Below are 111946 nucleotides of genomic sequence, written 5' to 3' on the forward strand. Positions count from 1 at the left end.
GGCTCGGCTACTTGCCGAGGAGCTTCTTGACCTTCTTGGCGTCCGGCTTGGACACCTCGACGTCGTTCGCGATCGAGCGGGTGTAGCGCGAGGACTTGTGCTCGAGCAGGTGACGGCCATTGGCCTGCTCGCGCATGACCTTGCCGGTGCCGGTGAGGCGGAAGCGCTTCTTCGCGCCAGAGTGCGTCTTCATCTTCGGCATGGGGCCGATCTCCTTGTGTTGGTGTAGCCGTGTGTCGTTCGTACGTGTGGATCAGGGTGGAGCTGGCCTCAGCTGGTCGGCTCGGTGGCCTTTGGCTTGGCGACCGGCTTTGCAGCGGGCTTTGCAGCGGGCTTTGCGGCGGGCTTCGCCGGGGCTGCGGGGACCTCTGCTTCGGGGGCGTTGACCTGTGCCTCGGGGGCGGTGACCTCTGCCGCGGGGGCCGTGGGCTCTGCCGCGGGGGCCGTGGGCTCTGCCTCGGGGGCCGTGGGCTCCGCGGCCGTCTCGACCGAGACGTCCTGCACCTGGTCGACGGCCGGGACGTCCTGCGCCTGGTCGGCGTCGCCCATCTGGGCGGCGTCGTCCGTGTGCGCGGGGGTGGCCGACCGGGCGCGGCGCTGCTCAGCCATCGCCTCCGACTTCTTCTTGGTCGGGCCCAGCACCATGATCATGTTGCGGCCGTCCTGCTTGGGGGCCGACTCGACCGTGCCCAGCTCGATGACGTCCTCGGCGAGGCGCTGCAGCAACCGGAAACCGAGCTCGGGGCGCGACTGCTCGCGTCCGCGGAACATGATCGTCACCTTGACCTTGTCGCCACCCTTGAGGAACCGCTCGACGTGGCCCTTCTTGGTGCCGTAGTCGTGCGGGTCGATCTTCGGGCGGAGCTTGATCTCCTTGATGACCGTGTTGACCTGGTTCTTGCGCGCTTCGCGAGCCTTCAGTGCCGCTTCGTACTTGAACTTGCCGAAGTCCATGAGCTTGGCGACGGGAGGCTTGGCCATCGGGGCAACCTCGACGAGGTCGAGGTCAGCCTCGGCGGCCAGACGCAGCGCGTCTTCGACGCGCACGATGCCGACCTGTTCTCCGTTGGGGCCAACCAACCGCACTTCGGGAACCCGAATGCGGTCGTTGATGCGAGGTTCGCTGATGTTGGTGCTCCTCTGTTGGAAGTTCACTGCCCGTGAAAGTTCACTGTCCGGCCGCTGCAACGAAGAAAGGCTCCCCGTCGCCGTTGCGCGGGAAGCCTCACCTGATCCGATTCACGAGTTCACCAAGGGCAGGTATGCCGCGTGGCTCGCGCCCACGGCATACGCCTTGCGTGACCTCGTTGACCCGGCAACCGTGAGGTTGACGCGGGTGGAAGCAGGTGCTGCTTCACTTGCACACCGGGCCCGGTGCTGGGTCACCCTCTCAGGTCACCCGACGATGGACACGGCCGGTCGATCTGCAAGGCTACCAGCGTGAGCACCGAATCTCCCAATCCCCCCGAGGGCCCCGCCGCCGACGCTGACACGGGTCACGCACAGGCCACCCGCGACATCGCCGAGGTGCCCGCCGTCGAGGTCATCACCACCGCGGCCATCCACCTGATGAGCGCGGCCGCGGTCAAGTGTGGGCTGGCCGAGGGGCCGGACGCGAACGAGCACCTCGACCTGGACGAGGCCCGACGGCTGATCAGCGCCCTCGCCGGCCTCATCACCGCGGCGGCACCCGACCTGGGTAGCCAGCACGCCGCTCCCCTGCGGGACGGGCTGAAGTCGCTGCAGCTGGCGTTCCGCGAGGCGTCGCTGATCCAGGACCCGCCGGGTCAGGGGCCGGGCGAGAAGCTCACCGGTTCGGTCGTCTGACCCCTCTCGCCGAGATCCCACCTCTCGCGTCTCCACACCCCGACGTGGGGCGAGAGCTGGGATCTCGGCGTGTCAGGTCAGGCGTCGGCGGTGGCGCTCAACCTCTGGGCGGCCCTGCGCTGCGACGCCCGCCCTGATGTCGCCGCGGCTCCGACGAGCGCCACCAGCAGGCCGACCACCGCGACGACGAGGAAGCCCGCCTGCCAGCCCCGGTGGTCGATGGCGAACCCGGCCATCGGCGCGCCGAGAGCCATGCCTCCGGTCATGAACGAGCCGTGCCAGCCCATCGCCTCGCCGCGTGCCGCCCCCGGAACCACCCGGCTGACCTGGTCCACCGTCGCCGTGATGGTGGGGGCGCAGAACAGCCCGGCCACGAAGGACAGGACCGCCAGCGAGGGAACGCCGTGGGCCATCGCCATCGGCGCGCTGACCAGGGCGAGCCCGCCGAGCAGCCAGAAGGCCGAGACCGACTTCTGCAGGCCGCCGTAGACGAGCCCGCCCAGGAGTGAGCCGAAGCCCCAGACCGCCAGCACCCAGCCGATCGAGGACTGGGCGTCGAAGTCGCGCAGGGCGGCCACGATGGCGATGTCGGTTCCGCCGAGCACGACGGTCGTGGCGGCGGCAGCCAGGCAGATGACGATGAAGCGGGCACGGAACCAGGCCGACCGCGCCACGCGCGGCACCGCAGCGCCCACGCCCTCGTCGTCCACCAGCCCGCCAGCCACGAGCCCGGTGTCGGCCAGCCCACCGTCCACCGGCTCGGCCGCCTCGTCATGCATGACGGGGTTGGCGAACCAGAGCAGCACACCGGCCAGCACCCCGAGCATCTCGATGGCGAACAGCACCCACTGGGTGGGCCACAGCGTGGCAGCCCAGACACCGGCGGCCGGCCCGACCATGAACGAGAGCTCGACGGCCACCGAGTCCAGGGAGATCGCCGTGCGCCGGTCGTCCTCGGGCACCGCCGCGATGACCGCCTGACGGATGATCGAGAACGAGGGGACGACGAACAGCCCGGCCAGGGCGGCGAGGCCCAGCAGCCACCAGTAGGACACGAAGGGTGCGATCGACCAGCAGACGGCCGCGACGACGATGGAGGGCAGGACCACCCGGCGCAGGCCCCTGCGGTCGAGGAGACGACCACGCCAGGGACCGCTGATGGCGATGGCGATCGTCGCCGCGGCCGAGACCAGACCGGCCGCTGCGTAGGACCGCCCCAGGTGGGAGACGACGTGGAGGGTCAGCACCACCCCGCCGGCGAAGATGGGCATGCGCACCAAGAAGCCCAGCACCAGCGCCCGCCGCAGAGCGGCACTGGCGAGGACGCGGCGGTAGCGGGCGTTGGCGAGCAGCACCCACCCACTCTGCCAGCCCCCACTGACAGTGGCCAAACCCTTTTTGCTCCTGTCACGCGGGGCTGGGTGGCGGCACGCGGCATACCCGGCCCTTGCGTCGCAGCCGGTAGGTTGCGGGCGTGACCATCTACCACCTTGCCGAGCCGGAGAAGTGGGAGCAGGCCCGGCGGTCCGGGAGCTACGCCGAGTCGACGCGAGGTCGGACGATGGCGCAGGAAGGCTTCATCCACTGCTCCTCCGAGGAGCAGTGGCCCGTGGTGCGGCGCGCGTTCTACGCGGACTACCCGGGGACCTTGCTGCTGCTCGAGATCGACCCGTCCCGACTCACCGACCCCCCGGTCGAGGAGATCGGCAACCCTGAGACCGGCGAGACCTTCCCGCACCTGTATGCCGCCCTGCCGGCCGACGCCGTCGTGGCCGTCACCGAGCTCGCGCCGCCGCACGCCTGAACTGCGGGGGAACCTCAGGAGATCGAGAAGGCGAGCCCGTCGATCCGGGCCCGGATCTCGCCGTCGGTGGCGAGTCGCTCGCCGACCGCGGTGGCGACCGCCTGCACCGTGTCCGCGTCCAGACCCGGAGCCAGGTGCAGGGTTACCCGCAGCACGCCTTCGCCGGGCGCCCCCGGGCCGGTCTCGTGGGCGAGCACGGCCTCCTGCTCACGGACCGCCGTGGCCACCGCTCGCCGGACCGTCTCGTCCTCGTGGGCCGGCAGCCAGTCGCGCTGCTGCGCCAGCGCCCAGACCATGCTGGGCCGCAGCGCCACCGTGAGGGGGCCCGCCAGGTCGACCACCATCACGTCGCAACGCTCGCTCACTGCGGCCTGCGCGGCCCGCGCCGCCGTCACCGGAACCGGCCTGGCTCCGGCGTCCCAGGCCGCGATGGCTGCCATCGACGAGAACACGGGGAGGGCACGCGTGCCGTCGGGCGCGACGAGGGTCACCGCTGCCATGTCGGTCTGCTTCTCCACGGTGTGTTCGCCCGACGTGTCGACAGAGACGGGTTCGGCGACGATGGGCACGAGCAGTCGTGCCGCTGCGACGGCGGTCATCAGGGCGACCTCGTCGAGCGGCTCGGCCAGTGCCCTCACCAGCGCCGCATCGGCCTCGCCCGTGTCGCCGTCGAAACCGGTGCCGGTGAGCTCACGCCCGTCGAACGGGATCCCGGCGGAGTCGTGCGAGCTCACGGACGACCCGCCACGTCGAGCGCGTCGGGCAGCGTGAAGGCCCCGCGGTAGAGCGCCGAGCCGACGATGGCGCCCTCGACGCCGTCGGGCACCAGGCCCCGGATCGCCTGGATGTCCTCCAGCGTCGACACGCCACCGGACGCCACGACGGGGCGGTCGGTGCGCGCGCAGACATCGCGGAGCAGGTCGAGGTTCGGGCCCTTGAGCATGCCGTCCTTGTTGACGTCGGTGACGACGTAGCGGGCGCACCCCTCGGAGTCGAGCCGGGCGAGGGTCTCCCAGAGGTCGCCGCCGTCCTTCGTCCAGCCGCGCGCGGCCAGGGTGGTGCCACGCACGTCGAGGCCGACGGCCACGCGGTCCCCGTGCTCCGCGATCGCCTGGGCGGTCCACTCCGGGTCCTCCAGCGCGGCGGTCCCGAGGTTGACCCGGCGACACCCCGTGGCCAGTGCAGCCTCCAGCGACTCGGCGTCGCGGATGCCGCCACTCATCTCGACCTTGAGGTCCAGCCGCCCGACGATGCCCGCCAGCAGCTCGCGGTTCGAACCGCGCCCGAAGGCGGCGTCGAGGTCGACGAGGTGCAGCCACTCGGCGCCCTGCTGCTGCCACGCGAGCGCGGCCTCCCACGGGTCACCGAACTCGCCCCCGCTGCCGGCCACCCCCTGGACGAGCTGGACGGCACGGCCGCCCTGGACGTCGACGGCAGGCAGGAGCTCGAGTCGGGGTGCGTCGTTCATGCGGGATCCTCGGGTCGGGGTTCGGTCGGCGGGGTCGCTTCGGTGGGCGGGGTGGCGGTGGTAGGTGGGATGGCTTCCGTCGCGGGGGTGGTGTCGTCCCCAGCTGTGGTGGCATCGTGTCGCCGGCCCTGCACCAGGAGGTAGCCGCCGACCAGCACCAGGGCCGCCACCACCAGCGCGATCCGAACCGGCCAGGACGCCCCGGCGAAAGCCGCCACCGCCAAGGTCGCGAGGCCAGCGCCGATGGTCGTGGCGACCTTGGGCTGGGCCGGTCGTCGGGAGGTGGTGCGCCGGGTGGTGCGTCGCCGCGAGGTCGTCGTCCGACCAGACCGGCCGGCCGTGCTCGCCCGCTTGCGGGTCGCGGCCTTGCGAGACGTGGTGCCAGTCGCCGCCTTGGCAGCCTTCGCCGTCTTCTTCGTTGCGCTCACAGTGACTTCACCCAGTTCTCGAGGAGGGACAGACCTGCATCGCCGGACTTCTCCGGGTGGAACTGGGTCGCAGCCAGCGGACCGTTCTCGACGGCCGCGACGAACCGTCCACCGTGGTCGGCCCAGGTGACCTTCGGGGCGACGGCGGCGAAGGCGCCGGTGGGCTCCTCCAGCGTCCAGGACTGCACGGCATACGAGTGGACGAAGTAGAACCGCTCGGACTCCACTCCGGCGAAGAGCTGGCTCCCGCTGGCGACCCGCACGTCGGACCAGCCCATGTGCGGCACCACCTCTGCCTGGAGGCGCGACACCGAGCCGGGCCACTCCCCCAGGCCGTCCTGGGGCGCGCCGCTGGGCTCGTCGGAGCCGTCGAACAGCACCTGCATCCCCACGCAGACGCCGAGCACCGGCCGTCCCCCCGAGAGGCGCAGGTCGATGACGACCGGGCCGTCGGCGGCACGCAGCCCCGCCATGCAGGCGTGGAAGTTCCCCACTCCGGGGACGAACAGCCCATCCGCGGCGAGCGCTGCCGCACGGTCACCGGTCAGCTCCACCTCGGCACCCACGTGCTCGAGGGCGCGCACCGCCGACCGCACGTTGCCACTGCCGTAGTCGAAGACGACCACCCGGCTCATGAGTTCTCCTCGAGTTCGGTGCGGTGCCGGGCTTGCTCGGCCATCCGCGCTTCGAAACGGGCCACCGACTGTGCAGTGGGTGCCACCACCTGACCGCGCAGGCCGACCCCGGCACCGACCAGGTCTGAGCCCGGCAGGCCGAGGACGGACAACAGGTCTGTGATGAGGCGGTCGGCCGTGCCGTGGCGTTCGGCGACGACCCGCACCACCGCGCGCTGGTCGCCTGCCTTGCCGGCGGCAGCCAGGAGGTCTGCCGGCCGGGCCAGCTCGAGGTGCGGAGCGCGCACCACACCGGCGCCCGGGTCCCACACCAGCCACCGGGCCACGTCGCGCCAGCCCGGCGCGTGGGCGGTCACCACGGCCCGGCCGTCGACGGTGAAGAACCCGAGGGCGCCCCGCAACCGCCGTGGCACCGGACGCGCGGCGAGCACCGCGAGGGCGTCGTCATAGGGCGGCTCCGCGCGTGACCGGCGCTCGGTCGGCAACACCGCGGTCCAGCGCCCGAGGGGAACCACCTGGCAGGCCACCAGACCCCGGCGCAGCCAGGCCGACACGGGCCCGGGCTCGGCACTCACCAGGAGCAGTCCGCGCGCCTCCTGCGCGGGCTGCCACGGCACGCTCACGTGGAGAGGCTGCCCTTCGCGCTGGGTATGCCGCTGACTCGGGCGTCGCGGGCGACCGCGGCACGCAGGGCGCGGGCGACCGCCTTGAACTGGGCCTCGACGATGTGGTGCGGGTCGCGGCCGGACAGCACCCGGACGTGCAGCGCGATCCCGGCGCGTCCGGCGAAGGACTCCCAGACGTGGCGCGTCAGCGACCCGACGTAGGTGCCGCCGATGACGACGTAGGCCTGTCCCTCGGGCTCACCGGTGTGCACGACGTAGGGACGCCCCGCCACGTCGACGACCGCCTGGACGAGCGCCTCGTCGAGCGGAACCGTCGCGTCGCCGAACCGGGAGATGCCGCTCTTGTCGCCGAGGGCCTCGCGCAGCGCGTCGCCGAGCACGATCGCGACGTCCTCGACGGTGTGGTGCGCGTCGACGTCGACGTCGCCCGTCGCCTTGACGCGCAGGTCGATGAGGGAGTGCTTGGCCAGGGAGGCGAGCATGTGGTCGTAGAACCGCACTCCCGTGGAGATGTCGGACTGGCCGGTGCCGTCGAGGTTGAGCTCGACCTCGACGCTGGACTCCGACGTCGAACGGCTCAGCGACACCGTGCGGTCACCGGGCCGGCTCTCCTGCGTCGCGGCTCCCTGCGTCGCGGCCCCCTGCGTCACGGTCTCCTGCGTCCGGGTCTCCTGCGTCACAGCGCGCTCCTGTCCTGCTCAGGTCGGGCGATCTGCGCCATGGCGGCGAGGAACGCACCAGTCTCGTCCGGGGTCCCGGCCGTGACACGAAGATAGTGGGGTATGCCGACGTCGCGGACGAGTACTCCCCGGTCCAGCAGGGCACGCCAGGTCTGGGCGGCGTCCGCGAGGCCGCCGAACAGGACGAAGTTGGCGTCGCTGGGCACCGGCGCGAGGCCGAGTTCGGCGAGTCCGGTGACCATCCGGTCGCGCTGCTCCTTGATCGCCTCGACGGTGCCGAGCATCTCGGGCGCGTGCCGCAGAGCCGCCAGGGCGATCGCCTGGGTGGGCGCGGACAGGTGGTAGGGCAATCGCACCAGGCGCAGGGCGTCGACGAACGCCGGGTCGGCGGCGAGGTAGCCGAGCCGCCCGCCCGCGAAGGCGAACGCCTTGCTCATCGTGCGGGTGACGACGAGCCTGGGGCGTCCTTCCAGCAGGGTCAGGGCGCTGGGCGTGCCCGGGCGGGCGAACTCGGCGTAGGCCTCGTCCACGACGACCACGGCCCGCTCCGCCGCGGCATACACGGCCTCCACCACGTCGAGGCCCAGCGCGGTGCCGGTCGGGTTGTTGGGCGAGCAGAGGAAGACGACGTGCGGGTCGTGCTCACGCACCTGGGCGACCGCGGACTCGACCGTCAGGTCGAAGGGGGTGCCGCCCTGTCCGCGCAGGCCGTCCACCCAGGCGGTGCCGACCGAGCTGCTGATGATCGGGTGCATCGAGTAGGCCGGCGTGAACCCGAGCGCCGTCCGTCCGGGGCCGCCGAACGCCAGCACGACGTGCTGGAGCACCTCGTTGGAGCCGTTGCCGGCCCACACCTGGGCCGGGCCCACCGGAGTCCCCGACGACGACAGGTATGCCGCGAGGCCAGTCCGGAGGTCGGTGAACTCCCTGTCGGGGTACCGGTTCAGGCCAGCCGCGACCTCGGCCACGGCGGCCGTGATCTCGGCCACGACCGAGGGCGGGACGGGGTACGAGCTCTCGTTGGTGTTGAGGCGCACGGGTACGTCGAGCTGGGGTGCGCCGTAGGGGATCCCACCGCGCAGGTCCTCGCGCAGCAGGCCCTCGATGCGGGAGCCGCCGATGTCGGTCATCGGCCGGTCACGACCCGTCGAAGCGGACCTGGACCGCCTCGCCGTGGGCGGGCAGGTCCTCGGCCTGCGCCAGGGCGACGACGTGGTGGGCAACCTCTTGGAGGGCAGCCTCGGTGTAGCTGACCACGTGCACGCCGCGGAGGAACGACTGCACCGAGAGGCCGCTGCTGTGGCAGGCGCACCCACCGGTCGGGAGGACGTGGTTGGACCCGGCGACGTAGTCACCGAGGCTCACCGGCGAGTGCGGTCCGACGAAGATCGCGCCGGCGTTGCGCACGCGCTGGCTGACCGCGGCGGCGTCGGCGACCTGCAGCTCGAGGTGCTCTGCGGCGTAGGCGTTGACGACGGCGACACCGGCGTCGAGGTCGTCCACGAGGACAATTCCCGACTGGGGTCCGGTGAGGGCCTCGCGGACGCGTTCGGAGTGCTTGGTGGTGGCGACGCGGTCTTCGAGGTCGGTCTGTACCGCATCGGCCAGGGCGACCGAGGCGGTCACCAGGACCGAGGCAGCCTGGGGGTCGTGCTCGGCCTGCGAGATCAGGTCGGCGCTGACGTGTGCGGGCACGGCCGTGTCGTCGGCGAGGATCGCGATCTCGGTCGGGCCCGCCTCGGAGTCGATGCCGATGACGCCCTTGAGGTAGCGCTTGGCCGCCGCGACGTAGATGTTGCCCGGACCGGTCACGAGGCTGACCGGTTCGCAGATAACCGGCGCCCCATCGGCACCGGTGGCGTCCTCGAAGCCGAAGGCGAACGCTGCCACCGCCTGGGCGCCACCCACGGCATAGACCTCGTCGACGCCGAGCAGCGCGCACGCGGCGAGCACCGTCGGGTGGGGGTATCCGGTGAAGGCACCGGAGTTGTCGCGCTGGGGTGGGCTGGCGACCGCCAGCGACCCGACCCCGGCGATCTGGGCGGGCACGACGTTCATGACGACGCTGGAGGGGTAGACCGCGCGTCCACCGGGGACGTAGAGGCCGACCCGGTCGACCGGGATCCACCGCTCGCTGACCTCACCGCCGGGGACAACCGTCGTGGTGGTGGTGGAGCGGCGCTGGTCCTCGTGCACGATCCGAACCCTGCGGATGGCCTCGTCGAGGGCGGCACGCACCTGCGGGTCGAGCGACTCCAGGGCTGCCGCGAGCACTGCGTCGGGGACCCGCAGCGTCGGGGGGCGCACGCCGTCGAACCGCTCCCCCAGCTCGTAGAGCGCAGCGGCACCACGGTGACGGACGTCCTCGCAGATCGGCCGCACCGTCTCGACCGCGGCGGCGACGTCGAACTCCGCCCTCGGCAGCAGGTGGCGCAGCTCGCGGACGCCGAGCGGCCGGCCGCGCAGGTCGATCGTGGAGAGCATGGGTCAAGTCTAGGTCTGGCCCGGTGGCCGCCCCCGTGCGGTCTCAGCCCCCGGAAAGCCTGCCCGCGTCGCCGAGGCCGCCGGCCGGACCCCGGCCGGGGACACCCAACGCCGTCAGATCCTCCACAGTGGGGGGCGGCTCGACGACAGGGTCCTCGCCCACCTCGGCCTCGGCGTAGGCCTGCGGGACCGTGAAGGTGGCCTCGACGCTCCCGGCGAGCTCTTCCTTGGGCCACCTGGCGGCGAGCAGCACGAGGATCCCGAGGGTCACGACCGCACAGATGCCGACCGAGGCTGCTGGCGTGGTGCGCTCGGAGACCCAGCCGGCGGCCAGGAAGCAGGCGCCCGTGATACCGACGGAGAGGGCGCCCGCGAGCCCGAACACCCGACCACGCATGGCGGTCGGGACGAGCAGGGTGAAGGCCGCCTGGAGCGGCAACATGTAGCACTGGAGCGCGCCGCACAGGAACCACGCGGCCCAGACGACGGCGAGCGGCGGCTCGAAGATCGTCAGGAGCAGCGGCAGCGGGGTGAGCAGCGCCAGCCGCATGACGAGGGCCGACTGCCGCTCGGCGGGCAGCCTGCCGATGAGCAGCAGACCCGCGACGGCGCCGAGGATCGGCGCAGCCATCAACAGGCCGCCCCAGGTCGGCGACGGGCTGTGCTGGGCCGCGTAGGGCAGGGCGACGGCTTCGGGCGCGGCGATCGCGAGGGCGCTCGCCAGCGACAACATCAGCATGTAGGTCAGCACGCGGCTGGAACGGATCTGGCGCCAGGCCTGGCCGACGTCGCCGACCAGGCTGGACAGTGGGGCGTCCTCCACCTTGACGATCGAGCGGGGCGGCCTCACGGCGATCAGGATGACGGCGCCGACGAGGAACGTGGCCAGGTCGAGCAGCAGCGTCTTCGTGTCCCCCACGAGGCCCACGACGGCACCCCCGATCGCCAGGCCGATCGCCTGGTTGACCTGGGCGGCGAGGGTGGTGAGTCCGAACGCCCGTGCGTAGAGCCGGCGGTCCGGAAAGATGTCGGTCAGCAGCATCTGGCTGGCGGTGACGGCCGGGCCGCCGACGAACTCGAGGACGGCGACGAGCGCGAGGACCAGCCACAGCGACTCGGTGGCCGAAACCGCCAGGATGAGCACGCCGACCAGGGTCGCTCGGATCAGGTGGGTCCCGACGAGGCAGACCCGCGGAGGCATGCGGTCACACAGCGGCGAGAGGAGTGCCCGCCCCAGGATGCTCGGCACCAGGGAGACCGCGAACGTCGCGGCCGTCGCCAACGCCGAACCCGTCCACGAGTAGACCACCGCCGCCACGGTGATGCGGGCGATGTAGTCGCCCCACGTCGAGAGCGTCGCGACCACGAAGACCGGCAGGAACACCGGGGCACGGAGGACCTCGGAGAACGAGGGGACTGTGACGGAGTCGTCCCTGCCCGTGGCCATGCGCCGACCGTACCTCCCTAGGTTGAACCGTAAAAGTTGAACTCCGTCACGGTACGCGCATGACGGGCAGTTCGGCGGTAGTCCTCCGCAAGATCTGCGCCACTTCCGGGCTCGCCACCGAGAATTCTGCTGACCCCGTCGGCCACCCGCAGGTCCGACGGCACGCTGTCGACCGGCTTGCCCCGGTAGAGGACGGCCGCATTGCGCAGCCTGGAGGCGAACGACCACGCGTCACGCAGTGCGGCGGCGTGCTCCGGAGCGATCAGCCCGGCGTTCTCTGCGGCCTCGAGGGCCGGCAGCGTGCTCGTCGTCCGCAGGGTCGGCACGGCGTGCGCGTGGCGCATCTGCAGCAGCTGCACAGTCCACTCCACGTCGGACAGCCCACCTCGTCCCAGCTTGAAGTGGCTCTTGGGATCGGCGCCGCGAGGCAGTCGCTCGGCCTCCATCCGCGCCTTGAGCGTCCGGATCTCCCGGACCTGCTGGTCGGTGAGGCCCTGCTCTGGCCACCGCAACGGGTCGATGAGCTCGACGAAGCGCGCACCCAGCTCGAGGTCACCGGCCAGGGGGGCGGCCCGCAGCAGGGCCTGGGACTCCCAGGTGAGCGACCACCGGCTGTAGTAGGCGCGGTAGCTGGCCAGGCTGCGCACGAGCGGACCGCTCTTGCCTTCAGGGCGCAGGTCGGCATCGAGTCCGAGCTGGGGGTCGGGACCGGCCGAGGCCAACAGGCGACGCAGCTCCTGCACGGTCTCGAGGGCCTGCTCCTGGGCGGTTGCCTCCTCCGCCCCGTCGACGGGTTCGTGCACGAACAGCACGTCGGCGTCGGAACCGTAGGCGACCTCGCCACCCCCGAGCCTGCCCATCCCGACGACCAGGAGCCGGGTCGACAGCGACCCGTGCTTGTCCTCGACGACGCGCTGGGCCACCTGGAGCGCCGTCTCGACGAGCGCCGCGGTGAGGTCGGTGAGGGCCTGACCCACGCCGGCGAGGTCGAGACTTCCCGACAGATCCGCCACGGCGATCCGAAACAGCTCCTGGCGTCTGATGCTCCGGGCCGCCCGCACGGCCTTGTCGGCGTCGCCCTGACGACCAGCTGCCGCGGTCATCCGGCGAACCAGGTCCTCGCGCGACGACGGAGTCAGCCCGCCCGAGTCGCCGAGCATCGCGACCGAGTCGGGAGCGCCGACCAGCAGGTCCGCTGCATAGCGGCTGCGGGCGAGGGTGTGCGCGAGGCGTTCGGCGGCGGACCCCTCGTCGCGCAGCAGCCGCAGGTACCAGTGGGTCGAGCCCAGCTCCTCGCTCACCTTGCGGAACGCGAGCAGGCCGCCGTCAGGGTCGGCCTCGTCGGCGAACCAGCCCAGCATGACGGGAAGGAGGGTGCGCTGGATGGCCGCCCGACGGCTCACCCCGGCGGTCAGTGCCTCGAGGTGGCGCATCGCCCCGCCGGGGTCGCGGAAGCCGAGCGCGGCCAGTCGCTCCTTGGCGGCCTCGGGTGCGAGTCGGGCGTCGGTCGAGCTGAGCCGGGCCACGGCAGCCAGCAGAGGTCGGTAGAACAGGCGCTCGTGGATGCGACGGACCTCGCGGGCCTGCTGCTGCCACTGGGCGACCACGGCCTTGGCGGCGTCCGAACGGTGCCCCAGGGCGCGGCCGAGACGGCGCAGGTCGGTGTCGGTCGTCGGCATGAGGTGGGTGCGACGCAGCCGGAACAGCTGGATGCGGTGCTCGAGGGTGCGCAGGAGGCGGTAGGACGCGTCGAGGGTCGCGGCGTCCTCGCGGCCGACGTAGCCACCGCGCGCCAGTGCATCGAGGGCCTCCAGCGTGGTCCCCGAGCGCAGCGCGTCGTCGGACCGGCCGTGGACGAGCTGCAGCAGCTGGACGCTGAACTCCACGTCGCGCAGGCCACCCGGGCCGAGCTTGAGCTGGCGCTCTGCCTCTCCGGCGGGCACGTGCTGCTCGACCCGCCGGCGCATCGCCTGCACGTCCTCGACGAAGTTGTCTCGCGAGGCAGCACCCCACACCAGCGGGTTGACGGCGGCGATGTAGGCATCACCGAGGGCCCGGTCACCGGCCACCGGGCGCGCCTTGAGCAAGGCCTGGAACTCCCACGTCTTGGCCCACCGCTCGTAGTAGGCGCGGTGGCTGTCGATGGTGCGCACCAAGGGGCCGTTCTTGCCCTCTGGACGCAGCGCAGCGTCGACCGGCCACAGGGTCCCCTCCCCCGTCGAGGTCGAGCAGGCCCGCATCAGGTGGGTGGCCAGGCCCGTTGCCGCCGCGATGGCGCTGGCCTCCTCGACACCCTCGCGCGGCTCGGCCACGAAGATGACGTCGACGTCGCTGACGTAGTTGAGCTCGCGTCCGCCCGTCTTGCCCATGCCGATGACGGCGAAGTCGCACAGCTCGGACTGCTCCCCCATCTCCGTCCGGGCGATGACCAGCGCCGCCTCGAGGGCTGCCTCGGCCAGGTCGGCGAGCGCCGCCGCGGCTTCAGGCAGGGCCAGCTCGGGGTCGCCGGAGGTGAGGTCGAGCGCTGCGATACCCAGCAGCTGGCGCCGGTACCCGATCCGCAGTGCGTCGTAGGCCGTGCGCTCACCCGGCGCGCGCACCGCCTCGACGAGCTCGTGGATGCGTTCGTCGGGCCGGCGCGGCCGGGCGTCCGCGACGCTGCGCCAGTGCTCGGGGTGGGCCACGAGGTGGTCGCCCAGGGCCGTGGAGGCACCGAGGACGGCCAACAGCCGGTCGCGCGCGGGACCGCGGTGGCGCAGCGCCGCCACGAGGCCGGACACCTGCGCTCCGGCACCGGACTCGACGTCGCGGCGCCGCGGCGCCGACGCACGCAGCGACTCCATGAGCCGGACGAGGCTGAGCAGGGCGAGGTCGGGGTCGGCGACCGCACCAAGGGCATCGGGCAGACCGTCGCTGAACAGGTCGTCGAGGGGGTCGATGAGCCCGGCGAGCGCCGGGTCGGCGAGCAGGTGCTCAGCGCGGGGTGGATCGGCGAACCCGAGCCGGGCCAGGGTCGCCGTCTGGGAGACAACGCGGCCGGAGGTCACCGCGACAGCCTACCCACTGGTAGGTGACCTGCGCCGGTCAGCGGGCGGCATACCTGAGCAGGCGGATGGGGTCGGTCACAGACCGGGCAGGTAGCGCTCGAGCTCGAAACGGGTGATCTCGCCGCGGTAGTCGTCCCACTCGGCGCGCTTGTTGCGCAGGAAGAAGTCGAAGACGTGCTCGCCGAGCGTGTCGGCGACCAGCTCGCTCTTCTCCATCACGCGGATCGCCTCGTAGAGCGAGGTGGGCAGCGGCTCGATCCCCATCGCCTGGCGCTCTGCGGAGGTCAGGCCCCACACGTCGTCCTCGGTCTCGGCGGGGAGCTCGTAGTCCTCCTCGATGCCCTTGAGCCCCGCAGACAGCATCAGGGCGAAGGCGAGGTAGGGGTTGCACGCGGCATCGAGGGTACGGACCTCGACCCGGCTGCTCTGGCCCTTGGTGGGCTTGTACATCGGCACGCGGACCATCGCCGACCGGTTGTTGTGGCCCCAGGTCAGGTGGGCCGGGGCCTCGCCGCCGCCCCACAGCCGCTTGTAGGAGTTCACCCACTGGTTGGTGACGGCGGTGATCTCGGCTCCGTGGCGCAGCAGGCCCGCGATGAACTGCCGCCCGACCTTGCTGAGCTGGTAGGGCGCGCCGGCCTCGTAGAAGGCGTTGCTGTCGCCGTCGAAGAGCGACATGTGGGTGTGCATGCCGGACCCCGGGTGCTCCGCGAACGGCTTGGGCATGAAGGAGGCGAAGATGCCCTGCTCGAGCGCGACCTCCTTGATGACCGTCCGGAAGGTCATGATGTTGTCGGCGGTGGACAGCGCGTCGGCGTAGCGCAGGTCGATCTCGTTCTGCCCCGGTCCACCCTCGTGGTGGCTGAACTCGACCGAGATCCCCATCGACTCGAGCATGGTGATCGCGGCCCGCCGGAAGTCGTGGCCGGTGCCGTGCGGGACGTGGTCGAAGTACCCCGCCTGGTCGATCGGCTCAGGGTTGTCGCCCGGCTTGAACCCGGCCTTGAGCAGGTAGAACTCGATCTCGGGGTGGGTGTAGAAGGTGAAGCCGAGGTCGGCCGCCCGCGCGAGGGCGCGCTGCAGGACGTGCCGCGGGTCGGCATGGCTCGGGGAGCCGTCGGGCAGCGTGATGTCGCAGAACATCCGGGCCGTGCCGGGGTTGTCGCCACGCCACGGCAGCACCTGGAAGGTCGCGGGGTCCGGCTTGGCGAGCATGTCGGCCTCGTAGACCCGCGCGAAACCCTCGATGGCCGAGCCGTCGAAGCCGATGCCCTCGGCGAACGCCCCCTCCAGCTCAGCTGGTGCGACGGCCACGGACTTGAGGGTCCCGAGCACATCGGTGAACCACAGCCGCACGAAGCGGATGTCGCGTTCCTCGATGGTGCGGAGGACGAACTCCTGCTGACGATCCATGTGACGAATCCTGCCCTAGTTGTGTTTCCCCGGCGTTACGTGCCACGCGGGGGACGCAGGTCAGGGTCCTGACGACGACTCAGCCCTTGAGGACCGACATGGCCGCGTTGTGACCGGGTATGCCGCTGACTCCCCCGCCGCGTCGCGCGCCGGCCCCGGCGATGCGCACCTTCTCATGCGGCGTCTCGACGCCCCAGGTGCCGACCTCGCCCTCCCGCTCGGCCCACGGCCACTGCAGCGAGCGGTGGAAGATGTTGCCGCCCGGCAGGCCCAGGTCCGCCTCGAGCTCGACCGGAGTGCGCGCCTCGAGGCACAAGGCCCCGTCGGGGTCGCGCAGCAGGACGTCCTGGATCGGCTCGGCCAGCACCGAGTTCAGCGAGTCGAGGGTCCGCGCGAGGGCGAGGTCCTTGACCAGGTCGTGCTCGGCGGTCGTTCCCCGGAACAGGCGCGCCGGCAGGTGCAGCCCGAACAGCGTGAGCGTCTGCGCGCCACTGGCGGCGAGCTGAGGTCCGAGGATCGAGCGGTCGGACAGGCTGTGGCAGTAGATCTCGCACGGGGGCACCTGTGGCACCCGGCCGGCGTCAGCGGCGGCATACGCCTCCTGCAGCTGGGCGTAGCCCTCGTTGACGTGGAAGGTGCCGGCGAAAGCGGCCGTCGGGTCGACGCCCTGGTCACGCAGCCGCGGCAGGCGCGACAGGAGCATGTTGACCTTGAGCTGGGCGCCCTCGGGCGCCTCCTCGGTCGGCACGGGGTCGGCGCCGGCGGCGGCAAGCAGCGTGTTGAGGACAGTGGGCGCGCACGCCGCATGGATGGTCGAACCCCGCGCCCCGCCACCGTCCCAGGTGACCAGCCCGTCTGGGTCGACCGCGAGCGCCCTTGTCCCCGTGCGGATCTCGGCTCCTGCCTTGACCGCGGCGCGAGCCAGCCCGTCGGTCACCGCACCCATGCCACCGACGGGCACGTCCCAGTCGCCCGTCCCTCCGCCGACGAGGTGGTAGAGGAAGCAGACGTTCTGCCGGAGGTCGGCCGAGCCCATCTCGGCGAAGGTGCCGATGAGGGCGTCGGTCGCGACGATGCCCCGCACGGTGTCGTCCCCGAACTCGGCCTCGAGCACCTCACCCAGCGGACGTCGGACCAGGGCCTCCCACAGCGGGTCGTCCCCGACGAGGGCCGCGACCTGCTCCGCGGTGCGCAGCGGTTCGAGCACGGTCGGGAAGACCTGTTGCGCGAGGTGGTGCACGCGTCCGTAGAAGTCCTGCCAGGCGGCATACTCCGCTGCGCCTCCGGTGAGGGCCGCGAAGCCGGCCGCCGTTGAGGCCGCGTCACCGTGGTCGACGAGCAGCCCGCGCTCGGGACTGGCCGGGACGGGCGTGAAGGAGGAGTAGCGCCGCCGGATCAGCTGGACGTCGAGGTCGAGGTCGCTGATCACCTGGCGTGGCATCAGCGACACGAGGTAGGAGTAGCGCGACAGGCGCGCGTCGACGCCGGCAAACGCCTGGGCCGAGACGGCCGCACCACCCACGTGGTCTCCGGCCTCGAGCACCAGCACGCGGCGCCCTGCCCGGGCGAGGTATGCCGCGGCGGTCAGCCCGTTGTGACCGGCACCGATGACGACGTCGTCGTAGTCCACGGCGCAGAGCCTACGGTGCCCTGCAGAGCCCCCGTGACGCGCGCGGCTGGTCGCTACTGCGGGCCGGAGTCGTCGTCCTCGGGATCATCCCCCTGAGGGTCCTCGGCGTCGGACAGCAGCGGCAGGTCCGGGTCGATCTCCTCGTACCGCCGGTGCAGCTCGGCGGGGTTCGGTTCGAGGCCCAGCGACTCCAGCTCGGCGCTCACCGCTGCCACGACCGCCTCGGGGCCCTGCCCCGCCGCCTTGGCCTCGCCACGCAGCTGCGCTGCCACGACCTCGTGCCGCTTCTCCTCGGGCAGCTCGGCCCCGGAGCTGCTGCTGGCGACCTCGAAGTTGTCTGACATCAGTCCTCCATCACCGGTGTCGCCGCTGGTCGGCGACCTCTCCCGAGTCTGTCCCCGGGACGCTGGACGCACCACTTGAGCCGAGATCAGCACGCGCGGGTCACGCGGAGCGGGGCCCCGGGATTGCTCCCGGGGCCCCGCTGCGTCTTACGCCCGGCAGACCCCTGCCAACCGGGCGCAGGTCACTTGAAGCTGACCTGGACCTGCAGCAGGTTGCCGCCGTCCTCCGACTTGTTCACCTTCATGACGGTGCCGGAGCCCGCAACCTGGACCGAGGACCAGGGGTTCTTCGCGCTCCAGTACCGCATCGGGTCGCTGTCGTCGAACACCGGCATGGCCGGCTGAGACGCGACGTCGAGCGCGGTGCCGTTGCGGTGGAAGGTCACCGCGTCGGTCCGCTCGAGCCCGAAGGTGGCGTCCCACGGCTGGCGCCGGTTGCCCAACCTGGCCCCGTCGGCGAAGGTCACCGGGGCCGGACGTGCGTCGACCGGCAGCGACTGGCCGCCACCCGGGTGGCCCGAGGTGTTGTTGTCGGTGAACTCACCGTCGACGTACCAGACGAGCATGCCGTTCTGGTAGGGGAAACGCTCCACCCAGTCGGGCCTGGAGTTCGCCCAGCCGAAGTTGTACGGGCCCGTCCTGAGGGTCTGGTCGTACCCCGTGTAGGTGCGGTTCTCGGCCAGGTAGTAGTGGCTGACGACCACGGAGGTCGAGCCTGTCATGCGGGTGAACCCGTTGGCGGTCCAGCCGTTGGTGCCGCCCTCGACGTCGTCGGACACGGTGGTGCTGCCGACCGTGACGGCCAGGTCGTCGAGGAACGGGCCCTCGAAGTGCAGGCCACCGTCAGTGGCGTAGCGGAAGCGGAACTGGACACTCTGGCCGGCGTACGGCGTGAGGTCCCAGGTCTTCTGGGCCCACGGGGTCAGACCGGCGTTGTCGGACGGACCGGAGATCGGCGCCGCCGCGTCCTTCCAGGTCGCGCCGCCGTCGGTGCTCACCTCGGCGTAGAGGTAGTCGTAGTCCTGCTCGATGTTGTACTGCAGCCAGGCCGAGACCGAACCGCTGGTCGCGCCGGTGAGGTCCACCGTGCGGGTCAGGGTGCTGTTGAGGCTGTCGTTGGCCCCGCCCCACCACTCGTACGAACCCGAGCGGGGGGTGTTGTAGTCCGTTTTGACCGTCTTGTCCGGGAGCGTGACCGCGAGGGCCTGGTAGGACGAGGTGGTCTTCGGCTGGTCGGCCCGGTTGAGCTTGACCGTCATGTCCTGGCCGTAGGGCACGGCCTTGTAGTCGAGCCAGCCGAGCTGGAGCTTCTCGAGCGGGCCCATGTAGCCGGGCGTGGTGCCGATCGAGTCGGTGCCGTGGTTGAGCCACGAGCCACCGGACATGAGCGTCCAGAAGCCGGTGCCGTTGTCGCCGCCTGCGGTGTCGTAGTAGTCCGGCAGGCCGAGGTCGTGGCCGAACTCGTGGGTGAAGACACCGAGGCCACCGTTCTCGGGCTCGGTGGTGTAGTCACCGATCCAGATGCCGGAGTTGCCCAGCGGCACGCCGCCGAGCTTTGCACCCTCCGGGCCGGTCTTGCCGGCGTCCGTGGAGTAGGCGTACCAGCGGTGCGACCAGATGGCGTTGGTGCCCTGGGCGCCGCCGCCAGCCTCTTCGCCCTCACCGGCGTGGATGGCCTGGAAGTGGTCGATGTAGCCGTCCGGCTCGTTGAAGATGCCGTCGCGGTCGGCGTCGTAGCGGTCGACCTTGTCGAACTGCTTGAGGTAGGTCGTGATCTCTGCGTCGCTCTTGCCGGCCGCCTTCTGGGCGTCGTACCAGGAGGTGGCGGTGTCCTTGACGTAGTTCCAGTAGCCGTCGGCGTTGTTGCTCCGGCCGTAGCGGGCCTCGTTGTAGGGCACGGTGACCCAGTCGGAGACGTCACCCTTGGCCACGAAACGACCATTCGACTGCTTGAGGTAGAAGTCCTTGAACGACTCCCCCTGGCCGAACATCATGTCCTCGTAGTGGGCGCGGTTGAAGTCCGCGGTCCAGGCGGTGGAGTTGTCGTCGGTGGCGTTGCCGTCCCAGACGCGGTCGGGTGCCGGGATCTGGTTGTGCACCGGGCCCGGGGTGGCGTCGAAGCCGGTCTTGGTCTGCGTCCCGAAGTCGGTGAGGACGGTGAAGATGTCCTCCTCACGCTCGACCGGGTAGGACACGAAACGGTCCTGGGCGGCCTTGCTTCCCTTGGGCGCCTTGGCGTTGCCCGCGAGCTTGATGACGCGCTGGCCACCCCGCATCTCGGTCGTCGCCTCGCCCTTGACGAGCTTGTCGACGGCCTCCTTGCGCAGGGCGCGCGCGGCGTCGCCGAGCGGGTTCGGCAGGTCGTGCTCACGGTTGTTGGCCGTGGGCTCCTTGTCGCTCTGCACAGGGGTGGCCTGCGCGGGAGCGGAAGCCAGGCCCAGGGCGACGGCGGTGACCGCCACTCCCGAGACCAGGCTCAAATGACGTCTGTTCACGAATCCTCCAGTGTCTGTGCGCGACCCCTCTCGGCACACGCAAGGGCGAGCCAAACATGGTTGCGGTACCGAACCAAGGCCTCGTCGGTTATGGACTTCGTAAATTTCTGACCGATCGGTCGCTATCCGATTCGTCCGATTTTCGATGGAGCCAACCCGCTCGATCGAGCCCCCGTGGCTCCAGTGGGCACTCCGCCGGCGCTGGAAGGTCACGCGGACGACGTCCCTCGACCCCCTCCTAGGATGGCGACATGAGCGAGCAGCCAACGACGCCTCCCACCGCCGAGGTCACGGCCCCCTACGGCACGGGCGCCCAGGCCGCGCCGCAGCGCCGCGTGCGCATCCCGCACCTGCAGGCGATGAAGGAGAAGGGCGAGAAGTGGGCCATGCTCACCGCCTACGACATGTACTCGGCGGAGATCTTCGACGAGGCAGGCATCCCCGTGCTGCTCGTCGGCGACTCCGCCGGCAACAACGTCTACGGCTTCGAGACGACCGTCCCCGTGACCGTGGACCACCTCGTGCCCCTGGTCCGCGCTGTCACCTCGGCCGCCAAGCACGCCATGGTCGTCGCCGACCTGCCGTTCGGGTCCTACCAGGCCAGCCCGCAGCAGGCCCTGGCCACGGCCACCCGCTTCATGAAGGAAGGGCTGGCCCACGCGGTCAAGCTCGAAGGCGGCCGGCTGATGGTCCCGGAGGTCGAGCTGCTGGTCCGGGCCGGCATCCCCGTCATGGGACACATCGGCTTCACGCCCCAGAGCGAGCACGTCCTCGGCGGCTACCGGGTCCAGGGCCGCGGCGACTCCGGCGACAGGCTCGTCGAGGACGCGGTGGCGCTGGAGAAGGCGGGCTGCTTCGCCGTCGTGATGGAGATGGTCCCCGCTCCCCTGGCCGCCAGGGTCACCGAGGTGCTCTCGATCCCGACGATCGGCATCGGTGCCGGACCGGACTGCGACGCCCAGGTGCTCGTCTGGCAGGACATGGCCGGCCTGAGAGGTGGCAAGGCACCCCGCTTCGTGCGGAAGTACGCCGACCTCCGCAGCGAGCTGGGTCAGGCGGCAGCCGCGTATGCCGCCGATGTCGCCTCCGGCTCGTTCCCCGCGGCGGAGAACTCCTTCCTCGAATAGCCCTCTCGAGGGAGTCCTTGTTCGAGGAGTCTTTGTGGGACGGGCTCGCGATCTCCTGCGCCCGTACGAGCCGACACGGTCCATCGAGGCGCTAGCGTCCATCGTTGGGTCCCGACCGGACCCCACCCACACCCCAGGAGGAGACCCGTGCCCTTGCGAACTCGCACCACCGCACTCGTCAGCATCACCGCAGCCTGCGCCGCTCTCGGCCTGGCCGTCGCCACCCCGGCAGCGGCCACGAAGCCGACTCCGGGCACGTCCACCGGCAGTGGCGCGGTGTTCATGGTCAATCCCGTGCAGTCCTCCGGGGACCAGTCCCTGACCGACCAGAAGGACTCCGACGCTGCCGTTCCGTCCAGCGCCTATGCCCGCGTCCAGCTGCGCAACCTCGACGGCTCGGGATACCTGCGCGGATCGTGGGTCAACGTCCAGTCCTCCACGGGCACACCGGCATTCAGTGCCTCGAACACCTTCCTCTACACGCGCCACGAGGACCAGTTCGAGCAGGTGATGGCGTACTTCTGGGTCAACCAGGCACAGGAGTACCTCCAGTCGCTGGGCTTCGGCTCGACGCTGCCGGGGATCGTCAAGCAGCAGTTCCCGGTGAAGATCGACCAGTACGGCGGGGACAACTCCTACCAGACCGACAAGCCCTACCGGATCCGGCTGGGCAAGGGTGGCGTCGATGACGCGGAGGACGCCGAGGTGATCGTCCACGAGTACGGCCACGCCGTGCACGCCTCCCAGGTCGCCGGCTACGGCGTGGGCCTGGACGCCGGCTCGATCGGTGAGTCGTTCGGGGACTACCTCGCGGTCTCCGTGGGGCTCGCGGCCGCCAAGCAGTACCACTGGCCGGTCAACGCCGAGCAGGCCTGCCCGATGGACTGGGACGCCACCTCCTACACCGACGCGCCGCACTGCATCCGACGCTTCGACACCGGCATGACCGTGAAGACCCGCAAGGGAGAGGTCCACGCCGACGGCCAGATCTGGAGCCAGGCCCTGTGGGAGATCCGCCTCGGCTACGTCGCCATGGGACTGACGACGGAGGCGTGGGACACGACGTTCATCGACGCCCAGTTCCGATTCGCCCCCGACACCTCGTTCTCCGCGGCCGCCAAGGAGACCTACGACACCGCGCTGGCCCGTGACGGCGCCCCGGCCGCGGCCCTCGTCAAGGATCGCTTCGAGGCACGGGGCATCCACTTCTGACCGCACCGCCGCGGCGGTGGCCCAGCGCCGCCGCGGCGCGAGCACGGCATACGGTGGGCCCATGACGCTGCGCATCGGGTACAAGGCCTCCGCCGAGCAGTTCGCGCCTCGGGAGCTCTTGGACTTCGGGGTGCTGGCCGAGCAGGTCGGGCTGGACAGCGTGCTGATCTCCGACCACTTCCAGCCGTGGCGTCACCACGGTGGCCACGCGCCGTTCTCCCTCGCCTGGCTGGCGGCGCTGGGCGAGCGGACCGAGCGGGTGCAGATCGGCACCTCCGTCATGACGCCGACCTTCCGGTACAACCCCGCCGTGGTGGCGCAGGCGTTCGGCACGCTCGGCTCGCTGTACCCGGGGCGGGTCATGCTCGGCATCGGGACCGGCGAGGCCCTCAACGAGGTCGTGGTCGGGTCCGTGCGGGAGTGGCCGGAGTTCAAGGAGCGGTTCGCCCGGCTGCGTGAGGCCGTCACGCTGATGCGCCGGCTGTGGAGCGAAGAGCGGGTCAGCTTCGAAGGGGACTACTACAGCGCCGTGGATGCGACCGTCTACGACAAGCCGGACCAGCCGGTCCCCGTCTACGTCGCCGCCGGCGGCCCTCTCGTCGCGCGGTATGCCGGCCGGTCCGGTGACGGGTTCATCTGCACCTCCGGCAAGGGCGAGGAGCTCTACCGCGACAAGCTGCTCCCCGCTGTCGACGAGGGCCTCGGCAAGGCCGGCCGCTCCCGGGAGGACCTCGACCGGATGATCGAGATCAAGCTGTCGTGGGACCCCGACCGAGAACGGGCCGTGGCCAACTGCAGGTTCTGGGCTCCGCTCTCGCTGACCGCAGAGCAGAAGCACGGCACCAGCGACCCCCTCGAGCTGGAGCGCCTCGGCGACGCACTGCCCGACGAGCAGGTCGCCTCGCGATGGATCGTCACGGACGACCCGGAGGAGGTCGTGGCTGCGGTGAAGCCCTATGTCGACTGGGGTTTCAACCACCTGGTCTTCCACGGTCCCGGTCACGACCAGGCGCGGTTCCTGCGCACCTTCGCCGACCGGGTCGTGCCCGGGCTCCGCGACCTGGGCTGACCGGCCCTGGCCGCCTCTGGGTGCCTCGGCGTCGCCTTCCGGACCCTTTCCCCTGCGGCCCCACCGAACCTACGCTGGAGGGCAGCACCGCACGACCATGGACGAGGGTGAGTGAGCATGACCGAGATGGAACCCCGTACCCGGTGGTCCGAGGTCTCGGGCGGGCCCGGCGCAGCGACCGCCTACCAACAGCGGTTCGACGACCTCGCCGCCCAGGGGATGGACATCCACGGTGAAGCGGCCCTGGTCGCCTCTCTGCTTGCTCCGCCGGCGCGCGTCCTGGACGCGGGCTGCGGCACTGGCCGGGTCGCGACCCAGCTGACTGCCCTGGGCTACCACTGCGTGGGCGTCGACGCGGACGCCGCGATGATCGAGGTGGCCGAACAGCGCGACCCCTCGACGACCTGGGTGCGCCAGGACCTGAGCCGACTGCAGCTGCGGTCCCAGGCGTTCGAGCTCGCCGTGCTGGCGGGCAACGTGATCCCGCTCCTTGCCCCGGGCACCCTGCTCGTCGCCCTGCAACGGTTGGCTGCGCACCTGCAACCCGGCGGACTGCTTGTCGCCGGCTTCGGCCTGGACTCGTCACACCTCCCGCAGGGGTGCCCGGTGACCCCTCTGGAGGACTACGACCGGGCGTGCGAGGTCGCCGGCCTGACGCTGACGCGGCGTTTCAGCACCTGGGGCCGTGAGACCTGGCGGCCGGAGTCGGGATACGCGGTCTCGATCCACCACTTCGGCGGCTGAGGTCCACTGCTGCGGCGGCTGAGCTCAGTCCTCCGAGCCGCCCTCTTCCCAAGCCCTGTCCTCGGCGTCCCACTGCTCCGTGCGCTCACGGGCGGTCTGGAGCGCATTCGCGGCATCCGCCTCGGAGCCATAGGGACCCATGAGGTCCTCGCCCTGGCTCTTGTTGTCATCGCTCTCGACCTGACCGCTGCTCACGTTGTACCAGTAAGCCATGGGGTGCCCTCCAACTCGACGGATCTGCATACGTCCCTAGACTCCACCGTATGCCGTTGACCTACGCAAGCGTCGCCCCGGGCGTGGTGTCGCCGCGCCTGCCGGTGCCCGCGTCGATCGACCGGCCGGAGTACGTCGACCGACCGGCCCCCACCCTCGACAAGGCCCCCGAGGTCAAGGACGCCGAGACGATCGAGCTGATGCGGGTCGCTGGGCGCATCGCCGCCCAGGCCATGGCCGCGGCGGCGGCCGTGATCGCGCCGGGCGTCACGACCGACGAGATCGACCGGGTCGGCCACGAGTTCCTGATGGACCATGGCGCCTATCCGTCGACGTTGGGCTACAAGGGATTTCCCAAGTCGCTGTGCACCTCCGTCAACGAGGTGATCTGCCACGGCATCCCCGACGACCGCCCCCTCGAGGACGGCGACATCGTCAACATCGACATCACCGCCTTCATCGGAGGCGTCCACGGCGACACGGACGCGACCTACCTGTGCGGTGACGTCGACGAGGAGTCGCGGCTGCTCGTCGAGCGCACCCACGAAGCCATGATGCGGGGCATCAAGGCTGCCATCCCGGGCCGCGAGATCAACGTCATCGGACGGGTGATCCAGAGCTATGGGCGCCGGTTCGGCTACGGCGTCGTCCGCGACTTCACCGGTCACGGCATCGGGCGGTCGTTCCACAGCGGTCTGGTCATCCCCCACTACGACGCCGCCCCGTCCTACAACACCATCATCGAGCCGGGCATGACCTTCACCATCGAGCCGATGCTCAACCTGGGAACGCAGGACTGGGAGATGTGGGACGACAAGTGGACCGTCGTCACCGCGGACCGACGGCGGTCGGCGCAGTTCGAGCACACCATCCTCATCACCGAGACCGGCAACGAGATCCTGACGCTGGCCTGATTGAGGGCAACCCAGGGCAGGGCAACCGCAAGGAGGCGGACCGATGGCGAAGGAAGCCAAGCAGGCCAAGCAAGGGCTCCCGTTGGGCATCGACGTGGGCGGCAGCGGCATCAAGGGCGCACCCGTCGACCTGGCCAAGGGTGCCTTCGCGGCCAAGCGGATGCGGATCGACACCCCCCTCACGTCGACGCCGGAGGCGGTGGCCCAGGTGATCGACCAGATCGTCGACCACTTCGACGACGTCCGCGGCGACTCCCCCATCGGAGTGACCATCCCCGGGGTGGTGACCCATGGCGTCGTCCGCTCGGCTGCCAACATCGACAAGGCGTGGCTCGACTTCGACGCCGAGCCGATGCTCGAGAAGGTCCTGGGCCACGACATCGTGCTCGTCAACGACGCCGACGCTGCGGGGGTCGCTGAGCTCCACTACGGGGCCGCCAAGGGCCAGAAGGGCCTGGTCGTGATGACGACCCTGGGCACCGGCATCGGAACCGCGCTGATCTTCGACGGGGTCCTCATCCCCAACTCCGAGCTCGGGCACCTCGAGATCGACGGCTACGACGCGGAGTCGCGTGCCGCCTCCTCGATCAAGGACAAGGAAGGGCTCAGCTACCCGGAGTGGGCCAAGCGGCTGCAGCGCTACTACAGCCACCTCGAGGCGCTCCTGTGGCCGGACCTCATCGTCGTGGGGGGCGGCGTGTCCAAGGACGCCGACCAGTTCCTGCACCTGCTCACGCTGAAGACACCGATCGTGGCCGCCACGCTCCAGAACAAGGCAGGCATCATCGGCGCAGCCCACCTCGCGGCCCACAAGTAGCCCAGCCCACCGGACGGCATGCCGTGGGCGCAGCCACCGGCCGCGCCAGGTCGCGGCAGCCGCGCCTCAGCGCATCGAGATGAGGTCCTGGAGCAGGATCGCCTGACGGCGGCGGAACAGGTCCGCGCCCATCCGGGTCCCCACGACCAGCGCGGCCACCCCCAGCGCGGGTCCGACCACCAGCACCGTCCACGCTGCCCACTGCCAGCCGTGGTATGCCAAGGCACCGAGCACGAACGCCGGGATCGACAGCGCGAACACGGCTGCGCCACAGACCGCCTGCACCCCGAGGGTGACCCCCGTGGACCCCGGACGGCTCGTGAACGGGTTCTCCCCCGGCGCAGGCACGCCGTACTGCTTCACGGCGCTGGTCACGCAGGCCACCGCAAAACCGTTGAGGGCAACGGCACAGGCCACGCCGAACGTGGCCGGTAGCAACCGCCACGGCGCGCCGAAAACCGGTCCCAGCACGGCATACACGGGAACGCAGACGACTGCCATCAGCCCCGAGGGAAACAGCCGTCCGAGCCGGTCACTGACCCCGTCGACGCCGGAGGCGACGTGCATCCAGAAGGCCGTGGAGTCGTAACCGACGTCGTTGTGCTGTCCCCAGCCGATCATGTAGGCCGACGCGAGCGGCATGGCGATCAGGGCCAGCTCGGACCCGGACCCTATGCCGGGGATGAGCAGACCCGCCGGGAGCAGGATCGTCATCACGGCCGGCATGTTGTAGCGGGGGTCGCGGACCCAGTAGGTGCCGGCTCGCGCCGCGATGGCACCCATGGGCGTGCCGGGCATCCGGGCGAACAACCCGAGTCCACCCGACTCCTTACCGCTGTCGCCCGAGGTCGGCCGTGGGTTGCGCAGGACCGAGACGAGCAGCCGCTCCCACACCAGCCCCAAGGCCGCACAGAGGACGGCTGCGAGGGCGAGACGGGTCAGCCCGGCGCCCCAGTGCCCGAGGGCGAGGTCACCAGCGGGCGCCCAGGCCCACCCGAGCGGCGTCCAGGCCAACACCTCGGCGAGGGCGTCAACGGTGGCCCGATCGAGCCCGCCGTCGCTGAGCCCCCCGACGACGGGGCCAACGCTCACGATGAAGAGCAGACCGCCCGCGCCGGCCACGTCCCGGCCGCGACGCGTGGCGAGCACCGCCGAGGCAGCCGCCGTGACGATCCTGCTGAGCAGGACGCAGGTGAGCAGCCCGAGCACTCCGCCGACGAGCGCCACGATCGCGGCCGGCAGGGTACGGGAGCCTGCGACCACGCTGCCCAGGACCAGCAGGATGGTCGCGACGCCGGGCAGTCCCACCAGTGCACTGAGCACGAGCCCTGTCGCCAGGGTGCGCTCCCGCACCGCAAAGGTCGCGAACCGGGTGGGGTCCAGCGTGGGGTCGATGCCGAACAGCAGAATGGGAAGCAGCGCCCATCCGGCCACCAGACCGGCCCCGGCGAGGACGATGGCCGTCCGCGCCAGCCCGAGGTCGCCCTGTGCGCGCAAGGCAATCATCCCGGCCAGCGCGAGCACGACGAGGCCGCCACCGTAGAGCACGCCGAACGCCATCCCCACGATGGCGGCGACGCTGCGCCGCAGCCCGTTGCGGAGCAGGACGAGCTTCAGTCGGAGGAGGTGCGCAACCACGCCAGTCCCTCCACGTCCGTGCTGCCTCCGACGAGGCCGAGGAAGCGGTCCTCCAGGCTCGAGCCGGCCCTGACGTCGTCGAGCGTCCCCGCGGCCCGCACCGTGCCTGCCTCGATGATCGCGACGTCCGTGCAGATCCGCTCGACGAGGTCCATGACGTGGCTCGAGAGCACCACAGTGCCACCGTTGGCCGCGAAGTCCTCGAGGATGCGGCGGATCGTCCGGGCCGACACCGGGTCCACGGCCTCGAAGGGCTCGTCCAGGACGAGCAGCCGGGGCGCGTGGACCAGCGCGCAGGCGAGGGTGATCTTCTTGGTCATGCCCGCGGAGTAGTCGATGACCAGCTTGCCGGCGGCCTCGGTCAGCCCGAGGGCGGCGAGCAGCTCCCCGGTGCGCTCGAGCACGAGGCCGCGCTCCATCCCGCGCAACAGGCCGGCATACGTCACGAGCTGCTGTCCCGTGAGGCGGTCGAAGAGGCGAAGGCCGTCCGGCAGGATGCCGATCTGGGACTTGGCGCCGACGGGGTCGGCCCACACGTCGGTGCCCAGGACGTGCGCGCTGCCCGCGTCGGGACGGAGGAGCCCGGTGGCCATCGACAACGTCGTGGTCTTGCCTGCGCCGTTGGGCCCGACCAGCCCGTAGAAGGACCCACGCGGCACATCGAGGTCGATGCCGTCGACGGCGGTCGTCGCGCCGAAGCGCTTGGTCAGGCCGCGGAGGCGCAGGGCGATCTCTGGCGCGACCTCGGGCTCCGGCATGGCCCCGACGCTAGCGTCAGCGCTGCCTCGCGATGAGCAAGGCCTTCTTCGGCACGTTCGTGTCGACCGTGTAGCGGCGCGGCTTGTCGGCGTCCTGCTCGGCGTAGCCCATCTTCGCCAGGCGCATGAGGACCACAGGGCACTGCGCGCAACGCGGCTTGTCCTTGCAGCACTTCTTCTTCGCCTTGGCGAGCTTGGTCCCCTTGGCGGCCTTCGGGTTCTTGGGCACGCGAGGAGAGTAGGTGAGGCTTACCTAACTCTCCAAATCCGGTCCAGCAGCCGGTCGCTCCGTCCTCTCAGCGCGCGCTGGCGAACTCCTCGGGCGCGCCGTCGGACAGGTCGTGGATCCGGGTGTCCTTCGAGCCGAGGTTGCCCGCCTGGCCGAGGTAGAGCGCACGTCCGACGCCGCTGAGCAGGGCGTCGTGGATGGGGATCGCATGGGGTGCAGCGATGCGTCGCAGGAAGGCCGTCATCTCCCGACTGCGCTGCCACGGCGCGTTGAGGGGGAAGGCGAGGACGTCGACTCCCACCGGTTCGGCGTCCAGCGCGTCGCCGGGGTGGAAGAACGTGGGCTCACCGTCCGCGCTGATCCGCATGCCGGTGTTGTGGATGCGCGGGATCTCTTCGTGGATCAGGGCGTGCAACTCGCCCACACCCGTCACCATGGCCGAGCCGACCGTGGCACGGTCACCGGGGCAAAAGGCGACGACGTCGAAACCGTTGTCCTGCAACAGCTTCGCGGTGTCCGGGTCGGCCAGGACCTGGGCGCGGGGGTTGGCCTTCAGGAGCTCGGGGAAGCGCTCCTGGTCGAGGTGGTCCGGATGCTGGTGGGTCACGAGCACGGCGTCGAGGTCGCGCTGCCCGTGGGCGCCGGGCGACCAGCCCCCGGGGTCGAGCAGGATGCGCGCGTCGGCGATCTCGACGAGCAGGCTGGCGTGGCCGAGGTGGGTGATCCGCATGGTTCCCACCGTAGGACGTGACGCCCCGGACCCGGTCGTGAGCAGTGGGGGTGGATGAGTCGGTCGATACGCCGGGTTCTGTCACCGCTGGCTGTTGCCGGCCAGCGGGAGACGGTCATCCATCTACGACAGCCGTTGCCGACTGCCTCCAGCGCTCTACCCGTGCACTCGGGCGGGCAGCCCTCGAACGCGCACTGTCTGAGCTTGCTCCAGGTGGGGTTTACCTAGCCGGTGAGGTCACCCACACCGCTGGTGGTCTCTTACACCACCGTTTCACCCTTACCCCGGTGCCTGTCCGGCCGGAGCCGGGTGGTCCACCGTGGCGGTCTGTTCTCTGTGGCACTGTCCCGCGGGTCACCCCGGGTGGCTGTTAGCCACCACCTTGCCCTTCGGAGCCCGGACGTTCCTCGGCGGTGATTGCTCACCGACGCGACCGCCTGACCGACTCATCCGTCGCCAAGGATAGGGCAGGTATGCCGCGTGGCCCGCCACCCGCCATACGCCCGCCCCCTCCCGCGCCCTGTTGGAAGTAGAACTTCCGGCTATCCGGAAGTAGTCGCACGTACTCACGTACTCACATCCTCGGGCCGTCATCGAGACCGTCGGAAACGCGCGACCGAAAGCGCCGCCTGTACCTGGTCCAGAAAGGCCCTTGTCTCGAGGCGCAAGCCGACCAGATCGATGGCGAGGACGATCTCGCCCCCCAGCTGCAGACCATTCCGCCGCAGGTTGTCCGCCGTGATGGCCAGGCCTTGTCGGTGTTGGGCGCCGTCGACCTCTACGACGACCCCCTGCTCCTCCCAGGCGACATCGAGGTAGATCCGTCCTCGCGGCCCGTGACGCACCACCTGTCGGGTTGGCTCGGGGATCCCCCTCGCGCGACAGAGACGGGCGAAGTCGAGCTCGCCGAGGGCCTGCGCGCCATCGGCGACATCGCGCACCAGGGTCCGGATGAAGGCCCGTCGAGTGCGGCCGTGACGGCGAGTCGAGCTCGCCAGCAGGGCGGGCCCCGTGATCAGCCGCTGCTGAGCAGCCATGCATACGATCAAGGCCGCCTGCCGGTCGGACACCGCCCAGTGCGCTCCACGGATCGCAGCGATCCCCGGCCTCGTCCGTGGAACACCTGCTGCCACGACGTCGCCCTCGTCGCGCGCACAGACCACATGCACGCGCACCCCTGGCACGTGGGGTGGTCGGTGTGTGGAGGGCACCGACACGTGGATGACATCGGTGTGGAATCCCGTGAGCCCAGCGGCCTGGAGCGCGGAAACACCGTCCAGGGCCGCGCCGGCGCCGGCCTCCCAGACAGCGCGCCACCTCTGCGCCACGTCGGAAAGGTCGCCGGTGTGGAGCGAGACGGTATGCCGGCCCTGCGACCGCCAGCGCCCCGCGGCAACCTCGCGGCTGGTCGCTTGCCGGGTGACCCCGAGCGCCAGTAGGGCGGTGCGGGTGAGGACCCCGTCGTGCCCTTCCCCCGCCGCGGCTGCCTTCAGACGGAGCTCTCTGCGCGATGTCGAAGCCATCGCCCCAGCGTTGGACGTGGGCCGCGCTGCGCCCAGCGGCAGTCAAACGGCGGTGGACAACGCTGACCGGCGACGCGGGCGGTGGACGGGATTCGCCGATTCGGTGCCGTTCCAGCCGGATATCCGGAAGGAGCGCTTCCAACAGGCGCGAGAGGGGGGCGCTTAGTGGAGGATCTCGAAGCGCACCGTGCCGGTCGCGACGGTGGCCTCGGTGAGCTTGACCTTGACCCAGGTGCCGAGCTGGTTCTGGCCGGCGGCGTTCGCGAGCACGGCGGGGTCCTGGATCTGCACGACCGCGCCACCCTTCTCGCGCTTGTCGACCACCATCGCGTCGAACACCTCTCCCACGCGGTCCTCCAGGGCGGCTGCCTCGACGGCGTCGGCGCAGGCCCTTTCCACCCCATTGGCGACCTTGTCCGACGCGGCCATGATCTCCGGCAGCGAGGCCAGCGCCTCGCGCGCCCACTGGGGCACCTCCTCGCCAGCGCTCAGCGCCTCGCAGATGGCCAGCCCGAACCGGTCCACCAGGCGACGCAGCGGTGCCGTGACGTGGGCATAGGGGGCCGCCACTGCGGCGTGACCCGCCTGCTCCGGCACGTCGCCGTCGAACGGTGTGTAGCCGGCGCCCCGGAACAGGGCGGTGGCCTCGTGGATCAGGGCGAGGTGCTTGGGGTTGGTGCGGTCGAGAATTCGGAGGAACTCGCCGTAGGGCGTCTCCTCCTTCCACTCGATCCCCAGGGCCCGGCTCGCGTGGCGGAACCGACCCACGGCGTTCTGGTCGGGCGCGGGCATGGTGCGCAGGATGCCGACCTTGGCCTTCATCATCAGCTCCGCGGCCGCCATGCCGGTCATCAACGAGATCTGGGCGTTCCAGTCCTCGACCTCCAGCGGTGGGCGGAAATACAACCGGTAGTGCCCCTGGTCGTCCTCGTTGACCTCCTGCTCGGGCATGGGCAGGCTCGCTCCCCCACGCCGGCGCTCGAGCTCGATGCGCTTGAGCCCGACCTCCTTGAGCAGCAGCAGCCGCTCGTCGGCCGACCCGTCGTCGATGGCCTTCTGGACGCCCTCGTAGTCGAGCCTGTCCGTGCTCCTCACCCTGGCCCGGTAGACCTCCACAGCAGTGCCTTCCGCGCCGGCGTCGAGCCGCATGTCCCAGACGAACGCCGGACGGGTCTGACCTGCGAGCAGACTTGCCGCGTCCTCGCTCAACACGGTGGGGTGCAACGGAGTTCGCTTGTCCGGCGCATACACCGTCTGGCCGCGCCTGCGGGTCTCGCCGTCAACGGCCCCACCCGCCTTGACGAAGGCAGGCACGTCCGCGATGGCGTACCTCACGCGGTAGCCGTCAGCGTCGCGCTCGATGTGCAGCGCCTGGTCGAGGTCCATCGACCCGGGTGGGTCGATGGTGAGGAAGGCGACCGCGGTCTCGTCGCGCTCCGGCACCGCAGGCGAGGCAGCGGAAGCCTTGGCCTCCGACTCCACCTCCGGGGAGAACGCCTCGGGCACGTTGAGCTCGGTGCGGATCGCGTCGAACCGGGCGACCAGCTCTGCGGACTGCGCGACGGCCTTGTCGGCCTTGGGCTGCTGGACGTGGATGCTGCGCGTGGGCATGGAGCCAACCTATCCAGACGCCTGCCCGGGTGACCCTCACCGGACCGACGGACCTCGCCACCTAGGCTGGGCCCGTGCTGATCCTGCTGCCCCCGTCGGAGTCGAAGACGGGTCGCGCCCGCGGACGGTCGGTCGCCGCCGAGCACCTGTCCTTCCCCGAGCTCGCCGCGACCCGCCAGTCCGTCGCCGAAGCCGTCGCCACGGTCAGCGCCCACCCTGACGCGGCCGCCACGCTCGGCGTCAGCCCCAACCTCACGACCGAGATCGCCCGCAACCTCGTGCTCCACACTGCGCCGGCCCTGCCTGCCTCGCGCGTCTACTCCGGGGTGCTCTACGACGCCCTCGACTACCCCTCCCTCGACAGCGCCGCGAAACGCCGGGCCAACCGTTGGCTCGTCGTCGTCTCGGCGCTCTACGGCGCGGTGCGCCCCACCGACGCGATCGCCCCCTACCGCCTCTCCATGGCCGTGAACCTTCCCGGCGTGGGTCCGCTCGCCAGCGCGTGGAAGCCCGACCTGGGTCGCGTGCTGCCGGAGGCAGCCGGGAGGGGCGTCGTGGTCGACTGCCGCTCCAGCACGTATGCCGCGGCCTGGACTCCGCAGGGCGACCTCGCCGAGCGCTGGGTGCAGGTCCGCGTGCCGGGGGCCACCCACATGGCCAAGCACACTCGCGGCCTCGTCGCCCGCGAGCTGTGCCGCATCGGCCGTGACGTCCGTCGGGTGCCGCAGCTCGCCGACGTGCTCAGCGACGCCTTCACGGTGACGGTGCAGGAACCTGCGAAGGCCGGCCGACCCTGGATCATCGACGCCACTGCCCGTCCGTGACCGCAGCCCTGCGGCCGTGAACGTCACAGAGCTCGGCGAGGTCATCGCGCGGGTGCTGCCCGTGCTCGTCTTCTTCGTCGCCATCACGGTCGTGGCCGAGATCGCCGATGCAGCAGGGGTTTTCGACGTCGCAGGTCACTGGGCTTCGCGCGCCGGTCGCCATCGCACGCCTGTGCTGTGGCTGTTGTTCGTGCTCGTCGCGGTCGCGTGCACCGTCGTGCTGAGCCTGGACACGACAGCCGTCCTGCTCACGCCGGTTGGCCTGGCCATTGCCGCACAGCTGGGGATCTCCCCGGTCCCGTTCGCGCTGACGACATTGTGGATCGCCAACACCGCCAGCCTGCTGCTGCCCGTCTCCAACCTCACCAACCTGTTGGCCCTGCACCACTTCGCACTGTTGGGGGTGGGCCACGCAGGATATGTGCGGCTGGCCGTCCTCCCCGCCCTGGCGGCGGTGCTCGGCACCGTCGCGGTGCTCTATGCCCTGCACCGCCGCGAGCTGAGTGGGCGCTACCTGCCCGACGCCCCTCCCGATCCGCACGACCAGGTGCTGCTGCGCGTGGCTGCCGCGGTCTGCGTGGCGGTCGGCCCGCTGTTCGCCATCGGCCTGTCCCCCGCCTGGGTCGCGTCGATCGCCGCGGTGGTGCTCGTGGCCGCCGCGTGGGCTCGCAACCGCGACCTGGTCCGCCGGCTCACCGTTCCGTGGCGGATGGCCCTCGCCGTCGCCGCGCTGTTCGTCGTCATCGACGCGGCCCTCCAGCTCGGGCTCGAGCCAGCCCTGGCGGCCCTCGCCGGCGACGGCACGACGTCCGGCGACCTCGCCCGGGTGGCGGGTGTGGGTGCCTTGGCAGCCAACGCGGTCAACAACCTGCCTGCCTACATCGCCCTCGAGTCGGTGACCTCAGACGTGCCAGCACGCTTGATGGCGCTGCTGATCGGCGTGAACGTCGCACCGCTGGTCACCCCCTGGGCATCCCTGGCCACCCTGCTGTGGGCGCAGCGCTGCCGTGCCCGCGGCCTCCACATCTCGGTGAAGTCTCTTGCGGCGCAAGGCCTGCTCTGCGCGGTCGTGTCCGCCGGACTGGCCTTGGCAGCCCTCGTCGTCGCGGCCTGACCCAGGCAGCCGCCGATGGCTTCTCCCGGAGTTCAGCCGGGGTCCGGCTATTCGTCCGGTAGAACTGGGCCATGAACCCGCGTGCAGGTCGCGATGTCGGACGGTACCTGCGCGACCTGGCGGGCCGGTTGGACGAGCTGGCACCGACGGTCGTCGCCGGGACACCTGACGCCGCGCACCAGATGCGGACCACCGCCAGGCGCGCCTCTGCCTGCCTGACGTCGTTCGGCCACGTCCTGGACATCCCCCACGGCGTCAGCATGGGTCGTGAGCTGTCCTGGCTCAGCTCCGAGCTCGGGGCGTTCCGGGACGCCGAGGTGCTCGCCACGAGGTTGCCCGCGGAGCACGAGGTGCCTGCCCCGGTCGAGCAGGCGCTGACCGAGGCGTTGGCGCGGGCGACGACCGACCTGCGATCGGCCATGGACTCACCTCGGTTCGCCGCACTGTCGCCGGCCCTCGCGTCGGCCGGCGCGACAGCCACTCCCCGACCGCGGCGACCGGAGCTGCGCCGTGCCGTGCGGCAGGTGTGGCACCGCACGCAGCGACGCCACGCGGCCTACCTGGCCGCCGCTGACGAGGAGCTGCGCGACGAGGCACTGCACGAGGTGCGCAAGTCGCTGCGCCGGCTGCGCTACGCCTGCGACGCACTCGGCACGTCGTGCGGGTCGCGCATCGTGGCGGGCGCCGCGGAAGCCAAGACCGTGCAGGAGGTCCTGGGCGAGCACCACGACGCGGTGGTCAGCATCGGACTCCTGCGCGGGCTAGCCGCTGACGAGCGCGACCCGGCCAGGATCGCGGCCTACGTGCTGCTGTTCGACGTGGAGACGACCGCTCGGGACCGCGCCCTCACGAGGTTCGAGGCGACCTGGCCGCAGCTCGAGCCCCACTTCCGTCGCCGCTAGGCAGAACTCAGCCGTCGCCGCTAGGCAGAACTCAGCCGTCGCCGCTAGGCAGAACTCAGCCGTCGCCGCTAGCGCTCAGCCCAACCCGCGGATGAGGTCCTCGATGACGTCCTGGACGTCCTCCAGCCCGACCGAGATGCGCACCGTGCCGTCGGTGATCCCGACCGCGGCTCGCGCCTCCGGTGTGAGCCGCCGGTGGGTGGTGGTGGCCGGGTGCGTGACCATGGACTTCGCGTCACCCAGGTTGTTGCTGATGTCGATGACCCGCAGTCCGTTCAGCAGCGCGAACGCCTCGGCCTTGCCGCCGTCGAGCTCGAACGTCACCACCGTCCCTCCGCCCAGCATCTGCCGACGGGCCAGGTCGTGTTGCGGGAACGACTCCAGCCAGGGATAGAGCACCTTGGTCACCGAGGGATGGGCCTCGAGCGCCTCTGCCACGGCAAGGGCGTTGGCAGCCTGCTTCTCGACCCGCAGGGACAGGGTCTCCAGGCCCTTGACGAGCACCCAGGCGTTGAACGGCGACATCGACGGGCCCGTGTGCCGCATCAGGTTCTTGACCGGACCGTCGATGAACTCGGCCGTCCCCAGCACCGCCCCGCCGAGGGTGCGACCCTGGCCGTCGATGTGCTTGGTGGCCGAGTAGACGACGATGTCGGCGCCGTGCTCGAGCGGCTTGGAGAACACCGGTGTGCCGAAGACGTTGTCGACCACGACCTGGGCCCCGGCTGCATGGGCCAGGTCCGACACCGCGCGCATGTCGACCAGCTCCTGCATGGGGTTGCTGGGGGTCTCGAAGAAGACGGCCTGGGTCGGCTCGGACAGGGCCTCACGCCACTGGTCGGGGTCTGGGCCGTCGACGAACACGGTCTCGACGCCCCAGCGGGGCAGGATCTCGTCGAGGATGACGAAGCACGACCCGAACAGCCCCCGCGACGACACGACGCGATCACCGTTGCCCAGCAGGGCGGCCAACGCCACGAAGACCGCAGACATCCCCGAGGCCGTGGCGAAGCAGGCCTCTGCCCCCTCGAGCTCGCGCAGCCGCTGCTCGAACATGGTCACCGTGGGGTTGCCGTAGCGCGAGTAGATGAAGTGGTCGACCTCGTCCTTGAAGGCTGCCTCGGCCTGCTCGGCGCTCTCGTAGACGAAGCCTGAGGTGAGGTAGAGCGCCTCGGCGGTCTCGTCGAAGTTGCTGCGGTTCAGACCACCGCGCACGGCAATCGTGTCAGGGCGGAATCCGCTCTGCGGCAACGGGTTTGGCGTCACGTCGCTCATCCCTGCCGCCACGGCAGACCAGCGTGCTTCCAACCCGCGACAGCACGGTGTCCGTGCTCGTCCTGCGGCCCTTCGAAACCCTCCAGCACGTTGTAGGCCGGCCCGAGACCAGCCTTGGTGGCGGCCCGCGCCGCTGCGATCGAGCGCACTCCGGAGCGGCAGATGAAGTAGATCGGCGCCCCGTCGGGCAAACCCGCGTCCTGCAGCTGCTCGACGAAGTCACCGTTGACGGCACCGTCCGGATAGCGCTGCCACTCGACACAGACCACCCGCTTGCCGATCGGCGACAGGTCGGGCACTCCGACGTAGCTCCACTCCGCGGTGGTCCGCACGTCGACGAGGATGGCGTCCTCCTCGGCCGCCAAGGCGGCATACGCATCCTCGGGGGCGACGTCTCCGGCGTAGTTGACGGGCTCAGCGGTGGTGGACTCAGCACTCATGGCGCCAGCGTAGAACTCACGCCACATGGCGAGACGAGCGGCCCACGTCGTGGACCACCCGGGAGCCGCGGCGGGGTCCTCGAGCGGCGGCCTCAGGTCCGGTTGGTGAAGGCGACCGAGACGTTGCCGTCCGCCCAGACCTCCAGCGCCGTCAGCGAGCCCGGCGCAGCGGCGAGGCGCCACACCTTGTCGTGCGGGATGCCCAGGACGTGGGCGAGCACGCACATGATCGGCTTGCGGTGGCAGACCACCACCGTGGTGCCACCCGCCGCGACCACCCGGCCGAAGGCGGCGACGACGCGCGCGGCCAGCTGGTCGTGTGACTCCCCACCGGGACGGGTGTATGCCGGGTCCTCGCGCATCGCGGTCAGCTCGCCCGGGTGGTCGCGGACCAGGTCGGGGATGCTGGCGCCGTCCCAGTCGCCGAAGTCCTGCTCGTCCCAGTCCGCGTCGACGAGCGGCGTGACCCCGATCGCCTCGGCCACGGCTGCCCCGGTCTGGCGGGCCCGGGCCAGCGAGGAGGTGACGACCCGTGCCGGGGCGCCGCCGAGGAGGTGTGCGGCGGCCCGCCCAGCAGCTGCTGCCTGGGCCTGGCCTGCGGTGTTGAGCGACGGGTCGGCTCCGCCCCGCCCGTCGAGGCGTGAGGCGACGGTGAAGTCCGTGACGCCGTGCCGCACCAGCACGATCCGGGTCGGTGTGCCCTGCCACGGCCCAGCCGCGGCCGGACTGGGTTGGGGGTCGATCAGCTCGTCGACCACCTCGTCGACCGTCTCGTCGACGGTCGCGCCGACCGTCGACCCGTCAGTGCCGCCCGTGCTCTCGCCCAGCATGCGGTCGATGGTCCGGCCGTCCATGCCGTCGTTGGACAGGGCGTCCGCGTCCTTGTTCTGCTCGCGAGGGATCCAGGTGAACGACACCGACCCACCTGCCGTGCTGATCTGGGCGGCCAGGTCGCGCGCCTCGAGCGCGAGCATGCGCATGTCCGGGTGCTTGATCTTCCAGCGTCCGGCCATCTGCTCGACGACGAGCTTGGAGTCCATCCGTGCCTCGACGTCCGCGCCCGCGTCAATCCGCAGGACTGCCTTCAGTCCGGCGATGAGGCCGGAGTACTCGGCGACGTTGTTGGACTCCTTGCCCAGTGGCGCGGCGCCCTCCCACAGGACCCGCCCGGTGACAGCGTCGCGCACGAGGGCGCCGTACCCGGCGACCCCGGGGTTGCCCCTGGAGCCACCGTCGGCCTCGATGACCAGCGCGCGTCGGTCAGGCACGGGTCAGAGGCCGGACTCGGCCGTGCGCACGAGGATGCGCCGGCACTCCTCGCACCGCAGCACCTCGTCGTCCGGCGCGGCCTTGATGCGGTTCATCTCGACGTTGTTGAGCTCGAGCTGGCAGCCGCCACAGCGGCGTTGCCGCAGGGGCGCCGCGGCGAGGCCACCGCTCTGGAGTCGGACCTTTTCGTAGAGCGTGACGAGGTCATCGCCGACGCCGGCCACGATGTCGGCCCGCGGGGCGGCGACCTTGGTGGCCTCGAGCTCGAGGTCGGCCAGCGCCGCATCCCGGGCCTCGGTGGCCGCGGTGACCTGTGCGGCGAGAGTGGTGTGCTCGACGTCGAGCTGTGAGACAGCGGACTCGGCGTCCTCGGCCCGCTCCATGACCTCGATCTCGACGTCCTCGAGCTCAGACTGGCGTCGGACGAGGGAGGCGAGCTCGTGCTGGATCGCCTGCAGGTCCTTCGCCGACCCCGTGCCGGAGTCCAGTCGGGCCTGGTCGCGCGCCGCCCGCTCGCGGACGAGCTGCACGTCGGCCTCGGCCTTGGCGATCTCGCGCTGGATGTCGCCGAGCTCGGTCCGGGCCCGCACCAGCAGGGAGTCGAGGCCCGCGGCCTTGGTCTCGAGGTCAGCCAGCAGGGCGTGCTCGGGAAGGTTCTTGCGGGCGTGCTCGATCTGGTCGAGACGGGTGTCGATCGCCTGCAGGTCGAGCAGTCGCCACTGACGGGACGGGTCGGCTTTCAGGACGTACCTCCAAGCCCAGCGGGCGATTCGGCTCCGACCACGAAGTCCCAGGGGTCGGTGCGCAGTGTTGAGATGTGGGTCTCCACCTTAGGGGCCCCGTCGCTGCCGTCCGCAATCGCGCCCCGGACCCGCTCTGCCGCGCCGGCCAGCCACAGCGACTCGGTGGCCCAGTGACCTGCGTCGATGACGTAGGGCGGACCTCCCCTGGACTCCTCGCGCGCCTCGAGGACCGGGTGGTGCCGAAGGTCGGCCGTGACGTAGACGTCGGCGCCGCTCGCCCGGACGTGGTCGAACAGGTCGTCGCCGGCGCCCCCCATCACGGCGACCCGTTCCACCGGGGCATCGGCCGGGCCCGCGACGCGCAGCCCGCCCGGGGAGGGCGGCAGGGCGGCATACAAGGACCGGGTGAACTCCGCCAGCGACACCGGCTGGGCCAGGCGTCCGACCCGCCCCAGCGGCTGTCCGTCGACGATGGCGAGCGGCTCGACGTCGCCGAGGCCGCAGGCCTGCGCGAGGGCGTCGTTGACGCCCGGCGAGGCGACGTCGGCGTTGGTGTGGGCGACGTACAGCGCGATGTCGTGCACCACGAGAGCCGTGACCGAGGCGCCCTTGGCGCCCGACGTGGCCACGCTGTGTATGCCGCGCAGCAGCAGCGGGTGGTGCGTCACCACGAGGTCCGCACCGAGGGCCCGCGCCTCCTCGATGACAGCGAGCGTGGGGTCGACGGCGAAGTGGATCCGTCGCACCGGCTGGGTGAGGTCACCGGCGACCAGACCGACCTGGTCCCACGACTGCGCCGTCGATGGCGGGTAGAGGTCGTCGAGCACACGGACGACGTCAGCCAAGGTGGTGTGCATGTGGGCCCGGCCGGGCTCGAACCGACGACATCCACGGTGTAAACGTGGCGCTCTACCAACTGAGCTACAGGCCCCGCGTCGTCACGGCTGGCGCGGGCGCCGCGTTCGGACTGCGGTCGCCATTGTGTCAGGTCCGTGTGCCGCCTGGAGCGGTGGTCAGCCGCGCAGGCCGGCCAGCGCGGAGTGGTAGCCGGTGAAGTCCCGGGCCTGTCCGATCTCGTTGACCAGGGACCACCGGACCACACCGCCGGTGTCGACCAGGAAGGTGCCGCGCACCGCCGCTCCAGCCTGCTCGTTGAACACGCCGTAGCTCTGCGCGACCCCGCCGTGCGGCCAGAAGTCCGACAGGAGGGGGAAGAAGTAGCCCTCCTTGTCGGCCCAGGCACGCTGGCTGAACATGTGGTCGCAGGAGACCGCCAGCACCTGCACGTCGTCGGCGACGAAGCCGCCCAGGTCGTCCCGGATCTCACACAGCTCGCCCGTGCAGATGCCGGAGAAGGCGAAGGGGTAGAACACCAGGACGACGTTCTTGGCGCCGTGGAACTGCGCCATGGAGAACTCCTGACCGTTCTGGTCCCTGAGGGTGAAGTCCGGAGCCGCGGCCCCGACTGCCAAGGGTGAGGTCATGCCCGGCAGTCTGCCAGCGACGTCAACGCCGACCGGTCTTGGGGGCGACCAACCTGGTGGCTGTCCAGTCGTCGCAGGCGTTGACGGTGCCCGAGGTGTGCAGACCCGCGGTCGTCGCGGCCTCCTCGATGTCGCTCGCCTCGACATGGCCGGGCCGACCCGACTTCAGCGTGAGGACGACGACCGAGCCGCCCTCCCCGAGGTTGGTCAGGGCATCGACGACGGCATCGACGAGGTCACCGTCGTCCTGCCGCCACCAGATGAGGGAGGCGTCTGCGACGTCCTGGTACTCCTCGTCCTCGAGCTCGGTCCCGGTGTGATCCTCGATGGCGAAGCGGAAGTCGTCGTCGACGTCGGAGTCGTAGCCGAACTCCTGGATCACCTGTCCTGCGGTGAGGCCGAGTCGGCCCACCGATGCTTGCAGCGCAGACTGCGCTGGCGTGGTCACACCCTTCTCCATCCCTCGAGGCGGTCAGTTGCGGGTAAGTCCATCGGGTTGAGCCGGGATTTTCAACCGAGTCGGCGGATTACGCACACATTCCCACCGCGTGGACAAGGCTAGGGTCGGGCATATGGCCGATCAGCACTCCCCCAGCCGCCCTTCCGGAGCAGCTCCAGAGGCCCTGAGCAGCATCGATCCGACAGGGGTGGTCGACGCGCACGCGCCCAAGCAATGGGCTGCCGGTCTGCCCGCGGTCGTCAACTCGTTCCGCCACGGGGTCGAGCAGATGGGACTACCCCGGACCGCGCGGGTCTTCGGCCGGCTCAACCAGACCAACGGGTTCGACTGCCCGTCCTGCGCCTGGCCCGACCCCGAAGCGGGCGACCGCCACGTCGCCGAGTTCTGTGAGTCCGGGGCCAAGGCGGTGGCGTGGGAGGCCACCACGCGTCGCGTCGACCGGGAGTTCTTCGCCCGCCACAGCATCGAGGAGCTCGACGGGCAGAGCGAGTGGTGGTTGGGCCAGCAGGGCCGGCTGACCGAGCCGATGCATCGAGCGCCCGGCGCCTCGCACTACTCGCCGGTGTCGTGGGACGACGCGAACGCCATCATCGCCGGGCACCTCACTGCCCTGTCCTCGCCGGATGACGCGGTGTTCTACACCTCGGGTCGCACGAGCAACGAGGCTGCCTTCCTCTACCAGCTGATGGTCCGGGCCTACGGCACCAACAACCTGCCGGACTGCTCCAACATGTGCCACGAGTCCTCGGGCACCGCGATGACCGAGCAGATCGGCATCGGCAAGGGTGCGGTCACCCTCGAGTCGCTCGAGCAGGCCGAGCTGATCGTCATCGCCGGCCAGAACCCCGGCACGAACGCGCCGCGCATGCTCACCCACCTCGAGCGGGCCAAGGAGAACGGCGCGGTCATCGTGGCGGTGAACCCGCTGCCCGAGGCCGGCCTGATCCGGTTCAAGAACCCCCAGACTCCGCGCGGCCTGATCGGCCCCGGCACGGCTCTCGCCGACGACTACCTCCAGGTGCGGCTCGGCGGCGACCACGCGCTGTTCCGCGCGGTGGGCCACCTCCTCCTGGCTGCCGAGCAGGCTGCCCCAGGCACGGTCGTGGACCGCGCCTTCCTCGATGCGCACACCGCGGGCTACGAAGACTACGCCCAAGCCGTGCGCGAGATCGACTGGGCCGCAACGGAACTCGCAACCGGCCTTGAGCGGGCCGAGATCGAGGCGCTCGCCACGCGGTTCATGCAGTCGAGGGCCACCGTCGCCTGTTGGGCGATGGGCCTGACCCAGCACGTTCACGCCGTGATGACGATCCAGGAGATCTTGAACGTCTTGCTCCTGCAGGGCAACATCGGCAAGGCCGGCGCCGGCCCCTGCCCCGTCCGCGGCCACTCCAACGTCCAGGGCGACCGGACCATGGGCATCTGGGAGCAGATGACCCAGCCGTTCCTGGACGCCCTCGGCACGGAGTTCGGCTTCGCCCCGCCCACCGAGCACGGCGTCGACGCCAGCGCGACCGTCAAGCGGCTGCGTGACAAGTCGGTGCGGGTGTTCTTCGGCATGGGCGGCAACTTCGCGATGGCCACGCCCGACACCCCGGTCGTGCACGAAGGCCTGCGTTCCTGCGACCTGACGGTCCACGTGTCGACCAAGCTCAACCGGTCGCACACCGTCACCGGCACCGAGGCCCTGATCCTGCCCTGTCTGGGCCGGACCGACCGTGACGCGACCCCCGCTGGCGACCAGGGGGTCACGGTGGAGGACTCCCAGGGCCAGGTCCACCTCTCCCAGGGCCGGCTCGACCCGCCGTCCGACCTGTGCCGGTCAGAGGTCGCGATCGTGGCCGGACTCGCCCGGTGGCTCGTGCCCGGAGTCGGCTCGATCGACTGGGCGGCGCTGGCCCAGGACAACGACCTCATCCGGGAGCACATCTCCCGGGTGATCCCGAACTTCGAGGACTACAACACCAGGGTCCGGCGCCCCGGTGGGTTCCTGCTCCCGCACAAGCCGCGCGACCTGCGCGAGTTCGACACCCCGAGCGGCAAGGCCGAGTTCCTCGCCGGCAGCGTCCCGCCGCTCGAGGTGCCCGACGGACGCCTGCTGCTGCAGTCCATCCGTAGCCACGACCAGTTCAACACCACGATCTACGGCCACGCCGACCGCTACCGCGGCATCTCGGGCAACCGGCGCGTGGTCCTGGTCAACCCCGACGACCTGCACCGCCTCGGGTTCCACCAGGGCCAGGTCGTCGACGTGGTCAGTGAGTTCGAGGGCACCGACCGTCGGGCCGAGGGCTTCACGCTCGTGTCGTACCCCACCGCCGCGGGCTGCGCGGCGGCCTATTACCCGGAGACCAACGTCCTCATGTCGGCCGACCACGTCGCGCTACGGTCCAACACCCCGGTGGCCAAGGCGCTCGTGGTCCGCTTCGAAGCGCGCTAGGTCGATCCGGCTAGGCCAGCTGGCGGGCGCGGCCGGAGCGGACGACCTGCTCGGCCAGCAGGCGGACCGCCTCGGGCTCGTCGAGGTGCGCCACGACAGGTGAGACCGGGCCGACGGTCGAGAGCAGCTTGACCGTGGCCACGCCGCGACGGCGTTGCACCGGGCCCTGCTCCACCGTCAGTGACTGGATGCGCGCGTGCGGCACGAACTGGGCAGCGCGGTACAACGCGCCGCGTCGGGTGAGCAGACCGCCGGGCACCACGGCATACCCCTGTCGTCGCCAGCTCAGGGGGTCGAGGGGCCTCGCCCTGCGGCTCGCGGTGACGAACCCCTCTGCGGTGCCCTCGCCTTCCAGCGCGGCGAGAGCCGCACCCCGAGGTATGCCGGGGTGCACGAGCGCGAGGACCTGGAGGGCTTCCTCGCGGTTGCCGACCGGCATCAGCACCGTCTGCGTGACGTCGTCGCCGGTGCCCGCGCCGGCGACGTTGACCTTGATCCGCCACCAGCCGGTCAGCCGCCACGGCAGCGACTGGCTCACCTCGACCGCCTGGATGCGGTGCAGCGGGACCGTGGTCGTGCGCAGGTCGGTGAGGCCGTGCCGGATCCGCAGCCGGTCGCCCTGGTGGAGCAGCTCGAAGTTGCACTCCTGGGTGAGTCGTTTGAGGTGGGACGTGCCCAGCGCCAAGGTCATCGGGCCGAGCCAGGCCACCATCTCCGGCACCCCGAGTGCCACCGAGACCACGAGAGCGGGTACGGCGAGCAGGATGACCACGCCAGGGCCCGTGTAGAGGATGGACTGCAGGATGCGCGAGTTCGGGATCGCGAGGATCCGCCGGCCCACAGGGGCCGGTGCCGGAAGGTCGGCGTAGTCCTCGTCCGACAGGTGGGCGCCGCCCCACTCGGACGGCCCGCCCCGCACAGCAGCCGTGGATCCGGCGACCTCGTCGCTGCGCCCGGCGAGGGCCATCAGCTGCTCGCGCACCTGTTGTGCCTGGGCGTCGGTGAGGAAGGACAGCTTGAGGTGCGAGTCCTTGCCACCCGCGGACTGGACCACGACCTCCGACAGTCCCGTGAGCCGCGCCAGCAGCGGGCGGCCGAGGTCGACGGCCTGGATCCGGTCGAACCGCACCTGCCGGTGCTGGCGGTAGACCACGCCGGTCCGCAGCTCGATGAGGGTGTCTGCGACGCGGAAGCGAGAGAACCGCCAGGACACCCAGGCGCCGGCGACGATTCCCAGCAGCACCAGCACCACGCCGATCGCGGCCCAGCCCCAGTGGCCCTGGGTGGGGTCGTCACGCTGGGCGCCGAAGAACGAGTCCGCTTGCTGCGACACGACATAGGCCAGCACGGCGACGAACGCGATGCCGCCCCTGAGCAGTGGTGAGAGGGGGTGCAGGTGCCGCCACTCGTTCTCCGGAGCCAGCTCCGGCGTCGGGACCGGCGCCGGGACCGGCGTCGGGACCGGCGTCGGAACGGGCGTCGGCTCGTCAGCGCTCACAGGCCAGCCCGCTGGGACTCGCCCCTGGCAGCGAGGCGCTCGCGGAGGGCCTCTGCGTCAGCCGTCGGCAGCCCCGGGATCTGACCCCCGCTCTGCGGTGAGGCGGTGTGCAGCTCGACGGTCGCCATGTCGAACCGCCGCCCCAACGGGCCGGACTGGACGTCGACGAACTGCAACCGGCCGTAGGGCACGCTCACGAGCGTGCGGAACATCCGTCCCCGGCGGACGACGAGCTCCTCGGCGCCTTCGGCCCACGTGATCGCCGGGACCTGGCGACGGATCAGCCAGGCACCGACGGCGAGGGCGACCGCGACGACCACGGCACCCACCCAGAACCACGTCCAGACGAAGACGGCGAGCGCCAGCAGGGCGAGCAGTGGAGGCACGAGGAACACCGACAGGACGAGCAGGCGCGCGGTCGCGAGCTTGGGCGACACGGGGCGCCACGGCATACCGGTGTCGCCGAAGAGGCGGACCTCATCGGGGGACGAGAACTGTTCGATGGGGGCGTCGCTCACGTCCCCCAACCTATCCGCCGGTGAACACCTGGAGCCCGCGACATACATTGCTCGCGTGGGACGGGTGACGAGGCGGACGCCGGCGATCCGGGTCGAGGTGACCTCGGACGGGGTCCGGTCGTCGGCCCGGCCGGACACCCTCGCCGTCGAGGAACCCCTCGAGATCCGCGTGGCCGGCACGTCGGTCACGGTCACGATGCGTACGCCGGGCGACGACTTCGACCTCGCACTGGGCAACCTGCTCACCGAAGGGGTGCTGCGCCGGGCCGACCAGGTGCGCCAGCTCATGCACTGTCTCGACGAGGACGAGTCCGGCTCCCCCACCTACAACGTGGTCGATGTGACGCTGGCACCGGACGTGGTGCCCGACCTGGGCCGCACCGCCCGGTCGGGCTACCAGAGCAGCGCCTGCGGCGTCTGCGGGAAGACGAGCATCGACGCCATCACCGCGACCAGCCCGTATGCCGTGGCCGACGACCCGATGCGACTGTCACCTGCCGTGGTCGCGAGCCTGCCCGACACGCTGCGGACCCGCCAGAAGGTCTTCGACCGGACCGGCGGCCTGCACGCCGCCGGGATCTTCACCGCCGACGGCGAACCCCTCGTGGTCCGTGAGGACGTCGGGCGGCACAACGCCGTCGACAAGGTGGTCGGCTGGGCCGGTCGTGAGGGGCTGTTGCCGTTGACCGGGCACGTCCTCGTCGTCAGCGGGCGGGCGAGCTTCGAGCTGGTGCAGAAGGCCGTGATGGCCGGCCTGCCTGCCCTGGTCGCGGTGTCGGCTCCGTCGTCGCTGGCGGTCGAGCTGGCCACCGAGTCCGGCCTGACGCTGGTGGGTTTCGCCCGCCCGCCGCGCCTGACGGTCTATGCAGGCGGCCACCGCCTCGGCCTGTGAGCCGGCGCGGATCGTCCGTGCTTCGCATACTGGCCAGTAGCCACCTCCGGTTGTGACCTGCACCTCTTTGGGGTGGAAGATGGACGAGGAGGTCGCAGGCAACCCCGCGGCCCCTCGTCAACTCTGGCGCGAGAAAGGACTCACGACCGTGGCCGCACGCGAGGAAGCCGGACCCATTCTCAACGGCATCCCCAGCCAGCTCCCGGACATCGACCCCGAGGAGACCAAGGAGTGGCTCGACTCCCTCGACGGGGTCATCGAGGAGGGCGGTCGGCAGCGGGCTCGCTACGTCATGCTCAAGCTGCTCGAGCGCGCCCGTGAGATGCAGGTCGGGGTCCCGTCACTGACGGCGACCGACTACATCAACACCATCTCGCCCGAGCAGGAGCCGTGGTTCCCCGGTGACGAGGAGGTCGAGCGCCGCTACCGCGCGTACTTGCGCTGGAACGCCGCCGTCATGGTGCACCGCGCGCAGCGTCCCGGCATCGGCGTCGGCGGACACATCTCCACGTACGCCTCGGCTGCGACCCTCTACGAAGTCGGCTTCAACCACTTCTGGCGAGGGCCCGACCACCCGGGCGGCGGCGACCAGGTCTTCTTCCAGGGGCACGCCTCCCCCGGCATGTACGCCCGCGCCTTCCTCGAGGGGCGCCTGTCCGAGGACCAGCTCGACGGGTTCCGCCAGGAGAAGAGCCACATCGTCGGCGGGCAGCCGGTCGCGCTGCCGTCCTACCCGCACCCGCGGTTGATGCCGGACTTCTGGCAGTTCCCCACGGTGTCGATGGGCATCGGTCCGATGAACGCCATCTACCAGGCGCAGTTCAACAAGTACCTGCACAACCGCGGCGTGAAGGACACCAGCCAGCAGCACGTGTGGGCGTTCCTGGGCGACGGCGAGATGGACGAGCCGGAGTCGCGCGGGCTGCTCCAGCTGGCGGCCGGCGAGGAGCTCGACAACCTCACCTTCGTCGTCAACTGCAACCTGCAGCGCCTCGACGGTCCGGTCCGTGGCAACGGCAAGATCGTCCAGGAGCTCGAGGCGTTCTTCCGGGGCGCCGGCTGGAACGTCATCAAGGTGGTCTGGGGTCGCGGGTGGGACCCGCTGCTGGCCCAGGACCGCGACGGCGCTCTCGTGCACCTCATGAACACCACGAGCGACGGCGACTACCAGACCTTCCGTGCCAACGACGGCAAGTACGTCCGGGACTTCTTCTTCGCCCGCGACCCCCGCACCCGCGAGATGGTCAAGGACTGGTCGGACGAGGACATCTGGTGGCGCCTCAAGCGCGGCGGCCACGACTACCGCAAGGTGTTCGCGGCCTACCAGGCGGCGATGAACCACACCGGCCAGCCGACCGTGATCCTGGCCAAGACGATCAAGGGCTACGGGCTCGGCAGCCACTTCGCGGGCCGCAACGCCACCCACCAGATGAAGAAGCTCACCCTCGACGACCTCAAGGGCCTGCGCGACAGCCTCAAGCTGCCGATCTCGGACGAGGCGCTGGAGAAGGATCCCTACTCCCCGCCCTACTTCCACCCCGGACCCGACGACCCGAGCATCAAGTACCTGCTCGAGCGCCGCGAGAAGCTCGGAGGGCCGCTGCCCGTGCGGCGGGTGCAGCACGAGCCGCTCAAGCTGCCCGACCACTCGGCCTACGACGTCGTCAAGAAGGGCACCGGCAAGCAGCAGATCGCCACGACGATGGCGTTCGTCCGGCTGCTCAAGGAGATCATGCGCGACAAGGAGTTCGGCAAGCGCGTCGTGCCGATCATCCCCGACGAGGCCCGCACCTTCGGCATGGACTCGTTCTTCCCGACCATCAAGATCTACAACCCGCACGGCCAGAAGTACACCTCGGTCGACGCGGAGCTGATGCTCGCCTACAAGGAGGCCAAGGACGGCCAGATCCTGCACCTCGGCATCAACGAGGCGGGCTCGATGGCAGCGTTCACCGCGGCCGGCACGTCCTACGCCACCCACGGCGAGCCGATGATCCCGATCTATGTCTTCTACTCGATGTTCGGCTTCCAGCGCACCGCCGACTCGATCTGGGCGGCCGCCGACCAGATGGCTCGCGGGTTCCTCATCGGTGCCACCGCCGGTCGCACCACGCTCACCGGCGAGGGTCTGCAGCACGCCGACGGCCACAGCCCGATCCTGGCTGCGACCAACCCGGCTGTGGTGTCCTACGACCCCGCCTTCGGGTTCGAGATCGGGCACATCATGGAGGACGGGCTGCGCCGGATGTACGGCGACGACCCGGAGAACGTCATCTACTACATCACCGTCTACAACGAGCCGATGAGCCAGCCGCAGGAGCCCGAGAACGTCGACCACGAGGGGATCCTGCGGGGCATGCACCTGTTCGCCCCCGGCATCCCCGACGGGCTGCCGGACGACGCCCCGCGGGTGCAGCTCCTCGCCTCTGGTGTCGGTGTGCCGTGGGCCCTCGAGGCCCAGGACCTGCTGCGCAACGACTGGGGCGTCGTCGCCGACGTCTGGTCGGTGACCTCGTGGAGCGAGCTGCGTCGGGACGGGATGGCCTGCGACGAGCAGCGCTTCCTCCACCCCGAGGGTGAGGCCCGCACCCCCTACGTCACCGAGCGGCTGCGCGACACCCGTGGTCCGGTTGTCGCCGTGTCCGACTACATGCGCCAGGTGCAGGACCAGATCCAGCAGTGGGTGCCCGGGGACTTCGCCTCGCTCGGCGCCGACGGGTTCGGGTTCTCCGACACCCGCCCGGCGGCTCGGCGGTTCTTCCACATCGACGGACCGTCGGTCGCCGTGCGCGCCCTGCAGATGCTCGTCCAGCGCGGCGAGGTCGATGGCGGCGTGGCCCGCGAGGCCGCAGCCCGCTACCGCCTGCTCGACGTCACGGCCGGCACGTCCGGCAACGCGGGAGGCGACAGCTGACCAAGCGGTGAAAGCCGTTTCACGACAAGGTATGCCGCCCGCTCACCTGAGCGGGCGGCATACCTTCTGTTGGGATGGGGCGGACGCTGGGGCAGGATGAGCGGGTGACCTCCCAGCCCGCACCGACCACACGACGCCGCGTCGCCGTCACCGGTTCGACCGGCAAGCTCGGCCGCACGGTCGTCGCCCATCTCGCCGAGCACGGCTACGACGTTCTCGCGCTCGACCGGACCCGGCCAGCGTCCCCGACCACACCGTTCGTCACCGTCGACCTGACCGACTACGGCCAGGTGCTCGAGGCGTTCTCGGGCGGGGTGGACGAGCACTCGACGCCCGTGGACGCCGTGGTGCACCTCGCGGCGATCCCCGCGTCCGGCCTGACCACCAACGCTGCGACCTTTGCCAACAACTCCGCCGCGACCTACAACGTCTTCGCCGCAGCCCGCGCCCTGAAGGTCCGCAGCATCGTCTGGGCATCGAGCGAGACAGTCCTCGGCCTGCCCTTCGACACGCCCCCGCCCTATGTCCCGGTCGACGAGGAGTACGACCCGCGACCGGAGTCGACCTACTCGCTGAACAAGGCACTCGAGGAGGAGATGGCCAGGCACTTCTGCCGCTGGGACCCCGAGCTGACCATGGTCGGCCTGCGGTTCTCGAACGTCATGGACCCCCAGGACTACGCGGCCTTCCCGTCGTTCGACGCCGACGCGTCCCTGCGCAAGTGGAACCTCTGGGGCTACATCGACGGTCGCGACGGCGCGCAGGCGGTGCGGCTGGGTCTCGAGCGGACCGAGCCCGGGTGCGAGGTCTTCGTCATCGCCAACGCCGACACCGTGATGAGCCGTTCGAGCGCAGACCTCGTGGCGGAGGTCTTCCCGGCTGTCGAGGTGCGCAGGGAGCTCGGCGAGCACGAGACGCTGCTGGGCATCGACAAGGCCCGACGGCTCCTGGGCTACGAGCCGGCGCACTCCTGGCGGGAGCACGCCGGCTGAGAGCCGGCAGTCAGCACGAAGTCAGTGCCCGAGGAACTCCTTGCGGGCCGTGACGCAGATGTCGGGCTGGTCGCAGAAGACCCCGTCCACGCCCGCCCGCATGAATGCCACGACCTCGTCCACGGCCCTGCCGTAGTCCGCTGGGTTCGTGCCGACCCGGTAGTCGGTGGGCAGGAAGGTGTTCTCGGCGCGGAAGGTGTAGGGCGTGACCTTGAGGCCGGCCGCATGGGCGGCGGCAACCAGTCCGGTGGAGGTGCCCAACGTTCCGTCGCCCTGACGCGGCACGACGAGGTTCTTGTCCGGGCCGATCCCGTCGATCGTGCCCGACAGCGTCCTGAGACTCGCGGGTGCCAGCAGGTCGGCGTACGTGCGGGGGTCACCGCTGCTGGCCAGGTCGAAGGGCGCCCCGGTCGCGCTCGCGAGGAACACCTCGTTGGCCTTGTAGCCGTAGGTCCGGCGCAGCGCGACGAGGTTGCCGAGCTCGAAGCTCTGCACCCACACCGGCGCCTTGCTTCGGTTGAGGTGGTGCTTGTCCAGGAGCTTCATCAGGGCGGCCTCGGGGTTCAGGCCCTTGGCGTGGAAGTAGGTCGAGTGCTTGATCTCGGGGATGATGCCGACCTGGCGGCCGTACTCCTTGGAGAGCCTTTCCCGCAGCTCCAGCACCTCCTCGAAGGTCGGGACGACGTACCGCCCGTCGTAGAGGGTGTTCTCCTGGCGGATCTGGGGCAGCCGCTCCTTGGCACGCAGGGTGCGCAGCTCCGCGAGCGTGAAGTCCTCGGTGAACCATCCGGTCGTCGAGACGCCGTCGAGCACCTTCGTGGTCTTGCGAGCGGCGAACTCGGGGTGGTCCTCGACGTCGGTGGTCCCCGAGATCTCGGGCTCGTGGCGGTCGACGAGAACGCCGTCCTTGGTCATGACGAGGTCGGGCTCGATGTAGTCGGCGTGCATCGCGACTGCCAGCTCGTAGGCGGCCACGGTGTGTTCGGGCCGGTACCCGGAGGCGCCCCGGTGGGCCAGCACCAACGGGAGGGTGTCTGCCGCCGTGCGGCCGGTGTCCGCAGTGGCGGATCCGGCGACAGCGGTGGCGCTGGACGCGACCGTGGAGCCGAGGACGAGGGCCCCGGTGACGACGAGGGCAGGGAGGGTTCTGGTCATGGCCACGACGCTAGGAACTGCCGGGTCGCGGCGGGCGACCACGCGGTGTCGGGTGGGTGAAGCCCGGCCGAACCGTCGGCGGCTGCACCGCGACGGTTGTGGGCGGCATACAAATAGACTGGGCCCATGCCGGCCACTCGCGTGAGCACGTCGACCGCCACCCTGCAACGGGTCGAGCGGTCCGCGGGCGAGCTCTCGTCGGCAGCGACCCGCCGGATGGAGGCGGCCCACGACTGGTACCGGGTGCTCTCCGCCGAGGACCGCTCGTGGGTCGGGCTCGTCGCCCAGGCCGGAATTGCCGCCTTCATCGCCTGGCTCCGGGCGGGCGGTGACCAGACCCCGGTGACCGCCGACGTCTTCGGGACGGCCCCACGCGAGCTGACCAGGTCGATCACCCTGCGCCAGACCCTCGACCTCGTGCGGTCCGTCGTGGACGTCGTCGAGCAGGACGCCACGGCCCTCGCCGAGCCCGGTGAGGAACAGGCGCTGCGCGAGTCGGTGTTGCGCTACTCGCGCGAGATCGCGTTCGCCGCCGCCGAGGTCTATGCCCACGCCGCGGAGGCGCGCGGCGCCTGGGACGCCCGGCTCGAGGGACTGGTGGTAGACGCGGTGCTGCGTGGCGAGGCCGACGACTCGATGCAGTCTCGCGCCGCGGCTCTCGGCTGGGGCTCCACGACCAGGGTCGCCGTCATCGCGGGCAGCACACCCCCGGGAGGCTCAGCCGGCATCGTGGACGGGCTGCGCCGTGCGGCCGAACGCGTCGGTGTGGACACGCTCATCGCCGTCCAGGGGCGCCGGCTCGTCTGCATCCTCGGCAACGTGGACGACCCCATGACGGCGGCTCTCGCGGTCGCCGACCACTTCGGCGACGGACCCCTCGTCGTGGGCCCCACGGTGCCTCACCTGTTCGCGGCCGGCAGGTCTGCCCGGGCTGCGTTGGCCGGGCAGTCCTGCGCGCACGCCTGGCCGGGCGCCCCCCGCCCGGTGACCGCCGACGACCTGCTCGCCGAGCGCGTCCTCGTGGGCGACGCCCCCGCCAGGGCGCTGCTCCTCGACCGCATCTGGCACCCGTTGTCGTCCAGCAGCGGCGGCCTGCTGGAGACCGCCTCGGCCTACCTCGAGACCGGGGGCGGCCTGGAGGGCACTGCGCGGGTGCTGTTCGTGCACCCCAACACCGTGCGCTACCGCCTGGGCAAGATCGCCGACCTCACCGGCTACCAGCTCACCGACCCGCACGACGCCCACACGGTGCGGATCGCGCTGGCCCTGGGCCGACTCAGCCGGCCGGCTCCCATTCGCCGCTGAGACCCTGCTCACATGGGGGTCGTGACCACGGTCGTTCTCACGTCTGTTTTGTAGACATCCTCCAAAAGACCTCCCCGATGTTCGTGCCAAACGGTCACGCTGAGGTCACGCCCGGACCGCAAGGCTGGGAGCGTGCTAGCAATCGTCTGCCCGGGACAGGGCTCCCAGACCCCCGGCTTCCTCGCCCCGTGGCTCGAGCTGCCGGCGTTCCGCGAGCGGCTCGAGTCGCTGTCCGACGTCGCGGGCCTCGACCTGGTCGCGCACGGCACGACCTCGGACGCCGAGACCATCAAGGACACCGCGGTCGCGCAGCCGCTCATCGTCGCGGCGGGCCTTGCCGCCGCGGCCGTCCTGCTCCCCGACGGTCCCGCGACCGTGGTCGGCGTCACCGCCGGGCACTCGGTCGGCGAGATCACAGCTGCTGCCTTCGCGGGCGCGCTGTCCGACCACGACGCGATGGTGTTCGTCCGCGAGCGCGGGGCCGGGATGGCTGCCGCCAGCGCCCTCGCCGCGACCGGCATGAGCGCCGTCCTCGGAGGCGACCCCCTCGAGGTCGCCGAGTCGCTCAGCCGCTACGGCCTCACCGCTGCCAACGCCAACGGCGCCGGTCAGACCGTGGCCGCCGGCACCCTCGACCAGCTCGCGGCCCTGGCCGCGGATCCCCCGGCCAAGGCGCGGGTCATCGCGCTGCAGGTGGCCGGCGCCTTCCACACCGCCCACATGTCGCCTGCGGTCGAGGCCCTCGAGCGGCTCTCCGCCGACTTCGACGTCAGCGACCCCGGCGTCACCCTCCTGTCCAACGCCGACGGCCGACCGGTGGCGGGTGGCCCCGACGCGCTGGCCCGGCTCGTGCGGCAGGTCAGCAGCCCGGTGCGGTGGGACCAGTGCATGCAGACCTTGGTCGACCTCGGCGTCACCGCCATGATCGAGCTCCCCCCAGCCGGCACGCTCGTGGGCCTCGCCAAGCGCGCGATGCCCGGAGTTGCCACACTGGCAGTCAAGACGCCCGACGATCTCGAGGCGGCCCAGCAGCTGGTTCGCGACCACGGCGGCGACCCCGCCTCCGCACGTTCCCTTCCGACCGACGCGCAAGAGGCCTGACATGACCGCACCAGCCCCCAAGGGCACCGGATTCATCACCCCCGCGGAGGGAGCGACCTACGCACGCATCATGGGCGTCGGTGGCTATCGTCCCGAGCGCGTGGTCATGAACTCCGAGCTCGTCGAGGCGATCGACTCCTCCGACGAGTGGATCCAGGAGCGCTCCGGCATCAAGAGCCGCCGGTTCGCGGCCAAGGACGAGAGCGTCGTCGACATGTCGGAGGCGGCGACGCGTGAGGCGCTCACCGCAGCCGGGCTCGAGGCGTCCGACGTCGATGCGGTGGTCGTGGCCACGGTCACCCACCCCTACCAGACTCCTGCAGCCGCGCCGATCCTCGCCGATCGCCTCGGCATCCGTGGTGCGGCATTCGACATCTCCGCCGCCTGCGCGGGGTACTGCCACGCGGTGAGCCTGGCCAGCGACATGGTCCGCGGCGGCAGCGCCCGCCACGTCCTCGTCGTCGGGGTCGAGAAGCTCTCCGACTTCACGGACATGAAGGACCGGGGATCGGCCTTCATCTTCGGCGACGGTGCCGGAGCCGCGATCGTCGGACCGTCGGACACCCCCGCCATCGGCCCCACCGTGTGGGGCTCGGACGGCTCGCAGTGGAAGACCATCTCGCAGCGGGACTCGTGGGTCGAGGTCCGCGACGGCGACCTGGGCTGGCCCGCCATCGGCATGGCCGGGCAGTCGGTCTTCCGTTGGGCCGTCTGGGGGATGGCACCCGTCGCCCAGAAGGCCCTTGACGCCGCCGGCGTCCGCGCCGAGGACCTCGACGCCTTCATCCCGCACCAGGCCAACATGCGGATCATCGACGCGATGATCAAGCAGCTCAAGCTGCCGACCGACATCCCCGTCGCCCGCGACATCGCCGAGACCGCCAACACGTCCGCGGCCTCGATCCCGCTCGCCACCGAACGGATGCTCCGCGAAGGCGAAGTGGCCCACGGTGGGCTCGCCCTGCAGATCGGGTTCGGCGCCGGCCTCGTGTACGCCGCGCAGGTCGTCGTCCTCCCCTGACCAGACTCCCGCCGGCCCGCGGGTGATCCGGGCCACCGCAGTGACCACAGCACGTACCCAACACCAGTCGCACCAACACCCGTGACACCAACAGGGGTCACCTCAACAGAATGAAGGAGCTGAGCCGGATGGCGCAGAGCGAGCAGGAGATCCTCGAGGGTCTGGCCGAGATCGTCAACGAGGAGACCGGGCTGGACACCGAGTCGGTGCAGTCCGAGAAGTCCTTCACCGACGACCTCGACATCGACTCGCTGTCGATGATGACCATCGTCGTCAACGCCGAGGAGAAGTTCGGCGTGCGGATCCCCGACGACGAGGTCAAGAACCTCAAGACCGTCGGCGACGCCGTCAGTTTCATCGCCAAGAACCAGGGCTGAGCCGGACAGAACCCAGCGCGGGTGGCGGCAGCGCGGCATACCGATGCTGCTGAGCCGCCACCCCGCACCGGCGACCGCCACCCGCACCACACCGACGAAGGAGCAGACCCAGCCATGACCGCCGAACGACGTGTCGTCGTCACAGGCCTCGGAGCCACCACCCCGGTGGGCGGCAACGTCCCCGACACGTGGGACGCCATCCTGGCCGGACGGTCAGGCGCGAAGACCATGCCCTTCGACTGGGTGGACAAGTACGAGCTCCCGGTGAAGTTCGCCGCCACGATCCACACCCAGCCCCTGGACGTGCTGACCAAGGTCGAGGTGCGTCGGCTCGACCCGAGCGCCCAGTACGCCCTCATCGCCTCCCGCGAGGCCTGGGCCGACGCCGGCTCCCCGGAGGTCGACCCCGAACGTCTCGCCGCCTGCATCGGCACCGGCATCGGCGGCGTCTGGACGCTGCTCGACCAGTGGGACAACCTGCGGGAGAAGGGCCCACGCCGGGTCTTCCCCCTGGCCGTGCCCATGCTCATGCCCAACGCCTCGTCGGCCGCCGTCTCGCTGGAGATCGGCGCCCGTGCCGGAGCCCACACGCCCGTCTCGGCCTGTGCATCCGGGCTCGAGGCGATGGGGTACGCCTACGAGATGATCCGCAACGGCCGCGCCGACATCGCCGTCGCCGGCGGCACCGAGGGCGCCGTCCACGCGCTCCCGATCGCCGGTTTCGCCGCCATGCAGGCGCTCTCGACCCGCAACGACGACCCCGAGCGCGCCTCACGCCCCTACGACACCGGCCGTGACGGCTTCGTCCTCGGCGAGGGCGCGGCCGTGATCGTGCTCGAGGAGTACGAAGCGGCCAAGGCCCGTGGCGCCAAGATCTATGCCGAGATCGGTGGCGTGGGCATGTCGGCCGACTCCCACCACATCGCCGCGCCCGAGCCCGAGGGCGCCGGTGCGTCCCGTGCCATGGTCGAGGCCGTCAAGCGCGCGGGCTTGTCCCCCAAGGACATCGTGCACGTGAACGCCCACGCCACCTCCACCCCGGTGGGTGACGTCGCGGAGTCCAACGCCATCCGGCGCGCCTTCGGCGACGACGCCGACGGTATGCCGGTCAGCGCCACCAAGTCGATGACCGGTCACCTCCTCGGCGCTGCCGGGGCGCTCGAGGGCGTCCTGACGATCCTCGCCCTGCACCACCGGCTCGCTCCCGCGACGATCAACCTGGACGACTTCGATCCCGCGATCAAGCTCGATGTCGTGCACGGTGAGGCGCGCGCCCTGCCGGATGGCGACATCGCTGCACTCAACAACTCGTTCGGCTTCGGTGGCCACAACGTTGCGGTGGTCTTCACCTCGATCTAGGCAGGGCTTCTGCGCCGTCTGGCCAGAACCGGCATCAGGCAGAACAAGAGACGCCCGTCCCCAGGTCTGGGGGCGGGCGTCCTTGGTCTCGCCACACGCGGTCCGGCAGAGGAGAGCGCCCTCCGACAGTCAGTGACCCGGCGGCGGCTTCGTCCGTTGCGACTGTGTCGGGAAGATGTGGAGGTCGATCAGCGGCGACGTCGTGGTGGACGGTGTCGCAGTCGTGGTCGAGGGTCGAGGAGCGGGTGCACCCGCCGTCGTGCTGCTCTGCCCGGTCGAGGCGGGCGGGGCGGTACGGGACGCAACCGACCGTGACGAGGTCGACGAGGTGGCCGGTCGCGACGCTCCCGAGACCGCCGTGGTCGTCACCGGGGTCGGCGTCACGGTCTGCCCGGTCAGCGACGTGCCGGCCTTGGCCGGTGCGGACGCGCCCTGCGACGAGGCCCCGTGGGGAAGGATGAAGGCGAAGGACAACAGTGCCGTCAGTCCGCCGATCCACAGCAGCACCAGCGACGGCAGCGGTTTCCAGGTGGCGTCACGGCCTGCCTGCTGCCGGTGTCGCAGGAACTCGCGAACATAGGCGATGAGCGTCAGGACGGCCACCGCCGCCACCACCCACAGGCTCCACGATGCGACGTGCGCACCGCGCGGTAGGTCGGCGGCCAGGATGAGCCGGGCGCACCACAGCAGCGTCCCCCCACAGACTGCGGCCAGCGCCCCCAAGAGCAGGTTGGGGCGGGTCACACGTTCCTCCAGAGTCGTCGGTCAGCGCGTCACGTTACCCAACGTTCCGCCAAATCCTCGAAACATGCAGGTCAGCGCGGCCGGTCGGACCCGCTCAGCCCACCTTGTGCAACCAGCGCACCGGAGCCCCGTCACCGGCATACCGGAACGGCTCCAGCTCGGCGTCCCAGTCGGTGCCGAGCAGCTCCTCGACCATCTCGACCATCGCCTCGGGAGAGCCCTGGGACAGGCGCAGCACCTCACGAAGGCGGTCCTCGTTGATCACCGCGTCGCCGGAAGCAGAGGTCCACGTGTGGTGGATCCCCAAGGCGGGCGTGTGGGACCAGCGTGAGCCGTCCGACCCTGCGCTGGGCTCCTCGGTGACCTCGTAGCGCAGGTTGTCCCACCCGCGCAGCGTCGAGGCGAGCTTGGCGCCGGTGCCTTGCACCCCTGCCCACGCGAACTCCGCGCGGACAAGTGCGGCACCGGCAGGTTGGGGCGTCCAGTCGATGGCCACCCGGCCATCGAGCGCGGCCTCCAGGGCCCAGGTGATGTGCGGGCACAGCGCTTTGGGGGTGGAGTGAATGAACACCACCCCGCGGGTCATGACACGCGGCATCGCGACAGACATCCGGGCCTCCTTTGGTGTGCGAGGGACGTCTTCCCCACGAACCTCGTCACCTGCTGGCCTGGCTGCTTGTCGCTTCTTCAGTTGGCTGTGCTCGCCCATTGTGCACCACGAAGCACTCAGGCACCAGCACCCACACCAACCTCAGTGTCATCGCATGGAACAGTCGTCTCGCGGAACACCGGCTCTGACCCCACCCGCAGAGGTGCAGAGGTGACGTATGCCGCGTGTTGACCACGCGGCATACGTCACCTCTTGGTTTTGTTCGGGTGGGGCAACCCGGCTCAGGTGGTCGAGCTGGACTCCGCCGATGGGGTCGTCGGCGCGGCCCCCTGACCGCCCGGTCCGCCGCCGCCCACCTGGACGTTGGTCACCGCGAAGCTCTTGTCGATCTGCACGATGATGTGGGTGCCGTCGGCGCGGACCATGTGGGCCTCGTAGACGCCGTCGGAGTCGGTCTCGACCCGCTCGATGGTGGCGGTGGGCTCCTTGGCCTTGGCTGCAGCCGTGACCTTGGCGGCCACATCGCCGGTCAGCAACGTCTCGTCCGAGCGCATCGGCTTGCTCGGGTCTGTGTTGCCGTTGCCCTGGGCTGCCTCCCCTGGCGCGACCTGGCCGTAGGCGGCGACGGTCGACGTCGGTGAGGTCGCGTCGGCGCTGGCCAGGGACGCTCCGGTGATGGCGATGCCGGCAGCGGCAGCGAGACCGGCGGCCACGGGGACGATTCGGATCTTCATGAGGTGCTCCTTCGGTGGTGGAGCTCCACCGTGCAACTGCCCTCTATGACGCAGACCTCCGCAGGCCGTGGGTTGGCTGTGGGCTGGGCGGTAGGCTCACGGCGCCCAGCCGGTGAATGCCGAGCTGGTGCCGGGGCAGTAGCTCAGTCGGTCAGAGCAGCGGACTCATAATCCGTCGGTCGTCGGTTCAAGCCCGACCTGCCCCACAGGACGTTTATGCAGGTCAGCGGCCTACGCGGCGTCATCGTGGCCTCCTTTGGGAGCCTCGATCTCGGCGATGTGGCGCATTTGTGGCACATGCGAATCGAGCAGGGCGGCCACCGAGTCGAGATCGTCGCCGAACAAACCCGCGTAGACGTCGAGCGTCATCGCCGCCGACGAGTGCCCCAACATGCGCTGGACGGCCTTCACGTTCGCTCCTGCCGCTATGGCCAGGGATGCCGCGGTGTGCCTGAGGTCGTGCGGGGTCAGCCCTGAGATCCCGGCGGTCGCGCAGGCCGGATCGAACACCCTGTGACGCCAGTTGCCGAGCCGCAGGGGCGACCCGGTGGGTGACGCGAAGACCAGGTCGGCCGGCTGCTTCCCCTCGCACATCCGGGACAGGTCCGGGATGAGGGCAGGCGGGACCGGTACGGACCGGGTCTGGTAGTTCTTCGTGGTGCTCCAGACCAGCCGTCCACCCACCTCCGAGGCGCTCTCGACGATATGGAGCCTGCGCCGGTCGAGGTCGACGCGCGAGACCCGCAGCGCGGTCAGCTCGCCGAACCTGATCCCCGTGAACGCCAGGACGCAGATGGCCAGCCCGCCCGGACCGGCCGACTGCACGAGGGCAGCCAGCTCCGGAACGCTGAGGAAGCGTGGTTCATCACGAACCGCCCTAGGGAGCCGGACACCAGTCGCCGGGTTGCGTGCGATCCGCCCGTCCTGCACGGCCATGCCCATGATCAGCGAGAACACGCGATGGATGTGTCGGACCGTCGAGGGCGTCCGGCCCGAGGCGCTCAACTCCCCCACCCACGCCGCGACGTCGGAGGTCGCCACCGATGACAGCCGGTAAGTACCCCAACGCGGTTCGACATGGGTCCGGACGATGCCCCGGTATCGCTCTGCCGTGGACTCCTTCAGGTGGGACAACCCCGCGGCCCAGACCCGGGCGTAGTCGCCCACGAGGACCTTGCCTGCGGACGGGTCGAGGTACTGGCCTCGGTTCATCTCAGCCGCGAGGTTGGCCAGGAACCTCTCGGCATCGACCTTGCGGCGGAAGGACTTCTTTCGCTGGCGGTGCGACGGATCGCGCCATCGGGCTAACCACCGACCGTCGCGGCTGTCCTTGACGACGTGTGCCATCTCAGGCCACCTGCTCCGCTGCCCAGGCCCGTACTTGCGTCGGGTCGAAACGCAGGTGCTTGCCAAGCCTCATTGCTGGCGGTCCCTGCTCCCGGTGCCTCCACTGGTAAAGGGTGCCCACCGGGACGCCGAGGAAGGCCGACACGTCGTGGATCGTCCACAGGCGGTCGATGGTGGGCAACACCCTCACCTCGGCCGAGGCCGTTGCCTCGGGTCTGTCGTTTCGTCTCATCTCTCTCACTTCTCTCCTGATGACTGCTGCTTCCTTCTCTGCGCGCGTTCTTGGGCGTATTCGCGGGCTCGGGAGGCGGCTGCGGTGGCGAGGGCCGTTTCGCCGTCGTTGGCCCACCCGGTGCCGGCGTAGACCCAGGACCCGATCACGACGGTGGTCTGGTCTGTGTAGTCGGCGAGGAGCTCGGCTTCGATGGCACGCAGGTCGAGGGGTGTGCCGGTGCGGTTGGCTTCGGCGATCCGGGCTTGGGCGCGCTGCCGGGCGCGGCGTAGGGCGCCGAGGGTGACGGAGTAGCGGCGGGACTTGGTGGCGAAGTGGCCGCGAAACCCCAAGGTGTGCGCCCACTTGCCGAGGAGCCCGTACGGGGCCTGCGGGTCCTGCTCGGCGCTAACGGTGCGGGCGGCCATGGCGCGGGCGGTGGCGTGCAGGCGGCGCAGGTGGGTGCTGTCCTTGGCTTCGGTGTCGGTGGCGGACTTGGTGGCGTACTTGGCCAGGTACCCGGCGACCTGCTCGGGGGTGAGCTCTCGGTCGGGGTCGTCGGTGCGTGACGTGGTTCGCACCGTTCGGGTGTCGACTTGGGTCCCGAACGCCAACACCCGCAGGACGTCACCGTCGTGGACGGGGTCGGCGGTGACCCGGACCGCGCGGGCGGCCTGCTCGACGAGCGCGGACAGCACTCGGGCGGTCACCTGGGTGGGGGCGTGAGCGAAGCCGTCAGTGGTTTGGGGGCCGTCGAGGCGGACCAGGGCATGGAAGTGCACCGCGCCGCGCAACTGGTACTCGGCCACCTTCGCGTACTGCACACTCGCCACATCGCCGAGGTGAGCGGGCAGAATCCCAAGGTGGTGGGCCAGCATCCGTCGCAGAGTGATCGTGAACCGGCGCCACAGCTCGGGCGCCCACCACTGCCACACCACCGCCGATGCGTAGTCGTAGCAGTCCGGGCACAACGGCTGCCCCACTCCCGGGTCGTCCTGGTCGTGGATCGCCATGCACGACAACGGGAGTCCGTGCGGGCAGCGGGCTCCGGTATCGCGTCGTGGCCGGCACCGGCCGCGGTTGGGACGGACGCCGTGGACCGGCCCGAACGACGGGGCGGTAAGGGTCGCGAACACCAGCGGGTTCTCCGCCACGCGCTCGGGGACGCCCTTGCCGCCGCTCACACCGGCCCGGATCAGGTGGAAGGTGTCCGCCGCGTACAGCCGGGAGCAGGACTCGCACTCGGAGGCGCGACGGTTGCCGCAGCGCACGAACGTCACCCCGGTTGCCTCCTCCGCTGAGGCGTAGGACCGGATCAGTTCACCGGTCGTCTTGTCGAAGGTGCGCGAGTGGCCAACCAGGCGGATCGGCTTGGCGCAGAACCCGACCCGGGACGCGGCCACCGACCAGGCGTCGAAGTCCGGCGACAGCAGGCGGGCCACCACCTGCGCCTGCGTGACGGCGTCGAGGTGCGGCAGGTCCAGGGGGCGGTCGTCCCGCTGGCCGACCGGGGGCAGGGCGCTCCAGATAGCGTTGCGCGCGTCCAACGACATGGTGGCCACCCCTCCCTCGAGGATGTGCCGTGCGGCTGAATCGACCTCGAGCCACACGGCACACCCAGTCCAAGGGCGGCCTCACTGCGTTGAGCGGGAGCCGGCGGGCGCGAGGTCGATCACCGCATCGGCACTGGATGGGACGGTTTGGCCGCCACCACGGGCACCCTCAACGGAGCGCCCCACGGTTGGGCCGGTACACGCCGCAACCACCCGGGAACAACCGACACCAGTCGTGACAACCGTGTCAACCCTGTCAGGTGTAATGCATTGCAGCGCAACGTCATTCAGATTTCGTAACCTGAATCGCACTGGCTTGTGCGACACCATCACCGTGTCCTGTCAAGACGCCTCAGTCCACTGATCGTCGGCACCTCGAACGACCCTTGACCAGACCTTTACCTAGGGCCGCTGCCTATGCGGATCGACGCTCGACCACGTGGCATCCCCCTGTGAGGCGAGTGTGACTGCGCTCGATCGGCCCGAGTCGGCCACCGGCAGGGTCGGTCAGGGTAGGAGGTCTAGATACTTCTTGCGTGCGGGCATGGCGTGGATGACCAGCTCGTCCCCGCTTTCGAAAGTGAGCACGACGGTCTCCAACAGCCGTGCCTGCGTGTCGAAACCAAGTCGCAGCTCCCGGTCGGGAGGACCGTCGTCGTCGAGCGGCTCGATCCACAGCGACCACTCGGCCGCCTGGACGGCATCGTCGGCGGAGACGCCGTGCTTCAGAGCGCTTGTATGAACCTTCACGCGGCGAAGTGCGCCAGTGCAGCCCGGATCGCTTCCGAACGGCTCATGTGCTGCTTGGACGCGGCCTCGTCGAGGGCGTCCAGCTCTTCGGCAGTCAGCCGGACGGCAACGACCTGCATCGGCTCGGCTCCCCGGCCGGGGCGACCCCGTCCGCGGCGCTTCAACTCCTCGACGTCATAGCCGGCTTCGGCCTCGTCGGCCCACGTCTGGATCTGCTTCTCGCTCACCACACGCTTATCGTATGACGAAAATGGCGAAGGTGCCAGAGGCGTCCTGAGGTTCCCCCGTCGAGAGCGGGCTCTGCACGATCGACCGCGCGCAGAGCGGCATAGGAAGCACGCTCAGCCAGCGCGGCTTCCGAAGGTCTTGAGGGAGGGCACGGCGAGCCCTACTGTGAATCAACCTCCAAGTCGCGTTAGTGGTGAGTGCCATGGACGTCGTCACCAACCGCCCGGTCATGTCAGAGCCATACATGGCGCTCGCCCGCGCCACGGGGATCATCGGGATCGTCTTCATGGTTCTTCTGTTCGGCCCGGTCATTGCGCTCTCGACCGCGGGCGAGCCCCCGCTCGATGCCACCGCTTCCGAGGCGGTGGAGTACTTCGGCAACATCGAGGCGAACTGGGCGCAGCTGGCGATGGCGGCCTCAACGCTCGGCTGGATCGGCAGCCTCTGGTTCTTCGTGACGTTCGGCTACTTGCTACGGCGCGCGGAGGGGGATCCGCCCTGGCGTTCCACCATCGCAGCTCTCTCGGGCGCGCTGCTGGCGGCGTACGGGCTGGTTGGCGCCAGCTTGGGGGCGGCCTCACTGCACGGGGGCAAGATCACTCCCGACGTCGCCGGCTTCGCGTTCGCGTTCGGCAGTGTCGGCTTCGCGAACGCATGGATCGCCCTCGCGAGCTTCGCCCTCTGTTCCGGCTGGGTGATCCTCTCCACACGAACGCTTAATCGCTGGATGGGCTGGTGGCTCATCGTGGCCGGCCTCGGCCTGGTGGCCGCCAGATTCGTGTGGACGAGCGAGTTGTGGACCCTGCCGTACTTGCTGTTATGGGCATGGGTTCTGGTGCTCAGCATCCGGTTGATCCGTCGGCCCAACCTGCTCGATCCCGTCGAGTCCAGACCGAGTCAGCCGCCATCCCAGTGAGTTCCGCTCATCGGCCATGAGAGGACGCCTACGCGAAATCGGCATGATCGATCGGTGAGTACTTTCTTCACATGACTCAAGCGCGGCTCCGCCGCGAACCGTGGGACCCCGCGATGGGGCCCCGCGCTCCGGGCGCTTCGCGCCCTACGCGCACCCCACCGCACCCCACGGACGTAGCAATGCCCCGGGCATCATGTCCCAGGGCATCAGTGCTTTCACGGCCTACTCTGCGTCGGGCTCCCAAAAGAGGTCAGCTCGAACGGCCGCGGTCTCTGACTCACCGAGCCACTGCACGTCGTACCTCACGCCCTCCCACGTTAGGGACAACCCCGCCACACACTCCTCGTACATCGCGCTGGCCTCGTCGACGTCATGCGCAAACCAAGTCGGCCAGTCAAAGTCGCGCTGCGCAGCCGTCACGGGATCCCAATAAGCCAAGTGCAGTTCCGGAAGTGTTCGGACTCCCGTCACCCGCTTCCACCAGAGATGACCCTCGATCGTTGCCCACTGACGCACCTCCATCATCGCGTGCCCAGCTGGCTCACCCTCGCGCCGCAGCTCTGCCACCGCACCGTTGAACCCGTCAAAGCGCACATCCCGCTCAGGGTCCTCTGGCCAATGCGCCTTGATCCATCGCCTGGTTGTCACTGAGCCAGTCTTGCGCGTGTCATGTGTCGAGGGGCAGGCATCGGGCACGACACCTCGTTGCTCACCTGCCCGCCGCCGACCCTGCGCTCCACTCTCCGCCCGCCTCCGGGCCGCATCAAGGGCGCTCCGCGTCACTGCGTGATGGACTGCGTCCACCCTTGACCCGACCACTGCGGCAGGCTCCCCTGCTCCGCTATCGGGTCGGCAGCGCAATCGTGGCCGATCGTTGTGGTTGTGTTCAGGGGTGGAGATCCAGTGCGCGCCAACGGCTCGGTGGTATGCCACGTCTTGGCTACTCATCGCGCTCCTCTTCACTGCGATTGGCGTCCTCTTCCTCGTCGCCGCGTGGCCTGATCCAGTGGCATTTGTGCTCGCTGCGGGCTTCATGATCGCTGCCGGTGTGATCGTGATGGTGGCTTTGCGCGCATGCCTGACGCACGTGACGATCAGGGCAACTTCGGACGGCATATGCCTGGACGCGCCGGCCTACTTCACCGAGCCCGTCACGATCCCTCGCGAGAACATCTATGGAGCCTTCTTCGGCACCCGGCCACTCACCGGTTCCTCGTCGGCCCGCCACACCGCACTGGTCATCTCCTTCCCCAGAACGAACCTCGGCATCCGTTTCACGGAAGACCTTCAAATTCCCAAGGCTCGGGCCGGATGGTCGGCTCTCGTGAACAACGCATTCCTGCGTCCGCGCGGGAACAGCTGCCTCGTGCCTGCACCTGGCACACCAACCCGAGGAATCCTGATCCATGTCGACAACCCCCAGGACGTAGCGAGTCAGCTCGCACAGTTGCTCCGAGTCGATACCGGAGCGATCTGGTGAGGCCCACCGGCGCGAAGGACACCGAGCAGGACACGAGGTCTGTTTTCGCGCCCCGATCAACCACAACCACGCGGCAGCCACCAAGCACGCCAAACGTCCCAAAGTCCTCACGGCCGCACTACTGACGGGCACTCCGTAGGTTGGCGGTTCGAGGCACCATCCGAGTGCCCGTGGCACATGGGTGGCACACCAGTTTGAGAATCGACTGTTTCGGGTGTCAGTCAACCACCACGAACTGAGCACGAAATAGCGAAAAATGGCGCCTGACCTGCGTCTTCGGGACTTCTCATAATCCGTCGGTCGTCGGTTCAAGCCCGACCTGCCCCACCAGTGTCGCCATGACTTCGCCTGATGCTTGACGCTGGCTTCGGTTGATCCTTGACATAGGCCGCCGGTCGGGTGGCGCGCTGGGACCCGCTAGTCGCTTCGCGGGCCGCCGAAGGGACGCCAGGCACCATGCCGGAGCAAGCGCACCAGGTCGGCGCGCTCCTCGGCGGACAGCGTTCGCGCGTCGCTGACGGGCGGGTTCGGCTCACTCATGCGGGAAGGCTACAAAGCCGGCGCGCCCTCCCCTGTCAGTTCTGGCTTCCCGCGGCGAGGTCTCACCAAACGGACGATGGGACGCCATGACGAACGGCCGGAGTTGGGATGGGGGACCCTGAATGCCGTCACGTTGGCGAGGGGGCCCACGTCACCCAGATGCGGATGGCCCGTTCGCGTCGGGTTGCTATTGCATGACAGTGACTGCCCGAGGGATCCGCTGATCACGACAAACCGGTAGGTTGCCGGACATGACGGAGCCACTGGTCGTTCTCAAGGGCGTCAACAAGCACTTCGGCGAGCTGCACGTCCTTCAGGACATCAACCTGTCCATCGGCAAGGGCGAGGTCGTCGTCGTGATCGGCCCCTCGGGGTCGGGCAAGTCGACACTGTGCCGCACCATCAACCGGCTCGAGACGTTCGAGACCGGCTCGATCACCATCGACGGCGTGCCCCTGCCCGAGGAGGGCAAGGAGCTGGCCAAGCTGCGTGCCGACGTCGGCATGGTGTTCCAGTCGTTCAACCTCTTCGCACACAAGACTATCCTCGACAACGTGACCCTCGGACCGATCAAGGCCCGAAAGGTCCCCAAGGCCGAGGCCGAGAAGCGCGCCATGGAGCTGCTCGAACGCGTCGGCGTGGCCCACCAGGCGCAGAAGTTCCCCGCCCAGCTCTCCGGCGGCCAGCAGCAACGCGTGGCCATCGCCCGCTCGCTCGCCATGGACCCCAAGGTGATGCTCTTCGACGAGCCGACCTCCGCCCTGGACCCCGAGATGATCACCGAGGTCCTCGACGTCATGGTCGCCCTGGCCAAGGAGGGCATGACGATGGTCGTCGTCACCCACGAGATGGGCTTTGCCCGCAAGGCAGCCAACCGGGTGGTCTTCATGGCCGACGGCCAGATCGTCGAGGAGAACACCCCTGAGGGCTTCTTCACCACGCCCAAGTCGGACCGCGCCAAGGACTTCCTCGGCAAGATCCTGACCCACTGACAGTCCAGACGCACCGACAATCCAGACCCGCACTGCACTGCACACCGGGGCGCACCAGCGCAGCGGCAACACATCAGGAGGAAACGGAATGAACATTCGTCAGATTGGCGCAGTGACCGCCGCATCGGTCCTCGCGCTCGGCCTGACCGCCTGCGGCGACAGCGCCAAGGACACCGGCTCGGGCGGCGGTGGCGGCGGCAGCAAGTTCAAGGTCGGCATCAAGTTCGACCAGCCCGGCCTCGGCCTCAAGGAGGGCTCCAAGTACACCGGCCTCGACGTCGACGTCGCGACCTACGTCGCCAAGGAGCTCGGCCACGACGCGGCTGACATCCAGTTCATCCAGGCGCCGTCGGCCCAGCGCGAGACCCTGATCTCGACCGGCCAGGTGGACATGGTCGTCGCGACCTACTCGATCACGGACGCCCGCAAGGAGAAGATCTCCTTCGCCGGTCCGTACTTCATCGCCGGTCAGGACCTCCTCGTCCGCGCCGACGACGCCTCGATCACCGGACCGGAAACCCTCACCGGCAAGAAGCTGTGCTCGGTGACCGGTTCGACGTCCGCCCAGAAGGTCAAGGACAAGTACCCCGGCGTCCAGCTCCAGGAGTTCGGCACCTACTCCGAGTGCGTCACCGCCCTGGTCTCCAAGGGTGTCGACGCCCTCACGACCGACAACACGATCCTGGCCGGCTACGCCTCGCAGGCGCAGTACAAGGGAAAGCTCAAGGTCGTCGGCAAGACCTTCTCCGAGGAGCGCTACGGCATCGGCCTCAAGAAGGGTGACAAGGCCACCTGCGAGAAGATCAACACGGCCATCGCCAAGATGATCAGCTCGAACGCGTGGCAGGCAGCCGTCGACAAGAACCTCGGCCCGGCCGGGTTCAAGGTCGACGCGGCCACCAACCCGCCCAAGCAGGACGCCTGCGCCTGACCCGTTCCACACCGCTGTCGGTATGCCGCCCGCYCCCCCGMGCGGGCGGCATACCGAAGCCTTGGCCCCGCACCTCCACCGCAACGGAAGGTTTCCTGCATGGGTGACATCCTGAGCAAGTACGACGTTCTCGGCGCCTTCGGGATGACGGTCTATCTCGCCTTCTTCTCGGCGATCGGGTCACTCGTGCTCGGCACCATCGTCGGCATCATGCGGCTGTCGCCGGTTCGCGTATTGCGGCTGCTGGGCACCGGTTACGTCAACATCTTCCGCAACACACCCCTGACGCTGCTCGTCGTTCTCAGCGTCCTGGGACTGACCTACATCCTCGGTCTCAACCTCGACCCGTCGTCGATCACCGGGAACGCGAGTCGCTGGGCCATCGTGATGCTCTCGATCTACCACGCCTCCTTCGTGTGTGAGGCGCTGCGGTCGGGTGTCAACACCATCCCCGCAGGCCAGGCCGAGGCTGCCCGCGCCATCGGGCTGACCTTTGGCCAGAGCATGCGAGAAGTGTTGCTGCCGCAGGCTTTCCGTGGCTCGATCGCGCCGCTGGGATCCACCCTCATCGCCCTCATCAAGAACACCACCGTGGCCGCCGTCGTGGGTGTCGCGGAGGCGGCCAACCTGATGGCGGTCATCATCGAGAACGAGACCGGTGGCCTCATCGTGTTCCTCATCTTCGCCATCGGGTTCGTCATCCTGACCCTCCCCCTCGGCCTGCTCTTCACGACCATGTCCCGCCGGCTGGCGGTGAAGCGATGAGCGCCAACGTCCTGTTCGACGCGCCGGGTCCCCGCGCCCGCAGGCGCCACGCCATCCTCTCGGTGTTCGGCGTGCTGCTCGTCCTCGCGATCGCCTTCCTCGTCGTCCGCAAGCTCAAGGACGCGGGCCAGCTCGAGGCCGACCAGTGGAAGCCGTTCCTGACAGACCGGTCGGTGTGGCGGGACTACCTGCTGAAGGGGCTCTGGGGCACCTTCAAGGCGGCCTTCGTCTCGATCCTGCTCGCCGGCGCCTTCGGGCTGGTCTTCGGGATCGGGCGGCTCTCCCAGATCGCCCCCGTCCGCTGGGTCAGCAGCGTTGTCGTCGAGTTCTTCCGCGCCGTCCCCGTGCTGATCATGATGATCGCCAGCTACGGGCTGTACTCCCGCAGCGGCATCTTCGCGCCGGAGACCGCACCCCTGGCCGGAGTCGTCACGGGCCTGACGCTCTACAACGGCTCGGTCATCGCCGAACTGGTGAGGTCCGGCGTCTTCTCCTTGCCCAAGGGCCAGTCGGAGGCCGGTCTGTCGATCGGGCTGACCGCGTCGCAGACCCTTCGCTCGATCCAGCTGCCCCAGGCGCTCACCGCCATGCTGCCGGCCCTGATCGGCCAGTTCGTCGTCATCCTCAAGGACTCGGCGCTGGGCTACGCGATCACCTACCTCGAGCTGCTCAACTGGTCCAAGACCCTGGGCTCGGCCTTCGCCAACGTGCTGCAGGCCTACCTTGTCGCGGCGGTGCTGTTCATCCTCATCAACTACGCGCTGACGGTCGTGGCGAGCAGGATCGAGAAGCGCCTGTCCAAGCGTGGCCGCACGACGATCCACGAGGCTGCGGCCGTCCCCGCGCCGGCTGACGCCGGTGCTGGCGCCGCGACATGACAGATCCGAGTCGAGAGTGCACGACGAAGGCCCCGGACCTGATGGTCTGGGGCCTCGTGGTGTGGCGGGCTCCCCCGGTTGGACTCGAACCAACAACCTGCCGATTAACAGTCGGCTGCTCTGCCAATTGAGCTACAGGGGAATGTCCGTCGGCGGTCCCCCGCGTTCGGCGCTGCGCAACCATAGCAAAGGATGCGGGCAGTTCTGAAAACGGCCGGGCCGTGGTGTCAGCGGCCCACTTGCTCGCGCAGGTAGGCCAGCGCGGCCTCGGTGCGAGCGGTCATCTCAGCGTCGTCGGCGCGCACGCCGCGGCCCAGCACCACCTGCTCGATCAGGTCGCCGGTGGCGAGGTCCTGACGCAGCACCGCCTTGGCCCACCGACGCGGGCCGAGCTCGATCCGCTGGGCCAGGACGACACTCGCCTGGACGCGTTCGCGCAACGTCTCGGGCAGCAGGGTCGTGGCGCCAAGGGTCCACTGGGACGGCCTCGACCCGTCCACCCAGGTCACGGTCAGCGCGGTGAGCTCGGGCGACCAGGTCCCCCCGTCCACCTCGTGCCACGGACGAGCCAGCGTGCGCAGTCCGGCTGCGTCCACGGCATACAGGGCATGGTTGGTGGCCACCACGGTCGTGCCGCTGGCCTCCTCCCGACCCCAGCTCAGCACGCGTTCGCCCCCGGCCAGGCCGACGGCCTCACGGATCTGCGCGGGCAGCTTCGGCGCACGGCGCAGCGAGAGCGCCATCAGGACGCCCGGTCGCGCAGGGTGGCGAGCTCGCGCTGGAGCTCCTGGAGCTCGGTGCTGAGCGTGCGTGCGGCCACGGGGTCGGAGTGCGAGTCGGTCGCCATCCGGCGCATCGCCGACATCGCGTCCGCGATCCGGCGGGTCAGCGAGACCTCCTGGACGCGGGTGAGCAGGGCGTCGATGTAGCGACGCTCGGGCAGGCCGGTCGCCCGGTCCATGCGGGTGGGCAAGGACGCGACAGCGAGCTCGGCGATGAGGCCGTGGACTGCCAACGGCGCTGCCTGGGTGACCCGGTCGGCCCAGGCCTGCACCGACAACCCGCGCTGTGGCCCGCCCGCACCGCGCACCCCGTCGAAGACGGCCCGGTGGGCCGGGGCGGTGAACGCGTCGGCGGAGACCGTGTCGACGTCGTCGGTGGTGAAGCTGTCGGGGTACTGCAGCAGCGTCTGCAGCAGCTGGCGCTCGGCGAACACGATCGGGTCCCGAAGGTCCGGCGTCGGCAGGGCGGCCCGGGCCTCCGCGATCGAGGGTTCCGGCACGGTGTCGGCATCGGGCCGACGCTCGCGACCGGGGGGCGCGTCGGCGGCCTCCTTGGCGTCGCGTGCGGCCGCTCGCTGGGCGCGGGACACCTCGGCCTGCACCTGCTCCACCTCGACCCCGATCCAGCCAGCGACGGTGCGGATGTACTCGGGGCGCATGGAGCTGTCCCGGATCGAGTTGACGATCGGCGCGGCCGCGCGCATGGCCTGCACCCGCCCCTCGGCCGTCACCATGTCGAACCGGTCGATCGTGGTGCGCACCGCGAACTCGAACAAGGGCACGGCGTCGTCGATGAGGTGGCGCACCGCATCGTCACCCTTGGCGATCCGCAGCTCGCACGGGTCCATGCCACCGTCGGCCACCGCCACGAACGACTGGGACGCCCAGCGCTGGTCCTCGGCGAACGACCGCATCGCGGCTTTCTGGCCCGCCGCGTCGCCGTCGAAGGTGAACACGACACGGGCCGGCGCAAGGTCGACCTCGTCGCGCATGATGCGGCGCAGCATCTTGATGTGGTCGATGCCGAAGGCCGTGCCGCACGTCGCGACGGCGCCCTCGATGCCGGCCAGCTGGCAGGCCATTACGTCGGTATAGCCCTCGACGATGACCGCTTTGCGTTCTCCTGCAATGGATTTCTTTGCGAGGTCGAGGCCGTAGAGCACCGTCGACTTCTTGTAGATCGGGGTCTCGGACGTGTTGAGGTACTTGGCCGCAATCCGGTCGTCGTCATAGAGCCGCCGCGCGCCGAACCCCACCGTGTCACCGGTGATGTCGCGGATCGGCCAGACCAGCCGACCACGGAACCGGTCGTAGAGCCCGCGGCTCCCCCGCCCCGACAACCCACCCAGGACCAGCTCCTCGTCGGTGAAACCCTTGGACCGCAGGTGGCGCGACAGGTCCTCGCCGCCGCGGGGGGCGAAGCCGACACCGAACCGTTTGGCTGCCTCGCTGTCGAACCCGCGCTCGCGCAGGAAGTCGCGGCCGGCCCTGGCCTCGGGGGCGTTGAGCAGCGCGTGGTGGTAGAACTCCTGCGCGACGCGGTGCGCCTCGACCAGTCGCGAGCGCCGTCCGAGGGTCTCGCCCCCGCCCGGCTTGCCCCCCTCTTCGTAGTGCAGCTCCATGCCGAGCTTCTGGGCGAGCCGCTCGATCGCCTCGGTGAAGGTGAGGTGCTCGACCTTCTGCACGAACGAGATGACGTCGCCGCCCTCGCCGCAGCCGAAGCAGTGCCAGGCGCCGACGGTCGGACGGACGTTGAACGACGGGGACTTCTCGTCGTGGAAGGGGCAGAGCCCCTTCATCGAGCCCGGTCCGGCAGGTCGAAGGGTCACGTGCTCGCGCACGACGTCCTCGATCGACGAACGCTCCTTCACGAGCGCGACGTCGTCGGCCTTGATCCGACCCGGCACTGGCCCTCCTTGTCGCGGCCGAGTCTAGGCGGTGCGTCCCGCCCCGCGCGGCCCACCTCCACAGGTCAGGTATGCCGCCTGGCCGGGTCGGTGGGGCAGCCCGCGGTCAGCCGCGCGGCCAGAGGACGGCCAGCCACGCGGCATACCCGGACTGGGCCGTCGACGCCGCGAAAGGTAAGGTAAGGCTTGCCTTCTCATCCCCCATGTTGTTCAGGAGACCCACCACCGTGATCCGCCGACGGACCGCCCTGCTCGCCCTGGCGACCACAGCCACCCTGGCCCTGACGGCTTGCGGTGGCGACGGCAGCCTCGAGGCGGGCAAGAACCTCGACCCGGACAAGCTGACCATCTACAGCGCCCAGCACGAGAACCTCACCCAGGCCTGGGCGAAGAAGTTCCAGGAGGACACCGGCGTCAAGGTGCAGATCCGCTACGGGTCGGACTCCTCGATGGGCGCGCAGATCGTGCAGGAGGGCGCCAAGAGTCCCGCGGACGTGTTTCTCACCGAGAACTCCCCCGCCATGACGACCGTGCAGAACGCCGGACTGCTCGCCAAGGTCGACGACGCCACGATCGGCCAGGTCGGCACCGACTACGCGCCCTCGACGCACGAGTGGGTCGGGATCGCCGCTCGATCCACCGTGCTGGTCTACAACCCCAGCAAGATCACCGAGGCCGAGCTGCCGACGTCGATCATGGACCTGCAGGACCCGAAGTGGAAGGGCAAGTGGGGGGCCGCCGCAGGGGGTGCCGACTTCCAGGCCATCGTCTCGGCCATCCTCGAGACTCAAGGTCAGAACAAGACCGCCGCCTGGCTCAAGGGCCTCAAGGACGGTGCGCAGATCTACCAGAACAACATCGCGGTGATGAAGGCCGTCAACGCCGGACAGGTGCCGGTCGGGATCATGTACCACTACTACTGGTACCGCGACCAGGCGCTCACCAAGGCCGGCAGCAAGAACACCAAGCTGCTCTACTTCCGCCACCAGGACCCGGGTGCGTTCGTCAGCATCTCCGGCGGCGCGGTGCTCAAGTCGAGCAAGAGGGCCACGAACGCCCAGAAGTTCCTCGCCTTCGTGACGTCCAAGGAGGGCCAGGGCATCCTCGCCACCAGTGACGCCAAGGAGTACGCCGTGGGCAACGGAGTGGCGTCCGACCAGGCTCTGGAGCCCCTGGACACCCTCGAGGCGCCGCAGGTGGACCCGTTCAAGCTCAACGGCCCCAAGGTCATCGAGCTGATGACGACGGCCGGCATCCTCTAGGTGCCGCACTCCTCATGCCGCCGCTCATGACGTCACCCAGACCGTCTCCCCGGACATCACCCGAGACGTCGCTCAGGACACGGCGGCGGGGCCGTTCGAACCCCACCCCCGCAACGGTCGTCGCGGCCAGCCTGGTCGTGGCGGCGGTCTGCGTGCTGCCCCTCGTGGTCGTGGCGGTCAAGGCGTTCGACATCGGCTGGGGGCCGGCCTGGGACCTGCTGTGGCGGCCGCGGGTCGGTGAGCTGTTGCGCAACACGGGAGCGCTCGTGGTGCTCACGGTCTCGCTGACGACGGCGATCGGCATCGCTGCCGCCTGGCTGGTCGAACGGACCTCGCTGCCGGGTGCGCGGTTCTGGCGGGTGCTCATGGTCTGCCCGCTGGCCGTGCCGGCCTTCGTGAACTCCTACGCCTGGGTGACCGTGCGCCCCGACCTGCAGGGACTCACCGGTGCCGTGCTGGTGACGACGCTGTCCTACTTTCCCTTCGTCTTCCTGCCCGTGGCGGCCGTCCTGCGCGGTCTTGACCAGAGCCTCGAGGACTCAGCCCGGTCGTTGGGCCTGGGTCCTTGGCGGTCCTTCTTCCGCGCGGTCCTGCCCCAGCTGCGACCCGCTGCCCTCGGCGGCATGCTGCTCGTCTCGCTGCACCTGCTGTCCGAGTTCGGCGTGCTGGCGATGCTGCGGTTCCCCACCTTCACCACCGCGATCCTCGAGCAGTTCCAGGTCGCCTTCAGCAACAGTGCCGGCAGCCTGCTCGCGGTCGTGCTGATCGCCCTGTGCCTGGGGCTGCTCACGGCCGAGCTGCTGCTGCGCGGCACGGTGCGGCATGCCCGGCTGGGTCGGGGCGCCGCCCGACGCGCCCTGCCCGCCAGGCTCGGCCGGTGGACAGCGCCGGCCCTGCTCGGCATGGGGGTCCTGACGGTGCTGGCCCTGGGGGTGCCGCTCGGGAGCCTGGTCTACTGGTTCGGCGCCGGGAGCGGCGGCCTCACCGAGAGCGCCTTCGACCCGGGCGAGCTCGTCACGACCCTCTGGGGCACGTTGCGCCTCGCCCTCGTCGCGGGGGTGGTCACCGTCGTGGCGGCGTTCCCCGTCGCGTGGCTCATCGCCCGTCGCCGCACCTGGTTGTCCATCCTCGTCGAGCGAGCCACCTACGTGGCCTCATCCCTGCCCGGCGTCGTCATCGCCCTCGCGCTGGTCACCCTCTCGGTCCGCTACGCCCGCCCGGTCTACCAGACCAGCGTCGTCCTCGTCGCGGCATACGCGATCCTGTTCATCCCCCGCGCGATGGTGAGCATCCGGGCGGCCATGGCCCACGCCCCGGAGGAGCTCACCGAGGCCGCGCGGGCGCTGGGGGACGGTCCGTTCCGGGCCTTCGTGCGCGTCCTCGTGCCGCTCACCGCTCCCGGCGCCTTGGCCGGCTTCGCCATGGTGTTCATCGCGACGTCGACCGAGCTGACCGCGACGCTGCTGCTCGCCCCCACCGGCACGCAGACACTGGCGACAGCCTTCTGGAGCGCGAGTGAGAGCATCGACTACGCGGGCGCCGCGCCCTACGCCGCTGCGCTCGTGCTGGTGTCCGCCCCCCTGACCTACCTGCTGTTGCGCCGACCTGACGAGGAGCCCGCCCTGTGACCACGCTGCGCATCTCCGGTGTCGCCGCGTCCTACGACGGGCGACCCGTGCTGCACGGGCTCGACCTCGTCGTGCCGTCGGGCACCACGTCGGCGATCCTCGGCGCCTCGGGCTGCGGCAAGACGACGCTGCTGCGCGTGGTGGCCGGCTTCCAGCAGGCCGACGAGGGAGTGGTTCAGCTCGGCGACCGCACGGTCGCCGGCCCCGGTGTGTGGGTCGCCCCCGAGAAGCGTGGCATCGGCTACGTCGCCCAGGAGGGCAACCTCTTCCCCCACCTCAGCGTCGGGGCCAACGTGTCCTACGGGCTCCCCCGACACGCTCGGAGGGCGGGCGAGCGGGTGGGTGAGCTGCTCGAGCTGGTGGGGCTCTCGCCCGATCTCGCGACCCGACGCCCCGACCAGCTCTCGGGTGGGCAGCAGCAGCGGGTGGCACTGGCCCGGGCCCTCGCCAGGCGCCCCACGGTCGTGCTCCTCGACGAGCCGTTCTCCTCCCTCGACGCAGGGCTGCGGTCCTCGACCCGCGAGGCCGTCGCGCGAGCGCTGGCCCACGAGGACGTCACCGTCGTCCTCGTGACCCACGACCAGGCCGAGGCGCTGTCGTTCGCCGACCAGGTCGCGATCATGCACGACGGCCGGTTCTCCCAGGTGGGCACGCCCTCGGAGGTCTACGGCACTCCTGCGGACCGCCATGCGGCGGCGTTCCTCGGCGACGCGGTCTTCCTGCGCGGGAGTGCAGACGGCACCGATGTGAGCACCGCCCTCGGGCGGCTCGCCGTCCACCAGCCCGCTCCCGCCGGCACGGTCGACGTGCTCATCCGACCCGAGCAGATCGTGCTGCGCGACATGGCTCCCGGGATCCCCTGCGCCGAGGTCCTGTCGACGACGTACTTCGGCCACGACGCGCTCGTGGCGCTCCGGCTGCAGGCCGACCACACGGTGGTGACGGCCCGCGTCAACGGCTCCGACGTCCCGCACACCGGGTCGATCGTCGGTCTGTCGGTGGTCGGGGAGGCCCGCGCCTTCGAGGCGCACTGACCGCTCTTCGCAGCGGGTCAGCTCGCTGCACGACAGTTGCTTCACCGGACAGGGTTGTGCTTGCCCCCGGAACGGTTGTCGGGTGAAGCGCAACCAAGTCCCATGACCCGATAAAGGTGTGGTCCATCGGGGTCAGCTCCAGGCGCGGTGCAGGTACTCCGCCCGGACGTCGGTCAGTGAGGCCACCTGGTCGACGACGACGCGCAGCGCGGCCGCGTCGGACTCGGCATGCTTCCAGTCACCGAGCAGGTCGGGATCCAGCCGCCCTACGGGGTCCTGCTGGTAGCCCGTGACGAGGTCTGCCACGACCTCGCGCTGCCGCGTGAGCACGTCGACCCGCTCCTGGGCATGCATGACGAAGTGGGCGGCCACCGCCTTGAGGACGGCGCACTCGGCGCGGGTGTCGTCGGGCACCACGAGGTCTGCGGCGTAGCGGGTCAGTGGCCCGTCGCCGTGCCGCTGGCGGGTGGCCACCTCGACGCCGTGGACGAACCGCCCGATGAGTCGTGAGGTCATGTCCTTGAGCGCCGCCCGGTCCACCCGCGACCCGTCGTATGCCGTGGGGACGGCGCCGCTGGCCAGCACGCGTTCGAGCGCCGCACCGAGGGCGTCGACCCCGAGGTCCGCGGCATAGAGTCCCGTGGCCACGGCCAGCACCGAGTCGACGTCGGTGGTGTCGCGCAGTCGTCGAACGTCCAGGCGGCCCGAGGCGATCGCGTCCTCGACATCGTGCACCGAGTAGGCGACGTCGTCGGACCAGTCCATGACGTCGGCCTCGATGCAGCGTTCACCCGGCGCCCTGCCGTCACGGAACCAGTCGAACACCGGCACGTCATCGGCATAGACGCCGAACTTCCTTGTGGGAGTGCTGCTCTCGCCACGCACCCAGGGGTACTTGGTCGCAGCGTCCAACGTGGCGCGAGTGAGGTTGAGGCCAGCGGGGCGGCCGTCGGGATGGACGCGTTTGGGTTCGAGGCGGGTCAGCAGGCGCAGCGTCTGGGCGTTGCCCTCGAAGCCGCCGATGTCGCTGGCGATGTCGTCCAGGGCGCGCTCACCGTTGTGGCCGAAGGGTGGGTGCCCGAGGTCGTGGGCCAGGCACGCGGAGTCGACGACGTCGGCGCTGCAGCCGAGGGCCTCGCCGAACTCCCGACCGATCTGGGCCACCTCGAGGCTGTGGGTGAGTCGGTTGCGGACGAAGTCGTCGTCGCCGGGCTGCACGACCTGGGTCTTGGCCGACAGTCGACGGAGCGAGGCGGAGTGGACGAGCCTGGCCCGGTCCCGGGCGAAGTCGTCGCGGTCGGCGCGCCTGGTGGCAGGGTCCTCCCGCACCCAGCGCTCCTGGTCGACCGAGCTGTAAGCCACGGCGCCGAGCCTACGGCCGGGCACCACGGGCCGCCTCGGCAGCCCGCTCCACCCACTTGGGCTGCTCGCCGTAGCGCTGGCCGGGGATCAGTCGCCCGGCGGCACTGTCTGCCAGCAGCTGGGCCATCCGCTTGTCCCGAGTGGCCTCCTGCTTGGCGGTCATCACCCAGTGCAGGGCGAGCTTCTTGTAGGACGCGGTGGCGACCTCCCAGAAGGCACTGGCCGCGGCGTCGGCGGCCAGCCGCGCGGCATACTCGGGCGCCAGCTCGACCTCACCCGAATCGTAGGAGTAGATGCCGGACCGGTCGGCTCGGCGCAGGTCGTAGGCAGCAAGGCCGGACGGCTGCATGCGGCCCTCGGCCTTCAGACGCTCGACGGCCGCGATGTTGATCGCGCTCCAGTTGCTCGTGCGCTTGCGCGGGGTCCAGCGCTGCCGCGTCGTGTCCTCGTCGATGCGCTGCGCGACCGAGTCGATCCAGCCCCAGCACAGGGCCTCGACGACGGCCTCCTCCCAGGTGAGCCCGCGGTCGGCGACGTGCCTCTTGTTCAAGCCCATCCAGAGCTCGGTGGCAGTGTCGTGGTTGACCGCCAGCCAGGCCCCGAACTCCTCAGGTCCCGAGAAGAACGTCGCAGGCCTCTCCGGAGTCCCGCCAGGTGTGCCGATCTGGCTCGGTGTGTCCTTCCGCTTCATGGGCGAAGCCTGCCACGACGCTCCGACGCCCGCGCCACGTCCGGTAGCCCACAGCTGCCGCCGCGATCCCGACTGCCCACAGCACGTGCGACCCGTTCATGACCAGCAGTCCGAGCACCGACGTCAGGGCCACGATCGCGGTCCACCACACCCGGGACCCGCGTGGGAGCAGCCGAACGGCGGCCGCGGTGCCGAGGACGTAGACGAGGGTGAAGCAACCGGTGGCCAGCAGCATCAACGGGGTCAGACCGAGGTGCAGCACCTCCCCGGCGAACAGCCAGAGGACCGACTGCACGGCGATGACGGCCAGACTCCGCCGGGGCACCTCACCAGCGCCCGAGCCCGCGGAGAGGTATGCCGGCAGGGCGCCGTCGCGGGCCAGCGCAGCCCCCAGCCGGGCCCCGCCCGCAAAGTACGCGTTCATGGCGCCGACCGTGAGGAGGATGGCCACCACGGCCGTGACGACCCGCACCTGTCCACCGAGGCCCGCCGCGAGCAGGTCGGACAACGGCGCCTCGCTCGAACCCGTGGCCGGCCCGAGCACCATCAGGCTGGTGGCAGCGAGGGCGAGGTAGAGCGTGCCGACGACCACCACGGCGACTGCCGTGGCCCGGGGTACGTCGCGAGACGGTCGCCGATAGTCCCCGGCGAGCGACGCGACGGCCTCCCAGCCGGCGAAGCCCCAGACCAGCAACGCGGCAGCCGGCCCCACGGCGGCCCAGCCGTGGGGTGCGAACGGCTGCAGGTGCTCCATCCGGGCATGCGGCAGTGCGGCCACGATCGTGACCACCATCAGGGTGGCGAGGACAGCGGTGAGACCCAGCTGGATGCGACCCGACAGGCGCAGCCCGGCGGCGTTCATCAGCGCGACGCCCACGATGAGGGCGACCGCGACCGTGACAGCCACGGTTCGTCCACCGCCGAAGGCGTCGGAGACGTACCCTCCAGCCATCAGCGACGCCGGCGGCGCCCCCACGGGTACCGCGAAGTAGAAGCACCACCCGACGGCCGCGGAGGCCTTGGGCCCGAAGGCACGCCGAACGTAGGTCGAGACCCCACCGCTGTCGGGGAACCGCGCGCCCATCGCCGCGAACGTCGACGCCAGCGGGGCGCTGAGCAGCACCAGCGCCGCCCAGGCGACGAGCGAGGCCGGCCCGGCGATACCCGCGGCGATCGCCGGCAGCGTGATGACGCCTGTGCCGAGCACCGCACCGATCGACAGGGCGGCGCCCTGCGGAACGGACAGCCCGAACGGCTGCGTACCGGTGGTGCTGGTGGGGGTCGAGGTGGTCGAGGTCATGCGTCCAGCGTGCCGGTCGATTGGACCCGTGCGAAGGGCCACTTCTCGTCAACGTGGTTGGACCAATCTAGGCTGGTGGAGTGGACCTGCACCTGCGCCCGCACCTGGGCCTGTCCCTCGACGGTGTCGCCGTCGGCGACCGCGCCTCGACCCTCTACCAGCTCTTGCTCGAGGCCCTCGTCGACGGGCGGCTGGCCTCGGGGTCGAGGGTCCCACCCACGCGCGCGCTCGCCACCGAGCTTGGCCTGTCGCGCGGCACCGTCACCACGGTCTACGACCGCCTGACCGCTGAGGGCTTCCTGGTGACCCGGGTCGGGTCGGGCACCTTCGTGAGCAGGGACGTCGTGCCACACCGCACGCGGCACGCACCGGTCGGCGACGTGCGACCGCGGGCCGTCTGGGCGACCCTGCCTCCCCCGGTGCTCGACGCGCCGGCCGCTGAGTTCGACCTGTCCGTGGGCGGTCCCGACACCTCGTTGTTCCCCCTCGCGGTCTGGCGCCGGCTCGTCTCGGCCACGCTCCGTCCGTCGCTGTTGGCCGCCTCGGCCTACGAAGGTCACGGGGATGCCGCCCTGCGGCAAGAGATCGCGAGGTATGCCGGCCTGTCCCGTTCCGTCGTCGCCGGCCCGGCGGACGTGCTGCTCACCAATGGCGCCCAGCAGGGGCTCGACGTCGTCGCGCGGGCGGTGCTCGATCCCGGTGACGTCGTCGTCGTCGAGGATCCCGGCTACACCGCTGCGACACGGCTGTTCGTCTCGCACGGCGCCCGGGTCCAGGGGGTGCGCGTGGATGCCGAGGGCCTGGTTGTCGAGGAGCTCCCACGCACCGCCCGGATGGTCTACGTCACCCCGTCCCACCAGTTCCCGACCGGCGCGGTGATGTCACTGCGGCGACGGATCGCGTTGCTGGAGTGGGCAGCTCGACGCAACGCAGTCATCGTCGAGGACGACTACGACTCGGAGTTCCGGTTCGAGGACCGGCCGCTCGCACCACTGCAGAGCCTCGATCGGGACGGGCGCGTCGTCTATGTCGGGTCGTTCTCCAAGACCCTGATGCCGTCACTTCGCGTGGGTTACCTCATCGCCCCCCAGTCGCTTCAGCACACCCTGCGACAGGCCAAGCTGCTGACCGACTGGCAGGGAGATGCCGTGACCCAGGGCGCTCTCGCGCGGTTCATGGCCGAGGGTCTGCTCTCCGCCCATGTCCGCCGGGTCACCCGGGTCTACGCGCAGCGCCGGGCGGCCCTCGTGAGCGGTCTGGAGAGCCTGCCAGCAGGCACCCTGGAGCTGCTCCCGTCCTCGGCTGGGCTGCACCTGTGCACCTACTTCGTCGACCGGACCGTCGACGACGTGGCGGTGGCCAGGGCCGCGTCGGAGGCCGGGGTGTCGCTCGAGCCGGTGTCGGTGCGTTTCCTGGACACGCCGCCGCGGCCCGGACTCGCGATGGGGTTCCGTCGAGTCACCGTCGAGCGGGTCCCCGAAGCCATCCGCCGACTCTCGACCGTTCTCCCGAGCTGACCCGGCGCCTGACCTATAGACACTGCTCCGTGTCACTGACTCATGCAAAAGGCGAGTTAGCGCCGCAGCCACAGCGGCGCCAACTCGCCTTTTGCATGACGGAGCGTCGGGTCAGCCGCCGGAAACCGACAGCTCGGCCTCGGACACGGCGTGGCGGTGGGCCTCGCTGAGCTCCTGGCTGTCGAGCCACCCCTCAGGCAGGGCGACGTGTCGGGGCGATCCAGCCCGCCCGCGTTGCCCCTCGGCGGCGTCACCCGGCCAGGGAGCCGAGGCGTCCATCGTGGCGATCAGCCGGTCCAGCGCTGCGAGCGAGTCGACGAGCGCGAGCTGGTGGCGCACCGTGGAACCAGCGGGGAATCCCTTGAGGTACCACGCGATGTGCTTGCGGATGTCACGGCAGGCCTTGTACTCGTCGCCGTAGAAGTCGATGAGGTACTCGGTGTGCCGGCGCATGGTCGCCGTCACCTCGCCGAGCGTGGGCTCGACCCGCGCGGGCGTCCCGGCGAAGGCCGCCGCGAGGTCGGTGAACAGCCACGGACGACCCAGGCAGCCGCGCCCGACGACCACGCCGTCACAACCCGTCTCGTGGGCCATCCGGACGGCGTCCTCGGCCGACCAGATGTCACCGTTGCCGAGCACCGGGATGCTCCGCACGGTCTCCTTGAGCCGTGCGATGGCGCTCCAGTCGGCTTCACCTGAGTAGGCCTGCGACGCGGTGCGACCGTGCAGGGCGACGGCTGCGACCCCGGCCCGCTCGGCGATGAGCCCGGCCTCGAGATAGGTCAGGTGCTCGTCGTCGATGCCCTTGCGCATCTTGACGGTGACGGGCACGGCATACGGGCTCGCCTCGCGAACCGCGCCGGTGACGATGGCTTGGAAGAGGTCGCGTTTCCACGGCAGGGCGGCGCCGCCGCCCTTGCGGGTGACCTTCGGGACGGGGCAACCGAAGTTGAGGTCGATGTGGTCGGCGCGGTCTTCGGTGACGAGCATCCGCACGGCGGCGGCGACGGTGGCGGGGTCGACGCCGTAGAGCTGGATCGATCGCGGGTTCTCCTGGGGGTCGTGCTCGATCAGCCGCATCGACTCGGGCGTGCGCTCGACGAGGGCGCGTGAGGTGATCATCTCGCTGACGTACAGCGAGGTCGCGCCACTGGCGCCACCCTGGTCGAGCCCCTGGTCGCCGTACTCGCGGCACAGCTTGCGGAACGCCCGGTTCGTGATGCCGGCCATCGGGGCGAGCACGACCGGCGACTCGATGGTGTGCCGGCCGATCTGCAGCGGCGGCAGTACGGCGGTCGGCGCGCTGTGGCGCGTGGAGGTGGCGGTCATGGCGCCCCAGTCTCCCATCTGATGCTTGACTGGCCGAATGCGTGCCCTCGTCAGCGCCCAGGACCTCCTCGAGGAGCTCACCAGCACCCCTGGTGGCGTGGTCCTCATCGACGTCCAGTGGAATCTCACCACCGCCGCGGGCCCGCCGGGGCGCGAGCTGTATGCCGCAGGGCACCTCCCCGGCGCCCACCACGTCGACCTCGACGCCGAGCTCGCCGGGCCGCCGGGGCGCGGTGGCCGGCACCCGCTCCCCCAGGCGCACGCGGTCGCGGCAGCGGCGCAGCGAAGCGGCGCCGCGAACGACTCACGCATCGTCGTCTACGACCAGGGCCCCTCGTATGCCGCGGCCCGGGCGTGGTGGGTGCTGCGCCACTTCGGGGCGAGCGACGTGCGCGTCCTCAATGGGGGGCTCGGCGCCTGGCGGTCCGCCGGCGGACCGGTGACGGCGGAGCTGCCCGCACCCGGCGCGGGGACGTTCGAGGCGCACGCCGGGGGCATGTCCGTCGTCGACGCCGCCGGTGCGGGTGGGGCGGCCAGGGACGGCGTGCTGCTCGACGTCCGGGCGCCCGAGCGGTTCCGCGGCGAGGCCGAGCCGATCGACCCGGTCGCAGGTCGGGTGCCCGGCGCCGTCAGTGCCCCCACGACCGACAGCCTGGATCCCGACGGGCGGTTCCTGGTCGCCGACCGCCTGCGAGAGGTGTTCGCCCGCAAAGGACTTCCGACAGCGGGACCGGTGGCGGCCTACTGCGGATCCGGCGTCACGGCAGCGCATACCGTGCTCGCGCTGCACGAGGTCGGCATCGAGGCGGCGCTCTATGTCGGGTCGTGGAGCGAGTGGATCACCGACCCGAACCGCCCTGTGGCGACCGGCGACTGAGCGCTTGAGCGCCTGCGCCACAGGACCACCGCTCAGCGCGAGCCGCTCAGAGCCAGCCGTACTCGTCGGCGATCCGCACGGCGTCCGCGCGGTTGCGGGCCATCGTCTTGCCGATCGCTGACGACAGGTGGTTGCGCACGGTGCCCTCCGAGAGACTCACGTGCCTGGCGATGTCGGCCACCGACCCGCCCTCCCGGGCGGCCACCAGCACCTCGGTCTCGCGCGCCGTGAGCGGCGACTCACCACCGGCCAGCGAGTCGGCGGCCAGGGCCGGATCGACCACCCTCAGCCCGGAGTGCACGCGGCGCACGGCTTCGGCGAGCTGACGGGCGGGGGTGTCCTTGACGACGAAGCCACTGGCCCCTGCCTGCAGCGCCCGACGCAGGAAGCCGGGCCGGCCGAAGGTCGTGACGATGAGGACGCGCACGGCCGGCATCGCGTCGTGGAGCGCTGCCGTGGCCGCGATCCCGTCCAGGCCCGGCATCTCGACGTCGATGAGCGCGACGTCCGGCTTGCTGCTGCGCGCCGCGGCGACCACGGCGTCACCGCTGCCGACCTCCGCCACGACCTCCATGTCGGGTTCGAGGCCGAGGAGGGTGGCGATGGCACCACGGACCATGGCCTGGTCGTCGGCCAGCAGCAGGCGGATCGTCATGCCTCAACCCTCTCGTGCGAGTCCGGGTCCGCGGAGCGCGGGTGCGGGGAAGCGGTGACCGACAGCTCGAAGCCGTGTGGTGAGACGGCTGCCGTGAAGAGGCGGGCGCCGGCGCCCTCCGCGCGTTCCTTGAGTCCGACCAGGCCAGTGCCGGGCGTGCCGGGCCGGGACCCGGCACCGTTGTCGACGATGGTGATCCCGCGTTCGTCGAGGGTCACGCGGCAGCTGGTTGCCCCGCTGTGGCGGATGACGTTGGTGACGCCCTCGCGCAGCGCCCAGGCGCACAGCTCGCGCAGGTGGCTGGGCACGGCGTCGGCCGCGGTGGGCAGGTCCGCCTCGATGCCTGCGGCCGCCAGCGAGGACCGGGCGCGGGCCAGCTCGGCCGGCAACGACGTCTCGCGGAAACCGGCCACGGCCTGGCGTACGTCGGCGAGGGCGTCTCGCGCCAGCCGCTCGAGGTCTGCAACCTCCACCTTGGCCCGCTCCGGGCTGACGTCCATCAACCGCGCAGCCAGCTCGGCCTTGACGGTGATGACCGTGAGGCTGTGGCCGAGGATGTCGTGGACGTCCCGGGCCATCCGGTTGCGCTCGTCCTGGATGGCCAGTCGCGCGTTCTCCTCGCGCGCCTCGGCGAGGGCCCGCTGCCGCTGCGACGCGATCATGCCTCCGGTGACGGCGGCCATGGCGAGCACCATCGACATGCTGATGCTCGCGTCGTGGCGCCAGCCGTCGACGTGGAGGGTGAGGAACTCGTAGAGCGCCACCAGCGCTCCTCCGATCGCCAGCCCGATGCGAACCCGGAAGGTCCACAACCCCGACACCGCGAGGAACACCCAGGTGGCCGCGCCCTCCTGGCCGATGGTGACGGTGGCCAGCGCCGCCAGGACGGCCAGCCCTGCCCAGTAGAGGAGCCCCACCGACGTGACGTACCAGCGGGAACCGATCGCGCCGCGAGTCCCCCAGACAGCCGCTCGCAGGTGGGAGAAGTGCACGAGGTAGAGCACGACGAACAGCGCGAGCACCACCAGGCCGCCGTCTGCACGCAGGGTCTCTCGCTGCTCCCAGGCCGCACCAACCGCGTCCCAGAGGAACACGAGCCAGATGCTGGCGAAGAAGAATCCGAGAACGCGTTCGCCCCATGTGTTGTCCCCCGTGCCCGCGAAGAACTGCGGGCGAGGGTCGGGGACCCCGGCACGTCCGTGCGTCTCGGGGACCGCGTCCTCCGTGCTGTGCAGGCTCACAGGGCCCAGCCTCTCAGAGACCGGGTCGGTGGTGAACGGCCGCAACGCCTGCCGCAGGCTCAGACGCGGGCCGTGTCTCGTCGGAACCGCCACGCCGCCCCTCCTGCGAAGACTGCGAGCCAGACGGCGACGTTGACCACGGCCGCCCACCCCGGACCGATCCCCTTGAGGGGCGCGTGGGCCAGCTCGCTGAGGCCGTACATCGGGGTGAGCTCGGCGATCGTCTGGAACGTCGACCCCAGCTGGTCCAGCGGCGTGAACAAGCCACCCAGGAAGGCCAACAGGGCCAAGCCCGGACCGAGGATCTGCATGACGTTCTCACTCGGGAGCAAGTACCCCATGAAGACCCCGAACGCGGCAAAGACCAGCGACCCCACCCAGGCGATCAGGGCTGTTTCGACCCACAGCGGGCCATCCAGCTGCGCCTGCGTGAAGCCGCCCGCGGCATACGTCACGACGACCGAGACCGCACCGAGGAGCATCGCGACGAGCACCTTCACGACGATGTATGCCGCGGGGGTCAGCGGCGTGAGCCGCAGCTGGCGGCTCCAACCCTGGCTGCGTTCCGTGGCGACCATCGCGCCACCCGCGGTCGTGGAGAGCATCGCGCCGTACAGCGCCATCGAGATCATGATCGAGGCCGCCCAGTTGCCGTGCGGTCCGGCACTCTGCAACGAGTAGTCCTTCCCCGTGCCGAACAGCAGGAAGAAGACCACAGGGAGGACGATCGAGAAGATCACGGTGCGTCGGTTGCGGAGCAGGCGGCGCACCTCGATCCGCAGCAGGGTGCTGTTGAGGCCGCCGAGGGGTGGGACGTTCCGCTGCGGGACCGCGGGAGCAGTCGTGGACGCGCTGGTGGTGCTCATGGCTGGCCTTCTTCCTTGGTGAGCGAGATGAAGGCGTCCTCGAGCCCGCGCGAGGTGATCTCGAGGTCGCGAGCGTCGGTGGACGCGAGCAGGTGGCGGGCGACGGCATCGCTGTCGGTGGACGCGATCAGGATGGAATCACCTCTCAGCTCGACCGTCTCGACTCCTGGAAGTCCTTGCAGCGCACTGACATCCGCACCCGGCAACGTCGCCCGCACGGTCCGTCCGGACACCAGCGCCTTGACCTGCGCAGCGGTGCCGTCAGCGACGACGCGGCCGTGGCTGACCAGCACGATCCGGTCGGCGTAGGCATCAGCCTCTTCGAGGTAGTGGGTGGCGAACAGCACCGTGCGCCCCTGCGCGGCGTCCTCACGGATGGCTCCCCAGAAGTCGCGACGCCCGGTGACGTCCATGCCGGTCGTGGGTTCGTCCAGCACGAGCAGCTCGGGGTCGGGCAGCAGCGCCATGGCAAACCGCAGGCGCTGCTGCTGGCCGCCCGAGCACTTCACGACCCGCCTTGCGGCGATGTCGGCGATGCCGGCGCGACCCAGCACCTCCGCCACTGGTCGAGTGTCGCTGAACAGGCTTGCCGTGAGGCGCAGCGTCTCCTCGACGGTCAGGTCCTTGAGCAGGCCGCCGGACTGCATCACGGCCGAGACGAGCCCGCGGCGAACGGCCGCCGAGGGCTCCATGCCGTAGACCAGGGCGCTTCCCTGGTCGGGGCGCGACAGCCCGAGCATCAGGTCGATCGTGGTCGTCTTGCCGGCCCCGTTGGGCCCCAGGAACGCGATGATCTCGCCCGGCCGCACGGTCAGGTCGATCCCGCGGACAGCCCGGACGCTGCCAAAGCTCTTCGTGAGCCCCCGGAGCTCGATGGCGGGCACCTCGGTGGCTCGTGGCGGCCCCACGGTCTGCGTCGGGGTCTGCGTCTGTGGCATGGCTCCACCATGCCGCCGACGACCCGCGCGCGCCTCGGACAGCCGTCACGAGGTCACCGTGACGTCTGTCAGGTGGGTCGGCGAGCGAGCGGTGACCGGGGCGGTTCAGTTGCGCATGCCCACGTTGAGTGCGATGGCAGTCCGGGGATCGTCGGGCGCCCCAGTGGTCAGACGGGCCACCTCGTAGACCGCTCCCGTGTCGACGTTCCAGGCGAGGATCCACCGGCCGTGGCTGCCGACCGACTCGTAGAGGACGGTCCTGGCATCGGCCCAGCCGAGCACGGTGCAGCACCCCTTGAACCGACCGGTCTGCCCGTCCGGGTTCTCCGGTGCCAGCAGGACCCGGGCCGAGGTGGAGCCCACGTCGACGACCAGCAGCCCCTGGTAGATCGGGCCGTTGCCGCGACGAATCACGTCCGCCGTCACGTTCTGGTCGAAGAACGCCCCTGTTGCCGCCGACCCCTGGGTGTTCACCGTCTCCCCCGAGACACCCGACACCGGCGCCCGGAGGGACACGGGGTCCATCGGCCTGGCCAGGTCGTCGTAGGCCGTCAGACGAATCGCTGTGGGAGTGCTGTCCGTCGCAGTGATCCGGTACTTCCCCTCGTAGCCGCCGTCGACGGGTACCGCCGCCGACCCGGGCTTGCCGGGGTCGATCGTCCAGGCCTGCTCGGCGTCCCTCGCGACGATCGTCCTGTCCCCGGCGTTCCAGCCGGCCCATTCCACGTGGTCGGAGGGCACGGCATACGAAACCGCGTCGCCCGTCTGGGTGTCGAGCACGACGACGTCGTCCCGCTGCGGAAACACGACGTAGCGACCACCGCCGCCGAACGCGCGGGGACCCAGCGGGGTCGCGGCGTTTCCGTTGGCGTCGTTGGTCGTCACGAGGTCGAGCTCGTCGAGGACGACCTGCGTCCCGTCCCCTGCCACGAGCACCGGGTGGAAGACGTCTCCGTCAGCGCGGAGGTAGACGGCGACCACGGAGGTGGGCGGGCCGGCAAACGGGTGGGCCTTCCTGGCGCGGACGTCGATGACCGAGGGCAGCCCGGCATCGAAGTCGGGCAGCTGTGCCTCGGCGCCTTCCAGCGGCATGACCGCGTATGCCGTTCCGTCCGACAACGTGCCGACGATCGCCGGCGTCGTGGACGAGGTCGCAGGAGTGGGCCGGGGCTTGGTCGAGCCGCCCAGCTGGACGGCGGCGACCGCCAGCGCCGCTGCTGCGACGGCACCGAGGGCGCCCACGGCCAGCCGACGGCGACGGGCTCGTTCCGCCACGGCAGCGGCCCACGCACCCTGGGCGAAGTCCACCCCGGGCAGGTGCTCGCTGGCCCGCTCCAGGAGGGCACCGAGATCGCGGTCGGTCATGGCTGGTCCTTTCCGGACAAGTGCGGCGCGAAGTCCGGCAGCAACGCCCTGAGCCGGGCCAGCGCCGCATGCGTCTGGCTCTTGACCGTGCCCACCGAGACTCCGAGCACCTCGGCGGACTCGTGCTCGGTGCGGTCCTCGAAGAACCGGAGCACGACGACCGCTCGCTGCTTGGGCGTGAGCTCCGCCAGGGCTCGTTCGAGGTCGACCCGCTGGCTGGTCTGGGCCGACCGGTCGTGGACGGGGACCTCGATGAGGGGCAGCGACGACAGCGACTCGCGTCGCGTCTTGCGCCACGACGACACAGCATCGCGGTAGAGGATCCGGCGCACGTAGGCATCAGGGTTCTCGTGCCGGAGCTTGTCCCAGCGGGTGGCGAGCTTGGTCAGGGCTCCTTGCAGCAGGTCCTCGGCCAGGTGGGCGTCACCGCAGACGAGGTACGCCGCCCGCAGCAACCGGTGCTGGCGCGCCCGCACGTAGCGGGCGAACTCCTCGTCCACCTCGTGCTGCATTCCACCTCCCACACCTCAGCGAGTGCCCTCACCCCCAGTAACGCACGAGGGGGCGCAAAAGGTTGGCTCCCGCCGCGGCATACCCCACCGTTGCTGCAGGGGACGGTGGTGCTGCAGGGGACGGTGGGCTGGGGGTCAGCAGCCGAGAAGGCGGGCGCCGAGGTAGGACTCGACCTGGTCGAGCGCGACGCGCTCCTGCGCCATGGTGTCGCGCTCGCGGATCGTCACGGCCTGGTCCTCGAGGGTGTCGAAGTCCACGGTGATGCAGAACGGCGTGCCGATCTCGTCCTGGCGGCGATAGCGACGACCGATCGCGCCGGCGTCGTCGAAGTCGATGTTCCAGTGCTGGCGCAGCGTGGCGGCCAGGTCGCGGGCCTTCGGCGACAGGTCGGCGTTGCGCGACAGCGGCAGCACGGCGGCCTTGACCGGGGCGAGCCGCTTGTCGAGCTTGAGCACGACGCGCTTGTCGACGCCGCCCTTGGTGTTGGGCGCCTCGTCCTCGGTGTAGGCGTCGACGAGGAACGTCATGAGGCTGCGCGACAGCCCGGCCGCCGGCTCGATGACGTAGGGCGTGTACTTCTCGCCGCTGGCCTGGTCGAAGTAGACCAGGTCGGTGCCGGAGTGCTTGCTGTGCGTCGTGAGGTCGAAGTCGGTGCGGTTGGCGATGCCCTCGAGCTCGCCCCACTCGCTGCCCGTGAACCCGAAGCGGTACTCGATGTCGACGGTGCGCTTGGAGTAGTGGCTCAGCTTCTCCTGGGCGTGCTCGAAGTGGCGCAGGTTGTCGGGGTTGATGCCCAGGTCGGTGTACCAGCGGGTGCGCTCGTCGATCCAGTACTGGTGCCAGTCCTCGTCCTCGCCGGGCTTGACGAAGAACTCCATCTCCATCTGCTCGAACTCGCGAGTCCGGAAGATGAAGTTGCCGGGGGTGATCTCGTTGCGGAAGCTCTTGCCGGTCTGGGCGATGCCGAACGGCGGCTTCTTGCGGGCCGTGTTCATCACGTTGAGGAAGTTGAGGAAGATGCCCTGCGCGGTCTCGGGTCGCAGGTAGTGCAGCCCCGACTCGTCCTCGACGACACCCAGGTAGGTCTTGAGCAGCCCGGAGAACTGACGCGGCTCGGTCCACTGGCCCCGGGTGCCGCAGTTGGTGCAGGCGACATCGGCGAGCTTGACCTCGTCAGGCGAGGTCAGGCCGTGCTTGGCGCCCGACTTCTCGAAGACCGCTTCCTGCAGGTGGTCGGCGCGGAACCGCTTGTGGCAGGACAAGCACTCGACGAGCGGGTCGGAGAACGTCGCGACGTGGCCCGAGGCCTCCCACGTCTGGAGCGGGAGGATCACCGAGGAGTCCAGGCCGACGACGTCGTCGCGGCTGGTGACCATGCTCTTCCACCACTGGCGCTTGATGTTCTCCTTGAGCTCGACACCGAGCGGGCCGTAGTCCCAGGCCGACCTCGTGCCTCCGTAGATCTCGCCGCAGGGGAAGACGAAGCCCCGGCGCTTGCAGAGGGAGACGACGGTGTCGACGGTGGAGGGTGCAGCCATGCGCAGAAGGTTACTGTGCGTGCGTCGGCTCGCCTCTCGACGGGTATGCCGGGTGGCCGCCTCCGTCGAATGGTGGTCCCGCTCGCCGGGCCGAGCGCTAGCGTCGATGGGCATGAACGACCACCCCGTCTCCGCGCGGTCCGTCCAGATCCAGCAGGCCGAGTCGTTCCGCATGCTCTTCGACTTCGCGCGCAAGTCGGGCTACCAGGAGCGGCGTCTCGAGGAGGGTGTGCTCGACTTCACCTTCGGCGACCCGCACGAGCTCCCTCAGCCGCCCTACGTCGAGGCGCTGCGCGAGGCGGCGCTGCCGAAGGACGAGCTCTGGTTCGCCTACAAGTTCAGCCAGGAGAGTGCCCAGGAGGCTGCCGCCGCCTCCCTGTCGCGCCACCTGGGGATGCCGTGGCCGAGCGACCGGATCCGGATGACGACCGGCGGGTTCGGCGCCATCGCGACCTCGCTCAAGTCGGTGGCCGACCCCGGCGACGAGGTCATCTTCAGCCTGCCACCGTGGTTCCTCTACGAGTCCCTGGCGCTGGAGGCGGGACTGGTCCCCGTCAAGGTGAGGATCGACCCCGCGACGTTCGACCTCGACCTCGACGCCATCGAGGCCGCAATCTCTCCGAGGACCCGGGTCGTCATCGTGAACACGCCCAACAACCCGACGGGGCGCATCTATCCGGAGTCGACCCTCCGGGCCCTGTCCACGCTTCTGGAGGACGCGTCGGCCCGCCACGGCCGACGGATCTACCTCATCTCCGACGAGCCCTACAACAGGTTGGTCTTCGACGGAGCCCGCTTCGTCAGCCCGGCGCAGTTCTACCCCTACACGCTGCTCTGCTACTCCTACGGCAAGACGCTGTTGTCGCCGGGACAGCGGCTGGGCTACCTCGCCCTGCCACCGTCGATGCCGGACGACGTGGTCGCGGCGGTGATAGACGCGGTGGAGGGCATGCAGATCGCCGCGGGGTGGCTGTTCCCCAACAACGTGATGCAGTACGCCACCCCACGCCTGGAGGAGCTGAGCATCGACGTGGCCCACCTGCAGTCCAAGCGCGATGTGATGGTCGAGGGGCTCCGAGCGATCGGCTACGACGTGACGGTTCCCGAGGCGACCTTCTACCTCTTCCCGCGCTCGCCGGAGCCCGACGACGAGGCGTTCGTGCGGGTGCTGGCTGACCTGGGCGTGCTCGTCATGCCAGGTCGGATCTTCGAGACGCCCGGCTTCTTCCGGATCTGCATCACCGCCACCATGGCCACCATCGAGGCGAGCCTCCCGAGGTTCGCTGCGGCACTGGCACAGGTGCGCACCAGCTGACGACCGAACCCGATGACGACATAGGGTTTCGCCCGTGCCCTCCCTGCGTGAACGCGTCGCCGACGTCAGCCTGCCCGTCATCAACGCCCTGAACCGGATGCCTCGTGCGGTCCCCTTCCTCCTGGTCCTGAGCCTGATGGTCGCCGGGATCTTCGTCCCTTCCTGGGGCTGGTTGTTCCTGGCGGTCGTCGTGGCCTTCCTCGGCTGGACGCTCTACCTCGCGTGGCCTGCCCTGGACCGGACCGCGCGGCTGGGCAGGTTCGCCGTCCTGCTGATGGCGCTGGCCATCACCGTGACCCAGGCCGTCCCGCGCAGCTGAGCCTCGCCCGACGACAGGCAGGCCCGCAGCGATATTGACAATCGTTCTCACTTGAGATGAGAATGATTGTCATGACGCTTCGCCCCCTCGGTCTGGTCGCAGGCCTGCTGTCCATCGCCGTGGTCTCCGCCTGCGGCGGGACCGGGGGGCGCGGCGCCGGCGACGGGCGACTGGGTGTCGTCGCGGCCTTCTACCCGCTCGAGTACGCCGTGGCCCAGATCGGGGGCAGTCACGTGGACATCACCGGCCTGACCAAGGCCGGTGCCGAGCCCCACGACCTCGAGCTCAGCCCGCGGCAGGTCGCGAAGGTCGCCCAGGCCGACCTCGTGGTCTACGAGAAGCACTTCCAGCCCGCCGTCGACGCCGCCGTCGACGGGCAGGCCCGCGACACGGCTCTCGACGTCTCCCCCGCCGCCCGGCTCGACCTCGTCCTGGTCGAGGACGGCCACGACCACGGGGGCGAGACCGAGGAGGAACACGCCGACCACGCCGACCAGGCTTCCGACGGGACCAGCGCCCGCGACCCGCACTTCTGGCTGGACCCGATGCGCTACGCCGACGTGGGCGACGCGATCGCCGCCGAGCTGGCGACGCGAGACAGCCCCAACGCCGCGGCATACCAGGCGAATGCGAAGGCGTTCCGCGCGCAGATGACGACCCTCGACGCCGAGTTCCGGACCGGCCTGAAGAGCTGCGCCAACCACGAGCTCGTCACCTCGCACACCGCCTTCGGCTACCTCTCCCAGTCCTATGGCTTCCACCAGGAGTCCATCACGGGACTGACCCCCGACGCCGAACCGAGCCCGGCCGCCATGGCCAAGCTGACCAGGCACATTCGGGAAACCGGCGCCAGCACCGTGTACGCCGAGACGCTGGTCAGCGAGGACGTCGCCAAGGCGCTGGCCCGGGAGACCGGTGCGAGACTGGCCGTGCTCGACCCGATCGAGGGCATCACCAGCGCCTCGACCGGCCGCGACTACCCCGCGGTGATGCGGGCCAACCTCGCGGTCCTGCGCGCGGGACAGGAGTGTTCATGACCACCACGGACATCGCGCCGATCATCGAGCTGCGGCGGGCGAGCTTCGGCTACGCCGACCAGCCCGTCGTCACGGGCGCGAACCTGACCGTCCGCCCCGGCGAGGTGGTCGCGGTCCTCGGGCCGAACGGATCCGGCAAGTCGACCCTCGTCCGCGGCCTGCTCGGCCTCAACGACCACCTCGGTGGCGATGTGGAGCTCTTCGGCCAGCCGCGCGAGTCCTTCTCGGACTTCGCCCGGCTCGGCTACGTCCCCCAGCGGCACACCCTCTCGGCGTCCGTGCGCGCGACCGTCACCGAGATCGTCGCGGTCGGACGGCTGTCCCACCACCGCTGGTGGCGACCGGTCATCAGGTCGGCGCAGGACGCCGCCATCATCGACCGCGCCCTGGACGTCGTCGGACTGAACGACCGGGCGCACGCCGACGTGGCAACCCTGTCCGGCGGTCAGCAGCGCCGCGTCCTCATCGCCCGCGCGCTGGCCTCCGACCCCGACGTCCTGCTGATGGACGAGCCGACAGCCGGGGTGGACGCCGCCAACCAACAGGTGCTGTCGGCGGTGCTGGCCCGGCTGGCCGGACGCGGCACGACGATGGTCATCGTCACCCACGAGCTCGCGGCCCTGGCCGACATCGTGACCCGCATCGTGGTCGTTCAGGGCGGACGGATCGCCTTCGACGGGTCGCGTGACGAGTTCGCCGCGCGGACCGGCGAGTTCGCCTCGTCGGCCGACCACCACCACCACGAGGACGAGGACCGCATGACCACCCCCCGACTCCCCGGTGCACCGTCTGCAGGCCCCCTCGACCCGCGCGGAGGTGTTCGTTCATGAGCGAGCTGCTCTCCCTCGACTTCATGCGGCAGGCCCTCATCGCGGCCGTCCTCGTCGGTGTCGCCGCGCCCCTCGTGGGTGTCTTCCTCGTCCAGCGTCGACTGTCGCTCATCGGTGACGGGATGGGTCACGTCGCGCTCGCCGGCGTCGCGGTGGGCGTGCTCACCGGTCAGGCCCCGGTCCTCACGGCCCTGGTGGCAGCAGTTACCGCGGCCGTCGCGATCGAGGTGATCCGCGGGCGTGGCCGGACCAGCGGCGACATCGCCCTCGCCGTGATGTTCTACGGCGGCATCGCCGCCGGTGTGGTGATCATCGCGAAGTCGCCGAGCAGCAGCCCTGCCAACCTCACGGCATACCTGTTCGGCGCGATCACCACCGCGGACCAGCGCGACCTGTGGGTGTTCGCGGGGCTCGCCCTCGTGGTGCTCTTCGCGACCTGGCTGCTCCGGCCGTGGCTGTTCGCCGTCGCCAACGACGAGGAGTACGCCCGGGCCAGCGGGCTGCCGGTGACCGGGCTCAACATCGCCCTGGCGGTGCTGACTGCGGTGACCGTCGTGGTGTCGATGCGCGTGGTCGGACTGCTGCTCATCAGCGCCCTCATGATCATCCCCAACGCGACGGCCCAGCTGCTGGGTCGCAGCTTCCGCGCGTCCACCCGGTGGGCCGTGCTGGTGGGGGTCGTGTCCAGTGTGGGCGGCGTGATCCTGTCGTTCTATGCCGAAACCCCGTCCGGCGGAACCATCGTGCTGCTGGCCATCGGGTTCTTCGTGATGGCCGCAACCGGCACGGCGGCGGTCGCCAGGGCGCGCGCCCACCAGCACCGCAGGGCCGAGCGCCACGACCACGAGCACGGTCCCGAGTGCGGCCACCCCGCTGTCGCCCACGGCGACCACGTCGACTACGTGCACGACGGGCACCGGCACGCCCCGCACGAGGGCCACTACGACGAGCACGACCCAGCAAGGCACGAGGCGGGCAGCCACCACCACGGCGAGGGTCAGCCAGGCGACAGCCAGCTCGGCGCCAGTCCGCACGACGGCAGTCACGAGGCAGCGAAGGAGGCGGCACCGCAATGACCGGAGTCCAGGAACGACCCACCACCGAGGGCGCCCGTCGGCCCACCCGCCAGCGGGCCGCCGTCGCTGCCGTGTTGGCGGAGACCGGCGAGTTCCGTTCAGCGCAGGAGCTGCACGCGCTGCTGCGTGAGGGCGGCGACAAGGTCGGGCTCGCCACCGTCTACCGCAACCTGCAGGCGATGGCCGCCGAGGGTGAGATCGACATGCTGCGCACCGACGAGGGCGAAGCCGTCTACCGCGCCTGCTCGACCGGCCACCACCACCACCTGGTCTGCCGCGAGTGCGGCCGGACCGTCGAGGTGGAGGGTGCGGCCGTGGAGGCCTGGGCGGCCCGGGTCAGTGCGCAGCACGGGTTCACCGAGGTGCGCCACACCCTCGAGATCTTCGGCACCTGCGCCACCTGCGCGTCGTCCTAACTTCTGCTAGCTGTCCGGTCAGTACAGCCAGCAGAAGTTAGGGGCTGTCGACAGGAGCGGGCGCTTCGGGGGTCCGGTGGGCCCGTCAGCTCGTGGGCAGGTCGACTGCCCCTCCGTAGCGCCGATCGCGCTCGGCATAGGTCTGGATGGCCGCCCACAGGTGACGCCGGTCGTAGTCCGGCCACAGCGTGTCCTGGAAGACCATCTCGGCATAGGCGCTCTGCCACAGCAGGAAGTTGCTCGTCCGCTGCTCACCCGAGCTGCGCACGAACAGGTCGACGTCCGGCATGTCGGGCTCAGGCAGGTGCCGCGCGATCGTCTTCTCGTCGATCGAGCCCGCCTTGAGCTTGCCCCGCTGCACCTGCTCGGCGATCCGCTGCACCGCGTCGGCGATCTCGGCGCGTCCGCCGTAGTTGACGCAGAAGTACAGCGTCAGCCCGGTGTTGTCCTTGGTCAGCTCCTGCGCGACCTCGAGCTCCTTGATGACCGAGCCCCACAGGCGCGGCCGCCGGCCGACCCACCGCATCCGAACGCCCCACTCGTGCAGCTGGTCGCGACGACGCCGGATCACGTCGCGGTTGAACCCCATGAGGAAGCGCACCTCGTCAGGGCTTCGCTTCCAGTTCTCGGTCGAGAACGCATAGGCCGACAGGTGGCTGACGCCCGCCTCGATGGCACCGGCCGTCACGTCGAGCAGGGCCGCCTCGCCGGCTTCGTGCCCCTTGGTGCGGGGCAGTCCCCGCTGGTTGGCCCAGCGGCCGTTGCCGTCCATGACGATCGCGACGTGCCGGGGCACGAGCTCGGCGGGCAGCGAAGGCGGTCGGGCGCCGCTCGGGTGGGCAAACGGCCTGGGGTATGCCGTGCTCACGCCTTGGCCACCTGGGCGGCGGCATGCGCCGCCTCGACCTTCTCCACCACGCTGAGCGGAGCGGGCGACCAGGTCACCCGGGAGTCGAGACGGGGCTGGTCGGGGTCACGTCGGTCCACGAGGCGCAACGATCGCACACCCCGCTCGAGGTGCCACTGGAGGAAGGCGCTGGCCAGGGTGCTGCCCTCCCGTCGGTGTCGCCCCTGCGACGCGTCGGCGATGACCCAGTCACCGGCCAGGAGGGCAGCCAGCAGGGCCAGCGTCTCCGGCGCCGGCGCGGCGGACCCGACCGGGCGGCATACCGGGCAGACGGTGCCGCCCGAGGCCAGGTTGAACGCGCGGTGCGGTCCCTCGGCGCCGCAGCGTGCGCAGTCGTGGAAGCTCGGCGCCCAGCCGGCCACGGCCAGCGCGCGCAGCAGGTAGGCGTCGAGGACCAGACCGGGGTCGTGCAGGCCCTCGGCCATCGACCGCAGCGCCCCCTGGAGCAAGAGGTACTGCTGGAGGTTGGGCTCGCGCTCCTCGGTGAGCCGGTCCGCGGTCTCGAGCATGGCGGCGGCCGCGGTGTAGGTCGTGTAGTCGCGGGCGAGCACGTCGCCCCAGGACGCGAGTGACTCGGCCTGCGTCACCGTGTCGAGGTTGCGGCCCTCGTAGCACTGGACGTCGACCATCATGGCCGGCTCGAGCCGGGCCCCGAACCGGCTCTTGGTGCGACGGACTCCCTTGCCCACGACACGCACCTTGCCCAGCCCGCGCGTGAGCAGGGTGACGATGCGGTCGGCCTCACCCAGCTTCTGGGTGCGCAGGACGATCCCTTCGTCGCGGTAGAGCGGCATGCGGCCATTGTCGCAAGTCCCGTCGGGATTGCCGGTATGCCGTGCCGCGCGGCTCAGAGGCCGAAGCCGACAACCGCCACGACGACGATGGCGACCAGCAGCCCGACGGCGGCCAGGCCCACCCACAGGCCACACGCCAGTCCGCTGGCCAGCTTGTCGTCGCCAGTGTGCCGCTCCGCCATGGGACGACGGTAGCGTCACCCGGCATGACCGACTGGAGGACAGACCCGGCCGCCGCCGCGCTCGACAGAATCAGATACTAGAACATCTGTTCGAACGTGGGTTATCGTGATGCCATGTCCATCGCCTTCCAGGGCTCGCTCCTCGACACCGCTGACGAGATCGAGCTGCATCCGTTGTCGGCGGGCCTGACGCGCACGGCACTGTCGCGCGGCGCGTGGGTCGACTACCGCCCCGGGTGGCTCGCCGGCGCCGACCGGTTGTTCGACGAGCTGCACGACGCCGTGCCGTGGCACGCGGAGCGCCGCGAGATGTACGAGCGCATGGTCGACGTCCCGCGTCTGCTGAAGTTCTACGACGAGGACGGGGCACTCCCCCACCCGGTCCTCACGAAGGCCCGCGAGGAGCTGAGCCGTTGGTATGCCGCGGAGCTGGGCGAACCGTTCGTCACCGCCGGCATGTGCCTCTACCGCGACGGGCGCGACTCGGTGGCCTGGCACGGTGACCGGATCGGCCGCGCCAAGGACCTCGACACGATGGTCGCGATCCTGTCCATCGGCTCGGCCCGCACGCTGTCGCTGCGTCCGCGCGGCGGTGGGGAGTCTCGGGGCTTCTCCCTCGGGCACGGCGACCTCGTCGTCATGGGCGGTTCGTGCCAGCGCACCTGGGACCACGCGATCCCCAAGACCAGCAAGCCGGTCGGTCCGCGCATCTCGATCCAGTTCCGCCCCCGCGGAGTGCGCTGACCCGGTCGATGGCGGCTCCACTTTGTGGCATCAGTGCAGGTCAGGGGCAGATTGAGGGTTGCCAAACACCTGCATCGTGGGTCATTCTTCCCGGCACGAGACAGTGTCGACTCGTCCGCTATGGGGGGATACCGCATGCACCCACGCCTTACCTGTCGCCCGCTCGGCGCCCTGGCCGCGATGATCGCCGCTCTCGTCGCCCTGGTCGGCGGCGCCCTGCCTGCGGGGGCCGCCAAACCGGTGCGCGCCAGCGTGTCGATCACCAGCCCGGCCGACGGGTCCTCGGGCACGGCGAACGTCGTGCCAGTCACCGGCAAGGCGAGCTCGCCGAACGGCGCGGTCGACCTCATCGTCGACGACGTCGACGCCGGGCAGAGCGCGACCGTCGACGGTCGCGGTGCCTGGACGACCAACGTCGGCTACCTCGGGCTCGGCGACCACCGGATCTGCGCACTGGTCCGCGTCGACGGCGTCGTCCTTGCCTCGGCCTGCGTCACCCGCACGGTGGTGCCGGATCCCAGCGCGTTCACGGTGGTCTGGCCAGAGCAAGGCGCCACCGTCGCGACGCGTTTCTCCACGAGCGGCGCGTGCCAGTCGGGCACCCAGGTGGCGCTCTCCCTCGACGGCGGAACGACGGCGACGGTCGAGTGCAGCGACGACTCCTTCTACTACGAGTACTACGGGGCGGCGGCGGGTTCCCACTCGATCACGGTGAGCGCCCTGTACGGCGGCTCGACCCTCGCCACCGTCACCCGGGCCTTCACCGTCGTCGCCCCCGCCCCGGTCGAGGTGGCCGTGACGACGCCGGCCGACGGGTCGACGGTCGACACGGACGCGCAGACCATCCGGGGCACCAGCAACCGACCCAACCAGACAGTCATCGTGTCCATCAACGGCCAGGACGTCCGCGAGGCGTTCTCCGACAGTGACGGCAACTGGTACGTCTACGCCTACCTGTTCTACGGGGACAACCGCATCTGCGCGCGCCTCACCGATGGGGAAGGCTTCAGCGGAGAGGGCTGCGCCGACGTCCGCTTCGCGATCGACCCCTCGAGGCTGACCATCGACACCCCGCTGGAGGGGTCGCTGCACGACGGCTTCGTCCCCTTCAGTGGGCAGTGCGCAGACGGCACCACCCTGCGCATCAGCGTGGACTCCGATCCCTATGTCTACGAACAGAACTGCTACGCCGGCGGTTACAGCGGGGAGCTGCCCTACGTCAGCGACGGCGATCGCACGATGACGGTGTCGATGGTCGCCTCCCAGCAGGTGGTCACCACGCTGACCCGCTCCTTCATCGTCGACACGCTCGCCCCGGCACCCCCGACCGTCGTGTCGCCCGTACCCGGATCGACGATCAGGACCCGCACCGTCACGCTCTCGGGCACGACGGCTGAGGGCGGGCTCACGGTCACCGTGCAGCATGCCGACGGAACGCCCTACGCCACCACGACCGCCAGCGCTTCCGGCACGTGGTCGGTCGTGCTCGCAGAGGACTTCTTCGCCCGGGCCGGAGTGCTCACCGGCAAGGCCGGGTCGGTCACCGTCCGCGCGACCGCCACCGACCTCGTGGGCAACGAGTCGGCGCCCACCACGGTCACCTACGCCACCCGCATCCGCTGACCGAGGTATGCCGCGCGGCTCGGCCGCGTGCCTCGGCCACGCGGCATACCTCGACTCACTCGACCGGGGCCATCCGCTCCGCTCGGTTGACGGCGGACAGCACCGCGGTGAGTGACGCCTTGACGATCGAGGAGTGCAGGCCCACGCCCCAGAGCACGCGGTCGCCGACGGCGCACTCGACGTAGGCAGCAGCCTTCGCATCGCCACCGGCGGACAGCGCGTGCTCGGCGTAGTCGAGCACGCGCACCTCGACCCCGAGGGTCGACAGCGCATCGATGAACGCGGCGATCGGTCCGTTGCCGGTGCCCTCGACGGTGACCTCGACGCCGCGGTCGAGCATGGTGGCGCTGATCTTGTCGACGCCGCCCTGCTCGCTGATCAGCGAGTGGCTGACAGGGGTGAACCGGCCCCACGTGTTGACGGCCCCGTCGACGGCGGGCAGGTACTCGTCCTGGAAGATCTCCCACAGCTGGGCCGCGCTGACCTCGCCGCCCTCGCTGTCGGTCTTGGCCTGGACGACGCCGCTGAACTCGATCTGGAGGCGACGTGGCAGGTCGAGCTGGTGCTCGGTCTTGAGCAGGTAGGCGACCCCACCCTTGCCCGACTGGCTGTTGACGCGGACGACCGCTTCGTAGGAGCGGCCCACGTCGTGCGGGTCGATCGGCAGGTAGGGCACACCCCACACCAGCTCGTTGATTGACTTGCCGGATGCCTTGACCTGGCGGTCCATGTCCTCGAAGCCCTTCTTGATCGCATCCTGGTGCGACCCGGAGAACGCGGTGAAGACCAGGTCCCCGCCCCACGGGTGGCGTTCGCCCACGGGCAGCTGGTTGCAGTGCTCCACGGTGCGACGGATGTCGTCGAGGTTGGAGAAGTCGATCTGCGGGTCGATGCCCTGGCTGAAGAGGTTCATGCCAAGGGTGACGAGGTCGACGTTGCCGGTGCGTTCGCCGTTGCCGAACAGGCAGCCCTCGATGCGGTCGGCGCCGGCGAGGTAGCCCAGCTCGGCCGCGGCGACACCGGTCCCCCGGTCGTTGTGGGGGTGCAGGCTCACGACGATCGACTCGCGGCGCTCGAGGTGGCGGATCATCCACTCGATCGAGTCGGCGTAGACGTTGGGCGTGGCCATCTCGACCGTGGCGGGCAGGTTGATGATCATCTTGTGGTCCGGCGTCGGGTCGATGACGTCGGCGACCTCGTTGCAGATCCGCACCGCGAACTCGAGCTCGGTCCCGGTGTAGGACTCCGGGCTGTACTCGTAGTAGACGGTCGTGTCGGGGATGGTCTCCTCGAGCTTGCGGCACAGCCGCGCGGCCTGGAGCGCGATGTCGACGATGCCGTCCTGGTCGAGCCCGAACACCACGCGTCGCTGCAGGATCGACGTCGAGTTGTAGAAGTGCACGATGGCCTGCTTGGCCCCGCGGATGGAGTCGAAGGTGCGCTCGACGAGGTGGTCACGACACTGCGTCAGCACCTGGATCGTGACGTCGTCGGGGATCATGTCGTCCTCGATGAGCATCCGCACGAAGTCGAAGTCGGTCTGGCTCGCCGACGGGAAGCCGACCTCGATCTCCTTGTAGCCCATTCGGACGAGCAGCTCGAACATCCGCTTCTTGCGATCCGGGCTCATCGGGTCGATGAGCGCCTGGTTGCCGTCGCGCAGGTCGACAGCGCACCAGCGCGGCGCCCGCTCGATGACGCGGGTCGGCCACGTGCGGTCCGGGAGCTCGAACGGGATCTGGTCCTTGAACGGCACGTACTTCGCGACCGGCATACCCGACGGCTGTTGCGGGTGAATCATGTTCTCTCGCCTAACGATTCGTTGCTGCTGAAGCCAGCCGGGGCAACGCTACTCCGCGACGAGGGGCGGCTGATCGGTCAGGCCCCGCCGCGGCGGCGAAGGAGGAGGCGCAGAGAACGCACGAGTTGAGGGTATGCCGCGCGGCCGGCATCCGTCCATCGTCCGAGCCGCCGCGCCCACCATCCGGACGCCGAGGTCGTGTGCCCGAGACGGGCCGATGGGTCAGTCTCAGGCACACAACTCGATAGGTTGCAGGCCATGATGATCCGACCGGACACCCTCGCGGCCATCAAGGCGGGCGACGTCGACCTCGCCTTCCGCCGCTGGGACCGGCCGCGCGTGGTGGTCGGAACCAGGTTGCGCACCAGAGTGGGCCTGCTGGAGGTGACCTCGGTCGACCAGGTCGCCCCGTCGCGCATCACCGCCGACGAGGCCAGACGAGCCGGTGCCGCGTCGCTGGCCGACCTGCGCCGGATGCTCGAGGCCAAGGCCGACCGTCCGGTCTGGCGGGTCGGGCTGCGCCACGCGGGCGCCGACCCGAGGGAGCAGCTGCGTGCCTCGGTGCCCGAGGCCGACGAGGTGGCCACGATCCGCGAGCGCTTGGACCGGCTGGACCGCGCGTCCGCGATCGGGCCCTGGACGAGGGCGACGCTGGCGATCATCGACCGCTGCCCGACGGTCCGTGCGCCCGAGCTCGCCGCCGAGCTGGGGCGCGACACCCCGAGCTTCAAGCGCGACGTCCGCAAGCTCAAGGAGCTCGGGCTCACCGAGTCGCTAGACATCGGTTATCGGCTGTCGCCGCGTGGGGCGGCGGTGGTCGACGCCGAGTCGGGCACGCCTCGGATCGACCGCCCGGCCGCACCCGACGGCACCCCCCTGCCCCGGATCGGCGCCCCGGCCACCCGAGCCCTACGAGCCAAGGGCATCTGGACGCTCGAGCAGGTACGCGACCTCGGCGAGCCCGAGCTGGCAGCCCTGCATGGTGTGGGGCCGATCGCCCTGCGGTTCCTGCGCGAGGCCCTCGCCGAACGCGGGTGGACGTTCGCTGCTACCTCTACCTCCGAGTCGATGTAAACGCGCCGGTGATGACCAGCGCGTTTACATCGACTCGTCGAAGATGCCGGAGTAGGCGTTGAGGGCGGGCTGGCCACCCAGGTGGGCGTAGAGCACGGTCGAGTCGGGTGCGATCTGGCCCGAGGTCACCAGTTCGACCAGTCCCGCCATCGACTTTCCCTCGTAGACCGGGTCGATGATCATCCCCTCGAGTCGGCCGCTCAGCCTGATCGCCTCGACCGTGGACTCGACCGGGATGCCGTACAGGTCACCGGCCCAGCCCTCGAGGACGGTCACCTCGTCGTCCCGCAGCGAGCGTCCGAGCCCGATGAGGTCGGCCGTGTGCTGAGCGATTCGACGCACCTGGCCGCGTGTCTTGTCGATGGTGGCGGACGCGTCGATGCCCAGCACCCGCCGCGGGCGAGCGCCTGCGTCCTCGAGAGCCGCAAAGCCCGCGACCATGCCCGCATGGGTCGAACCGGTCACCGTGCAGACGACGACCGTGTCGAAGAAGACGCCCAGGGCGCGCTCCTGCTCGGCGACCTCGTACGCCCAGTTGGCGAAGCCGAGCCCGCCCAACGGGTGCTCCGAGGCGCCGGCGGGGATGCCGTAGGGCTTGCCGCCCGCCTCCTCGACCTCGCGCAGCGCGTCCTCCCACGATGAGCGGATGCCGATGTCGAAGCCGTGCGGGTCGAGCCGGGCATCGGCACCCATGATGCGGGACAGCAGGATGTTGCCGACCTTGTCGTTGACCGGGTCGTCCCAGTCGACCCACCTCTCCTGCACCAGACGGCACCTGAGCCCGAGGTGCGCGGCGACCGCCGCCACCTGGCGAGTGTGGTTGGACTGGTAGCCGCCGATGGACACGAGAGTGTCGGCACCCTGCGCAAGGGCGTCCGGGACGATGTACTCGAGCTTGCGGGTCTTGTTGCCACCGAAGGCCAGACCGCTGTTGCAGTCCTCGCGCTTGGCCCACACCTGGGCGCCCCCGAGGTGGTGGGTGAGTCGCGCCAGCCGGTGCACCGGGCTGGGGCCGAAGGTGAGCGGGTAGCGCTCGAAGTCGTGGATCGACATCGGATCTCCTTTGAGGGCAGGGCGGTCGGGGATGCGTCAGGTGTCGAGCAGCGGCGCGAGGGTCTGCCAGGTCGCATGTGACACCTGCGCTGCGGCCTCTCGCTCCCCCGCCTCGCACAGGTCGATGAGCCGCGCGTGCAACGCGACTGAACCACGGCCCGACAGCGACCCGAAGCGCAGCCGCTCCACCCGCCGGAGGACCGGCGTGAACTGGTCGAGCACCGACGCGAGCGCGGCGTTGCCCGCCGCAGCGACGGGTATGCCGTGCAGCTCGTCGTCGGCGTCGAGGGCGGCATCGGGGTCTCCTGCCTTGAGGGCGGCCTCGAAGCGCTCGTTGGCGTCTCGCATGTGGGCGAGGTCGTCCGCGGTCAGCAGGCCCACGGCCTCTCGCACCGCGAGCTCGTGCATCGCCGCGACGACCGCCTGGGCATCGCGAGCCGCGCGGTTGTCGAGAGTCGCGACGGTCGTCGAGCGACCTGGCTGCGACTGGACCAGACCCGCCTGCTGCAGCCGGAGCAAGGCTTCGCGGACCGGCGTGCGGCTCACCCCGAGCCAGGCGGCGAGCTCCTGGTCGCGCAGCTGTTCGCCGGGACCCAGGGTCCCGTCGACGATGGCGTCCCGCACCCGGCCGAACACGTCGTCACGCAGCAGGGCACGGGAGACCGGCAGTCGAGGCGAGGGAACGGGAATGCGATATATTGCATATCAGTTCTCCACGACAGTCAAGGGCGACGCGAGCCACGAGGGAGGCACCGGCCAGAAATCGGATGCGCAGACCGCTCCCCGCCGTCACGATGTCCGACATGGAACTCCCCGAGGGGCTGGTGGCCCGCCCCATGTCGCCCTCAGACGCCCGCGCCGTCTTCGAGCTCGTCGAAGCATCCGAGACCCATGACCTCGGCGAGGCAGCGATCGAGGTCGAGGACATCGAGGGCGACTGGGCCCGCGGCAGCTTCGACCTCGAGTCCGAGAGCATCGGCGTGTGGGACGGCGAGCGCCTGGCCGCATACGGCGAGGTGTTCAAGGGCCGTCGGGCCGACGCCTCAGTGCACCCCGACCACCGTGGCCGAGGCATCGGCAGCTGGCTCGCCGACTGGCTCGAGGAGTGTGCGCGCGCCCGGGGGTCGGAGCTGGTCGGACAGACCGTCCCCGGCGACACGAGCGCCGAGGCGTTCTTCCGGGCCCGCGGCTATCGGCTGGGCTGGACCTCGTGGGTGCTGCAGCTGCCTGCGGACCTCACCATCGAGCCACAGCCCCTGCCGGACGGCTACACCCTGCGCGAGTTCGCGGGTCCTGCCGACGGGCGGGTCGCCTTCCAGCTCATCGAGGACGCCTTCAACGAGTGGCCCGACCGCGACCCGTCGAGCTACGACGACTGGGCGCCGCGCGGCCCGCTGCGGCCGGGGTTCGAGCCGTGGCAGATCCGGTTCGTGGTCGACCCCGGCGGCACGGACGTGGGGGTCTGCTACACGATCCTCGCCGGGGCCACGGGATACGTCGACGCGATCGCCGTCCGACGTGACCAGCGCGGCCTGGGTCTGGCCCGCGCCCTCCTCGTCGACGCGTTCGCGCGCGCCCGGGAGCACGGAGCGACCGTCAGCGAGCTGTCCACCGACTCGAGGACGGGAGCGCTCGGTCTCTACGAGCACGTCGGCATGCAGGTCACCCAAACCTGGCGGCAGTGGATGACGGACCTCTGAGCCCGGTGGTCGCCCGGCCTACCCGGGAGTAGCGTGCAGGCAGGAGGCGATCACATGAGCAGTGACGTCGAGCAGGACCGTCCCCCGACAGACGCGACTTCTCCGGACGGCGCGACTCCCCCGCGTGGCGCCGAGCCCACGGTGCACGCCAGCGAGCGCGAGTCGCGCGCCGTCGCCGAGGCTGCCCGCGAGTCGGACTGGGAGCGCCCCAGCTTCGCGAAGGGCCTCTACCTCGGCCACTTCGACCTCGACCTGGTCCACCCGCACCCGCGGGCCGCGGCCGAGGACGAGGCCCGCGGCGAGGAGTTCCTGGCCAGGCTGCGCGAGGTCTGCGCCCAGATCGACGGGGCACGGATCGAGCGCGAGGCGAAGATCCCGGACGACGACCTCGCCAGGCTCGCCGACATCGGCGCCTTCGGCATGAAGATCCCTCGGGAGTACGGCGGGCTCGGCCTGACCATGTCGTCGTACGGCAAGGCGCTGATGCTGATCGGGTCGGCGCACCCCAGCCTCGGCGCGCTCCTGTCGGCACACCAGTCCATCGGCGTGCCCGAGCCGGTCAAGCTGGTCGGCACGAGCGCGCAGAAGCAGGCGTTCCTGCCCCGATGCGCCGCTGGCGCCATCTCGGCGTTCCTCCTGACCGAGCCCGACGTCGGCTCGGACCCGGCCCGCATGGGCAGCACCGCGACCCCCACGGACGACGGCACGGCATACCTGCTGGACGGGGTGAAGCTGTGGACCACCAACGGGGTCGTCGCGGAGCTGCTCGTCGTCATGGCGCGGGTGCCCGCGCACGAGGGGCACGGTGACGGTCAACAGAAAGGCGGCATCACCGCCTTCGTCGTCGAGGGGACCGCCGAAGGGATCACCGTCGAACGGCGCAACTCCTTCATGGGTCTCAAAGGCATCGAGAACGGCCTCACCCGCTTCCACCAGGTGCGCGTTCCAGCGGAGAACCGGCTCGGCAAGGAGGGTGAGGGCCTCAAGATCGCGCTCACCACCCTGAACGCGGGGCGCCTGTCGATCCCGGCCATGTGTGCGGCCGCCGGCAAGTGGGCGCTGAAGATCTCGCGCGAGTGGTCGGCCGAGCGGGTTCAATGGGGGCGGCCGGTCGGCGAGCACGGTGCCGTCGCCGAGAAGATCGCCTTCATCGCCGCGACCACCTACGGCCTCGAGTCGGTCCTGGAGCTGTCGGCACAACTCGCCGACGCCGGGAGCAGGGACATCCGCATCGAAGCGGCGCTGGCCAAGCTGTGGTCGAGCGAGATGGCGTGGCAGATCGCCGACGAGCTCGTCCAGGTCCGCGGTGGTCGCGGCTACGAGACCGCCGAGTCGCTGCGGGCGCGGGGCGAACGCGCGGTGCCGGCCGAGCAGATGATGCGTGACCTGCGGATCAACCGGATCTTCGAGGGCTCGACCGAGATCATGCACCTGATCATCGCCCGCGAGGCGGTCGACGCCCACCTCAAGGCCGCCGGCGCCCTAGCCGAGAAGGACTCCTCGCTCGAGGACAAGGCACGCGCCGCCGCGGGTGCGAGCGGGTTCTATGCGAAATGGCTGCCGCAGCTCGTCATCGGCAAGGGCGCGGCCCCCACCTCGTATGCCGAGTTCGGACCGCTGGCGACGCACCTGCGGTTCGTGGAGCGGTCCAGTCGCAAGCTCGCCCGGCAGACCTTCTACGGGATGTCCCGGTGGCAGGCGAAGATGGAGTACCGGCAGGTGTTCCTCGGCCGGGTCGTCGACATCGGCGCCGAGCTGTTCGCCATTGCGGCGGCCTGCAGCCGGGCAGAGATGCTGCGCACCGACGACGAGGCCCGAGGGCGCTCGGCCTACCAGCTGGCCGACGTGTTCTGCCAGCAGAGCCGGCACCGGGTGGAGGCGCTGTTCAGCGACCTGTGGTCCAACTCCGACGACGCCGACACGCGCCTGGCCAAGGGCGTGCTGGCGGGCGACTACACCTGGCTCGAGGAGGGAGTTCTCGACCAGAGCGAGGGCACCGGGCCGTGGATCGCGCCATGGTCACCGGGCGCGAGCGAGTCCGAGTCGGTCTGGCGCGCCGTCCGCTGAGCACGTTCAGCGGCGCTTGAGCAGCTCCTCGGCGATCTGCACGGCGTTGAGCGCAGCGCCCTTGCGCAGGTTGTCGCCGACGACGAACAGCACCAGCCCCTTGCCTGCCGGGGCGGCCTGGTCGACGCGCACGCGCCCGACGTAGACCTCGTCGCGTCCGGCTGCCTCGAGCGGGTTCGGCACGTCGGTGACGACCACGCCCGGAGCCTTGGCCAGCAGCTCGAGGGCGCGCTCCGGCGTGATGTCGTCGGCGAACTCGGCGTGGATGGCCAGCGAGTGTCCGGTAAAGACCGGCACCCGGACGCAGGTGCCCGAGACCAGCAGGTCGGGGATGTGCAGGATCTTGCGGGACTCGTTGCGGAGCTTCTGCTCCTCGTCGGTCTCCAGCGATCCGTCGTCCACGATCGACCCGGCGAGCGGGATGACGTTGAAGCCGACCGGCACGGCATAGACGTTCGGTGCCGGCACCTCCACCGCGCGCCCGTCGAGGGCGAGGTCGGCAGGTGCGCCGGCGGCATACCCACCGCGCAGCTGGCCGTCGAGCTCCTGGACGCCCTTGCCGCCGGAGCCGGACACGGCTTGGTAGGACGCCACGGTGAGGCGGACCAGGCCTGCTTCGTCGTGCAGCGGCTTGAGCACCGGCATGGCGGCCATCGTCGTGCAGTTGGGGTTGGCGACGATCCCCTTGGGGATGGTGTCGAGGTCGTCGGCGTTGACCTCGCTGACGACGAGCGGGACGTCGGGGTCCTTGCGCCAGGCGGAGGAGTTGTCGACCACGATCGCGCCGGCGGCGGCGACCTTGGGGGCGAGCTCCTTGGAGGCCGCTCCCCCGTTGGAGAACAGCGCGATGTCGATCCCGGAGAAGTCAGCCGTGGCCGAGTCCTCGACGGTGACCTCGCCATCGGCCCACGGCAGCGTCGTGCCTGCCGACCGCGCCGACGCGAAGTAGCGGATCTCGTCGACCGGGAAACCCCGCTCGGCAAGGAGTGCGCGCATGACCGAGCCGACCTGCCCGGTGGCCCCGAAGACACCAATTCTCATGGGACCAAGGATAGGTCGGCTCGGTCGTGCAGCGGTTCAGCGGCTCACGATGTGGCAGAACCTGCGTGCTCGTTGTCGGAAGTCGACCCCACGCTCACGAGTTCGCCAACCCCTTCACCGGGGGCGGACTGCTCGAACGTGAGGGTGAAGTCGTCACCGTGCTCGGTCACACCGGCCACGACAGCCTGCTCGACGGCGGCCACGGCATACGCACGACGGACGATCAGCGGGTCGTTGCTGAGGTCCTTCACCAGCGCGACGGCCAGCCCGATCATCACGACGAGGAACGGCAGCGCAGCGACGATGGTGATGTTCTGCAGCCCCGACAACGCGTCTTCACCGCCGACGAGGAGCATGACCGCGGCGACCGCACCCGTGGCGGCACCCCAGAAGATGACCGTCTTGCGGCTCGGCGAGAGGGTGCCCCGCTCGGACAACGTGCCCATCACGATGGACGCGGCGTCCGCGCCGGAGACGAAGAAGATCGCGACGAGTGCCATGACGACGATCGAGGTGATCGTGGACAGGGGCATGTGCGACAGCATCGCGAAGAGCGTGCCCTCTGAGGACCCGGCGCCGGCCAGGTCGGTGCCACCACGCTGCATGTCGATGCCGGCACCACCGAAGATCGCGAACCACACCAGCGACACCAGGCTCGGCACCAGCAGCACACCGGTCACGAACTGGCGGATGGTACGACCACGCGAGATGCGCGCGATGAACATGCCCACGAACGGGGTCCAGCTGACCCACCAGGCCCAGTAGAAGATCGTCCAGCCCGACAGCCACTCCTTCATGGCGGAACCGCCGGCGGCGTCGGTGCGCGCCGACATCATCGCGAGGTCCTGGAAGTAGGAGCCCACGGCCGTCGGCACGAGGTTCAGGATGAAGACGGTCGGGCCGACGACGAACACGAAGACCGCGAGCGCGAGAGCCAGCACCATGTTGATGTTGGACAGCCACTGGATGCCCTTGGCGACACCGGAGACGGCCGACAGGATGAAGCACAGGGTGAGCACCGCGATGATGGCGACGAGCAGCATGTTGCCCGCCTTGCCGATGCCCGCGACGATCTGGAAGCCCGAGCCGATCTGCAGCGCGCCCAGGCCCAGGGAGGCGGCCGAGCCGAAGAGCGTCGCGAAGATCGCGAGCATGTCGATGACGCGACCAGCCGGCCCGTTGGCGTGCTTCTCCCCCAGCAGCGGCGCGAAGGCCGAGCTGATGAGCAGGGAACGACCCTTGCGGAACACGCCGTAGGCGATAGCCAGTCCGACGACCGCGTAGATGGCCCACGGGTGCAGGGTCCAGTGGAACAGCGTGGTGGCCATGGCGTTCTGCACGGCCTCGGGGTTGCCGGCCGCACCGGTCCCGGGGGGCGGGGTCACGAAGTGCGAGAGCGGCTCGGAGACGCCGTAGAACATCAGGCCGATCCCCATGCCGGCGGAGAACATCATCGCGATCCAGGAGACCGTCTTGAACTCCGGCTCCTCGTCGTCACGGCCGAGCGTGATGCGCCCGTACTTGCTGGCCGCGATCCAGATGACGAAGAGCACGAAGCCCGACGCCACGAGCGAGAAGAGCCAGCCCATGTTGTGCACGACCCACCCGAGACCGGCGCCCGACGCCGAGCTGAGGGTGTCGGTGCTGAGGAAGCCCCACAGGACGAAGGCGACCGCGATGGCGGCAGTGACACCGAAGACGATGGTGTCGACGCGCTGTGGCTCGTCGGCCTGGTGCTCCACCACGACAGGGTCGAGGGCGGGATGCTGGTTGTCGGGCAGGTGCTCGAGGGCGGCGTGCTCGCCGGCAGCTTCTGCCGGGGCAACGGGGCCCGTCTTGGTCAGTGTCGTGTCCACGTGGCTTAGGCGCCCTCTTTGGGGAGGGCGCCGCTCCTTCGCTGTTCTGGGTTAGTTGCGTATCGCTGTGAGCTGCGTATCGCTGGGTTGGTTGTGTATCGCAAGCGTGTCGAGCAGCCGCCCACCCTGCCGAGAACTCACAGGGAACTCAAATCCCCCATAGCCGCACCCAAGGCGCGCAACGCAAAAACCGTTGCGCCGCAACCACATTCAGGTATGCCGTGACCCTCAACACACAGGGTGCGGCGACGCCTCAGAACCCGAGGCGCTGGAGCTGCTTGGGATCGCGCTGCCAGTCCTTGGCGATCTTGACGTGCAGGTCGAGGTAGACCCGCTGCCCCAACAGCTTCTCGATGCCGATCCGGGCGTTGGTGCCGACCTCACGAAGTCGCGACCCACCGCGGCCGATGATGATGGCCTTCTGCGACGACCGTTCGACGAAGACGTTGACACGGATGTCGAGCAAGGGCTTGTCCTCGGGCCGGTCGGGACGCAGCAGCATCTCCTCGACGACCACGGCCAGCGAGTGCGGCAGCTCGTCGCGGACTCCCTCGAGCGCGGCCTCGCGGACGAGCTCGGCGATCATGACGACGTCCGGTTCGTCGGTCAGCTGTCCCTCGGGGTAGAGCGGTCCCGGCGACGGCGGCAGATAGCTCGACAACACCTGCGCCACGTCCTTGACCTGGCGGCCGTCGACGGCTGAGCAGGGCACGATCGCGGTCCAGTCCCCCAGCTGGTCGATCGCGATCAGGTGCTCGGCCAACCGCTGTCGGTCGACGGCGTCGATCTTGGTCGCGATGGCCACGACCGGACGGCGCCGGTCCTGCTGGATCTCCTTGAGCTCCCGGGCGATGAACCCGTCACCGGGACCGATCTTCTGGTCGGCCGGGAGGCAGAACCCGATCACGTCGACCTCGAGCAGGGTCTCGCGCACGACGTCGTTGAGCCGCTCCCCCAGCAGCGTCCGTGGCTTGTGCAGCCCCGGGGTGTCGACCAGCACGAGCTGGGAGGCGGGGGTCGAGACGATCCCGCGGATCGTGTGCCGGGTGGTCTGGGGCTTCGACGAGGTGATCGCCACCTTCTCCCCCACCAGGGCGTTGGTCAGCGTCGACTTCCCGGCATTGGGTCGCCCGACGAGGCAGGCGAAGCCGGCGACGTAGTTCGACGGTTTGGCCCCTGAATGCGCCGGGGCCGACGCCGGCCCAGCGTCCGGCGAGGACCCGGCATACCCATCGGTCGGTCCGGAACCACTCGCAGTCATGACACTCCCTCGCGCTCGGGTTCCACCGTAGTGCGCTCGCGCCCACCGTCGGTGTCGGCCTCCTCGTCGACGACCAGGCGCTGGACGATGACGCTGGCGATGCGGTGCCGCCGACCAGCCATCCGCTCGGCCGTCAGGGCGAGCCCGCCCACCTCGCAGCGGGAGCCGACGATCGGGACGCGGCCGATGGACTTGCCGATGAGGCCTCCGACGGTGTCGACCTCATCCTCCTCGATGTCGACGTCGAACAGGTCGGCGAGGTCGTCGATGTCCATGGTCGCGGGGACACGGAAGGTGCCGTCACCGAGGTCCTCGACCCCGGGTGCCTCGCGGTCGTACTCGTCGGCGATCTCGCCCACGATCTCCTCGA

108 protein-coding genes, 3 tRNA genes and 1 other RNA gene (1 of these 112 running past the window's edge) are annotated in these 111946 nt (G+C 70.3%); 43 read left to right on the top strand and 69 right to left on the bottom strand.

Going from position 1 to position 111946, the window contains the following annotated elements:
• Positions 1-7: 7 nt before the first annotated feature.
• Positions 8-202: a 50S ribosomal protein L35 gene (gene rpmI, locus AC1DYG_RS01360; protein ID WP_179422513.1), complete on the bottom strand. Its 195-nt coding sequence runs from the start codon at positions 200-202 to the stop codon at positions 8-10.
• A 68-nt stretch (positions 203-270) separates the two neighbouring features.
• Entirely contained in the window at positions 271-1155 is an 885-nt protein-coding gene (gene infC, locus AC1DYG_RS01365) for a translation initiation factor IF-3 (RefSeq protein ID WP_477638096.1), read from the bottom strand.
• Positions 1156-1518: 363 nt separating this feature from the next.
• Here infC and AC1DYG_RS01370 point away from each other — a divergent pair, with 363 nt between their 5' ends.
• Entirely contained in the window at positions 1519-1827 is a 309-nt protein-coding gene (locus tag AC1DYG_RS01370) for a DUF1844 domain-containing protein (RefSeq protein WP_477638224.1), read from the top strand.
• A gap of 77 nt (positions 1828-1904) precedes the next feature.
• On the opposite strand, the gene AC1DYG_RS01375 is transcribed toward AC1DYG_RS01370, so the two are convergent.
• Positions 1905-3182 carry an MFS transporter gene (locus AC1DYG_RS01375; RefSeq protein ID WP_477638097.1) on the bottom strand — a complete coding sequence of 426 codons (1278 nt, stop codon included), beginning with the start codon at positions 3180-3182 and terminating at the stop codon, positions 1905-1907.
• A gap of 119 nt (positions 3183-3301) precedes the next feature.
• Here AC1DYG_RS01375 and AC1DYG_RS01380 point away from each other — a divergent pair, with 119 nt between their 5' ends.
• A complete protein-coding gene (locus AC1DYG_RS01380) occupies positions 3302-3631 on the top strand; it encodes a DUF952 domain-containing protein (protein ID WP_477638098.1) in 330 nt (109 codons plus the stop codon).
• Between the two features lie 14 nt (positions 3632-3645).
• Here the strand turns inward: AC1DYG_RS01380 and AC1DYG_RS01385 are convergent, their stop codons facing one another.
• The 14 genes from AC1DYG_RS01385 to AC1DYG_RS01450 form a co-directional block, all read right to left on the bottom strand.
• Positions 3646-4365: an SseB family protein gene (locus AC1DYG_RS01385; protein WP_477638099.1), complete on the bottom strand. Its 720-nt coding sequence runs from the start codon at positions 4363-4365 to the stop codon at positions 3646-3648.
• Positions 4362-5099 (bottom strand): bifunctional 1-(5-phosphoribosyl)-5-((5-phosphoribosylamino)methylideneamino)imidazole-4-carboxamide isomerase/phosphoribosylanthranilate isomerase PriA, encoded by a 738-nt coding sequence (priA, locus tag AC1DYG_RS01390; protein ID WP_477638100.1) that lies wholly within the window; start codon positions 5097-5099, stop codon positions 4362-4364. The genes AC1DYG_RS01385 and priA overlap by 4 nt, the downstream gene beginning before the upstream one ends.
• The gene (locus AC1DYG_RS01395; protein WP_477638101.1) at positions 5096-5527 is read right to left on the bottom strand and encodes a hypothetical protein; all 432 of its coding nucleotides are present in this window, start codon (positions 5525-5527) and stop codon (positions 5096-5098) included. Before AC1DYG_RS01395 ends, priA begins: the two co-directional genes overlap by 4 nt.
• On the bottom strand, positions 5524-6162 hold the full coding sequence (gene hisH / locus AC1DYG_RS01400) for an imidazole glycerol phosphate synthase subunit HisH (RefSeq protein WP_477638102.1): 639 nt from the start codon (positions 6160-6162) through the stop codon (positions 5524-5526). The genes AC1DYG_RS01395 and hisH overlap by 4 nt, the downstream gene beginning before the upstream one ends.
• The gene (locus AC1DYG_RS01405) at positions 6159-6785 is read right to left on the bottom strand and encodes a hypothetical protein (protein WP_477638103.1); all 627 of its coding nucleotides are present in this window, start codon (positions 6783-6785) and stop codon (positions 6159-6161) included. The genes hisH and AC1DYG_RS01405 overlap by 4 nt, the downstream gene beginning before the upstream one ends.
• Complete coding sequence (gene hisB, locus AC1DYG_RS01410) at positions 6782-7375, bottom strand: imidazoleglycerol-phosphate dehydratase HisB (RefSeq protein WP_477638225.1); 594 nt, start codon at positions 7373-7375, stop codon at positions 6782-6784. Before hisB ends, AC1DYG_RS01405 begins: the two co-directional genes overlap by 4 nt.
• Before the next feature lie 89 nt (positions 7376-7464).
• The gene (locus tag AC1DYG_RS01415) at positions 7465-8598 is read right to left on the bottom strand and encodes a histidinol-phosphate transaminase (protein WP_477638104.1); all 1134 of its coding nucleotides are present in this window, start codon (positions 8596-8598) and stop codon (positions 7465-7467) included.
• Between the two features lie 7 nt (positions 8599-8605).
• Positions 8606-9952 (bottom strand): histidinol dehydrogenase, encoded by a 1347-nt coding sequence (hisD, locus tag AC1DYG_RS01420; RefSeq protein WP_477638105.1) that lies wholly within the window; start codon positions 9950-9952, stop codon positions 8606-8608.
• Positions 9953-9995: 43 nt separating this feature from the next.
• Positions 9996-11399 (bottom strand): MFS transporter, encoded by a 1404-nt coding sequence (locus tag AC1DYG_RS01425; RefSeq protein ID WP_477638106.1) that lies wholly within the window; start codon positions 11397-11399, stop codon positions 9996-9998.
• 17 nt (positions 11400-11416) lie between these two features.
• Positions 11417-14446: a bifunctional [glutamine synthetase] adenylyltransferase/[glutamine synthetase]-adenylyl-L-tyrosine phosphorylase gene (locus tag AC1DYG_RS01430; RefSeq protein ID WP_477638107.1), complete on the bottom strand. Its 3030-nt coding sequence runs from the start codon at positions 14444-14446 to the stop codon at positions 11417-11419.
• Positions 14447-14521: 75 nt separating this feature from the next.
• The gene (gene glnA / locus AC1DYG_RS01435; protein ID WP_477638108.1) at positions 14522-15859 is read right to left on the bottom strand and encodes a type I glutamate--ammonia ligase; all 1338 of its coding nucleotides are present in this window, start codon (positions 15857-15859) and stop codon (positions 14522-14524) included.
• A gap of 79 nt (positions 15860-15938) precedes the next feature.
• On the bottom strand, positions 15939-17489 hold the full coding sequence (locus AC1DYG_RS01440) for a phytoene desaturase family protein (RefSeq protein WP_477638109.1): 1551 nt from the start codon (positions 17487-17489) through the stop codon (positions 15939-15941).
• A 53-nt stretch (positions 17490-17542) separates the two neighbouring features.
• Positions 17543-17833, bottom strand: coding sequence for a hypothetical protein (locus tag AC1DYG_RS01445; RefSeq protein WP_477638110.1), 291 nt, complete (start codon positions 17831-17833; stop codon positions 17543-17545).
• Positions 17834-18015: 182 nt separating this feature from the next.
• Complete coding sequence (locus AC1DYG_RS01450; RefSeq protein WP_477638111.1) at positions 18016-20328, bottom strand: immune inhibitor A domain-containing protein; 2313 nt, start codon at positions 20326-20328, stop codon at positions 18016-18018.
• A gap of 251 nt (positions 20329-20579) precedes the next feature.
• Between AC1DYG_RS01450 and panB the strand changes: the two genes are divergently transcribed.
• The 4 genes from panB (at position 20580) to AC1DYG_RS01470 (ending at position 24480) form a co-directional block, all read left to right on the top strand.
• Positions 20580-21455: a 3-methyl-2-oxobutanoate hydroxymethyltransferase gene (panB, locus tag AC1DYG_RS01455; protein WP_477638112.1), complete on the top strand. Its 876-nt coding sequence runs from the start codon at positions 20580-20582 to the stop codon at positions 21453-21455.
• A gap of 147 nt (positions 21456-21602) precedes the next feature.
• A complete protein-coding gene (locus tag AC1DYG_RS01460; protein ID WP_477638113.1) occupies positions 21603-22667 on the top strand; it encodes a M36 family metallopeptidase in 1065 nt (354 codons plus the stop codon).
• A gap of 61 nt (positions 22668-22728) precedes the next feature.
• Complete coding sequence (fgd, locus tag AC1DYG_RS01465) at positions 22729-23736, top strand: glucose-6-phosphate dehydrogenase (coenzyme-F420) (protein ID WP_477638114.1); 1008 nt, start codon at positions 22729-22731, stop codon at positions 23734-23736.
• Between the two features lie 117 nt (positions 23737-23853).
• Positions 23854-24480 (top strand): class I SAM-dependent DNA methyltransferase, encoded by a 627-nt coding sequence (locus AC1DYG_RS01470; RefSeq protein WP_477638115.1) that lies wholly within the window; start codon positions 23854-23856, stop codon positions 24478-24480.
• 24 nt (positions 24481-24504) lie between these two features.
• Here AC1DYG_RS01470 and AC1DYG_RS01475 read toward each other — a convergent pair whose 3' ends face one another.
• A complete protein-coding gene (locus AC1DYG_RS01475; protein ID WP_477638116.1) occupies positions 24505-24693 on the bottom strand; it encodes a methionine aminopeptidase in 189 nt (62 codons plus the stop codon).
• 50 nt (positions 24694-24743) lie between these two features.
• Between AC1DYG_RS01475 and map the strand changes: the two genes are divergently transcribed.
• Positions 24744-25607, top strand: a complete 864-nt coding sequence (gene map, locus AC1DYG_RS01480) for a type I methionyl aminopeptidase (protein ID WP_477638117.1) — start codon at positions 24744-24746, stop codon at positions 25605-25607.
• A gap of 43 nt (positions 25608-25650) precedes the next feature.
• A complete protein-coding gene (ppgK, locus tag AC1DYG_RS01485) occupies positions 25651-26424 on the top strand; it encodes a polyphosphate--glucose phosphotransferase (RefSeq protein WP_477638118.1) in 774 nt (257 codons plus the stop codon).
• A 66-nt stretch (positions 26425-26490) separates the two neighbouring features.
• Here ppgK and AC1DYG_RS01490 read toward each other — a convergent pair whose 3' ends face one another.
• From AC1DYG_RS01490 to AC1DYG_RS01520, 7 genes are all read right to left on the bottom strand, one after another.
• Complete coding sequence (locus AC1DYG_RS01490) at positions 26491-28062, bottom strand: hypothetical protein (protein WP_477638119.1); 1572 nt, start codon at positions 28060-28062, stop codon at positions 26491-26493.
• The gene (locus AC1DYG_RS01495; RefSeq protein WP_477638120.1) at positions 28038-28820 is read right to left on the bottom strand and encodes an ABC transporter ATP-binding protein; all 783 of its coding nucleotides are present in this window, start codon (positions 28818-28820) and stop codon (positions 28038-28040) included. Before AC1DYG_RS01495 ends, AC1DYG_RS01490 begins: the two co-directional genes overlap by 25 nt.
• 16 nt (positions 28821-28836) lie before the next feature.
• Positions 28837-29049, bottom strand: coding sequence for a hypothetical protein (locus tag AC1DYG_RS01500; protein ID WP_477618261.1), 213 nt, complete (start codon positions 29047-29049; stop codon positions 28837-28839).
• A gap of 67 nt (positions 29050-29116) precedes the next feature.
• Positions 29117-29779: an MBL fold metallo-hydrolase gene (locus AC1DYG_RS01505; RefSeq protein ID WP_477638121.1), complete on the bottom strand. Its 663-nt coding sequence runs from the start codon at positions 29777-29779 to the stop codon at positions 29117-29119.
• A gap of 51 nt (positions 29780-29830) precedes the next feature.
• An RNA gene (rnpB, locus tag AC1DYG_RS01510) (RNase P RNA component class A) lies at positions 29831-30228 on the bottom strand.
• 141 nt (positions 30229-30369) lie between these two features.
• Positions 30370-31302 (bottom strand): hypothetical protein, encoded by a 933-nt coding sequence (locus tag AC1DYG_RS01515; protein ID WP_477638122.1) that lies wholly within the window; start codon positions 31300-31302, stop codon positions 30370-30372.
• Between the two features lie 162 nt (positions 31303-31464).
• Positions 31465-32913, bottom strand: a complete 1449-nt coding sequence (locus AC1DYG_RS01520) for an RNB domain-containing ribonuclease (RefSeq protein ID WP_477638123.1) — start codon at positions 32911-32913, stop codon at positions 31465-31467.
• A 74-nt stretch (positions 32914-32987) separates the two neighbouring features.
• Between AC1DYG_RS01520 and AC1DYG_RS01525 the strand changes: the two genes are divergently transcribed.
• The 3 genes from AC1DYG_RS01525 to AC1DYG_RS01535 all read left to right on the top strand — a co-directional run bounded on the left by AC1DYG_RS01525 (position 32988) and on the right by AC1DYG_RS01535 (position 35753).
• A complete protein-coding gene (locus AC1DYG_RS01525; protein ID WP_477638124.1) occupies positions 32988-33737 on the top strand; it encodes a YaaA family protein in 750 nt (249 codons plus the stop codon).
• 16 nt (positions 33738-33753) lie between these two features.
• On the top strand, positions 33754-34851 hold the full coding sequence (locus AC1DYG_RS01530) for an SLC13 family permease (protein ID WP_477638125.1): 1098 nt from the start codon (positions 33754-33756) through the stop codon (positions 34849-34851).
• Positions 34852-34922: 71 nt separating this feature from the next.
• Positions 34923-35753, top strand: coding sequence for a CHAD domain-containing protein (locus AC1DYG_RS01535; RefSeq protein ID WP_477638126.1), 831 nt, complete (start codon positions 34923-34925; stop codon positions 35751-35753).
• A gap of 75 nt (positions 35754-35828) precedes the next feature.
• Here AC1DYG_RS01535 and AC1DYG_RS01540 read toward each other — a convergent pair whose 3' ends face one another.
• The 8 genes from AC1DYG_RS01540 to AC1DYG_RS01575 all read right to left on the bottom strand — a co-directional run bounded on the left by AC1DYG_RS01540 (position 35829) and on the right by AC1DYG_RS01575 (position 41412).
• Positions 35829-37028: an O-succinylhomoserine sulfhydrylase gene (locus AC1DYG_RS01540; protein ID WP_477638127.1), complete on the bottom strand. Its 1200-nt coding sequence runs from the start codon at positions 37026-37028 to the stop codon at positions 35829-35831.
• Complete coding sequence (locus AC1DYG_RS01545; RefSeq protein WP_477638128.1) at positions 37025-37468, bottom strand: rhodanese-like domain-containing protein; 444 nt, start codon at positions 37466-37468, stop codon at positions 37025-37027. The genes AC1DYG_RS01540 and AC1DYG_RS01545 overlap by 4 nt, the downstream gene beginning before the upstream one ends.
• A gap of 92 nt (positions 37469-37560) precedes the next feature.
• A complete protein-coding gene (locus AC1DYG_RS01550; protein ID WP_477638129.1) occupies positions 37561-38736 on the bottom strand; it encodes a bifunctional RNase H/acid phosphatase in 1176 nt (391 codons plus the stop codon).
• A 3-nt stretch (positions 38737-38739) separates the two neighbouring features.
• Positions 38740-39531, bottom strand: a complete 792-nt coding sequence (locus tag AC1DYG_RS01555) for a zinc ribbon domain-containing protein (RefSeq protein WP_477638226.1) — start codon at positions 39529-39531, stop codon at positions 38740-38742.
• Positions 39477-40337 carry a Nif3-like dinuclear metal center hexameric protein gene (locus AC1DYG_RS01560; protein WP_477638130.1) on the bottom strand — a complete coding sequence of 287 codons (861 nt, stop codon included), beginning with the start codon at positions 40335-40337 and terminating at the stop codon, positions 39477-39479. Before AC1DYG_RS01560 ends, AC1DYG_RS01555 begins: the two co-directional genes overlap by 55 nt.
• Before the next feature lies 1 nt (position 40338).
• Positions 40339-40411, bottom strand: a tRNA-Val gene (locus AC1DYG_RS01565).
• 82 nt (positions 40412-40493) lie between these two features.
• Positions 40494-40964, bottom strand: a complete 471-nt coding sequence (locus AC1DYG_RS01570; protein WP_477638131.1) for a peroxiredoxin — start codon at positions 40962-40964, stop codon at positions 40494-40496.
• A 22-nt stretch (positions 40965-40986) separates the two neighbouring features.
• Entirely contained in the window at positions 40987-41412 is a 426-nt protein-coding gene (locus AC1DYG_RS01575) for a DUF3052 domain-containing protein (RefSeq protein WP_477638132.1), read from the bottom strand.
• A 124-nt stretch (positions 41413-41536) separates the two neighbouring features.
• On the opposite strand from AC1DYG_RS01575, the gene AC1DYG_RS01580 reads away from it, so the two are divergent.
• The gene (locus AC1DYG_RS01580) at positions 41537-43864 is read left to right on the top strand and encodes an FdhF/YdeP family oxidoreductase (RefSeq protein ID WP_477638133.1); all 2328 of its coding nucleotides are present in this window, start codon (positions 41537-41539) and stop codon (positions 43862-43864) included.
• A gap of 10 nt (positions 43865-43874) precedes the next feature.
• Here the strand turns inward: AC1DYG_RS01580 and AC1DYG_RS01585 are convergent, their stop codons facing one another.
• Both AC1DYG_RS01585 and AC1DYG_RS01590 read right to left on the bottom strand, forming a co-directional pair.
• On the bottom strand, positions 43875-45362 hold the full coding sequence (locus AC1DYG_RS01585) for a PH domain-containing protein (protein WP_477638134.1): 1488 nt from the start codon (positions 45360-45362) through the stop codon (positions 43875-43877).
• Positions 45359-45880, bottom strand: a complete 522-nt coding sequence (locus AC1DYG_RS01590; RefSeq protein ID WP_477638135.1) for a PH domain-containing protein — start codon at positions 45878-45880, stop codon at positions 45359-45361. The genes AC1DYG_RS01585 and AC1DYG_RS01590 overlap by 4 nt, the downstream gene beginning before the upstream one ends.
• Positions 45881-45935: 55 nt before the next feature.
• Here AC1DYG_RS01590 and fdhD point away from each other — a divergent pair, with 55 nt between their 5' ends.
• The 3 genes from fdhD (at position 45936) to AC1DYG_RS01605 (ending at position 50678) form a co-directional block, all read left to right on the top strand.
• Positions 45936-46772, top strand: coding sequence for a formate dehydrogenase accessory sulfurtransferase FdhD (gene fdhD / locus AC1DYG_RS01595; RefSeq protein ID WP_477638136.1), 837 nt, complete (start codon positions 45936-45938; stop codon positions 46770-46772).
• 79 nt (positions 46773-46851) lie between these two features.
• Positions 46852-49686, top strand: coding sequence for a pyruvate dehydrogenase (acetyl-transferring), homodimeric type (gene aceE / locus AC1DYG_RS01600; protein WP_477638137.1), 2835 nt, complete (start codon positions 46852-46854; stop codon positions 49684-49686).
• Positions 49687-49790: 104 nt separating this feature from the next.
• The gene (locus AC1DYG_RS01605; RefSeq protein ID WP_477638138.1) at positions 49791-50678 is read left to right on the top strand and encodes an NAD-dependent epimerase/dehydratase family protein; all 888 of its coding nucleotides are present in this window, start codon (positions 49791-49793) and stop codon (positions 50676-50678) included.
• Positions 50679-50699: 21 nt separating this feature from the next.
• Here AC1DYG_RS01605 and AC1DYG_RS01610 read toward each other — a convergent pair whose 3' ends face one another.
• Positions 50700-51833: a glycerophosphodiester phosphodiesterase gene (locus AC1DYG_RS01610; protein ID WP_477638139.1), complete on the bottom strand. Its 1134-nt coding sequence runs from the start codon at positions 51831-51833 to the stop codon at positions 50700-50702.
• A gap of 126 nt (positions 51834-51959) precedes the next feature.
• Between AC1DYG_RS01610 and AC1DYG_RS01615 the strand changes: the two genes are divergently transcribed.
• The 5 genes from AC1DYG_RS01615 (at position 51960) to fabF (ending at position 56996) form a co-directional block, all read left to right on the top strand.
• Entirely contained in the window at positions 51960-53138 is a 1179-nt protein-coding gene (locus AC1DYG_RS01615) for a PucR family transcriptional regulator (RefSeq protein ID WP_477638140.1), read from the top strand.
• Positions 53139-53270: 132 nt separating this feature from the next.
• A complete protein-coding gene (locus tag AC1DYG_RS01620) occupies positions 53271-54239 on the top strand; it encodes an ACP S-malonyltransferase (RefSeq protein ID WP_477638141.1) in 969 nt (322 codons plus the stop codon).
• Between the two features lies 1 nt (position 54240).
• On the top strand, positions 54241-55260 hold the full coding sequence (locus AC1DYG_RS01625) for a beta-ketoacyl-ACP synthase III (protein WP_477638142.1): 1020 nt from the start codon (positions 54241-54243) through the stop codon (positions 55258-55260).
• A 128-nt stretch (positions 55261-55388) separates the two neighbouring features.
• Positions 55389-55637, top strand: a complete 249-nt coding sequence (locus AC1DYG_RS01630; protein WP_056923461.1) for an acyl carrier protein — start codon at positions 55389-55391, stop codon at positions 55635-55637.
• A 114-nt stretch (positions 55638-55751) separates the two neighbouring features.
• Positions 55752-56996, top strand: coding sequence for a beta-ketoacyl-ACP synthase II (fabF, locus tag AC1DYG_RS01635; RefSeq protein WP_477638143.1), 1245 nt, complete (start codon positions 55752-55754; stop codon positions 56994-56996).
• A 129-nt stretch (positions 56997-57125) separates the two neighbouring features.
• Here the strand turns inward: fabF and AC1DYG_RS01640 are convergent, their stop codons facing one another.
• The 3 genes from AC1DYG_RS01640 to AC1DYG_RS01650 all read right to left on the bottom strand — a co-directional run bounded on the left by AC1DYG_RS01640 (position 57126) and on the right by AC1DYG_RS01650 (position 59084).
• Positions 57126-57740, bottom strand: a complete 615-nt coding sequence (locus tag AC1DYG_RS01640) for a hypothetical protein (RefSeq protein ID WP_477638144.1) — start codon at positions 57738-57740, stop codon at positions 57126-57128.
• Positions 57741-57834: 94 nt separating this feature from the next.
• Positions 57835-58350: a DUF3145 domain-containing protein gene (locus tag AC1DYG_RS01645; RefSeq protein WP_477638145.1), complete on the bottom strand. Its 516-nt coding sequence runs from the start codon at positions 58348-58350 to the stop codon at positions 57835-57837.
• Positions 58351-58631: 281 nt separating this feature from the next.
• Positions 58632-59084 (bottom strand): hypothetical protein, encoded by a 453-nt coding sequence (locus AC1DYG_RS01650; protein ID WP_477638146.1) that lies wholly within the window; start codon positions 59082-59084, stop codon positions 58632-58634.
• Between the two features lie 132 nt (positions 59085-59216).
• On the opposite strand from AC1DYG_RS01650, the gene AC1DYG_RS01655 reads away from it, so the two are divergent.
• Positions 59217-59290 (top strand) — tRNA-Ile (locus AC1DYG_RS01655).
• Between the two features lie 25 nt (positions 59291-59315).
• Here AC1DYG_RS01655 and AC1DYG_RS01660 read toward each other — a convergent pair.
• The 5 genes from AC1DYG_RS01660 to AC1DYG_RS01680 all read right to left on the bottom strand — a co-directional run bounded on the left by AC1DYG_RS01660 (position 59316) and on the right by AC1DYG_RS01680 (position 63175).
• Positions 59316-60431 (bottom strand): tyrosine-type recombinase/integrase, encoded by a 1116-nt coding sequence (locus AC1DYG_RS01660; protein ID WP_477638147.1) that lies wholly within the window; start codon positions 60429-60431, stop codon positions 59316-59318.
• A gap of 1 nt (position 60432) precedes the next feature.
• Entirely contained in the window at positions 60433-60663 is a 231-nt protein-coding gene (locus AC1DYG_RS01665; protein WP_477638148.1) for a helix-turn-helix transcriptional regulator, read from the bottom strand.
• A gap of 5 nt (positions 60664-60668) precedes the next feature.
• Entirely contained in the window at positions 60669-62195 is a 1527-nt protein-coding gene (locus tag AC1DYG_RS01670) for a replication initiator (RefSeq protein WP_477638149.1), read from the bottom strand.
• A gap of 507 nt (positions 62196-62702) precedes the next feature.
• Positions 62703-62945 carry a BrnT family toxin gene (locus tag AC1DYG_RS01675; RefSeq protein WP_477638150.1) on the bottom strand — a complete coding sequence of 81 codons (243 nt, stop codon included), beginning with the start codon at positions 62943-62945 and terminating at the stop codon, positions 62703-62705.
• Positions 62942-63175 (bottom strand): ribbon-helix-helix domain-containing protein, encoded by a 234-nt coding sequence (locus AC1DYG_RS01680; protein ID WP_477638151.1) that lies wholly within the window; start codon positions 63173-63175, stop codon positions 62942-62944. The genes AC1DYG_RS01675 and AC1DYG_RS01680 overlap by 4 nt, the downstream gene beginning before the upstream one ends.
• 200 nt (positions 63176-63375) lie before the next feature.
• On the opposite strand from AC1DYG_RS01680, the gene AC1DYG_RS01685 reads away from it, so the two are divergent.
• Both AC1DYG_RS01685 and AC1DYG_RS01690 read left to right on the top strand, forming a co-directional pair.
• Positions 63376-64089 carry a hypothetical protein gene (locus AC1DYG_RS01685; RefSeq protein ID WP_477638152.1) on the top strand — a complete coding sequence of 238 codons (714 nt, stop codon included), beginning with the start codon at positions 63376-63378 and terminating at the stop codon, positions 64087-64089.
• Positions 64090-65095: 1006 nt separating this feature from the next.
• Positions 65096-65569 carry a hypothetical protein gene (locus AC1DYG_RS01690; protein ID WP_477638153.1) on the top strand — a complete coding sequence of 158 codons (474 nt, stop codon included), beginning with the start codon at positions 65096-65098 and terminating at the stop codon, positions 65567-65569.
• A gap of 417 nt (positions 65570-65986) precedes the next feature.
• Here AC1DYG_RS01690 and AC1DYG_RS01695 read toward each other — a convergent pair whose 3' ends face one another.
• A complete protein-coding gene (locus AC1DYG_RS01695) occupies positions 65987-66109 on the bottom strand; it encodes a hypothetical protein (RefSeq protein WP_477638154.1) in 123 nt (40 codons plus the stop codon).
• Positions 66110-66360: 251 nt separating this feature from the next.
• Between AC1DYG_RS01695 and AC1DYG_RS01700 the strand changes: the two genes are divergently transcribed.
• From AC1DYG_RS01700 to AC1DYG_RS01715, 4 genes are all read left to right on the top strand, one after another.
• Positions 66361-67101 carry an amino acid ABC transporter ATP-binding protein gene (locus AC1DYG_RS01700; protein WP_477638155.1) on the top strand — a complete coding sequence of 247 codons (741 nt, stop codon included), beginning with the start codon at positions 66361-66363 and terminating at the stop codon, positions 67099-67101.
• A gap of 88 nt (positions 67102-67189) precedes the next feature.
• On the top strand, positions 67190-68032 hold the full coding sequence (locus AC1DYG_RS01705; RefSeq protein ID WP_477638156.1) for a glutamate ABC transporter substrate-binding protein: 843 nt from the start codon (positions 67190-67192) through the stop codon (positions 68030-68032).
• 99 nt (positions 68033-68131) lie between these two features.
• Positions 68132-68797 carry an amino acid ABC transporter permease gene (locus AC1DYG_RS01710; RefSeq protein ID WP_477612592.1) on the top strand — a complete coding sequence of 222 codons (666 nt, stop codon included), beginning with the start codon at positions 68132-68134 and terminating at the stop codon, positions 68795-68797.
• Positions 68794-69675: an amino acid ABC transporter permease gene (locus tag AC1DYG_RS01715; RefSeq protein WP_477638157.1), complete on the top strand. Its 882-nt coding sequence runs from the start codon at positions 68794-68796 to the stop codon at positions 69673-69675. The genes AC1DYG_RS01710 and AC1DYG_RS01715 overlap by 4 nt, the downstream gene beginning before the upstream one ends.
• A 69-nt stretch (positions 69676-69744) precedes the next feature.
• Here AC1DYG_RS01715 and AC1DYG_RS01720 read toward each other — a convergent pair.
• The 3 genes from AC1DYG_RS01720 to dnaG all read right to left on the bottom strand — a co-directional run bounded on the left by AC1DYG_RS01720 (position 69745) and on the right by dnaG (position 72364).
• Positions 69745-69817, bottom strand: a tRNA-Asn gene (locus tag AC1DYG_RS01720).
• A gap of 85 nt (positions 69818-69902) precedes the next feature.
• Complete coding sequence (locus AC1DYG_RS01725; protein ID WP_477638158.1) at positions 69903-70418, bottom strand: hypothetical protein; 516 nt, start codon at positions 70416-70418, stop codon at positions 69903-69905.
• Complete coding sequence (gene dnaG, locus AC1DYG_RS01730; protein WP_477638159.1) at positions 70418-72364, bottom strand: DNA primase; 1947 nt, start codon at positions 72362-72364, stop codon at positions 70418-70420. The genes AC1DYG_RS01725 and dnaG overlap by 1 nt, the downstream gene beginning before the upstream one ends.
• A 203-nt stretch (positions 72365-72567) precedes the next feature.
• On the opposite strand from dnaG, the gene AC1DYG_RS01735 reads away from it, so the two are divergent.
• The 3 genes from AC1DYG_RS01735 to AC1DYG_RS01745 are packed head-to-tail and all read left to right on the top strand — an operon-like array spanning position 72568 to position 76288.
• Positions 72568-73626 (top strand): extracellular solute-binding protein, encoded by a 1059-nt coding sequence (locus AC1DYG_RS01735; protein WP_477638160.1) that lies wholly within the window; start codon positions 72568-72570, stop codon positions 73624-73626.
• A gap of 26 nt (positions 73627-73652) precedes the next feature.
• Entirely contained in the window at positions 73653-75254 is a 1602-nt protein-coding gene (locus AC1DYG_RS01740; protein WP_477638161.1) for an ABC transporter permease, read from the top strand.
• Complete coding sequence (locus AC1DYG_RS01745) at positions 75251-76288, top strand: ABC transporter ATP-binding protein (protein WP_477638162.1); 1038 nt, start codon at positions 75251-75253, stop codon at positions 76286-76288. The genes AC1DYG_RS01740 and AC1DYG_RS01745 overlap by 4 nt, the downstream gene beginning before the upstream one ends.
• Positions 76289-76420: 132 nt before the next feature.
• On the opposite strand, the gene AC1DYG_RS01750 is transcribed toward AC1DYG_RS01745, so the two are convergent.
• From AC1DYG_RS01750 to AC1DYG_RS01760, 3 genes are read right to left on the bottom strand one after another with little or no spacing between them, the layout of a single operon-like run.
• Entirely contained in the window at positions 76421-77650 is a 1230-nt protein-coding gene (locus AC1DYG_RS01750) for a deoxyguanosinetriphosphate triphosphohydrolase (RefSeq protein ID WP_477638163.1), read from the bottom strand.
• A 10-nt stretch (positions 77651-77660) separates the two neighbouring features.
• Complete coding sequence (locus AC1DYG_RS01755) at positions 77661-78341, bottom strand: YdeI/OmpD-associated family protein (protein WP_477638164.1); 681 nt, start codon at positions 78339-78341, stop codon at positions 77661-77663.
• Positions 78259-79641, bottom strand: coding sequence for an APC family permease (locus AC1DYG_RS01760; RefSeq protein ID WP_477638165.1), 1383 nt, complete (start codon positions 79639-79641; stop codon positions 78259-78261). Before AC1DYG_RS01760 ends, AC1DYG_RS01755 begins: the two co-directional genes overlap by 83 nt.
• Before the next feature lie 80 nt (positions 79642-79721).
• Between AC1DYG_RS01760 and pdxR the strand changes: the two genes are divergently transcribed.
• Positions 79722-81158, top strand: a complete 1437-nt coding sequence (pdxR, locus tag AC1DYG_RS01765) for a MocR-like pyridoxine biosynthesis transcription factor PdxR (protein WP_477638166.1) — start codon at positions 79722-79724, stop codon at positions 81156-81158.
• Between the two features lie 111 nt (positions 81159-81269).
• On the opposite strand, the gene dusB is transcribed toward pdxR, so the two are convergent.
• Positions 81270-82487, bottom strand: a complete 1218-nt coding sequence (dusB, locus tag AC1DYG_RS01770; protein ID WP_477638167.1) for a tRNA dihydrouridine synthase DusB — start codon at positions 82485-82487, stop codon at positions 81270-81272.
• A 37-nt stretch (positions 82488-82524) separates the two neighbouring features.
• Here dusB and AC1DYG_RS01775 point away from each other — a divergent pair, with 37 nt between their 5' ends.
• Entirely contained in the window at positions 82525-83364 is an 840-nt protein-coding gene (locus tag AC1DYG_RS01775) for a sulfurtransferase (protein WP_477638168.1), read from the top strand.
• Between the two features lie 46 nt (positions 83365-83410).
• On the opposite strand, the gene AC1DYG_RS01780 is transcribed toward AC1DYG_RS01775, so the two are convergent.
• The 7 genes from AC1DYG_RS01780 to AC1DYG_RS01810 all read right to left on the bottom strand — a co-directional run bounded on the left by AC1DYG_RS01780 (position 83411) and on the right by AC1DYG_RS01810 (position 90480).
• Positions 83411-84019, bottom strand: coding sequence for a response regulator transcription factor (locus AC1DYG_RS01780; RefSeq protein ID WP_477638169.1), 609 nt, complete (start codon positions 84017-84019; stop codon positions 83411-83413).
• Entirely contained in the window at positions 84016-85260 is a 1245-nt protein-coding gene (locus tag AC1DYG_RS01785) for a sensor histidine kinase (RefSeq protein ID WP_477638170.1), read from the bottom strand. The genes AC1DYG_RS01780 and AC1DYG_RS01785 overlap by 4 nt, the downstream gene beginning before the upstream one ends.
• A gap of 59 nt (positions 85261-85319) precedes the next feature.
• Positions 85320-86126: an ABC transporter permease gene (locus AC1DYG_RS01790; protein ID WP_477638171.1), complete on the bottom strand. Its 807-nt coding sequence runs from the start codon at positions 86124-86126 to the stop codon at positions 85320-85322.
• A complete protein-coding gene (locus tag AC1DYG_RS01795; protein ID WP_477638172.1) occupies positions 86123-87064 on the bottom strand; it encodes an ABC transporter ATP-binding protein in 942 nt (313 codons plus the stop codon). The genes AC1DYG_RS01790 and AC1DYG_RS01795 overlap by 4 nt, the downstream gene beginning before the upstream one ends.
• Before the next feature lie 105 nt (positions 87065-87169).
• The gene (locus AC1DYG_RS01800) at positions 87170-88429 is read right to left on the bottom strand and encodes a hypothetical protein (RefSeq protein ID WP_477638173.1); all 1260 of its coding nucleotides are present in this window, start codon (positions 88427-88429) and stop codon (positions 87170-87172) included.
• Entirely contained in the window at positions 88426-88941 is a 516-nt protein-coding gene (locus AC1DYG_RS01805; RefSeq protein WP_477638174.1) for a SigE family RNA polymerase sigma factor, read from the bottom strand. The genes AC1DYG_RS01800 and AC1DYG_RS01805 overlap by 4 nt, the downstream gene beginning before the upstream one ends.
• Positions 88942-89076: 135 nt before the next feature.
• On the bottom strand, positions 89077-90480 hold the full coding sequence (locus AC1DYG_RS01810; protein ID WP_477638175.1) for a glycine--tRNA ligase: 1404 nt from the start codon (positions 90478-90480) through the stop codon (positions 89077-89079).
• A 112-nt stretch (positions 90481-90592) separates the two neighbouring features.
• On the opposite strand from AC1DYG_RS01810, the gene AC1DYG_RS01815 reads away from it, so the two are divergent.
• The 6 genes from AC1DYG_RS01815 to AC1DYG_RS01840 all read left to right on the top strand — a co-directional run bounded on the left by AC1DYG_RS01815 (position 90593) and on the right by AC1DYG_RS01840 (position 95473).
• Positions 90593-91795 (top strand): aminotransferase class I/II-fold pyridoxal phosphate-dependent enzyme, encoded by a 1203-nt coding sequence (locus AC1DYG_RS01815; protein ID WP_477638176.1) that lies wholly within the window; start codon positions 90593-90595, stop codon positions 91793-91795.
• A 34-nt stretch (positions 91796-91829) separates the two neighbouring features.
• Positions 91830-92114 carry a DUF6703 family protein gene (locus tag AC1DYG_RS01820; RefSeq protein ID WP_477638177.1) on the top strand — a complete coding sequence of 95 codons (285 nt, stop codon included), beginning with the start codon at positions 91830-91832 and terminating at the stop codon, positions 92112-92114.
• A 71-nt stretch (positions 92115-92185) separates the two neighbouring features.
• Entirely contained in the window at positions 92186-93151 is a 966-nt protein-coding gene (locus AC1DYG_RS01825) for a metal ABC transporter substrate-binding protein (RefSeq protein ID WP_477638178.1), read from the top strand.
• Positions 93148-93981: a metal ABC transporter ATP-binding protein gene (locus tag AC1DYG_RS01830; RefSeq protein WP_477638179.1), complete on the top strand. Its 834-nt coding sequence runs from the start codon at positions 93148-93150 to the stop codon at positions 93979-93981. Before AC1DYG_RS01825 ends, AC1DYG_RS01830 begins: the two co-directional genes overlap by 4 nt.
• A complete protein-coding gene (locus tag AC1DYG_RS01835; protein WP_477638180.1) occupies positions 93978-95057 on the top strand; it encodes a metal ABC transporter permease in 1080 nt (359 codons plus the stop codon). Before AC1DYG_RS01830 ends, AC1DYG_RS01835 begins: the two co-directional genes overlap by 4 nt.
• Positions 95054-95473: a Fur family transcriptional regulator gene (locus tag AC1DYG_RS01840; RefSeq protein WP_477638181.1), complete on the top strand. Its 420-nt coding sequence runs from the start codon at positions 95054-95056 to the stop codon at positions 95471-95473. Before AC1DYG_RS01835 ends, AC1DYG_RS01840 begins: the two co-directional genes overlap by 4 nt.
• A gap of 85 nt (positions 95474-95558) precedes the next feature.
• On the opposite strand, the gene AC1DYG_RS01845 is transcribed toward AC1DYG_RS01840, so the two are convergent.
• From AC1DYG_RS01845 to AC1DYG_RS01855, 3 genes are read right to left on the bottom strand one after another with little or no spacing between them, the layout of a single operon-like run.
• The gene (locus AC1DYG_RS01845; protein WP_477638182.1) at positions 95559-96341 is read right to left on the bottom strand and encodes an isoprenyl transferase; all 783 of its coding nucleotides are present in this window, start codon (positions 96339-96341) and stop codon (positions 95559-95561) included.
• On the bottom strand, positions 96338-97174 hold the full coding sequence (gene recO / locus AC1DYG_RS01850) for a DNA repair protein RecO (protein ID WP_477638183.1): 837 nt from the start codon (positions 97172-97174) through the stop codon (positions 96338-96340). Before recO ends, AC1DYG_RS01845 begins: the two co-directional genes overlap by 4 nt.
• 53 nt (positions 97175-97227) lie before the next feature.
• Positions 97228-97356, bottom strand: a complete 129-nt coding sequence (locus tag AC1DYG_RS01855; protein WP_477638184.1) for a hypothetical protein — start codon at positions 97354-97356, stop codon at positions 97228-97230.
• Between the two features lie 114 nt (positions 97357-97470).
• Here AC1DYG_RS01855 and AC1DYG_RS01860 point away from each other — a divergent pair, with 114 nt between their 5' ends.
• Both AC1DYG_RS01860 and AC1DYG_RS01865 read left to right on the top strand, forming a co-directional pair.
• Positions 97471-98100 carry an alpha-ketoglutarate-dependent dioxygenase AlkB gene (locus AC1DYG_RS01860; protein WP_477638185.1) on the top strand — a complete coding sequence of 210 codons (630 nt, stop codon included), beginning with the start codon at positions 97471-97473 and terminating at the stop codon, positions 98098-98100.
• A 135-nt stretch (positions 98101-98235) separates the two neighbouring features.
• A complete protein-coding gene (locus AC1DYG_RS01865; protein ID WP_477638186.1) occupies positions 98236-99723 on the top strand; it encodes an Ig-like domain-containing protein in 1488 nt (495 codons plus the stop codon).
• Between the two features lie 55 nt (positions 99724-99778).
• Here AC1DYG_RS01865 and leuA read toward each other — a convergent pair whose 3' ends face one another.
• Positions 99779-101524: a 2-isopropylmalate synthase gene (gene leuA, locus AC1DYG_RS01870; protein ID WP_477638187.1), complete on the bottom strand. Its 1746-nt coding sequence runs from the start codon at positions 101522-101524 to the stop codon at positions 99779-99781.
• Between the two features lie 258 nt (positions 101525-101782).
• Between leuA and AC1DYG_RS01875 the strand changes: the two genes are divergently transcribed.
• Complete coding sequence (locus AC1DYG_RS01875; protein WP_477638188.1) at positions 101783-102598, top strand: hypothetical protein; 816 nt, start codon at positions 101783-101785, stop codon at positions 102596-102598.
• A 24-nt stretch (positions 102599-102622) separates the two neighbouring features.
• Here the strand turns inward: AC1DYG_RS01875 and AC1DYG_RS01880 are convergent, their stop codons facing one another.
• Together AC1DYG_RS01880 and AC1DYG_RS01885 are read right to left on the bottom strand one after the other, a co-directional pair.
• Entirely contained in the window at positions 102623-103651 is a 1029-nt protein-coding gene (locus AC1DYG_RS01880) for a 1-aminocyclopropane-1-carboxylate deaminase (protein ID WP_477638189.1), read from the bottom strand.
• A gap of 36 nt (positions 103652-103687) precedes the next feature.
• Entirely contained in the window at positions 103688-104341 is a 654-nt protein-coding gene (locus AC1DYG_RS01885) for a GntR family transcriptional regulator (RefSeq protein WP_477638227.1), read from the bottom strand.
• Between the two features lie 113 nt (positions 104342-104454).
• On the opposite strand from AC1DYG_RS01885, the gene AC1DYG_RS01890 reads away from it, so the two are divergent.
• Both AC1DYG_RS01890 and AC1DYG_RS01895 read left to right on the top strand, forming a co-directional pair.
• On the top strand, positions 104455-105351 hold the full coding sequence (locus AC1DYG_RS01890; RefSeq protein ID WP_477638190.1) for a GNAT family N-acetyltransferase: 897 nt from the start codon (positions 104455-104457) through the stop codon (positions 105349-105351).
• Positions 105352-105405: 54 nt separating this feature from the next.
• The gene (locus AC1DYG_RS01895) at positions 105406-107418 is read left to right on the top strand and encodes an acyl-CoA dehydrogenase family protein (RefSeq protein ID WP_477638191.1); all 2013 of its coding nucleotides are present in this window, start codon (positions 105406-105408) and stop codon (positions 107416-107418) included.
• Positions 107419-107424: 6 nt separating this feature from the next.
• Here AC1DYG_RS01895 and AC1DYG_RS01900 read toward each other — a convergent pair whose 3' ends face one another.
• The 4 genes from AC1DYG_RS01900 to AC1DYG_RS01915 form a co-directional block, all read right to left on the bottom strand.
• Complete coding sequence (locus AC1DYG_RS01900; protein ID WP_477638192.1) at positions 107425-108459, bottom strand: aspartate-semialdehyde dehydrogenase; 1035 nt, start codon at positions 108457-108459, stop codon at positions 107425-107427.
• A gap of 44 nt (positions 108460-108503) precedes the next feature.
• Positions 108504-110240, bottom strand: a complete 1737-nt coding sequence (locus tag AC1DYG_RS01905; RefSeq protein WP_477638228.1) for a BCCT family transporter — start codon at positions 110238-110240, stop codon at positions 108504-108506.
• Between the two features lie 328 nt (positions 110241-110568).
• Positions 110569-111576: a GTPase Era gene (gene era / locus AC1DYG_RS01910; protein ID WP_477638193.1), complete on the bottom strand. Its 1008-nt coding sequence runs from the start codon at positions 111574-111576 to the stop codon at positions 110569-110571.
• A protein-coding gene (locus AC1DYG_RS01915) for a hemolysin family protein (protein WP_477638194.1) crosses the window boundary here: on the bottom strand, positions 111573-111946 show its end. 949 nt of this gene lie beyond the right edge of the window; 374 of the gene's 1323 nt are visible here — the last part of the coding sequence; its start codon lies off the right edge, out of view — the gene reads right to left on this strand; it ends in the stop codon at positions 111573-111575. Before AC1DYG_RS01915 ends, era begins: the two co-directional genes overlap by 4 nt.

It is taken from the genome of Pedococcus sp. P1_H8 (genome assembly GCF_056405175.1).

What these genes read in the sequence shown, in the direction of transcription:
- AC1DYG_RS01665 (WP_477638148.1), bottom strand. Translation starts at nt 60,663, where the DNA reads ATGAGACGAAACGACAGACCCGAGGCAACGGCCTCGGCCGAGGTGAGG.
- AC1DYG_RS01790 (WP_477638171.1), bottom strand. Translation starts at nt 86,126, where the DNA reads ATGAGCACCACCAGCGCGTCCACGACTGCTCCCGCGGTCCCGCAGCGG.
- AC1DYG_RS01505 (WP_477638121.1), bottom strand. Translation starts at nt 29,779, where the DNA reads ATGCGGATCACCCACCTCGGCCACGCCAGCCTGCTCGTCGAGATCGCC.
- AC1DYG_RS01475 (WP_477638116.1), bottom strand. Translation starts at nt 24,693, where the DNA reads ATGGCTTACTGGTACAACGTGAGCAGCGGTCAGGTCGAGAGCGATGAC.
- AC1DYG_RS01515 (WP_477638122.1), bottom strand. Translation starts at nt 31,302, where the DNA reads ATGGCTTCGACATCGCGCAGAGAGCTCCGTCTGAAGGCAGCCGCGGCG.
- AC1DYG_RS01830 (WP_477638179.1), top strand. Translation starts at nt 93,148, where the DNA reads ATGACCACCACGGACATCGCGCCGATCATCGAGCTGCGGCGGGCGAGC.
- AC1DYG_RS01560 (WP_477638130.1), bottom strand. Translation starts at nt 40,337, where the DNA reads ATGCACACCACCTTGGCTGACGTCGTCCGTGTGCTCGACGACCTCTAC.
- AC1DYG_RS01580 (WP_477638133.1), top strand. Translation starts at nt 41,537, where the DNA reads ATGGCCGATCAGCACTCCCCCAGCCGCCCTTCCGGAGCAGCTCCAGAG.
- AC1DYG_RS01700 (WP_477638155.1), top strand. Translation starts at nt 66,361, where the DNA reads ATGACGGAGCCACTGGTCGTTCTCAAGGGCGTCAACAAGCACTTCGGC.
- AC1DYG_RS01425 (WP_477638106.1), bottom strand. Translation starts at nt 11,399, where the DNA reads ATGGCCACGGGCAGGGACGACTCCGTCACAGTCCCCTCGTTCTCCGAG.
- AC1DYG_RS01825 (WP_477638178.1), top strand. Translation starts at nt 92,186, where the DNA reads ATGACGCTTCGCCCCCTCGGTCTGGTCGCAGGCCTGCTGTCCATCGCC.
- AC1DYG_RS01860 (WP_477638185.1), top strand. Translation starts at nt 97,471, where the DNA reads ATGTCCATCGCCTTCCAGGGCTCGCTCCTCGACACCGCTGACGAGATC.
- AC1DYG_RS01795 (WP_477638172.1), bottom strand. Translation starts at nt 87,064, where the DNA reads ATGCCACAGACGCAGACCCCGACGCAGACCGTGGGGCCGCCACGAGCC.
- map (WP_477638117.1), top strand. Translation starts at nt 24,744, where the DNA reads ATGCCGTTGACCTACGCAAGCGTCGCCCCGGGCGTGGTGTCGCCGCGC.
- AC1DYG_RS01760 (WP_477638165.1), bottom strand. Translation starts at nt 79,641, where the DNA reads ATGACCTCGACCACCTCGACCCCCACCAGCACCACCGGTACGCAGCCG.
- AC1DYG_RS01685 (WP_477638152.1), top strand. Translation starts at nt 63,376, where the DNA reads ATGGACGTCGTCACCAACCGCCCGGTCATGTCAGAGCCATACATGGCG.
- AC1DYG_RS01705 (WP_477638156.1), top strand. Translation starts at nt 67,190, where the DNA reads ATGAACATTCGTCAGATTGGCGCAGTGACCGCCGCATCGGTCCTCGCG.
- AC1DYG_RS01810 (WP_477638175.1), bottom strand. Translation starts at nt 90,480, where the DNA reads ATGGCTGCACCCTCCACCGTCGACACCGTCGTCTCCCTCTGCAAGCGC.
- fabF (WP_477638143.1), top strand. Translation starts at nt 55,752, where the DNA reads ATGACCGCCGAACGACGTGTCGTCGTCACAGGCCTCGGAGCCACCACC.
- ppgK (WP_477638118.1), top strand. Translation starts at nt 25,651, where the DNA reads ATGGCGAAGGAAGCCAAGCAGGCCAAGCAAGGGCTCCCGTTGGGCATC.
- AC1DYG_RS01645 (WP_477638145.1), bottom strand. Translation starts at nt 58,350, where the DNA reads ATGTCTGTCGCGATGCCGCGTGTCATGACCCGCGGGGTGGTGTTCATT.
- AC1DYG_RS01535 (WP_477638126.1), top strand. Translation starts at nt 34,923, where the DNA reads ATGAACCCGCGTGCAGGTCGCGATGTCGGACGGTACCTGCGCGACCTG.
- AC1DYG_RS01890 (WP_477638190.1), top strand. Translation starts at nt 104,455, where the DNA reads ATGGAACTCCCCGAGGGGCTGGTGGCCCGCCCCATGTCGCCCTCAGAC.
- rpmI (WP_179422513.1), bottom strand. Translation starts at nt 202, where the DNA reads ATGCCGAAGATGAAGACGCACTCTGGCGCGAAGAAGCGCTTCCGCCTC.
- AC1DYG_RS01695 (WP_477638154.1), bottom strand. Translation starts at nt 66,109, where the DNA reads ATGAGTGAGCCGAACCCGCCCGTCAGCGACGCGCGAACGCTGTCCGCC.
- AC1DYG_RS01880 (WP_477638189.1), bottom strand. Translation starts at nt 103,651, where the DNA reads ATGTCGATCCACGACTTCGAGCGCTACCCGCTCACCTTCGGCCCCAGC.
- dusB (WP_477638167.1), bottom strand. Translation starts at nt 82,487, where the DNA reads ATGACCGCCACCTCCACGCGCCACAGCGCGCCGACCGCCGTACTGCCG.
- priA (WP_477638100.1), bottom strand. Translation starts at nt 5,099, where the DNA reads ATGAACGACGCACCCCGACTCGAGCTCCTGCCTGCCGTCGACGTCCAG.
- AC1DYG_RS01755 (WP_477638164.1), bottom strand. Translation starts at nt 78,341, where the DNA reads ATGAAGCGGAAGGACACACCGAGCCAGATCGGCACACCTGGCGGGACT.
- hisD (WP_477638105.1), bottom strand. Translation starts at nt 9,952, where the DNA reads ATGCTCTCCACGATCGACCTGCGCGGCCGGCCGCTCGGCGTCCGCGAG.
- panB (WP_477638112.1), top strand. Translation starts at nt 20,580, where the DNA reads ATGAGCGAGCAGCCAACGACGCCTCCCACCGCCGAGGTCACGGCCCCC.
- AC1DYG_RS01900 (WP_477638192.1), bottom strand. Translation starts at nt 108,459, where the DNA reads ATGAGAATTGGTGTCTTCGGGGCCACCGGGCAGGTCGGCTCGGTCATG.
- AC1DYG_RS01835 (WP_477638180.1), top strand. Translation starts at nt 93,978, where the DNA reads ATGAGCGAGCTGCTCTCCCTCGACTTCATGCGGCAGGCCCTCATCGCG.
- AC1DYG_RS01725 (WP_477638158.1), bottom strand. Translation starts at nt 70,418, where the DNA reads ATGGCGCTCTCGCTGCGCCGTGCGCCGAAGCTGCCCGCGCAGATCCGT.
- AC1DYG_RS01800 (WP_477638173.1), bottom strand. Translation starts at nt 88,429, where the DNA reads ATGACCGACCGCGATCTCGGTGCCCTCCTGGAGCGGGCCAGCGAGCAC.
- fgd (WP_477638114.1), top strand. Translation starts at nt 22,729, where the DNA reads ATGACGCTGCGCATCGGGTACAAGGCCTCCGCCGAGCAGTTCGCGCCT.
- recO (WP_477638183.1), bottom strand. Translation starts at nt 97,174, where the DNA reads ATGCCGCTCTACCGCGACGAAGGGATCGTCCTGCGCACCCAGAAGCTG.
- AC1DYG_RS01710 (WP_477612592.1), top strand. Translation starts at nt 68,132, where the DNA reads ATGGGTGACATCCTGAGCAAGTACGACGTTCTCGGCGCCTTCGGGATG.
- AC1DYG_RS01815 (WP_477638176.1), top strand. Translation starts at nt 90,593, where the DNA reads ATGAACGACCACCCCGTCTCCGCGCGGTCCGTCCAGATCCAGCAGGCC.
- AC1DYG_RS01875 (WP_477638188.1), top strand. Translation starts at nt 101,783, where the DNA reads ATGATGATCCGACCGGACACCCTCGCGGCCATCAAGGCGGGCGACGTC.
- AC1DYG_RS01805 (WP_477638174.1), bottom strand. Translation starts at nt 88,941, where the DNA reads ATGCAGCACGAGGTGGACGAGGAGTTCGCCCGCTACGTGCGGGCGCGC.
- AC1DYG_RS01650 (WP_477638146.1), bottom strand. Translation starts at nt 59,084, where the DNA reads ATGAAGATCCGAATCGTCCCCGTGGCCGCCGGTCTCGCTGCCGCTGCC.
- AC1DYG_RS01865 (WP_477638186.1), top strand. Translation starts at nt 98,236, where the DNA reads ATGCACCCACGCCTTACCTGTCGCCCGCTCGGCGCCCTGGCCGCGATG.
- hisH (WP_477638102.1), bottom strand. Translation starts at nt 6,162, where the DNA reads ATGAGCCGGGTGGTCGTCTTCGACTACGGCAGTGGCAACGTGCGGTCG.
- era (WP_477638193.1), bottom strand. Translation starts at nt 111,576, where the DNA reads ATGACTGCGAGTGGTTCCGGACCGACCGATGGGTATGCCGGGTCCTCG.
- AC1DYG_RS01775 (WP_477638168.1), top strand. Translation starts at nt 82,525, where the DNA reads ATGCGTGCCCTCGTCAGCGCCCAGGACCTCCTCGAGGAGCTCACCAGC.
- glnA (WP_477638108.1), bottom strand. Translation starts at nt 15,859, where the DNA reads ATGGATCGTCAGCAGGAGTTCGTCCTCCGCACCATCGAGGAACGCGAC.
- AC1DYG_RS01735 (WP_477638160.1), top strand. Translation starts at nt 72,568, where the DNA reads ATGTTGTTCAGGAGACCCACCACCGTGATCCGCCGACGGACCGCCCTG.
- AC1DYG_RS01630 (WP_056923461.1), top strand. Translation starts at nt 55,389, where the DNA reads ATGGCGCAGAGCGAGCAGGAGATCCTCGAGGGTCTGGCCGAGATCGTC.
- AC1DYG_RS01625 (WP_477638142.1), top strand. Translation starts at nt 54,241, where the DNA reads ATGACCGCACCAGCCCCCAAGGGCACCGGATTCATCACCCCCGCGGAG.
- AC1DYG_RS01495 (WP_477638120.1), bottom strand. Translation starts at nt 28,820, where the DNA reads ATGCCGGAGCCCGAGGTCGCGCCAGAGATCGCCCTGCGCCTCCGCGGC.
- AC1DYG_RS01415 (WP_477638104.1), bottom strand. Translation starts at nt 8,598, where the DNA reads ATGACCGACATCGGCGGCTCCCGCATCGAGGGCCTGCTGCGCGAGGAC.
- AC1DYG_RS01540 (WP_477638127.1), bottom strand. Translation starts at nt 37,028, where the DNA reads ATGAGCGACGTGACGCCAAACCCGTTGCCGCAGAGCGGATTCCGCCCT.
- AC1DYG_RS01895 (WP_477638191.1), top strand. Translation starts at nt 105,406, where the DNA reads ATGAGCAGTGACGTCGAGCAGGACCGTCCCCCGACAGACGCGACTTCT.
- AC1DYG_RS01545 (WP_477638128.1), bottom strand. Translation starts at nt 37,468, where the DNA reads ATGAGTGCTGAGTCCACCACCGCTGAGCCCGTCAACTACGCCGGAGAC.
- AC1DYG_RS01740 (WP_477638161.1), top strand. Translation starts at nt 73,653, where the DNA reads ATGACGTCACCCAGACCGTCTCCCCGGACATCACCCGAGACGTCGCTC.
- AC1DYG_RS01840 (WP_477638181.1), top strand. Translation starts at nt 95,054, where the DNA reads ATGACCGGAGTCCAGGAACGACCCACCACCGAGGGCGCCCGTCGGCCC.
- AC1DYG_RS01520 (WP_477638123.1), bottom strand. Translation starts at nt 32,913, where the DNA reads ATGCCCACGCGCAGCATCCACGTCCAGCAGCCCAAGGCCGACAAGGCC.
- leuA (WP_477638187.1), bottom strand. Translation starts at nt 101,524, where the DNA reads ATGATTCACCCGCAACAGCCGTCGGGTATGCCGGTCGCGAAGTACGTG.
- aceE (WP_477638137.1), top strand. Translation starts at nt 46,852, where the DNA reads ATGGACGAGGAGGTCGCAGGCAACCCCGCGGCCCCTCGTCAACTCTGG.
- AC1DYG_RS01470 (WP_477638115.1), top strand. Translation starts at nt 23,854, where the DNA reads ATGACCGAGATGGAACCCCGTACCCGGTGGTCCGAGGTCTCGGGCGGG.
- AC1DYG_RS01445 (WP_477638110.1), bottom strand. Translation starts at nt 17,833, where the DNA reads ATGTCAGACAACTTCGAGGTCGCCAGCAGCAGCTCCGGGGCCGAGCTG.
- AC1DYG_RS01610 (WP_477638139.1), bottom strand. Translation starts at nt 51,833, where the DNA reads ATGACCAGAACCCTCCCTGCCCTCGTCGTCACCGGGGCCCTCGTCCTC.
- AC1DYG_RS01615 (WP_477638140.1), top strand. Translation starts at nt 51,960, where the DNA reads ATGCCGGCCACTCGCGTGAGCACGTCGACCGCCACCCTGCAACGGGTC.
- AC1DYG_RS01670 (WP_477638149.1), bottom strand. Translation starts at nt 62,195, where the DNA reads ATGTCGTTGGACGCGCGCAACGCTATCTGGAGCGCCCTGCCCCCGGTC.
- AC1DYG_RS01715 (WP_477638157.1), top strand. Translation starts at nt 68,794, where the DNA reads ATGAGCGCCAACGTCCTGTTCGACGCGCCGGGTCCCCGCGCCCGCAGG.
- AC1DYG_RS01660 (WP_477638147.1), bottom strand. Translation starts at nt 60,431, where the DNA reads ATGGCACACGTCGTCAAGGACAGCCGCGACGGTCGGTGGTTAGCCCGA.
- AC1DYG_RS01855 (WP_477638184.1), bottom strand. Translation starts at nt 97,356, where the DNA reads ATGGCGGAGCGGCACACTGGCGACGACAAGCTGGCCAGCGGACTGGCG.
- AC1DYG_RS01780 (WP_477638169.1), bottom strand. Translation starts at nt 84,019, where the DNA reads ATGACGATCCGCCTGCTGCTGGCCGACGACCAGGCCATGGTCCGTGGT.
- AC1DYG_RS01570 (WP_477638131.1), bottom strand. Translation starts at nt 40,964, where the DNA reads ATGACCTCACCCTTGGCAGTCGGGGCCGCGGCTCCGGACTTCACCCTC.